Below are 113813 nucleotides of genomic sequence, written 5' to 3'. Positions count from 1 at the left end.
CGATGTGCGCCAGGTGGTCGTCGACGAGTTCGTAGAGCACCTCGCGACCCGAACGCTCACCGTGCACGACACCGGCGGCCTTGAGGATACGCAGATGCTGACTGACCAATGGTTGCGTGACACCCAGCGCGTCGACCAGTTCGTGCACACACCGCGGTGACTCGCGCAACTGCAGCACGATAGCAATCCGGACCGGGGCGGCCAGTGCCCGCAACAACTCACCCGCATCCTCCAGCACGGTTCGCGGGGGTACCGGCGCCGGTCCGGGCGACCGATACGGGTTGTGCGGCGGTGCGGCGGCGGTCTCGGCGGTCATGTCACCAACTCCTTAATGGAAAGCATTACCAGTTTGCATATGCACAGGTGCGCATGTCAAACGGGCGCGCCGTTCATCGGGTTGGCTGTGCGGTGGAAACCAGGTTGGTCAGGGTCTATAGGCTATAGCCGACCTGTTGATGATCTATTCACGTGAATAGATTCAACTCACACGATCCGACTCGCAGTGGATGGAGAATTCTCGCGTGGCACCCAAGTCGAAGGTGGACACCGTTGCCAACCTCGCCAAGCGCCGGGGTCTGGTGTACCCGTGCGGTGAGATCTACGGAGGCACCAAGTCGGCGTGGGATTACGGGCCGCTGGGCGTCGAGCTCAAAGAGAACATCAAGAAGCAGTGGTGGCGCGCCATGGTCACCGGCCGCGAGGACGTCGTCGGTCTGGACTCCTCGGTGATCCTGCCCCGCCAGGTCTGGGTCGCCTCCGGCCACGTGGGTGTGTTCAACGACCCGCTGGTCGAGTGCCTGCACTGCCATCACCGCTTCCGGCAGGACCACCTGCAGGAGGCGTACGCGCTGAAGAACAAGATCGACGACCCGGACACGGTCTCGATGGAGCTGGTGGCGTGCCCGAACTGCGGCACCGTCGGCCGCTGGACCGAGCCGCGCGACTTCAACATGATGCTCAAGACCTACCTCGGCCCGATCGAGTCCGAGGAGGGTCTGCACTACCTGCGCCCGGAGACCGCGCAGGGCATCTTCGTGAACTTCGCCAACGTGATGACGACCGCGCGCAAGAAGCCGCCGTTCGGCATCGCGCAGATCGGCAAGAGCTTCCGCAACGAGATCACCCCGGGCAACTTCATCTTCCGCACCCGCGAGTTCGAGCAGATGGAGATGGAGTACTTCGTCAAGCCGGGCGAGGACGAGGAGTGGTACAAGTACTGGATCGAGACGCGGTTCTCCTGGTACACCGATCTCGGCATCGCCGCGGACAATCTGCGGCTGTTCGTGCACCCGAAGGACAAGCTCTCGCACTACTCGGCGGGCACCACCGACATCGAGTACCGCTTCGGCTTCCAGGGCAACGAGTGGGGTGAGCTCGAGGGCATCGCCAACCGCACCGACTTCGACCTGAAGACGCACTCCGAGCACTCCGGCACCGAGCTGAGCTTCTTCGACCAGAACACCAACGAGCGCTACATCCCGTACGTCATCGAGCCCGCGGCGGGCCTCACCCGCTCGCTGATGGCCTTCCTGGTCGACGCGTACGCCGAGGACGAGGCGCCCAACGCCAAGGGCGGCGTGGACACCCGCACGGTGCTGCGCCTGGATCGCCGCCTCGCGCCGGTGAAGGCCGCGGTGCTGCCGCTCTCGCGCAACGCCGATCTCACGCCGAAGGCGAAAGACCTGGCCGCGCAGCTGCGCAAGAACTGGAACGTCGAGTTCGACGACGCGGGGGCGATCGGCCGCCGCTACCGCCGCCAGGACGAGATCGGCACCCCGTTCTGCATCACCGTCGACTTCGAGACGCTCGACGACCAGGCGGTGACCATCCGCGAGCGCGACACGATGACCCAGGAGCGCATCGCACTGGACAAGGTGGAGGGCTACCTGGCCCAGCACCTGATCGGCGCCTGAGTCCGCCGCCGCGCCCCGTGGTCGTCTTCGGCCACGGGGCGCTGTCGTTCAGCCGCTCTTCTTGCGGGTGATGATGCCGATCGTGGTCGGGATGAGCAGCGCCGCACCCCACGGCACCGCGACCCAGAACGGCCAGAAGTAGCCCGCGCCGGTGGCCAGATAGATCGCCACGCACAGCACGTTGACGAACACCCAGGGCGTCCACATGATCGTGATCCATTGGGGGATGCCCTTTGCGCGCGCCGGCCGCGCTTCCCGTTGCGCGGGAAGGTCGGACAGCAACGGCGTCAGCTCGCCATAGGTCTTGGCGGCGTACACCTGTTGCAGCCGATCGTCGAATTCGGCCAGCGACAGCCTGCCTTCGTTCATCGCGAGGCGCAGCTGGTCGATGATCTTCTCCCGATCGGCGTCGGACGCCCGCACGTGGTCCTGACTCACGATGTGAGCGTAGGTCACCCGGCCGTCAACGTCAGAGCGGAACGTCCCAGAACGCCAGCTCGTGCCGCAGTCCTTCGCGGAACAGCTTTTCCGCGCGTGCCGGGTCCGCGCCGGACTCGTCGATCATCTGCGCGCAGCGGCGGGTCAAGACCGCGAAGCCCGGATCGGCGTAGGTGTCGACCCAGCGGCGGTAGCGCGGCTCGGCGGGCGGCCGCTGCGCCAGTCGCGCGCCGAGCGTGGCGTACCCCCACATGCACGGATACAAGGCGGCGAGCCCTTCACCATAGGACGCGGCGGAGTCCAGCAGAAACGCCGTATACGCCGCGCACGGACCGCCTTTGACGGCGCCCTCGAGGTCGGCGCCGAACTCGGCGGCCAGCGAGCGGTGCAGCGACAGTTCCTCGTGATAGGTGGCGTGCGCGAGGTCGACGAGGTCGCCGAGATGGGCGGCCGGAGCCTGCCAGGCGAGGCGCGCGAACACCCGGACGTAGTCGAGCAGGAACAGATAGTCCTGCTCCAACCAGGACCGGAACACCGGTTCGGGCAGGGTGCCCGCCGCGATGCCCGCCACGGTGGGATGGGCGAGCTGTTCCTCCACCGAGGGCAGGCCGATCTTCTCCAAGTGCGCCGCGAGACTCATACCGGCAGTCTTCCGCATCCGTCCGCCCGGTCGGTTTGCGCCCGTGCCGGTGGTGCCGCACCCTTGCGGTGTGTTGAGGGATGAGGACGCTCCGATTCGTGCGCTGGCGCCGTCGGAGCAGCGGTTCGTGCGGCATGGCACCTACACGGGCCGGTCGGTGTCGGTACGGGGAGCGCTGGACGTGACGGCGCTGCGGGAAGCCTTCGCGGCGTTACGGCGAGCGTATCCGGTGATCGGTTGCCGGATCGCCGAAGACGTTGCGGGACAGGGATATCTGCTGGCCGCGGACGAGACGGCATGGACTCCGGTTTCCGTGCGCGAGGGTGACGTGGCGGTGATCGGCATCCCAGCGATGGATCCGGCGGTGCAGCTGGCCTACCTGGATGTCGTCGGTTCGGGCGCCAACCAATGGCGGGTCACATTGTTCGCTCACCACAGCGTCGCCGACGCGGGCTACTGCGTCGAGCTGCTGTCGCGACTGTGGGAGTGCTATACCGGCATCGTCGAACAACAGCCGGTAAACCTTGTGCCACAAAATATTCCGCATTCGTTGGAGTGGTATGTCGCGGAGCGCGGCATCACCAGGACCGCGACGTCCGGCTTCGAGGACGTGATCAAGCCGCTTCCACCGGAGGCTCGCGACCTGCCGCCCGGCAGCGCACAGGCCGCGCCGAGCACGCTCACCCGTCCGGTGCGCGTGCGGCTGAACCGGGAGGCCACCGCCCGGATCACCGACCTCGCGCGCAGCACCGGCGTGACGATGAACGGCCTGCTGACCGCCGCGCTGCTGCGCGCGTACGCGCGGGAGACCGCAGGCGGCGCGACATCATTGGGCTGCCTGTATCCGGTAGACCTGCGCGCCCGGCTGGAGCCGCCGGTCGCAGCGGCGGCGGGCACCAATATGGCCGGACTCGCTTCCTTCGCGGCGAGTGTGGACCCGGCGGCCAACCCGCTCGAACTGGCACAGCGGATTTCGGCCCGTCTGACGCGCGACCTGTCCGAAGGCGTTGTGCAGCAGTCCGTCCTGCACTTCCCGGACCTCTACGGCCCGAAGAGGATTCATTCCCTGGCCGGGCATATCGCGGTGACCAACACCGGAGTCGTCCCGGTCTTCCGCACGCCCCCCGGTATCGAGTTCACCGATTACGAGATCGTCTACGTCTCGGCGCATCCTCGCCCCTCCGCGGGCGCGTCGGCCGCGGTCACGTTTCTCGTCTACACCTTCGCCCACGAGCTGGCGGTCGGCGTACTCGGCGGCGGCGCGCACACCGACGGTCTGCTCGAGGCGGTGCGGGCCGAGCTGACCGCGCTCGCGGCGGCGGGCGGTCACTGATCCGGTACGGGATCGAGCCGTGGTCAGAATCGTCCGCCGCGACCGATCCGCCGGGAGCCGGACGAACCACCGTACGAGCCGGGGCTCCAGCCGCCGCCGGAGTGCCGGGCGCCGCTCGCCGCGCCGCGCAGGAGCCCTTCGAGCAGGATGCCGCCGAGTACCGCTCCCGTCTGCGCGCCTGCCGACGGCGCCCGCGACGCCTCCCAGGCCCGGACGCTGGCCTGCGCCGCCTGCAGCGCGCGCCCGGCCAGATCCGCCGCCGTCTGCGCGCGCCGCAGTGCGTTGGCGGGGTCGCTCGCGCTCAGCCGTTGCGCCTCGTCGAGGTTGCGCTGTGCTTCCGACAGGCGGGTGCGCGCTTCGGCGTCGATGCCGCCGCGCCGCGTGGTGACGTAGTCGGCGGCCGCGCCGATCCGGGCGCGCGCGTCGGTGAGGGCCCGATCGAGCCTGCGTCGCAGGTCCTCGGCGGCGAGTTTGCGGTCGGTGGCGGCCGCGACGGCGCGGTCGAGATCGGCGTCGGCGGTGACCGCGTCGTGGAAGGCGCTCAGCGGATCGGCGTCCGCCGTGGATGTCGCCTTCGCCAGCGCGGACTGCGCCGCGGTGCGAGCGTCCGCCAGCTGCTGGCCGCCGTAGCCGGAGAGCTCGGCGGCGGTGGCGAGGTCGCGGCGCAGCTCGTCCAGCACACCGGGAAGGCCGTCGCGGGCCTGCTGGATCGCGGCTGCCGCGTTGTCCACCGCGTCGAGCAAGGCGCGCGCCTGCCCGATCGCGGCCTCGGCGGAGCGAATCGCGGCGACCGCGCCGCCCTGCTCGCCCACCGGCTCGGTGAGCGCGGACCGTCCCGCGTCGATGCTCTGCTCCGCGAAAGCGATGCGCTCCCGCGCCATCCGCACGTTGTCCTGGATCGGTGCGAGAACGCTCGCCGGATGGGTGGCGGTGAGCCGGCTCAGCTCGGCCTCCGAATCGGGAATCCGGGCGGTGACGTCGATGACGTCCCTGGTGAGCGCGTCCAGCCGGTTCGCGGCGTCGAGCAGCAGATCGCGCATGGCGTCGAACTCGGTGACCTGCGCGTCCAGTGCGCGGTCGGCGCGTCCGACGGTGCCGATCAGGTGAACCAGCAGCGAGCGCTGTTCGTCGGGCGTCTCCGGGATCGCGTCGTCGAGGCGCTGCCGGATGGCGAACGCCTCGGCGGCGGCGGCCTTCGCCTGGTCGAGGGCGGTGCGGAAGGGCGTGGTGGCGGTGGCGCCGAACTCGCCGGTGGCCAGGTCGAGTTCCTCGCCGCTGGTGCGGATCGCGTTGTCGATCTCCACCAGCACCTCGCGGGAGCGCGTGTGCAGCGCCTCCAACGGCAACGCGGACAGCGCCGCGGCGTTCTCCGGATCCAGTTGCCGCGCCGCCGCCAGCTCCGCCTCGGTCCGGGCGCGACGCCGTCTGCGCGCGTACCAGACGAGGCCGCCCGCCACCAGGACGACGAGCAGACCGATCACGAGCAGCGCGCGCGCGTTCACCCCGCCGCCGCGCAGCGCCGCGTCCAGCCCGTCGGCCGTCGCGACCCCCGCGTCGGCCCACCGTCCGTCGCGCAGGGCCGGTTCGACCTTCCCGAGCACGATGTCGTCGAGCTCGGAATCGCTGACGCCGCCGGGCAGTTCGCCCTCCAGCCAGTACGCGCGGTCGTCGGTGGCCACCGCGAGCAGCAGATCCCGTTCGCCGAAGCCGGACATCGATGCCGTGCGCGCGGACCAGTCCTGCGGTGTGCGTCCGTCGAAGTCGCGCACGTACACGACCCACAACCGGATCCGCTGGTCGGCGTAGAGCTGGTTCACCGCATCGCGCACCTGGGCGCGCTGACCCTGGTCGAGCGCGCCGGCCGGGTCCTCCACATAGGTGTCCATCCGAAGTGGTGGTTCCGCCCCGGCCGCCGGAGCCCCGGCCAGGGCGAACGCGGCCAGCAGGACGCTGATCACGGGCAGGCGAACGAGGCCGATCCGCTGCGGCAGTGACATGGCACGAATCTAGCTCGCTAGCATCGTTTCCGTGATCACCATCGAGCGCCCGTACAGCGGCCACGTGTCACCGGGTGCCAACCCGCAGCAGCGCGATGTCCCCGGCGCCCGCATCCTCAAGATGTCGGTCGGCGGCATGGACAACAACTGTTACCTGGTGCAGTGCACCGCCACCGGCGCCGCCCTGCTCATCGATGCTGCCAACGAGGCGTCGCGCATCGCGGAACTCGTCGAGCAGGAGACGCCCGGGCAGGTCCAGCTGATCGTCACCACCCATCAGCATCGCGACCACTGGATGGCTCTGCGGGAGACCGCCGCCGCCATGGGCGCCCCGACCGCGGCGCACCCGCTCGACGCCGACCCGCTCCCGGTCCGCCCTGACCGGCTGCTCGCCGAGGGCGACACCGTCACCATCGGCGAGCTGGTCTTCGAGGTCATCCACCTGCGCGGCCATACGCCGGGCTCGATCACCCTCGCGCTCACCGACGGAGCGGGCCGCGTCCACCTGTTCACCGGTGACTCGCTGTTCCCCGGCGGTGTCGGCCGCACCACCTCCCCGGCGGACTTCACCTCGCTGTTCACCGACGTCTCGGCCAAACTCTTCGATCGCTACCCGGACGACGCCGTCGTCTACCCCGGCCACGGCGACGACACCACCCTCGGCGCGGAGCGCGCCGACCTTCCGGCCTGGCAGGAGCGCGGCTGGTAACCCCTGGCGGTTACCGGACGAGGCACGGCGCCGCTACTGGCAGACTTGGGGTGTGGATTTGCCAACGATGCGCACCCGGGCTCTCCCGGCTCCCGACCCCGCCCGGCCGCACGGCTTCGGCGCCGGGTTGCTGCGCTGGACGCGGCGGCTGGTCGTCGGTTCGGTGGTGATGGGCGCGGTGCTGGTCGGCGGAACCGCCTTCCGCGTGTGGCAGGTCGCGCGCATCGATGACTACACGAAGGCCGACGCGATCGTCGTGCTCGGCGCCGCGCAGTACTCCGGCACGCCGTCCTCGGTCTTCGAAGCGCGACTCGACCAGGCGTACAAGCTGTTCCGGGCCGGTGTCGCGCCGCGGGTCATCACGGTGGGCGGCAAGCAGGAGGGCGATCTGTTCACCGAGGCCGCCTCGGGCAAGAACTATCTGCAGGCGCGCGGCGTACCGGGCGACAAGATCCTCGCCGTCGAAACCGGTTCGGACACCTTACGCAGCGTCGAAGCCGTGGCGACGGCGATGCGGGCACGGGACATGTCGTCGGCGGTGCTGGTCAGCGATCCGTGGCACTCGCTGCGCACGCGCACCATGGCCAGGGACGAAGGGCTGGCGGCGTGGACCGCCCCCACCAGAACCGGCCCCGCCGTCTACACCCGCGAATCCCAGGCGCACGGCATCGCCCGGGAGACCGGCGCCTTGCTGTGGTACCAGCTCACCCACTTCTCGGCGGACTTCACCTACACGGCGGGACAGTGAGGCTCGATGAGCGCCCGGTACACCGATCACGACACCGAACGCCTCGTCGTCGAGGGCGCCAAGACCGCGGGGCTCGGCCCGCCGCGCAGTGAGTTCGAGACCGGCCACCGAACCGAGTTCGCGCGCGACCGGGCCCGGGTGCTGCACTCCGCGGCGCTGCGCAGGCTGGCCGACAAAACGCAGGTCATGGGTCCGCGCGAGGCCGACACGCCGCGTACACGGCTCACCCATTCCCTGGAAGTCGCCCAGATCGGCCGCAGCATCGCCGACGGCCTCGGCTGTGATCCGGACCTGGTCGACCTGGCCGGGCTGGCCCATGACATCGGCCACCCGCCCTACGGCCACAACGGCGAGAAAGCCCTCGACACCTTCGCCGACGCCTTCGGCGGGTTCGAAGGCAACGCGCAGAACCTCCGCATCCTCACCCGCCTCGAACCCAAGGTGCTCGAACCCGATGCCACCAGCGCGGGCCTCAACCTCACCCGGGCCGCTCTCGACGCGGCGCTCAAATATCCCTGGGGCCGAACGGGTCCGGGCACCAAGTTCGGCGCCTACGAGGTCGACGCCGAGCGCCTGGAGTGGATCCGCAAGGGCGCGCCGGACCGGCGGCGCAGCCTCGAATGCCAGATCATGGACTGGTCCGACGACGTCGCGTACTCGGTGCACGACGTCGAGGACGGCGTCATCGCGGGCCGGATCGATCTGCGCGCGCTGGCCGACCCCGCCGAACAGGACGCGTTGGCGGCGCTCGGCCAGTTCCAGCACTCGCTGGCCGCCGACGAGCTGATCGCCGCCGCGCAGCGGTTGTCGGAACTGCCGGTGGTCGCGGCGGTGTCCGGATACGACGGCACGTTCACCGCCTCGGTCGCGCTGAAACGCCTGACCAGCGAACTCGTCGGCCGCTTCGCCACCGCCGCGATCATGGCGACGAGGGAGGTAGCCGGGCCGGAACCGTTGTCCCGGTACGCCGCGGACCTGGAAGTGCCGCGCATCGTCGCCGCCGAGGTGGCGTTGCTCAAGACCGTCGCGTTGCGGTATGTCATGTCCGACCCGGCGCACCGGTTACGCCAGGCCGCCCAGCGCGAACGCATCCTCGCCGTCGCCGACCGCTTGCTGGCCACCGCACCGCGCTCCCTCGATCCGGTGCTGCTGCCGTTCTGGAACGCCGCCACCGACGACACGGCTCGCGTGCGGGTCGTGGTGGACCAGATCGCCTCCTACACCGAGAGCCGTTTGGAGCGGGTCGCGGTCGAGTTGAACGTCTAGCCCCGCGTCGGCTTCACGCCGTCAGGCCGTCGGAGGACTCCGCTCGGGCCATTTTCACCAGTGCGCCATGCAATTCCTTGGCCGACGCCCCTGCTCGCTCGCCCCGGAGCACCACCTCGGTGAAGCCATCGATCAAGGCCCGGCCGGGATCGAGCAGTCCGAGTCCGCCACCGCCGCCACGCAGCGACTCGTTGATCAACGTCCGCAATGCTTCCTGCCGGGCACGGAACCCACCGGCGGCGTCCAGCGCCCCCGCGAACTCGCGAGCGACCGCCGTGTATACCGGGCGTTCGGCCGGGCCGCGCCGACGGAAGATCCTGCGCGTCTCCACGGGAGCAGGCGGATTCAAGGCGGCCCGGTCCAAAACGATCCAGATCGCGGACTCGGCGGACTGCTCGACGGGCCCGCGAGCCGGCCTCGGGCGAGATTCCGCATCGTCGGTGAGTTCGACCCCACGCAGCGGAATCGGGTATTTCGTAAGCAGCTCATCGAGGGCGGAAGCGATCTCACGGATCACCTGGACATCCACGGTCGCGGCATCGAACCCGACGACTTCCAAGCCATGCCGCGCCGACATCTCCCGCGCGATGCGAAGCGCTTCGGAAGGGTCGGGGCCGGTCGGCTCCGGGGCTGCGGCGCGGTGCGCTGTGCCGGTCCGTTCGAGGGGCGCGCGGCCGTTGTTCCGGGCGGGAGCCGAGTTGGTTCGGGTGGATGCGTCGCGTGTGCTGTCGGTGTGCTGCGGGGCGGAAGCGCTCCCGGGCGCCGAGTTCGCGGAGCCTGTGATCCGAGGGACGGCCTGACGAGGGCGCGCGTCGTCTGTTCGCGGCGCGCGTGTCGAATGCTGCGCCGGGCCGGGACGGTCGGAGCCGTCAGCGGGGACGCTCCGCGGCGGAGGTACGGGCCGGTGTGCGCTAGTGGTGTCATCGATCGGCGTGGGCTGGTGAGGGGCGTCAGGTCTTCGGCCGAGCGCGGCAGCGTCAGTGCGGCCGGGCTGGGGGATGAGCGCGGATTCGCCCTGTGGGCCAGGTGCGGGAGGAGCCGTGTTGCCGGTCCTTCCGCTGACTTCGCAGGCCTCTGTGCTGCCCGAGGGCTGACGCCAGCTGTCTGTCTTGCCGGTCTGCGGGTCGGACTCAGTTTGCGAGGTGGGGTCCGTCGTTGCAGCGCCCGGTGAGCCGACCGGTGGGTCGGGGGAAGCGTCGATCCAGGAAAAGCGCAGTGCGTCGATCAACTGAGTGGCGGTGGAGCCGGTGTCGGTGCGTCGCCGCGATACTGGTTCGTCGGTGGCGTGGGGGAACGTAGCGTCTGCCGGCCTGGCCGCCGGGTGGTTCGCGGCGCGGGAGTGGGCGATGTGGTCGGGATGCGAAGTGGCATGGGCCTCCGGCGCGGAAGTCGGCCTTTCCGCGACGTCCTTTCGCGGGGTGGGTACCGAGTCGTCAGGGTTGATCGCCGGCTGCGGGACGGCGGGGGAATCCGCTGGCTCGATCGGCGGGACAGGCGCACCGATCGTTGGCGGGACGGATGCACCGAGCATCGGAGTTGCCGTGGAGCCGCCGATCGTCGGAGTGGCCGCGGAGCCGCCGAGCATCGGAGTTGCCGTGGAGCCGTCCGGGAGATCGGTCCGGAGAACGGACGTGCTGTCCGACGATGTGGAGTCGGGCTCGCCTGCCATCCGGCGACCTCCCCAGCCCCCCACGATGCCGACCTGGGATGGAAGGGGTGGGGTCCGGATCTTCGGCGCGGCGTCGTCCGCTGCGCCGTCGGCTGGGGTGGCTGTGGAGTCCGGCTTGATGTCGCTGTGCCGGGTGGCTTCCGGACGATGGGGAAGCTCGGTCTTCTCCGAGGGCGCGACCCCGTTCGCGGTGTCGATCGTGGAACGAGTCTCGGTGCTCGGAGCGGTATCTCGCTGAGGCGCGCTTGTCTCCACGGTGCGCACCGCTTCACCGCTGTCGGTACCGCCGCCCGGACGGTCGATGTCGTGGCGGTCGCCGGTCTGCCGCGTCGGCTCGGGCAGGGGCGCGCTGTCGAACTCAGGGCCGCCGGGACGGGCGGAGGGCGAGTCGTCGGCGCGTCGGGTCTGGCGGATCGGCTTGGAGTTGTTTCCGGGGGCCGGTTCGGCGTCCGCTGGGCGGTCCTCCGGCCTTCGGTCGTCGGCGGTGTGGGGGTGTTGGTGCGGTGCGAAGCGGTCGGAAGCCGGAGTGCTCGTGGGGGCCGACGAAGAGTTGCCAGTGGGGGCTGAGGTCGACTCGTCGGCGAGGTGGGTCCGGCGGATCCGCCCGTTGTCGCTTTCGGGATCCGGTCGGGCGTTCTCTGGGCGGTTCTCCGGCCTTCGGTCGTCGGCGGTGTCGGTGTGTTGGTGCGGTGCGAAGCGGTCGGAAGCCGGAGTGCTCATGGGAGCCGACGAAGAGTTGCTAGTAGGGGCTGAGGTCGACTCGTCGGCGAGGTGGGTCTGACGGATCGGCGCCGAATTGCTTTCGGGGCTCGGTTCGGCCTCGGCGGGATAGTCCTTCGGTCTCTGGTCGTCGGTGTGTCGGTGCGGCGTGCCGGTGTCGGCTCCGTTCGCTCGCGGTAAGCGGAGCACCACGTCTATCTCCGGCACGAACGCGGCTCTCTCGGCAGCGTCGATCCGTGGGCGTCGCGGCCCGCCGTCGGCCCGGTTCCTGGACTGGAAGCCCGCGGTCTCGACCGGCGGGGTGGATAGGCCGGTCGGTTCGATCGGTCCGGACGTGTCCGGAGGACCCGGCCGGCGGTGGGACGCGGTGTCGGTGCGATGAATTGGTGCGGAGTGCTCGGGGAGATCGGTCCGGCGGTGGGATGTGGCGTCGGCGCGCCGGAGAGATGACGCGTCGTCGGGAAGGGCCGTCTGGCGTGATCCGGCGTCGGTGCGTCGGTTGGGTGTGGGGTGGCCGGGCGCATCGATCCGGTGGCGGGCAACGTCGGTGCGATGCATCGGTGCGAAGGCTTCGGGAAGATCCGTCCGGCGCACATCGGCGTCGTCGGTTCGATCGGCGGGTGCGGAGCGGTCCGCGCGGCCCGGCCGCTGGATCAGCGCCGAATCGACGGTGATGGCGGCCGGTGGGGCGGAGCCATCAGCCGCATCCGTGCGCCGGACGGACGCCGGATCGTCCAAGGCGTCGGTGCGACGAGCAGCGGATTCGTACTTCGAAGAGCGAGCCGCCGACGGCCTCAGGGGCGCGGACAGTTCGACCGCGGCTACCTCCGGGGGCGCGGATGCTCGGACCGGTGCGCTCGGCACCGTCGGGCACGGGCGGACGACGCGCCTCGACCACGGGGTCGCCGAGGTCTTCCGGGCCCAGGGAGTGGGCATCGCCTTGCGCTCGGGTGCGTCCGCCGCTTCGGGCGCAACCTCCGCAGCCGGTATTTCCACCGCCGCCGGAGTGAAGGCCACCTCGGCACGGTCGAGCCCATCGCCGACGAGCGCCTCGGCGGAGGCGATGGCTGCCTTCAATTCGCCGACTGTCCGGGAGGCGTCCACGATGAGCCGCTCCAGTGTCGACACGAGCACGCGCAGTTCACCCGTGTCGATCCGCGACGGCTGACTCACGATGTCTCCCGCCTGTCCTCATCAGGTCGTGTCGCGGTGCGCTGGCCTGCGCCGACTCTTTGATCTCGCGTGACCGAAAGCAAACTGTGGTTCGGCCATTGTCGCTCAGCCCGGCCGGACCTCTCCCGGCTGGGAACACGGTTTGACAGCTCGTGCGCCGCCGAACAGCTACCGAATCGCAACCTGCCCGCCGCTTCGTCGTATCGGCCGTGGCACCGGCAAACCGGGCCGCGACCTCGGCACCTCGCCCGCGAACGGGACCCTTCTGCATAGAGGCGATGAAAAATACAGCGCCGCAACGGTATTCGCTCCAGCTTCCGGTTGGCTACCATGGAGGGGTGCGGATCGGAGTAGGGCTCTCCACCGCGCCCGAAGCGCGGCGAGCGGGCATGGAGGCCGCAGCGTTCGCCCGCGACCAGCTCGCGGGCGAGGCGCCGTCCCTCGCTGTGCTGCTCGCGTCCCGCGCGCACACCGACGACGCCGTGGAAGTGCTGTCCGGTGTCCACCGGACGGTCCGGGTGCCCGCCCTGGTCGGCTGCGTGGCCCAGGCGGTCGTGGCCGGTCGCCGCGAGATCGAGGACGAGCCCGCGGTCGCGGTGTGGCTGGCCACCGGACTGCCCGCCGCCGAGACCTTCCAGTTGGACTTCCTCCGCACGGCCAGTGGCGGATTGCTCGCCGGTTATCGCTTCGACAAGGCCGCACGCGACTTCCACCTGCTGCTGCCCGACCCCTACTCCTTCCCGGCCGACCTCCTGCTGGAGTACGTGAACACGGATCTGCCCGGCACCATCGTGATGGGCGGATTGGTGAGCGGCGGCCGGGGCCCCGAAGGCAGCCGCCTGTTCCGCGACCACGCCGTGGTCACCTCGGGCGCGGTCGGCGTGCGCCTGCCGGGTCTGCACGGCGTGCCGATCGTGTCCCAAGGCTGCCGGCCGATCGGCTACCCCTACACCGTCACCGGCGCGGACGGCACGGTGATCACCGGACTCGGCGGCCTGCCCCCTATCGAGCGGTTGCGTGAGATCGTCGCCGTGCTGCCACCCGATCAGCAGGAACAGATGGCGCGCGGGTTGCAGATCGGCTTCGTCGTCGACGAGCATCTGGCCGAGCCCGGACAGGGCGACTTCCTCATCCGCGGCCTGCTCGGCGCCGACCCGTCCAGCGGCGCGATCGAGGTGGGCGAGGTCGTGGAGGTCGGCACCACGGTTCAGTTCCAGGTGCGCGACGCGATCGGCGCGGACCGGGACCTGCGCGCGGCCCTCGCGCGGGCGCGCACCGATCTGGCCGGGCGTCCGGCGGGTGCGTTGCTGTTCACCTGCAACGGACGTGGCCGCCGGATGTTCGGGGTCGCGGATCACGACGCCACGACGATCGAGGACTTGCTCGACGGCATTCCGCTGGCGGGCTTCTTCGCCGCGGGCGAGATCGGACCCATCGCCGGACGCAACGCGCTGCACGGGTTCACGGCGTCGATGGCGCTGTTCGTCGAATGAACGTCGACCTGCGCGTCTATGCCGAGCTGAACGACTTCCTGCGGCCCGGCGAGCGGTACACCGCGCTGCGGCGACCCTATCGCCCGCACCAGACCGTGAAGGATGTCATCGAGGCCGCCGGCGTCCCGCACACCGAGGTCGACCTGGTCCTGGTCGACGGACAACCGGTCGACTTCGACCACCGTCCGCGCCCCGGCGGGCGGATCACCGCGTATCCCGTCTTCGAGACACTCGATATCGGCCGGGTGACCAGGGTGCGTCCCCATCCCTTGCGTGCGCCCCGGTTCCTCGCGGACGTGAATCTCGGCGGCCTCGCCAAGCTGATGCGACTACTGGGCCTGGACGTGCACTGCCGGTGGGACGCCGAGGACGCCGAGCTCGCCGAGGTGTCGGCGGCCGAGCACCGGATCCTGCTCACCCGCGATCGGGGGCTGTTGAAGCGCCGCAACGTCACCCACGGCGTCTACATCCGGGCGGACCAGCCGGTCGACCAGGTCGTCGAGGTGATCCGGCGGCTTGATCTCGGCGCGCGCCTGGCGCCGTTCACCCGCTGCCTGCGCTGCGGCGGCGTCGTCGCCGAGGTCGCCAAAGCCGAGGTCGAGGACCGGCTCGAACCGCTCACCCGCCGTTACTACGACACCTTCCGGCAGTGCCGCGAGTGCGGCCGGGTCTACTGGCAGGGCTCCCACCAGGCACGGCTGGCCGGTACCGTCGCGGCGATTCGCGCGGAGCTGGATCGCTCCTGATCCCTCGGGCGAGCGGATGGCCGGCTCGGCGACGGCTCGCGAAGGCCGAGCCACCCGTCCGGCCGGTTCGGCCGGAACTCGCTGTGCGGAGCCGCCCGGGCGCGTCGGCCCCGCGTTCGCCTAGACTCTCTGCCGTGGCCGGACGACTTCCTGATCGCGATATCGCGGCGATACGCGAGCGCGTCCGGATCGAAGACGTGGTGGGCGAGTACGTCGCGCTCAAGCGCGCCGGAGCCGACTCGATGAAGGGTCTGTGCCCGTTCCACGACGAGAAGTCGCCGTCGTTCCACGTGCGCCCCAATCACGGGCTGTTCCATTGCTTCGGGTGCGGCGAGGGCGGCGACGTGTTCGCCTTCTTGCAGAAGATCGAGCACGTCGGGTTCGTCGAGTCGGTCGAGCAGCTGGCCGACCGGATCGGTTACCAGATCAACTACGAAGGTGGCGGCACCTCGGTGCAGCGCGACCGGGGCACCCGGTCCAGGCTGGTCGCGGCGAACGCGGCAGCGCACGAGTTCTACGTCGCGCAACTGCGCGAGCCGGAGGCCGAAGCCGCCCGCAAATATCTCACCGATCGCAACTTCGACGCCGCCGCCGCGCACACTTTCGGTTGCGGGTACGCCCCGGCGGGGTGGGACACGCTCACCAAACACCTGCTTCGCAAGGGTTTCGACTTCAAAGAGCTGGAGGCCGCCGGGCTGTCCCGGCAGGGTCAGCGCGGCCCGATCGACCGCTTCCACCGGCGGCTGCTGTGGCCGATCCGGAACCTGTCCGGCGACGTGATCGGCTTCGGCGCCCGCAAACTCTTCGACGACGACACCATGCCCGGCAAGTACATCAACACGCCGGAGACTTTGCTGTACAAGAAGTCTCAGGTGCTGTTCGGCTTGGACCACGCCAAGCGTGAGATCGCCAAGGGCCACCAGGCGGTCGTGGTCGAGGGCTACACCGACGTCATGGCGATGCACCTGGCCGGGGTCAAGACCGCGGTCGCCTCGTGCGGCACCGCCTTCGGCGACGAACATCTCGCCCTGTTACGCCGCCTGATGATGGACGACAACTTCTGGCGCGGCGAGATCATCTACACCTTCGACGGCGACGCCGCGGGGCAAGCGGCGGCCCTCAAAGCTTTCTCCGGCGATCAGAAACTGGCCGGTCAGACCTACATCGCCATCGCGCCGGACGGGCAGGATCCGTGCGAGCTGCGGCAGCGTTCCGGCGACGCGGCCGTGCGCGATCTGGTCGCCCGGCGAACGCCGCTGTACGAGTTCGTGATCCGCGGCCTGCTCGCCGACCACAATCTGGACACCGCCGAGGGCCAGGTGGAGGCGCTGCGCCGCGCGGTGCCGGTGGTCGCGCAGATCAAGGACAACGCCCTGCGCAAGGCCTATGCCACCAAACTCGCGGGCTGGGTCGGCTGGGACGACATCCAGACCGTCGTGCGCCGCGTCGGCGAGGAAGCCAAGCGCAAACGCAACGGCGGAGGCGGCGCCGGGGCGCTGCGCGCGCCCGCGCCGCGCGAAGTGGTCGCCGAACATCCGGCGGCACGACCGAATCCGAACGATCCCACGCTCCTGCCGCAACGTCAGGTGCTGGCCGCCGCACTGCAGTACCCGGCGATGGCCGGTGCGGCTTTCGACGCGCTCGAGGCCGAGGCGTTCACCCACCCCGCCTACGCGGTGCTGCGCACCCTGATCGCCGAGGCGGGCGGTACCGCGGCGGGGCTCGGTGGCGCCGAGTGGGTCAACGCCGTCGCCGACCGCACCGACGACCTGACCGTGCGCGCCCTGCTGTCGGAGCTGGCCAACGAGCCGCTACCGGTGAAATCCGAGACCGACATCCCACGCTTCGTCGCCGGGGTCCTGGCGCGCACCCAGGAGGCTTGGGTCGGCAGGCAGATCGCCGAGCTCAAGTCCAAACTCCAGCGGGTCTCGTCGACCGAACAGCCGGAGGCCTACTACGCCCTCTTCGGCGACCTCGTCGCCTTGGAGCAGTATCGCAAGAGCCTGCTCACCCAGGCGATGGGCAACCACGGGGACTTCGCCACCGGGGCCTGACCTCCGCTGGTACGTCCGGTGTCGAGCGGCAGGTCAGCGGCGCAGCTGGTCGTGCGGCACCAGGACGGTGGTCCGCTCGTCGAGCGGCTCCATCGGCTCCAGGCGCGGGCGGGTGCTGAGTTTGTCCGACAGTTTCTGCCTGCCGACGAGCACGAGCTTGCGGGTCACCGGGCTCCCGGTCAGCGCGCGGGTCGCGGCGCTGATCTGTTCGTAGCGAGCCCGCCCGGCCTTGCTGCCGAGTACATAGCCGGCCGCCACGCCGATGATCAACCGCAGCATCTCGATGTGCTCCTCCCAGTTGCCAGTTCGCCGCTCCATCCTGCCCGACGCCCCACATGCCTGTCGATCCGGACACCCGATAGCCCGGCCCCCGCCCGCGCGGACAAGTCAGCAGGTAGCGACACGATTTGGGCTCCCGCCCAGCGATACGCTAAAGTTTCTCCTCGGCCCGCCCGGTGCGAACCGAGCGAGTCGAGGGCAATCCCCTATAGCTCAATTGGCAGAGCAGCCGACTGTTAATCGGCAGGTTTCTGGTTCGAGTCCAGATGGGGGAGCAGAAAACGGCCTCTGACCAGCAGTTCACCCTGCACGGTCGGAGGCCGGATTCGTATCCGGGGCCGGGACACCTTCGGGGTCGAGTCGGTTCGACAGATGTGGTCACCGGACGGGGAAGATTCCTGCCGAGCGGCAGTCTTTGTCGCGCCGCACCCTCTGTGAATGAGGGAAGGTGGGCCCGCGCGGGCATACGATCCTCCAGCAGGCCCTGACGAGCAGCAACGTGCGATGGGAGTCGCCGGTGGCATCGGAGATGGATGACGCGACCCCCGTCGGGCAGCGCGACGGGTGGTCCATCCCGCGCGGATTGATCGTGCTGATGGCCGCCGCCGGGGCGGTGGTGTCGATCGCCGGGATCAAGGTGTTCGCGGGCATAGTCGGTCCGGTCTTCCTCGCTCTCATGCTCACCGTCGCGGTGCAACCGATCCACGCCTGGGCGCGGCGGCGCGGACTGCCGGCCTGGGTGGGCATGGCGCTGGCGTTGGCGGCGGTCTACGCCATCGTGGTGGGGCTGCTGGGCGTGCTGGTGGTGTCGGTCGCGCAACTGGCCACGGAATTGCCCGGTTACGCCGAGGAATTCGATGATCTGCTCGGCGGGGTGCGCGCATCGCTCGCCGACGCCGGTGTGGGCGGCGACCAGATCCGCGACCTGCTCAGCGGCGTCGACCTACGCCGGCTGACCACGGTGCTGCAATCCGCCCTCACCGGACTGGCCGGCGTGCTGTCCGACCTCGTCTTCGTCATCGTGCTGCTGCTGTTCATGGCCTTCGACGCCACATCGATGGGACGGCGGGTCGAGATCGTCACCGAAGTGCGCCCCGATATCGCGTTCGCGTTCGAGACCTTCGCCTCGGGAACTCGCCGCTACCTGATCGTGTCCACGGTGTTCGGATTCATCGTCGCGGTATTCGACGGGCTTGCGCTGTGGTGGCTGGGTGTCCCGCTGCCACTGCTGTGGGCGGTGCTGTCGTTCATCACCAACTTCATCCCCAACATCGGTTTCGTCGTCGGTCTGGTTCCGCCCGCGCTGCTGGCGCTGCTCGAAGGCGGTCCGACGCTGGTGATCTGGGTGATCGTGGTGTACAGCGTGATCAACTTCGTCATCCAGTCGTTGATCCAGCCCAAGTACGTCGGGGACGCGGTCGGCCTCAGCGTGACCGTGACCTTCTTGGCGCTGGTCTTCTGGACCTGGGTGCTGGGCGCACTCGGCGCACTGCTCGCCATCCCGCTCACCCTGCTGCTCAAAGCGGTACTGCTCGACATCGACCCCGCCACCCGCTGGGTCAGCGCCTTGATCAGCAGCGCACCGGCGAATCCGGGCGACGATACCCATCGTGAACGAGCTGACGCCGACGGAAGGACTGGACGATGAATACCTACCAGCGGCTGGATCCGAGCGGCCGGGGCGAGGCGGTGGCGATGCTCGATTCGGGCGACACCGCGGCTGCCTAGTTCGTCGGCGTAGCAGCAGCCGCGGCCATTGACCCTCGGGATCGGCAGATGGTGATCAGGCTCACGATTACCTCGCGGTGCCCGGGCGAGGGCCTGTTGAACAGTGGTTTCCGGCCCGAGGACGGGAGGATCGACCGGAAAAGAAGGTGATTTGTGTCGGTGCCGACCGGAATACTGACCCGCGCCCGATGAGTTCGTGCCATCGACGCCGTCTCTACAGCTGTGGCGCCGGGACGCGATCCGGTGACTCGGCAACGGGCCACATGTTCCTGTCAACGTCCCTTTGCTCCGGAGGTATCCGATGTCCGTCGACTCATCCGCTCCCGCCTCGGGAGGGCGGACACCGACCGTCATCCGGGTGCTGGTGCTCGCCACTTTCGTGGTGATCTTGAACGAGACCATCATGATCAACGCGATTCCGCGGTTGATGGAGGATCTCGCGATCACCGACCGGGCCGCGCAATGGGTGTCGACGGCGTTCATGCTGACGATGGCGGCGGTCATCCCGACCACCGGCTGGTTCCTGCAGCGCGTGTCGACCCGGCAGGCGTATGCCGCGGCGATGGCCGTCTTCCTGGCGGGGACCGCGCTGTCGGCGGTCGCGCCGTCGTTCGCGGTGCTGCTGCTCGGCCGGATCGTCCAGGCATTCGGCACCGCGGTGATGATGCCGCTGCTGATGACCACACTGATGACGGTGGTGGCCGAGCACGACCGTGGCCGGGTGATGGGCAATGTCACCCTGGCGATCTCGGTGGCGCCCGCGATGGGGCCGGTGATCTCCGGAGCTGTGCTGCAAATCGGCTCCTGGCGCTGGCTTTTCGTGCTGGTGCTGCCGATCGCCGGTGTGATCGCCTGGCTGGGGCTGCGCCAGCTGGAGAACGTGGGTGAACCGCAAGCGGGACAGATCGACACGGCCAGCGTGGCACTGGCCGCGCTCGGTTTCGGCGGACTGGTGTTCGGGCTCAGCCGCTTCGAGAGCGGCAACCTCGCCGGTCCGGCGCTGATCGTGGCCGGGGGCTCCGCGCTGATCGCCGGGTTCGTGTGGCGTCAGTTGCGCCTGCAGCGCACCGGCACTCCGCTGCTGGATCTGCGGGTCCTGCTGTCGGGCACCTACACCAAGGCGCTGATCCTGATGTCGGTGGCGTTCATGGCGATGCTCGGGTCGATGATCCTGCTGCCGCTGTACCTGCAGAATCTGCGTGGCCTGAGCCCCTTGGCCACCGGCTTGCTGGTGATGCCGGGCGGGCTGGCGATGGGCCTGCTCGGCCCGACCGTCGGTCGCCTGTTCGACCGGTTCGGTGGACGCTCGCTGGTGATTCCGGGGTCGATCGGCATCGCCGCGTCGCTGGCCGGGTTCACTCAGATCTCGATGACCATGCCGTACTGGCAGCTGCTGGGCCTGCACATCCTGCTGATGGTGTCGCTGGCGGCGGCCTTCACCCCGGTGTTCACGCTCGGTCTCGGCGCGCTGCCGCAGCATCTGTACTCGCACGGCAGCTCCATGCTGGGCACCTTGCAGCAGGTCGCCGCGGCTTTCGGCACCGCCCTGGTGGTGACGGTGATGTCGGCCCGCGCCACCTCTCTCGCCGCTGAGGGCACCGGCCTCGTCACCGCGCATCTCGACGGGATGCGCCTGGCCTTCCTCGTCTCGGCGGCGCTGGCGTTGGTTGTGATCGTCATGGCGGTGCTCTTGCCGAGCCGGGCGGCGGCTCCGGAACAAGCGGTCGAGTCCGAGGCTGCGATGCCCCAATTGACCAAGCACTGAACAACTCTCACCACGGCGAAGCCCCTGTCCGCATCGACGGCCAGGGGCTTCGCCGTGTCCCGGCGGGTTGCCCGTTGCCATCTGGAGCGGCAACAGGCAACCCCTGTTCCCTGCGGAGTGCTCAGCCGATGCTGGAGCCGTAGTTCGTGGCCGAAGATCTCACAACGCCGGCGTTTGCGGCAACGAGGGAAGGAATACGCCGACCGATACCAAATCATCGATCCGCGGTTCAGCGTCAGCTCGACGCTGCGCACTCGCGGCTCTGGTTGGGGGCGAAACCTCGACTATGTGGGGGAAATAAACCAACCAGAATCTTCCACGGCCGGGTTGTCGGATGCGCGCGGTCGGGTATATGACCGAACGTTTGCTGTTCAAGTCCCGCGCAGCTCGGGCGAGTGCAGACTGTTCTTTGCAAAACCGTGGTGTTTCGGTCGAGGACAGATTTGTGACCGCGAGACATCCGGCACGGATGTACTCGAGGGGGGCGAACTGGTCGGTTCCATTCACGTCTTTCCCTCCCGCTGTACGTCCACGCAGCGCTGTGCGGATAAATCGTCCGCCAGGAGTGTCCGCCGGGACTGCCCCGCCGCGCTGAGCGCTATCGGCACCTGGTCTTCCGACAACTCGAAATATCGAAGGATTGCAAAGGATTAGTTCATGAGTATCGCGTTCGACCATAACGACCAGCTGCCCGCCGCGCTGGAGCGGGAGCGTCCGGCGCTGAGCAGCCGGGAGGTCGAAGTGCTCCTGGCATGGATCGCGTCGGACTCGAAGGTGGAAGTCGGGCGGCGTCTGTACATCTCGCTGGGGACCGTCAACACCCACCTGGCACGAATCAGGGACAAATACGCCGCGGTCGGCCGCCCGGCGCCGACGAAAGCCGCGCTGGTGGCCCGCGCATTGCAGGACGCGCTCATCGATATCGATGATCTCTGACCGCAGGGCGGGTGGGAATCACCGCAGCCGAATGGCTTGCCCGGACTGGTTCAGGAGACGGCGACTTTGCGGCGGAGGCCGAAGAGTGAGGGGCCGCCGTACAGGCACCACACGGCGATGACCGGGTCGCAGATCGCGCATCCCAGGGATGAGTCGTGCGCGAACGGGATGATGGGATTGCCTTTGAAGTGGTGCAACAGGTCCCATGCGGTGTGCAGGAGCCAGGCGATGCCGATGAAGGTCCAGGACTCCAGGCCACGATAGGCGCAGTAGGTGACGACGGCCGTGAATACGAATTCCCAGCCGCCTGCTCCACCGCCGCTGAGATATGCCGCCCCCGCACCGGCGACCATGACGGCATTGAAGCGGCGACGATGGGGCTCCGGGATCGCCGACATCACCACCGCGTACAGAACACCGATCAGCACCGGCGCGACATAATTCATGATCGGTTGAACTCCTTGCGGTCGGACCCCTTCTCGAACCGAATTTATCGATGCGAGCCAGCCCTTCCCAGAGGCATTTACGCCACATCGCACCGGAAATTTGCCATCGGGGCCGTAGTTGGCGCTGCCCTCGGTATCGGCTGCAGAGGCCGACGGCAGGTGGTCGGCGTCACAGGGCGATTGACGTCGCCGGAGTCGGGTATGCGGCGGATGTCAGCCGACTAGGAATTGGGAGGTATGTGATGCCGGAGCATCAGAGTGGACCCCGGGAAGCTGTCGAGGGTGTCGTCGAGGACATCAAGGGGAAGGCGAAGGAAGCCGCTGGCGTCGTCACCGGTGACGAGGACCTGAAGAAAGAGGGTCGCGCCCAGCAGGACAAGGCCGAATCCCAGCGGGACGCGGCACAGAAGGAAGCCGAAGCCGAAAAGGCCCGTGCTGAAGCGGATCTCGACGAGGCGCGCCAGAACGCGTACGAGAGCGGCAAGGACGTCTAGTCCTCGGCGCGAGATCCGATGCGGCGGTACAGCGGAACGATCCGCTCCCGGGCGGCGGTGAACTACCGCCGCCCGGGCCGCCCTCAGCAGTTGGTCGGTGCGGGCACACCGCGGAAGCGTGCGTCCAGCCAATCGATGGCGGACGGTATGCCGAGCAGCGCGGTGGACAAGTGGTCGGGGCTGAGGAGTTTCTCGTAGAGCACTCGTGCGCCCGCATCGCAGTACCGCCGGAGCGTGGCATCGATCGACTCCACCGGAATGAGGGCGTCGATCTCGGCGCGCCATTGGTAGACCGGAACGGCCGGGACGCCTTCGTAGTATTCCAGGCTGTTTTCCTCGAGCACGCCCCGTGCGCGCTTGTCGTCGGCCAGCGAGTTCGAGGCCGCGACGTCCACGATTCCCCGGCCCGCGCCGGCCAGCAGGATCTCGTTGGTGCAACTGTCGGCGATCCGGTTGCGGACCGACAACCCTTCCGAGTTCAGCTGTTCACTCACCGGCAGCCGCGCCGGGTATTCCCGCTCCAGCCCGAGAGCGGCGGCGAAGGCGAGACCGAAGGCCGCGTGCGGCGCATAGCCCAGGCCCTCGATCATTTTGACCAGATTCATCGGCACCCCGCCCGCGGCGACGCCGACGAGCGGCAGTTCCGGCGCGTAGGTCGGCGCGAGCGCGGCCGCCCATGCGCTCGCCATCCCTCCGCCGGAGTAGCCGAGCATGGCGATCGGGCTGTCCGCCAGGCCCAGTTCCGCGACCCGCCGGGCCGCGCGGAGTCCGTCCAGCGTGATCATGCCGCCGAGTTTCGCGGCCCCGTAGGCGCTGGTCGGCCCCAGGTGGTCGGGCAGCGCGACCGACCAGCCGCGCAGCAGCAGGGCGTTGAGCGCAGGCGCTTCGCGCACTGCGAGATTGGGGTCGCTGGTGTAGAGCACGCGGGAGACCGCGCACTGGGTGCCGAGGGCGTTGATGATGTGCTGGTAGGACAGCAGTGGCCCACCAGGGGCGGGATCGGGCGGGGTCAGCACGGTGGTGGTGGCCGCGATCGGCTCACCCGCGGAGTTGGTCGAACGGAACTTGATCATCTTCACCGTCGAGCCGGGGAACGTCGGCAGCGCCGGCATCGGCCGTACGGCGAGGACGTCGCCGGGTGCGGCGCGGTCCAGATCGGCCGGAGTGGCGTAGAACGGATCCGGATCCGGCGCGGGATAGATGGGCTGCGCCGCGGCTTGCGGTGTGATCACACAAAGCGCGGCCGCTGCGGTGGCGATGACCAATCGAAGCATGTCCTTCGTCGACTCCCATTCCTCACGACGTGCTGGTGCGTAAAGCTGGTGTGCTGAAGTCGAATGCATCCCGGATGCCGGTCGCAGGCGACCGATGCCCGGACCTGCACACTGTAGGGGACGATCTGAAAAAGCCGAGGTAGCCGCGCCGCTCGGGGACGGCCGGGCGCAGCGCTCACCGGTCGGTTACCGTGGCCCGGTGCTTCTGCTGGTCGTCGGCGTCGTCCTGCTCGGTGTGTTCGCGGTGCGATTCGGCAGGGACCGCAGGCGGCTCGGCCACGGGGTGTGGCTACTTCTCGGGACGGGGTTCGTCGGCGCGTGGGCGGTCGGCCGGATCGTCGAGGGCGATCTGTCGGTGCTGCTCACACCGCTGGTGGTACTGCTGTCGCCGTTGCTGGTGCTGGTGCTCGCCGGGTTGTCGATCGCCAACGGCGCGCAGCTGGTGCGCCGCGAGGGGTGGCATGTCCCGAATCTGCTGCCGCTGGGGCTCGGCATCGCGCTGCTGGTGCCGTATGTGGTGCTCGGCTTGGCTGTCTGCACTGAAAATCTGTGGTTCGTAGTCCTTTTGGCATCGCTGACGATGGCGATCAGTTACGTCGGCTTCTTGTTCACCGCGTTCCTGCTGTATTCGCTCTGCTACGGCCTGTTGCCCTACCGGCCAGGGATGGACGCGATCGTCGTGCACGGTGCCGGACTGGTCGACGGGGAGGTGCCGCCGCTGCTGGCCGCGCGCCTGGATCGGGCGATCGAGGTCTACCACGACGAGACGGCCGAGGGGCGCGCTCCGTTGCTGATCGCCAGTGGCGGTAAGGGATCCGACGAGGAGGTCTCCGAGGCGTCGGCGATGGCCGATTACCTCGTCCGCCGCGGTGTGCCGGAAAACCGTGTGGTGCTGGAAGACCGGTCGGGATCCACCGAGGAGAATCTGCTCTTCACCAAGCGCCTGCTCGGCGAGCGCGGCCCGGCCACGCGCATGGTGCTGGTGACGAGCAATTTCCACGCGCTGCGCACGGCGATCCTGGCGCGCCGCCTCCACCTCGACGCCGAGGTGACGGGCGCCAAGACCGCCTTCTACTACCTGCCGAGCGCGTTCCTGCGCGAATTCGCCGCGCTGCTGGTGGCCTACAAATGGACCAATATCGTGGTGGGCGTCGCGCTGGTGGCGCTGCCGCCGCTGGCTCTGCTGGCCACCCGCGGCTGAGTCAGCCGAAGCTCTTGTGCGGCACGCCCACGGTCAGACCGCCGTCGATGACGAACTCGGCTCCGGTGGTGTACGACGATTCGTCGCCGGCCAGGAAGGTCACCAGGGCGGAAACCTCGGCCGGGTCGGCGGCGCGACCGAGCGGGATCTGCAGGAAGTCCTCGGGGATGTTCTCCGTCATCGGGGTGCGGATCAGGCCGGGATGCACGGAATTCACCCGGATCTTGTACTGCGCCAGTTCCAGCGCGGTGGATTTGGTGAGTCCGCGCACGGCGAACTTGGTGGCCGTGTAGCCGTGCAGTCCCGGGCTGCCGCGCATGCCCTCGACGGAGGAGATGTTGATGATCGAGCCGCCGCCCGCCTCGATCATCGCGGGCGTGGCCGCCTGCATGCCGAGGAAGGTGCCGGTGAGATTGATATCGATGATCCGCTGCCATTCGGCCAGTTCGAACGCGACGAGCAGGTTGCCGTTCACGATGCCCGCGTTGTTCACCAGGACGTTCAGCGAGCCGAACCGCTGCACCGCCGCATCGACGGCTTTGCGCCAGTCCTCCGGCTCGCGCACGTCGAGGTGCACGTAGGCGGCGTTGTCGCCGAGCTCGGCGGCGACCGCGACGCCCTCGTCGTCGAGCACGTCGCCCAGCACCACGCGTGCGTCCTCGGCGACCAGGGCCCTGGCGTGTGCCGCGCCCATTCCGCGCGCTCCGCCGCTGATCAACGCCACCTTGCCGGTCAACCGCCCCATCCGGGTACCTCCGTCTCCAGAACTAGTCTGCAACACGTTACAGAAAATTGCCCGATGGGGCGCGTCTCGCGACAGTAACCCAGGTGGACGCTCGGAGGCGGTCGGTGTCCGGGTGTCCGGGTGTGTCGTCGCATGGGCTGCGCTGTTTCCCCGTAGGTTGTGCGGCGAACGGGATCACCGCACGGTGGGGCGCGTAGACGCGGGGCAGCCCTCGTGTGTCGCCGAGGAACCCGGCAGCCCGGGCGCGAAGGTGTGCCATGATCGTATAGAACACGTTCTAAAACGTCTTGCGGTGCGATCCAGGGAGGTGCCTCATGACGAACTCCGGCCGAAGCGTGACGCGGTTGGGTGGACGTTTCCGGGTGCCGGACATCGCCGAGGTGCCCGGTGGCCGTCTGGTCGATCTGGCGGGCCGGGGCCGCACCTACGTCGTCGACATCCCGGGGCCGAAGGACGCACCCACGCTGGTGCTCCTGCATGCCACCGCCTGCACCGCGTACCTCACCTGGTTCCCCTCGCTGGCGGCGCTGGCGCGGCGATACCGGGTGGTCCTGTTCGACCAGCGCTGGCACGGGCGCGGCATCCGCTCCGAGCGGTTCGCTCTGGAGGACTGCGCCGACGACGTGGCGGCCGTGCTCGACGCGCTGAGCATCGACCGCGCCATCTGCGCCGGGTTCTCCCTGGGCGGAATCGTGAGTCTGCTGGCCGGGCGCCGCCATCCGGATCGGGTGAGCGGGCTGGTGCTGTGCGCGACGCCCTACCGGTTCCGGGAGAAATGGCGCGAGCAAGCTTTCCATCGAACGTTCGGCGCCTTCGCCGCCGCGGTGGGGCCGTATTCCTATCGCCGTGCCGAGAAGCTGGCGGGCCGCCTGCCCGAGCTTCCGGTGGTCACCTGGGCGCCGGGGCGGCTGGATCGGTGGGCGTTCGGCGAGTTCCGCAGCACCAGCGGGTGGGCGCTCACCCAGATTCTGGCCGTGGTCGGGCGGTTCGACGCGACCGCGTGGCTGCCCAGCCTGACGATGCCGACCGCCGTGGTCGTCACCACGCGGGACCGGGCGATTCCGGTCTATCGGCAGGTGGAGATGGCGACCATGATCCCGGGGGCGAGTATGCACCGTGTGGCGGCCGGGCACGCGTGCTGCGTGCTCGAGGCCGACCGTTTCGTGCCGGTGTTGCTCGAAGCCTGCGAGGCCGTCGCCGCGCGGATCTGAATCGGCGCCCTGTCCGGCGACAGTGGCGGACAGGGAACCAGCGCTCAGCCCGATTTCCGTGCCGCGGACAACAATTCGGTGACCACACCGGGAACGGCGTCGGCGAGCGTCGCGATGTCGGGCACCAGTTCCTTGCAGGCGATGAAGCCGAAGTTCAGCTTGTCGTTGTTCGACAGCACGGTCACCGAAAGGCCCGCGCCGTGGAACACCGGCCCGAACGGGTACATCCCGTCCACCCGGATACCGAGGAAGTACAGCGGCATCGGCGGCCCGGGCACGTTGGAGACCACCAGGTTGTGCACCACCGGGTGCATCTCCGCCAGCTTGAGCGACGAGTACATCCGCGCCGCGAGCCGGAAGGCGTTCGGCGGCGCGTACTTCGACCAGTCCTGCAGGAAGTCCGCGCCGATCACTTCGTGCTCTTCCTTGGCCCCGCGATTGGCCTCGGCCACCTCGCGCAAGCGCTCCACCGGGTCGGCGATGTCGGTGCCGAGTCGCGCGAACAGCGCGGAGACCTTGTTGATGCCCGCGGTGTGCCGCGTCGACTCGTGCACCGAGACGGGCACGGACGCGATGAGCGAACGGTCCGGCAGTTCGTCGCGCCCCGCCAGATAGTCGCGCAGCGCACCGGCGACGACGGTCAGCACCACGTCGTTCACCTTGACGCCGAACGCGGAGCGGATCTCTTTGATGGCGTCGAGTTCGACCTGGGTGAACGCGACCGCGCGGTGCGGGGTGATGGCGAGATTGAAGGGCGTGCGGGGAGCGGAGAACGGGACGGCCATGCCCGTCTTGTTCTCGCGACGGCGCTGCGCGAAGCCGGCGACCACGCCGACGGTCTTCGGCAGCATGCCGACGATGCCGGCCCGGGCCGGGAACTTCACCACCGCTTCGGCCAGCAACTGCCAGTCGTTCGGTTTCGGCTCGGGGCGCCACTGCTGCTCGGGCACCTCTTTGGTGACGCCGGGCTCCGGATCGCACAGGTGCATCATGAGGTTGGCGCCGGTGATGCCGTCCACGGCGGCGTGGTGGTATTTGCAGATCACCGCGACCTTCCCGTCGTCGAGGCCCTCCACGACGGACATCTCCCACAGCGGGCGATCGCGATCCATCGGACGGCTGGCGATGTCCCCGAGGAGTTCGGCGAGCTCGCGACGCCCGGCCGGCGCCGCGATGGCGATCCGGCGCACGTGGTAGTCGAGGTCGAAGTCGGCGTCCTCCACCCAGACGGGATGGTCGAGATTCAACGGCACCTCGTACACCCGGCGGCGCATCTGCGGGATCAGCGGAATCCGCCGGGCCAGTTCGGCTTTGAATCCCTCGAACGAATAGTCACCCGGCGACGGGTCGAGGATCAGCAGCGCGCAGACGTGCAGATGCTGGGTCCCGGTTTCCAAATAGAGAAAGCTGGCATCCAATCCGGTCAATCGTTCCATAGCAAAAGCCTACTAGAACACGTTCTAATTTTGGGCCGGATGCGGCCGGTGTGACGACTGTCGCGAAGTCGTGTCACCGTACAGCGCCGTCGTGCATTTTTGTGTGTTACCCGAAGTTCTATATATGTGTATGATCCTTGCTACGGATATGTAGGAATCGCGCGACGGTTGCGGGCGCGTGCCGATCGAGGAGTATCGATGAAGCTACTTCGCAGGGCCGGGCGGCGGCCCGACACCGACCCGGGTGCCGTGGCGCTGCACGCCCGCAACGTGCGCTTCGACTGGTCGGACACGCCGCTGCGCTGGATGCCCGCCGAGCCCATCGCCTCGCACCTGATCAATTCGCTGAATCTGCTGCTGCCCGAAGGCGAACGCATGTTCTGCGCGGCGTACGCGGAGGCGCTGCCGTATGTACGGGACGAGAAGCTGCGCGAGGCGATGCTGGGATTCATCGGTCAGGAATCGATGCACGCCGAGACGCACGACAAGGTGCTGCACGACGTGCTCGCCGTGCACGGCATCGATCCCGGGCCCTACCTGCGTCAAGCCGAGTACCTGTTCCGCCGCACGCTCGGGCCGAGGGACGGCGCGGGCGTGGCCGAACGACAGGTGCTGGTCGAGCGGCTGGCTTTCATCGCCTGCCTGGAACACTTCTTCGCCTACCTGGGCGATTGGGTGCTCAACGCCGATCTGGAGCGGTTCGGCGCCGATCCCCGCATGGCGGACCTGTTCCGCTGGCACGGGGCGGAGGAAGTCGAGCACCGGCACGTCGCACACGATGTGGCCGTCTACTTCGGCGCGGGATATGTGCGGCGCGCCGGACTGATGCTGCTGGTGTTCCCGATCTTCCTGACCTTGGTGGTGCGCGGCACCAAATTCCTCGTCCACCAGGACCGGGACCTGCCCGACCTCGGCTATCCCCGGCTGCTCGCGAAAGTCTCCGGCGCGATGTGGCGCGGCGCGTTGCCGGGCGTTCCCTCCCTGTTGCGGAGTGCGCTGAGCACCTTCAAACCCGGCTACAACCCCGAGGCGGTGGGTTCCACCGCGCAGGCGGTGGCCTATCTGGCGAAATCCCCGGCGGCGCAGGCGCGGGCCTCGTGAAGTCGCCCGTTCCCGAGCGCTTGCCCGCGGATCTGTTCGGCAGGCGCGACGTCGACCGCACCGTGCGGGTGCTCGACGCGGTGGCCTCGGCGCGATTGCGCTGGACCACGCTGGTCAACCGGCGCGAGCCGCGTGCGCGGGTGGACGACCGGCGGCTGGCGCTCGTGGTCACCGACCGGCGGATCGAGGCGCACGACCAGGACGTCGTCAGCCTGCGGCTGGCCGGCCCCGACGGGCGCGCGCTGCCGCCTTGGCGCCCCGGCGCCCACCTCGACCTGGAACTGCCGTCCGGCCGCCTGCGGCAGTACTCGCTGTGTGGCGACCCGGCCGACGTGCGCGCCTACCGGGTGGCGGTGCGCCGGATCCCGGACGGCGGCGGCGGTTCCGTGGAGGTGCACGACGCGCTCCCGGTGGGGTCGCCGATCGTGGCGCGCGGCCCGCGCAACGCCTTCCCGTTCGCCGTGCCCGGTCACGGATCGCCTGCCGCGCGCCTGCATTTCGTCGCGGGCGGCATCGGCATCACGCCGATTCTGCCGATGGCCAGGCTGGCGCACCGACTCGGCATCGAATGGTCGATGGTGTACACCGGGCGCGGCCGGGACACGCTGCCGTTCCTCGCGGAGCTCACGGCGTTCGGCGACCGCGTCGCCGTGCGCACCGACGACGAGCACGGGCTCCCCGACGCGAGCGCCCTGCTGCCCGGCGTCGGGCCCGACACGGCGGTCTATTGCTGCGGTCCGGTGCCGATGATCACCGTGATCGCCGACGCCGTACGCGACATGCCGTACGTGGAACTGCATTCGGAGCGGTTCTCACCACCGCCGATCGTGAACGGCAAGCCGTTCGAGATCCAATTCGCCTCCACCGGGGAGGTCGTCGAGGTCGGTGCGGATCGCACTGCGCTCGACGCCGTCCTCGCCTCCCGGCCCGACCGTCCGTACTCGTGCAGGCAGGGTTTCTGCCGCACGTGCAAGGTCCGGGTGCTGGCCGGCGAACCCGACCACCGCGACAGCGTCCTCACCGATGCCGAACGCGAGGCGGGCGCGATGCTCGTCTGCGTCTCGCGCGCCGACGGCGGCCGCCTCGTGCTCGATCTGTGATCCGGCTTCCGAGCCGGTCGAGGAGAATGATGACCACTACCGAAATCGCCGACCTCCCGGCGGTCGAACGAACTGTGCGCAGCGGCGAATTCGACCTCGCCGTCTACGAATACGGCGACCCGGCCGCGGAAACCGTGGTGCTGGTGCACGGCTGGCCCGACACCCACCACCTCTGGGACGCGGTGGTGCCGAAGCTGGCCCAGCGCTTCCACGTCGTCGCCTACGACACCCGCGGGCACGGGCGCTCCACCCGCACCCGGCGCACCGCCGATTTCCGGCTCGATCGCTTGGCCGCGGACTTCTACGCCGTCGCCGAGGCGGTGAGCCCCGACCGGCCGGTGCACGTGCTCGCCCACGACTGGGGTTCGGTGCAGGTATGGGAAGCGGTGTGCGAGCCTCGCGCGGCCGACCGGATCGCGTCGTTCACCTCCGTCTCCGGGCCGAACCTGGACCACATCGGCAAGTGGTTTCGCAACCGGCTGGCCCGCCCGACACCGCGCAACGTGTGGCAGCCGTTCACCCAGTTGCTCTCGTCGGCCTACACCTTCTTCTTCATGACCCCCGGGCTGCCGCGCGCCACCTTCGGCCTGGTCGGGACCGAACGCTTCTGGCGGCGCGTCGTCTCCATCATGAACGAGACCGCGCCGTCGAACGTGCGCCTCGGTCCGACCTTCCGCGCCGACATCGTCGACGGACTGCTGATCTACCGCGCGAACATCGTGCAACGCATGCTCGCTCCGCGCGAGCGGCGCACCGAAGTGCCGGTGCAGCTGATCGTCGCCGGACGCGACGTCGCCGTGCGACCCGCGGGATTCGACGACGAACACAAGTGGACCGAGCGGTTGTGGCGGCGGGACGTGGCCGCCGGGCACTGGATGCCGTTCTCGCATCCGGAACTGCTGGCCACCGCGACCACCGAACTGATCGACACACTCGGCGGCGCGGCGGCGCCACGGACCCTGCGTCGCGCCGAAGTGGGCCGCACCGCGCGGCCGTTCGAAGACCAGCTGGTGGTCATCACCGGCGCGGGCAGCGGAATCGGCCGTGCGACCGCGCGCGCGCTGGCCCGTCGTGGCGCCGAGGTCGTCGTCTCCGACATCGATGTCGCGGCGGCGAAGCAGACCGCCGAGCTGATCGTCGCCGAATGCGGTGTCGCGCACGCCTATTCGCTCGATGTCGCCGACGAAGGCTCGATGCGGGCGCACGCCGCGACGGTGCTGCGAACCCACGGCGTGCCGGACATCCTGATCAACAACGCCGGGATCGGTCAGGCCGGCGGATTCTTCGAGACCTCGGCGGAGGAATTCGACCGGGTGCTGCGGATCAACCTCGGCGGCGTGGTGAACGGCTGTCGCGCGTTCGGCCCGGCCATGGCCGAACGCGGCCTCGGCGGGCACATCGTGAATCTCTCCAGCATGGCGGCCTACAGCCCGCAGCAGGGGTTCAGCGCCTATTCCACCAGCAAGTCGGCGGTGTTCATGTTCTCCGATTGTCTGCGAGCCGAAGTGGCCGGTCGCGGGATCTCGGTGCACACCATCTGCCCCGGCATCGTGCACACCGATATCGTGCGCCGCACCCGGTTCTCCGGTGTCAGCGCGGAGGAGGAGAAACGCAAGCAGGAGCGCTACGACAACCTCTACCGGATGCGGCGCTACGGCCCGGAGAAGGTGGCCGAGCGGATCGTGCGGGCCGTCGAGGGCAATCGCAGCATCGTGCCGGTGACACCGGAGGCCCACGTGCAGTATCACTTCGGGCGGCTCGCGCCGGGCGTCGTCCGATTCCTGGCTGCGCGGGTGAAACTGACCTGATCAGGAGGCGAGGGTGCGGGCGAGTTCGGCCTCGACGGCCTCGACTCGCTCGCGCTCGATGCCCCACGGGTGCTCGACGCCCACCCGGCGATCCAGATCCCACAGCACGCATTCCTCGCCCGGCGCGGCCACGAACGACCACGCCACCACGGTGCGGCCGAGTTGCTCGGCCATGGTCCCGTGCGCCGGGTTCGGCGGCCCGTCCCCTTCCGGAAAGTGGTGCAGGAAGCGGCCGTAGGCGGTGGCGCAGAAATCGGCGTAGCGCTTGGTGCAGAGGATGAACCCGTGCCATGCCTCGTCCACCGCGTGCGACGGCATGCCGATCACCCGATCGTCACGCATGGCGGCGCCGCAGCACAGCAACCACTGCCGCAAACCCGTGTCCACCAATTCCCGTGGCTGCCACGGACAGGTCTTGTAGACGGCTTCTGGCAGTTCCAACGCGTCGACGGCGGTGCGGACGGCCGTCAGGTCGATCTCGCGCGGCGGGGGTCGACGGAACCTGAAGTTCACCACAGTTCACTGTACGTGCGCGCCGATGTGCCGCTACCGTTCTGACATGAGCGCACTCATCCTTCTGTTCATCCTCTTGATGGTGCTGCTCCTCGTAGCGGTCCCGATCATCGTCGTGGTCGTGATCATCCGCTCGCAGCGAAACCGGTTCATGCCGCCGCCACCCTATGGGGGGTGGGGCGGCTACCGAAGCGGGGGATCCAACGAGGGGGGTTCCACAGATCCGTTCTGGGCGGCCGGCGGCGCCGGTTTGTTCGGCGGATTCGACCAGCCGCACGGCGGTGGCGGCGGGCATCACCACCACCATCACGACCATCATCACCACGGCAGTAGCTGCGGCGGCGGAAGCGGCAGCAGTTGCGGTGGCGGAAGCAGTTCCAGCTGTGGTGGCGGAAGCAGTTCCAGTTGCGGCGGGGGCAGCAGTTCCAGCTGTGGCGGGGGCAGCAGTTCCAGTTGCGGCGGCGGTTCCTGACCCAGGATTTGACCTCAACACGACTTGAGGTTTCATGCTGATCTTCGTCCGATACGGCAAGAAACGACGAAGGATGTGTCATGCGGGCTGTGCAAGCCAGTGAGTTCGGCGGACCGGAAGTGCTCGCGGTGCGCGAGCTACCGGATCCGGTGGCCGGACCGGGGGAGGTGGTCATCGATGTGGCCGCCGCGGACGTGATGTTCCTGGACACTCGGCTGCGGTCGGGCTGGGGAACCGATTTCTTCGCGATCGAGCTGCCCTACGTGCCCGGCGGCGCGGTCGCCGGGGTGGTGGCGTCGGTCGGGCCCGACGTCGATCCCGCCTGGGTGGGCAAGCGAGTGTCGACGCCCACCGCCGCCAGCGGCATCGGCGGGGGCTTGCCGATCGGCGGATACGCCGAGAAGGCGCTGGCCAAGGCGGACACGCTGGTGGCCTTGCCCGACGGGCTGACCGCGACGCAGGCCGTCGCGCTCACCCACGACGGCAGGACCGCGCTGGCCGTGTTCGACCGCGCCGCCGTCCAGCCGGGGGAGTGGGTCTTGATCACCGCAGCGGCCGGTGGGCTGGGCGTCCTGCTGATCCAGCTGGCCCGTGCGGCCGGCGCGAACGTCGTCGCGGCCGCGCGCGGCGCCCAGAAGCTGGAACTGGCCGAGCGGCTCGGCGCGACCGCGGTGGTCGACTACTCCGCGCCCGACTGGGCGGAGAAGGCGCGGGCGGCGACCGGGGGAGCGGGCGCGCACGTGGTGCTCGACGGCGCGGGCGGAGCGCTCGGAGAGGCCGCGCTCACGGTCGTCGCGGATGGTGGGCGTTTCCTCGGATACGGCGCTGCCGCAGGCGAATTCGCCGCCCTGGACCGGGAGGCCGCGGCGGCGCGCGGTGTCACCGTCTACGGGCTGTTCGACATCACCGGCGCGGACGTCGATTGGCAGGCGCTGGCCCGGCGCGCTCAGGAGGAGGTCGCCGCCGGGCGCTTGGAGGTCGTCGTCGGCCAGACCTTCCCGCTCCACGAAGCCGATCGGGCGCATGCCGCCATCGAGTCGCGGGCAGCGTTAGGGCGCACTTTGTTAACAGTGTGAATAAAGCGGCGAACTGGACAATTGACGTAGTGCGCGGTCCCGGCGACGGCGCTAGGGTGCCGGGGTGGAAACTCTGCTCGTCGTCGTTATCGTCATCGTGGTCCTCGGCTTCGTGGTCGCTGTCGTGCAGTTCGCCAGCCGCCCACCGAAGGAAGCCGAGCCATGGGACGACCATGACGGGGTCGAGGACTACGACGACTGGGACGAGGACTATCGCGAGGGCTGACCCTGCTCCGCCGGGGTCAGCACCACGACCGCGATGGGCCGCTTGGTCAGCTTCTGATAGGCGCTGTAGCGACCCTTGTTCACCTTGTCGACGAGCGCCCACCGCCGGGCGTATTCGGGATCGTCCGGCAGCGTCGCCCGGGCCCGCACCGTCAGTTTCCGCCGCCCGACCTGGATCTCGCACTCCGGTCGCGCCTTCAGGTTCGCCAGCCACCCCGGCGGCCGCGGCGACCCGCCGTTGGACGCCGTGACCAGATAGTTCGCGCCGTCGCGCGCGTAGGTCAGCGCCGAAGTCCGCTCCTTGCCGGACTTGCGCCCCACCGTCCGCAGCAGCAGCGTCGGATTCCCCAGCAGCAGCCGATGCCCCACCAGCCCACCGCTGTTCTCGTACACCCACTGATGCGCCTTCAGCACCTTCGTGAACAGACCGGCCATACCTGACCCTCCAGTAAGTTTCCGACCCACCCACCCTAGGCCATCCACTCCGACTGGTCCCCGACCCGCCGGACCCGGTAGCATCCCCAACGCCTGCGGTTCCCGCGGCACGGGGCGGTAGCTCAGTCGGTTAGAGCCGTGGACTCATAATCCATTGGTCGCGGGTTCGAGCCCCGCCCGCCCCACAAATAGCCTTTGACCAGCGGAAACGCTGAACGCGACAGCCGAGTTGGTTCAGAACAGCGCTCCGACAGCAATGTATTTCGCCGCTGAATCCGGACACGGGGCTGGATCTGGACGACATCCGAGAGCTTGCGGAGGACTTCGCGACGGGGCTGCGTCGTAAGGACCGGAGCAAGCAGACCATCGATGGTTACCTCACCCGAATTCGGTACTTCGCGGAACGCGAGCTGCCGACCACGGCGCCGGACATCACCCGCGCCCACATCGGCGGTTACATCGAGGACCTGCTCACGCGGCCCAATCGGCGCACCGGTGAGCCGTTGTCGCCGGAGTATGCACGCGGTCAGTACCGCTCGCTGCAACAGTTCTTCAAGTACCTCACGGCTGAAGAGATCATCGACACGAATCCGTTCGACAAGATGAGTCCGCCCACGGTCCCCGATCAGCAGGTGCCCGTGCCGAGCATGGACGCGGTGAAAGCTCTTCTCGCAGAGTGCGATGGCGCGATTCTGCCGACCGACGCGATAACGCCATCATCCGGTTGTTCGCCGATACCGGGATTCGGTGCGGCGAACTCGCCCCGCTCGAGGTGGACGCGCTCGACTTCAACGAGAACACCGTGCTGGTGATCGGCAAGGGCGGCCGAACGCGCACGTGTCCGTTCGGCGACAAGACCCGAACGGCGTTGCGGAGATACCTCCGAGTGCGTGCGAAGCATCTCGGCGCCAAGAACGACAATCCAGCTCTGTGGCTCGGTTACCGCGGAGTGATGACCGACTCCGGCATCCGCCAGATGCTCGAGCGTCGATGCGACGCGGCCGGCATCGAACGTCTCCATCCTCATCAGCTCCGCCACTTCTTCGCACATACCTGGCTCGACAGCGGCGGCCAGGAGCAAGACCTCATGATGCTCGCCGGATGGCGATCGCTTCAGATACTTGCACCATACGGTGCCGCGGTGGCCGACAGCCGTGCGAAGTCGGCGCATCGGCGGGCGCGACTGGGAGACAAGCTGTAGTGAAACCCGGACGGCGAACGCATCAGCTGTCTGCATTCGACACCATCAGTAAAGGCTGTACAGGCACTATGGAGTCCATGACCCTGTACCCGTAGCGGCCGAGCGGTGCCGATGGACCTTGTGTGTCCCGCTGCATCCATCCGCCACGGCTGCGGGAAAGTAGGTCGGAAAACTTGGTCCGATCGGCACCGAGCGCCGCGGCATCGTGGTCTGGTGATCTGGCCCGACGTGGCATCGGTATTGCCGCTGTTCGACCAGGTACGCGCGGCCGACGTGGACGCCGTCGTGGTGCCCGGCCCGGAACACCTCGGCCCGCTGGAGTTGAACCGGGTAATGGACGTGGCCGACGTGGAAACGGTGCTACCCCGCTTGTCGTTCGCGCGCTGGTCGGCAGTGCGGGCCGGGCGTTGATCGTGCTCGGGTTCGTGGTCGCGGTCGGCCTACCGCTGGCCGTGCTGGCCTGGGCGATCGCGTGGCCCGAATCGACGGCCCGCCAAGCCGAGGCCGAGCGAGAATTTCACGGCGGCAACGGCTGCCGGTTCGGCGCGGCTCACGAGATGGGGGACCACAAACTTTTGAGCTGGCTGTGGTTCCGCGTGCCCTTCGATCGGCTTCATTTCATGGCGTGCGTCCGCTCTGGGCCACTCCCTTTTTCTGAATCGAGAAGAAGGAGAACACCATGTAGATTCGCCACATCGCAACCACGGGACTTGCCGCGTTGGCTGTGGTCAGCGCCGGAGTTGCCATGTAAGCGCCCATGACTGCCGCTGATCCGGAAGGGTCTCGGTCGTGCACCTTCGCTATCCCCGAGCGCCGACCATGGGTTCAGACTGGACGCGGCGAACCTGCTGTCATCGGTGGTGGTTACGCGGATTGTGTGCCCGCACCGGAGTGGTTCCGGGTGGACTTGACCTTGGAGTTCAAGAAGGCTGGTAGCGACTGGGAGGTTCGCGGGGCGGAGAGTGATGAGCAGATTCCGAACCCACGGTTGAATATTGCGGCGTGGGCTCCATGTGAGTCCGGTGCGTGGCGGGTTGTTGCTAGGGGTCAGGTTGAAGGAGTACCGCGCGAACCGCGTCAGTTCACCGTCAAGACTCAGGCACACATTCTCAGTTGCTGAGTGAGGACAGACATGAGAGTTCGTCGAGACCCGATGGCGGTATATGAGCGGCTTCCGGTGTGGACATCGGACTGGCACCGGTTCCGGCGCCTGCTGCTCAGATTGCTGCCGCCTCCTCGTCCGCGTGGGGACATCGGTGTCAGCTACCCAGTGCGGCGGGAGCTTGGCGGCTGGACTGTCCGGCCTTCGCGGCTGGCGCCGATGCAGGTGGGTAACTCCGCCGCTACACTTCACGCGGTCCATCCCGCTGACCATGAGGACGCCGCAATAGACTGGGCATTGGAACGCATGGGCATGTGAATCGATCGGACAGCGGAAGCCCCCTCAGATTGGACGCTGAAGGAGGTTTCTGGCGTTCTACGGGGTGTTAGGGTTCAGTCCGCGCAGGCCCTACGGACGGTCTCCCGGTGGGTCAGCGGCTCGGCAGTATGTGGGCGAGAAATGCGGCTGTATCGTGGCGGGCGTGCGGCAAGAGTGTGAAGTGGTCGGCCGCGGGGTAGACAAGCAGGCGGCTGTCGGTGCCGCTTTGTTGGAGTTGTTGCTGGAGCAGGACGGTGGTCGGGATCGGTTGCACAGTGTCGGCTCCGCCCTGCAGAAGCAGCAGCGGCCGGTCGTAGCCGGTCGTGGGCGCGGCCATGTACTCGCGGAGTGCGGCGGTCAGGGCCGGATCGGACAGGGGTTTGGCGAACAGCTGACTGAAGGGACGACCGGTGAGGGCTTGTTCCGCTGACCTCAGGCAGTCTTCCCCGGACTCCGCGATGGCCACCACATGTTTGCCTCGTTCGCTCAGGTGGTCGGCGACGCCCAGCTCTGGATGCGCGTGGTCGAGGCCGGCCAGGATCATCAAGACCCTGAGCTGCAGTCCCGCGGGGAACGGCACAGCCAGGTCCGGTCCGGAGAGTGCGGAGATCAACTGCTCGTAGTTGCTCGTCGGAGCGAATGCGGCGGTGCCGCGCAGATCGAGTTCCGGTGCGTAGCTCGAAGACAACTGTGCCGCGTGCAACACCGCATGCCCGCCGATCGAATGTCCGGCCAGCGCATAGGAATCCGATAGGTCCGGCTCGATCAGGCGGCCGGCGCGGACGATATCGAGCACCGCGTGTCCTTCCGCGCGCCCGGAAAGATACTCGTAGCGCCCGGGCGCCCCGAGCCCGATGTAGTCGGTGGCCACTACGGCGTACCCCTGGGCTAGCAGGTCGGTCAGCTGCGGTGTTTCGTCGTGTGTATCCGCGATCCCGCCGAGGAGATTGGGTGCACACCCCTGTGCCATCCCGCTCGTGCCGTGCGCCCAGGACACCACCCGCCACCCGCCCGGCGGTGCGGCCCCGGCGGGCAGGTAGACGTTTCCGCCGCTGATTGCCGGCTCGCCGTCGCGGCCGGTGGTTCGATAGACGAGCCGATACCCCTCGCCCGCTGCGGGAATGAGTTCGGTCGCCTCCAGCGACCGGGACGACACGATGGTTCCGGGGCCGCTCGAAGCTACCGGGTCCGCCGCTGCCACTCCTGCGACCGGTACCGCGCATCCGGCGACCAGCAGCGCCGAAATCGCGCGTCGCAGGGCGATCCGCACGCCTGGACCGGTTGTCGTATTTCGCATAGAACGCCTCTCAGGTAATGGGTTGAACGAAAGGACGGTGCCGGGTATGGCCGCGTCGCCGACCGGCCGTATGGCCCCTCAACCGGCGGCCGGTGTCGGCACACCGCACTCGCGGGCATGAGCGACTACGCACGTCGGCCCGCTCGCCCGAACGGGAACGGTGCCGTTTCACGAACCGCCGTGAGCCCGCCAAATCGCCGACGGGTTCGGCGACTGAGGGGGGGCACGTCTGCTCGCCGGGCCGTGCCAGCAGGTGGGTACGGAGGTAACCGAGGATCTCGGCGCGGGCCGGCCGGGCCGCGGCAACCAGCCCGGGCATGGAAAGGAAGGCGTGCACCGCCTCCGGATAGTGCGTCAGCGTCGCGTCGACGCCCAGCCTGCCGCAAGCGGTCGGCGTAGGCCGGGGCCTGGTCCGCCGGCGGGTCCAGCCTGGCGGCTTGGATGAGCGCCGGGGCCGCCGCCGTGGAACGCGATGATCAAAGGCAGCGCCGAGTCTTCCCGTTCGGGCCGGTAGACCCGCACGTCCACGCGTCGTTGTGGGAGATCGAGTGTGTGCGTGGTGATGCGTGCGCGCTGATCAGGCTTGCCGGTGACCAGTCTGCCCAGTGCCGAGCGGCGCTTGTAGGCCTGAGCCTCACGTACCTCGATGATCTGTTCGGGGGTGATCGAATCCCAGTCCGGCTCGGTGGTCAGCGCGGACAGAATGCGAACTCGCAGTGGAACTTTGCCTCTCACGCCATCGATTCTCGATTCGGTGGGCACGTCCCGCGTCCGTCAGCGGTCGGCACTGTCTACGTCGATCCGCGTACGCAGATCGCAAACGTCTGCGTGGGAGGTCGTAGCCGCGCGGACGTCGACGAGGACCGAGCCGCGTGGCGGCTGTGCCGGACGAATGCGATCGCAGCCGCGGGCTGCCGCAGCTACTAGGGCTGGGTCAGCCCGGTCTGGGAGACCCGCGGGCCGGTGCTCCCCGCGCAGCGGCTCGACCGGCTACGCCGATCGGCGTAGCCGACCGCGAATGCCGGACGCACGCTGACGTATTCGATGCCTCCCGTCGCCGGAAGCGGCACCGGCCCGGCGGGCGCGACGATGGGCGGCATGAGAAAAGCCTGCACCGGTCTGGCGGCACTGCTGCTGCTCGCCGTTATCGGACAGTTCTATCTGGCGGCCGTCGGCGCGTTCGACGCCGCGTCCGCCGAGGAATCGTTCCGGCCGCATCGCACCCTCGCAAACCTGATCTTACTCCTGGCGCTCGTTCTCACCGTCACCATGGCCGTGGCCCGGATGCCGGGGCGGCTGATCGGGCTGGCGGGCCTGGTCACCGGGCAGGTTATCGGGCAGTCGGTGATCCGGGAAATCGCCCGGGCGTTCGGAACCGAATCGAGTACCGGCCCGGTCGTCTTCGGGCTGCACGCGATCAATGGGCTGCTGATCATGGGCGTGATCGCGATGATCGCGCGGGAATCACACCGGATTTCGAGGATGACTCCCGCAACGTCGGCAGCGCCCGCCCGGTCCTCGTCATGACCACGGCCACCTGGATCAACGTGGAGCACGCCGCCGCGCTGCTGGGTGTCATCACCTGGTTCGCGGCCGGCGCCGCCATGGCGGCGCGGCGGGCCGGGCTCGGGCTTGCGATGCTCACGGCGGCCCTGCTGGTGTTGGTGCTCGAGATTGCCTCCGTGGCGGTGCTGGCCAGCCGGGGGTGGTGGTTCGTCCAGGAGAAGGTACTGTTCGGGCTGCCGCTGCTTCTGCTGGCCGGACTGGTCGCCGCGATTGTCGCGGGACCACGGTTGCTGGCACAGGCCGCCGACGCCCGGCGGCACGAAACCGTCGATACCGCAGGCATTGTCACACTGCTCACGGCCGCGTATGCCGCGTCGGCGGGTTTCGCGGTGACCTTCCTCATCGGATACCCACTCACCCCCGGCATCGTGCTGATCGCGATCGCCTTGGTGCTCGCCGCGGCACTGCTGACCACTCGAGTGCTCGTCGCCGATCCGGTCATGGCAGCGGCGGCCGATCCGGATCGGCGAGGTGGCTCGCGCCGCCGCTTCCTAAGCGCCGCCGGCGGCGTGGTGGCGGCCGGTGCCGGGGTTGGTCTGTCGCTGCGGACTGCCGAGCCGATGACCACTGGAGGTGGTCGCGGTCCGGTTCCCCGCACAGCTGTATCGGTGACCGAGTTGCGGGGCGCGACCACACCCGCGCCCGGTGGCGTCCGGCGCGAATACGTCCTGGTCGCACGTAAAGCCGCTGTACGCTCAGCAGCCGGACGCGATGTCGACGCGTGGACTTTCAACGGCACGGTGCCCGGCCCGCCCATCACGGCCGTGGAGGGTGATCTGATCGAGGTCGAACTGATCAATCACGACATCGCCGGCGGGGTCACTCTGCACTGGCACGGCTACGACATCGCCTGCGGGGAGGACGGAGCGGCCGGTGTCACCCAGGACCCGGTGGCGCCGGGTGCGGACTTCGTCTATCGGTTCCGCGCCGATCAGGCCGGAACATACTGGTATCACACCCATTACGCATCACACATCGGTGTCCGCCGGGGACTCTTCGGCCCGATGATCGTGCAACCTCGCGTGCGATCCGATCCCGGGCAGCTGGATCTCACGCTGACCGTGCACACAGTGGATGGAGCCGCCACGATCGCGGGTGGGCACGAGCACTTCGCGTCGCCGGGCACCGCGGTCCGATTGCGGCTGATCAACGCCAGTTCCGATCCGCATCGCTTCGCGTTGGCGGGCACCTCGTTCCGTGTTGCCGCCGTCGACGGCCGCGACCTGACGCAGCCCGGCGAGATCAGCCGTATCGGGTTGCGCGCACCCGCGGGTGGGCGCTACGACCTCGTATTCGTCATGCCGGACGCAGCTGTGGCACTGGTGCTGGACGCCGACCGCGCCCACCCTCTGTGGTTGCGGCCCACCAGCGATCGGCACGACCGCGTGCCCGTCATCGCCGGAATCGAGAAATGGCCCGAACTCGATCTGCTGACCTACGGGACCCCGGTGCCGGTTCCGTTGCGCGGCGCTGCCACCGACCGGCACTTCACCCTGGTTCTCGACCGTGGGGTCGCCATGGTCGATGGAGTGCCGACCTATGCGCACACCGTCAACGGGCGCGGACATCCCTCGATTCCGGATCAACTCGTCGCCGAGGGCGACATCGTCGGTCTCACCGTGGTGAACCGGAGCCGCGAAACCCACCCCTGGCATCTGCACGGCCATGCGGTGCTGATCCTGTCGAGAGACAGGCAGCCCGCGACGGGCAGCCCGCTGTGGGTCGACACCTTCGATGTTCGCCCCGGAGAAGTCTGGGAAGTCGTGTTTCGAGCATCGAATCCGGGCATCTGGATGAATCACTGCCACAACCTGCCGCACGCACATCAGGGGATGATGCTGCACGTACGCTACGACGGTGTCACCACTCCGTTCGGCGGCATGCGGGACGCAGGCTCCCGACGCCACCATTGACGAGCGCACCGGCCCGCAGCCCTGGCGCGGCGAGGTCCTGCTGCGTCCCGGCGTGCTCGCCTTCAGCGGATCGATCGGCCCGACCGACACCCACGCCCACCACGCCGTCCAGGTGATAGTCGGGGCCGGCCCGATCACCGTTGCCGGCGACCACGCCGAGTGCACCGGTACCCACATGATCATCCCCGCCGATGCATCGCATCGCGTTCTGCGCGGCGCCCCCGCAGGTATCGCGGTGTTCCTCGATCCGGACAGCGGCGCCGGCCGTGCCGCCACGCACTGCGCCCACACCGCCGGCTGGTCCGGCGGGCCGGCGCTGTCCCCGCCCGATCAGGATGCGCCGCTGGCCGGGGCCGTCACCGAACTGATGGCAATCTTGGCACCGCACAGCACGGCCGTCTCCCACGCCGTCCGCCACCCGGCGGTGGCCTCCGCGCTGCACTGCCTGCCGGTCGTCGTCGCCTCCGGGACCATTCGCACCGCCGATCTCGCCGCTCGCGTCGGCATTTCGGCGAGCAGACTGACACATCTTTTCACCGCTCAGGTCGGGCTGCCGCTGCGCCGCTATGTGCTCTGGTTGCGGCTGATGATCGCACGGGACGCGGTGGCCGGCGGCGCGGACCTCACCACCGCCGCGCACGCCGCCGGGTTCGCCGACAGCGCCCACCTGACTCGTACCTGCCGGGAGACCTTCGGCCTGCCGCCCTCGGCGCTGAGCCGGAACATGTCCTGGCACAACGATTCGCGATAGCCGAATCGTTCAAGCCGGATGCGGTGTCGAGCCAGCACGCTCAACGTATGCACACGACCATACTGTTGGCGGCACAACGGATCACGCGGTATGCCTATGTACCGTTCATGCTGCTCGGGCTCAACGGGCTCGGTATCGCCCTCTCGGCTGCGGGCGCCCCGAAATACTGGCTTCTCGCGATCCTGGCCTCGGCGATCGCAGCCTCGTTCCTGGCCGAACGGATCATCCCGTACGAGCAGGGCTGGAACCACGACCTCGGCGACAGTCGCCGCGACCGCATCCACGCGATGGTCAACGAAACCCTGATCCTGATCAGCGTGGCCGCCATTCCGCTGCTGGCCGCGATCGTCCCGAGCGCGCGGATCTGGCCCGGTGAGCTGCCCTTCGCCGGACAGGTCCTCCTTGCCGTACTGATCGCCGACTTCGGCATCACCACGGTGCATCTGGCCAGTCACAAGATCGGGCTGCTGTGGCGATTCCACGCCGTGCACCACAGCGTCACCCGGTTCTACGGACTCAACGGCCTGATGAAACATCCCGTCCACCAGACCGTCGAGATGGCCGCCGGCGTCGCGCCGCTGATCCTGCTCGGCCTGCCCGTCGGCGTGGCCTCCGTCCTCGCCCTCGCCGTCGCGATCCAGCTGCTGCTACAGCACTCCAATGCCGACTACCGCGTCGGTCCCGCCGAATACGTCCTCGCGCTCAACGCGGGCCACCGCTTCCATCACCTCAAGTGGGCCGGTATCGGCGACGTGAACTTCGGGCTTTTCACCCTGCTCTGGGACCACCTCTACCGCACCTACTCCTACGATCCCGCCCGGCGCTTCACCTCCGAACAGCTCGGCATGGCGGCCGCACCCGATTACCCGGTTGACTACGCCCGCCAGCTGATCCACCCGTTCACCGCCGCGGGCGGCTGCGGGACGACCACCACGAACACATAGACGCGACGCTTCCGACTCCGGCGGCCGCGCAGAACGGGAGGTTCAGGGCGAGAACCGATTCCGCCAGTGTCGTCCTGCGGACACCTCCTGACTTGCCGATGCTCTTTGACCACGCCCAGCGTGCCGTGTCAGCTGTCTGGCAGCCAGCTGCCGGCGCCTGCTGCTCAGGTTGCTGCCGCCTCCTCGTCCGCGTGGGGACATCGGGGTCGGCTACCCAGTGCGGCGGGAGCATGGCGGCTGGACTGTCCGGCCTTCGCGTGGCGGGCGCCGATACAGGTGGGTAACTCCGCCGCCGCGCTTCACGCGGTCCATCCCGCTGACCATGAGGACGCCGCAATAGACTGGGCGTTGGAACGCATGGGCATGTGAATGGATCGGACACCGGGAACCCCCTCAGATTCGACGCTGAACGGGGTTTCTGGCGTTCCACGGGGGTTCGGGGTTTCGGGTTCGCCCACCCGCGGCGCTACGATCACACCGACGCTCTGAGAGGAAATGATGATCAAGTCGACGTCCTTCGCCGCTGTGCTGTCCGCGGCCGCTGCCGCTCTGCTCTTCCTGCCGGCCGCGCCCGCGCACGCCCAGTCCCTCCAATGCGCCAGGGCCATCGAGCTGATCAACGTCGCGATCGACACGAGCGGCGGCACCCTGGACGAGGCGACGGCGACAGCGCTGTCCGACAGGCTGAGCGGCCTGGCCGATCTGGCCCAGGGCGCGGAGCGGGATGCCATCACCGCTTACGCCGCCGCGCTGGTGGATGACAACGTTGCCGACCTCAACCCCTACACCGACGAGCTCAATCGCGTCTGCGCCTGACCGGCAACGCGCACACGGGCGCGAATGCTCCGAAACATGATGACTCGATCGTGCCGGGTGGCTGTGCCCGCCCGCGCGTCGGGGTGATCGGTGCCGGGGCCGCCTCGCGGACGCTTTCGGGCTCCGCGGGCGTCGCGGTCGTTGCGCTGCGGGGCAATGATCGACGTTGCACGCGTGAACGCGTGAAGTAGGTGATCGCTGGTGTCCGGGCGCCTGTGCGGATCCGCTGAATACATCCGATGAATAGCGGCCATGTGTCTCGGGCGCGGTGAGTGCTCGAACCGCATGCCATAGCCAATGGTTTGCCGCCTTGCCGGTAATCGTCTTGCCGGCATTCCCACCGTTGGAGCCAGTCGCCGCGACGGCGATGGGACACTCTGACGGGTGAACGAGCGACTCGCCACTGAGATGTCTGTCGGCACATGGGATTACGACGAGCGATTGCCGCGGCTCCCCATCCCGACATTGGAGGAGACCTGCGAGCGGTTTCTCGAGCGGTGTGCGCCGCTGCTGACCGACGCGGAATTCGCTGGCACGGCAGCCGACGTGGAGCAATTCCTCGCGCCGGACAGCCCGGCACGCAAGTGGCAGGCCGAAATCGAGCGATTCGATCGGACGCCGGGCGTCCACAGCTGGCTCGACGCATTCTGGCGGTCTCGCTATCTGGGCTATCGGGACAACATCGCTTTCAACGCGAATTCCTTCTTCCTTTTCCGGGACTCGGCGCAGGGGCAACTCGAACGCGCCGCCGAACTGATCGTGCGCGCCGCCGCGTACAAATCCGAACTCGACGCAGAAATGGTATCGCCCGTGCTGCTGCGCGGACGGCCACAGTCCATGCATCAGAACAGGTGTCTGTTCTCCACCACCAGGATCCCCGGCATCGAATCCGATACCGTGCGCTCCGTCTACAGTGCCGCGGAACCCGGCCCGTCGACGGCCCGGCATATCGTCGTCCTGTTCCGTCGCCATGCGTTCCGAATGGACATCTTCGCCGCTGACGGCACCCCGCACGGCATCGAGGACGTGATCGCCGGACTGGATGCGATCAGGGCAACCGATGCGGACGGGGAGTTCCCCGGCGCGCTGACCACAGCACCGCGCGCGGCATGGGCGAAGATGCGCCAGGTCCTGGTCGAGGATCCGGACAACGTCGCCGCGCTCGAGACGATCGAAACGGCACTGTTCTGCGTCGCGCTCGAGGACATCGCGCCGCGGGACGAACGCTCGGCTTGTGACCAGCTCATGCATGGGGACGGCGGAAACCGCTGGTACGACAAAGCGTTGACATTCATCGTGTTCGCCGATGGTCGCGCAGGCGTCAACATCGAGGAGTCCGGCCTGGACGGAACCACCGTGGCAGGTTTCTGCGACGCGATCCTGACCGGTACGACAGCCATCGCAGCGGGTAAGCCCGGCCGCGCGCCGGCGACGACTCCGATCGAATTCCGGCTCGACGAGGGCCTGCGGCAGGAGATCCGGCAAGCCTCGGCCGATTTCGCCGCGCAGGCGGGCGGCACCGCCACGGAGGTGGTGACGTTCGACGACTTCGGCGCGGACACCGCCAAACGTCTCGGAATCTCCCCGGACGCGTTGGTGCAGGTGGCTTACCAACTGGCCCATCAACGGTCCAGGGGACTGCTCGGCTCCACCTACGAATCCGTCGCCGTGCGGCATTACCGCCACGGCCGCACGGAGGCCCTCCGGACGGTCACCCCCGAAGTCGTTCGCTTCGTGGGATTGATGAACGACTCGACCGCCACATCCGGCGCTCGGGCCGAAGCGCTGCGTGCCGCGGTGCAGACCCATGTCGCGAACACCAGAGACTGTCAGGCGGGGCGCGCTCCGGAACGGCATCTGGCGGAGCTGTTGCGAATCCAGCGGCAGCGCGGTGACGCGCCGCACGCGCTCTACGAATCACCCGGCTGGCGGATCCTGCGGGACGACTATCTCAGCACCAGCGCCGTGTCGTCGGTGCATGTTCGATACTTCGGGTTCGGGCCCACGACCGACCGATGCATCGGGATCGGCTATATCGTGAAACCCGGCGGCTTCGACATGTTTCTCAGCGCACCCAGAATCATCGAAGCGGACATGCGCCTATTCGCGCAAGCGATGTCGGTCGTCATCCCGGAGTTGTGCGAGCTGCTCGAGACGACATCCGTCGCCTAGCATTCGCGTGTCCGTGCTGCCGAGTGAGCTCCGTGACCGAGCAACGCACAACAGCGCCGATCGCGCGCAGAAGTGAAGGTTCCACTCCGAGAGGTGAGTGGGAATGAGAGCCTATCGAGAGCTGCTGGCGAATCGGACGGTCCGGAACATGATTCTGTTGAGTCTGCTGTTCCGGACTGTTCTCAACTCCCAATCCCTCTTGCTGGTAATGCACGTGCGGCATACGTTGGGCCTTTCCTACGGCGCCGCGGGCCTCTTGAGCACGGTGGTCTACCTGTGTATGGCCGGCACCGAACTGCGGCGCGGCCCGCGGCTCGATCGATCGGGCTTGCGGGCCACCATGGCTCCGGCCATCCTGGTGAACGGAATTTGCTGGCTGATCGCGCCTTTCGCGCCGTTCCCGGTGTTGCTGTTGCTCGCTGCGCTGGCGGGATGGTTCGAGATACCGGTCATCAACGTCGCGAAACAGGCCATCACGATCGCCACGACCGAACAGGAGCGGCGACCGGCGCTCGCCGCGTACGAGGTCACCGCGGATGTGTCGCTTCTGGTCGGGCCGCCGCTGGCTGTCGCGGCACTGACTCTGTGGGACACGACGGCGGTGCTGCTCGTGGTTCGACTGGTGGCGGTGGGTTGCGGGGTCGTGTTGTTGCGGCAGGACCCGCCCCTGCGCACCGAGACGAGCGGAATGCCACGGCGTGCCCCGCGGCGACTCTGGTTGAAAACCGGGTTCGTGGCGCCGTGCCTCGGATACGCCGCAGCCGCTGCCGTCCTTTGTGCGGAGGAACTGAGTGTCATCACGGTGATGCACGATTTCGACGCCAAGAGTTCGATCGGTCTGATGCTGGCCATCGGCGCGGCCGGGGCGGTGGCCGGTGGGTACATCTACGGCGCGATCTCCCGACCCATCTCGCCGTATGTTCTGCTGGTCGGGCTCGGAGTCGGGGTGTTGCCTTGTACCTTCGCGCCCGGGCCGACCGAGCTGGGCATAGCCGTTTTCACCGTCGGCGCCCTGGCCGGTGCGGTATTCCCGGCAAGCGGTGATCGGATGAATGCCGTGGTGTCCGAGGATGCTCTTGGCGAGGCCCTCGGGTTTCATGCCAGCCTGATGTGGGTCGGCGTCGCTTTGGGAAGCATCGTGGCGAGTCAGTCCGTCGACTTCGCCGGTTCGTCAGGAGGCTTCCTGTCCTCGGCCGCGATCGGAATCGTCGCGGGAGTCGGGCTGGGCCGGATCGCGGCGCGTGCCGCCCCCACGCCCGGGGCGCCCGACGAAGTGAGTCGAGCACTCGTCGTCCGCGCGACGAAGCGGATACTGGACGCTGCCCTCGGCGACAACCTTTATGGTTCACTCGACGCCACGCCGGAGGGAAATGGCAACTCTGCGAAGACGGCGAACCCGCCGGTTCTCGAAAATCATGACCGAACGGAACTCTGGGCATTATCGTCCTCGAATTCCGAAGCCGCCGAGCCGGGGTGCATCGAAATGCGCCGCGTTTCGACACCGTGGACCAGGATTCCGCCGCCGCGTGCGCCCAAAGACTCGCCATGGAGCCGGCGCCCGGTGTGATTTCGCGAATTCACTTCCTGCTGTGGCCGACGAGCCATGCGTTCTAGTTGCAACTACCATCTGGAAGGTTTACCAACCGTGACTTCTATTCGTACGCGCTGTTCGAATCTTCTGAATCCGCTCGGGCACACCACCAGTACCACATACGAGAGACGTAGTCTCGATCGAGCGGTGAACCTGTCGGATGCCCATTGTCGTCAACCGCTGACAGGCTCGCAGATCGAGATCGTCGAGCGGTTCCCAGAGCTGTTCCACGAGGCGCGAAAGCAATCGCAGTCCGAGTTGGAACAGGCGTTCCTCAGCGCCTTCCTGACCCTGGCCGGTGAGCCGATGCACCAGGATGTCTCCAGGTATATGCTGTCGTACTCCGCGTCCTCCGCGATCACGATGGTGGTAAGCCACTGTGCTCGTGCGGGCAAACGAGTCGCGTTGATCGAGCCGGTTTTCGACAATATTTCGTCCATCTTGCGCCGCGAGAATGTCGAGCTCGTTCCGCTGACGGAGCAGGATTGCACGGTCGAACATCTGCCGGGGGCGATGGCCCGGCTCGAACCCGCCGTGGTCTGGCTGGTCTCCCCGAACAACCCCACCGGGTGGACGCTGTCCGAAGCCGAGTTCAGGACACTGGTTCGGTGTTGCGCCGACCGCGGTTGCACACTGGTTCTCGACTCGTCGTTTCGGTTCTTTTCCCCGGTGCCGATCGGTTGGTCCCAGTACGAGGTGCTGGAGGGATCCGGGGTCTCGTATATCGTGCTCGAAGACACCGGCAAAACGTGGCCCACCAGTGAAATCAAGGTCGGCTTGACGGTATGCAGTCCGGATATGTACAAAGACATGTACCGGCTGCACGACGATTTGTTACAGAGCGTCTCTCCTTTCCATCTGCGGGTGCTGACGGAATTCATCGAAGACAGCTCGAAGAACGGTGTCGAGCGTAGCGTCCTGCCTGTTGTGCTGCAGAACAGGTCGATCCTGCGGTCGATTCTGTCGGACGGACCGTTGGAATTCATCACCGACGTGCGATCACCGGTTTCGGTGGACTGGCTACTTCTCCCCGACGGGCTCGATTGCGGTGAATTCGTCCACGAGGCGATCCGGGAGGGCGTGCACGTGCTACCCGGAACGAACTTCTTCTGGAATGAGCCGGACCTCGGGCGAAATTTCGTTCGCGTCGCCTTGGCCCGCGACCCGCAGCTCGTGCGGGAGGGTGCGCGGTTGCTGCGCGACACCGCGATCCGTCTCGCCGCGAAGGACGCGCGACCATGAACACTGGATCGAGCCGTTATCGCGCCTTGCTCACCGGGGCCGATCCGACGCAGGCGGATATGGAATGGCTGCGGCAACACCGTCTCGAAGTCGACGTTCGTGGCACCGATCTATCCGAAAGCGAATTGGCGCGTGCGCTGGTGGGCAAGGATGCCTACATCCTCGGTGGTCTGGAACGGGCGACCGCCGCCGCGCTGTCCACTGCCGACGACCTCAAAGTCATAGCGTTCCTGGGTGTCGGGTATCACGCGTACATCGATACCGCTGCGGCGACTACGGCGGGAATCGCGGTGACCAACGCGCCTGGAGCCAACGCGCGTGCGGTCGCAGAATTCACCATCGGGCTCATGCTCGATGCCTGGCGCAGGATCACGGATCTGACGATGGAAACGAAAGCCGGTCGGTGGCGCGAGAGCAAGGGGCGCAACCTCCATGCGAAGACGTTGGGCATCGTCGGCATGGGGGACATCGGCACGATCGTCGCCCGGATAGCCGCCAACGGTTTCGGGATGCGGGTGGTCTACGTGAGCCGAACAGCGAAACCGGGCCTGGAACGCGAGATCGCCGCTCGCCGGGTCGAGCTGTCCGAGCTGGTTGCCGAGGCCGATGTCATCAGTCTGCACGCTTCATACGGCCCGCAGACGGAGCGGATAATCGGTGAACCGCAGCTTGCTGCCGTCAAGCCGGGCGCGATCCTGATCAACACTTCCGAAGCGAATCTCGTGGATCCGGCGTCGTTGCGCACCGCGCTGCTCGACGGTCGCCTCGCGGCAGCCGCCATGGACGGTTACTACATCGCTCCCGCGCCCTCCGCGCAGGACGATCCTTTCGGGCTGATGGCATTGAGCGACAACAAGTTTCTCGTCACCCCGTACGCGGCCGGTGCTACCGAAGAATCCTTCCGCGCGATGCTCGAGACCAATGTCGAGTCCATCGGGAATCTCCTTTCCACAGGCGAGGATCGACGAGTGGTCAACCCTGGCTTCCGTGACCATGCCCATTGGTTGCCAGTGCGTACCAGGACTCATGACGATGTCGAAGCAGTCGGCCGGAATTGAGGGCATCCGGCGAAGGGGCGAGGTGCCCGATCCCTCGGCCGGGTCTGCTCGCCGCGATGACACCTCGCGGACGACACCGGATCGGGGACGTCAGCGGCGTCGGTAATCGAGGCAGGCGCGTCCGTCGGTCGGCGGCGTGGTGGGTGTGACGGCTTCGGTGTACGCGCGCAACCCATCGGCCAGTCTTCCCGCCATGCTCTCCAGTTGCTCGGGGGCCAGGTGCTTTCCGAAGGCGGCGGCGTCGAGCAGCTGCCTGCGAACGGCGTTGATCTGCATCTGAGCGAACTGGGCGGGCTCGAGTTCCGGCATGCTCCGGCACCCTACCTCGAGTCGAACACATTTTCGATGTAGGCGCGATCGGGAGCCCGGGCGCCGTGTCAGCGACGTGTCAGCCCGGTGTCAGACCGGTATCAGCCCGGTTGGCGACAGTGCTCCTGTGAACAACACAGCAATTGCAGCTTCCGGGCTGCGGAAGGCATACGGGGACAAGGCGATCCTCGATGGCATTGATTTGAATATCGGTGCCGGGACGATTTTCGCTTTGCTCGGTCCGAATGGGGCGGGTAAGACGACGACGGTGAACGTGCTGACCACGCTGCTGAAGGTGGATGGCGGCACGGCACGTGTCGCGGGGCACGATATCGCGACCGAAGCCGACGCGGTACGCGCGGCGATCGGGGTCACCGGTCAGTTCGCGGCGGTGGACGACCTGCTGACGGGGGAAGAGAACCTGAGGCTGATGGCGGATCTGCATCATCTGCGGGCCGACGAGAGCAAGCGGGTGATCGCCGAATTGCTGGAACGGTTCGATCTGGTCGACTCGGCGCGGAAGCAGGCGTCGTCCTATTCCGGGGGCATGCGCCGGAAATTGGACCTGGCGATGACACTGGTCACCAAACCGGAGATCGTTTTCCTGGACGAGCCGACCACCGGACTGGATCCGCGCAGCCGCCGCACCATGTGGGAAATCGTCCGGGAACTGACGGCCGGCGGGGTGACGATCTTCCTCACCACCCAGTACCTCGAGGAAGCCGACCAGCTGGCCGACCGGATCGCGGTGCTCGACCAGGGCCGCATCGTGGGCGAAGGCGCTCCCGACGACCTCAAGCGCCGAGTGCCCGGCAGCCACATCCGGCTCCGGTTCGTCACCGTCACGGAACTGGACGCGGCGGCGCGCATTCTGCCCGCCGCCACCCGCGACGACGAGGCCCTGACCTTGCGGGTCCCGGGCGACGGCGGGACGAAATCGCTGCGGGACCTGCTGAATCGGCTCGCCGAGCACTCGGTGGACGCCGACGAGGTGTCCGTCCACACACCTGACCTCGACGATGTCTTCTTCGCCCTGACCGGTCACGCCACCACGGAGGCTGTCGCATCATGAGCACCATTTCCGCACCGCTGGCCGATTCGTCGATCATGCTGCGGCGCAACTTCAAGCACATCGCCCGGACGCCGGTCACGATCTTCAACGCGGCGCTGATGCCGGTCGTGATGATGCTGATCTTCGTGTACGTCTTCGGCAACGCGTTCGATGTGGGCGAGCGGTACATCGATTACGCCACGCCGGGCATGATCCTGCTGGCCATCAGCTACGGGTTGTCGGGCACCGCGGTATCGGTGAGCTCCGACATGGCGAAGGGCGTCATCAACCGGTTCAAGGTCATGAGCGTCTCCCGGGGCGCGGTACTGACCGGCCACGTCGCGGCCACCGTACTGACCAACGTGGTGGCCGTCGCGGCCGTGCTCGGTGTGGCCTTCGCGCTGGGGTTCCGGTCGCCCGCGACCGCGCTCGACTGGCTCGGCGCGATCGGCGTCATAGCGGCGACCTCGTTCGCGGCCGCCTGGCTCACGGTCGCGCTGGGCATGGCCGCGAAGACCCCGGAATCCGCGGGTATGACCGTGGTGCCGCTGATCATGCTGCCGTTCGTGAGCAGTGCGATCGTGCCCGCCGACCAGATGGGTCCGGGCATCCGGCAATTCGCGCAGTATCAGCCCTTCACGCCGATCATCGAAGCCTTGCGTGGGTTTCTCGGTGGCCACCCGTCCGGCGGCTACACGGCCGCCGCGCTCGCCTGGTGCGCCGGATTCGCCCTGGTCGGATACCTGTGGTCGAGAGCCACCTTCGACAAGCGCGTGTAGTTACGCGATCACCCCGTATCGAAACCATTTCCGAAGGAGACAGCCATGCCCACGTTCGAGACACCGGACCCGATCGCCGTCACCGTCGACGTGCTCTCCGGCAGCGTCACCGTGATCGCCTCGGACCGTAGCGACACCGTCGTCGAGGTCCGGCCGGCCGATGCGTCCAAGAAGGGCGACGTGCGCGCCGCCGAGCAAACCCAGGTCGATTTCGGCGCGGGCGCGCTGACCGTGAAAACGCCGAAGGACTGGCGCACCTACACCCCGTTCGGCGGCAACCCGTCGATCGAGGTGACCATCGAGGTGCCCACCGGCTCGCGGCTGAAGGGCACCGCCGCCGTGGGCCGGTTGCTGGGCGCGGGCGAACTCGGCGAGTGCGATCTGCAGATGTCCGCCGGGGACATCGCCGTGGAGCGCCCGCGCGGCTCGGTGACCGCGAAAACCGCCAAAGGCGACATCCACATCGGCGAAGCGTCACGCGGCGTGCTCCGGCTGGAGACATCCATGGGCGAACTGCGGGTCGGAATCAGCCAGGGCAGCGCGGCATGGCTGGAGACCAACGCCCAGCACGGCACCGTGCAGAACGAGATGCAACCGGTCGGACGATCGGCGGACACCGAGGACGTCGTGCGGGTCTACGCGCGAAACTCCTACGGCAACATCATCATTCGGCACGCCACCGCCGCCTAGCCCACCCAGCCGCTCCACACGCCCTACGGCGGCGCGACACCAGGTCGGCGCCCTATACCAGAGTGTGGCCGGTTTCCGCCACGATCAAGAACGGAGTGTGGTCTCGACCAGTTCACGCCAGCTCGCCTGCGCACCTTCCCTCGTCGCCTCGGTGAATCTCGCTTCACCGAGGCGACGTCGTGCTGTCTGCTCGATCCGGCCCACATCCGGCTGGGATCGATCGGGCAGTCCGCGCACTCGGGCACTCGCCGCGAGCAGGCGCGCGGCCTGCTCGTCCTGGTCGTCGCGCAGCGCCAGGTCCGCGACCCCGATGAGCACCTGGGCGACCAGGGGCGAGTACCCCGTGGCGGATGCCGCCCGGAAGGCCGCGGCCCGTTGTTCGCGGGCATCATCGAGATCGTCCGCGAGGTAGCCGAGCAGGTCGTGGGTTACCGCCTGAATGTAACTTTGCTCCGCATCACCGCCGAGCAGGGTTGTCGCGAGGTCGATCTGCCGGTACGCCTGCTCGGTGTCGCCGCTCCACCGGGCCAGCTCCGCTTTGGTCAGGGCGAGGGTGGCCAGTGCGTTCGGCCAGGCGGACCGATCCGCGTACCGCTGCGCCTCGGCCATGGCGGCCGCGCTCGCTTCGGCATCACCGAGCAGCCAGTACAGCTGGGCCTGCCGCGCCCGGATCAGGAAGACGTCCTCGATCGCGCCGACCTCCGTGACCACCCCGATCGCCTGGTCGAGATGCTCGCACGCGCCGGCGAACGCACCGCGCATGGCGATTCGATTCGCCACTTCGGTGAGCGCGAACGAAATCCCCCAGCGCTCGCCGATCGCCCGGAACTCGGCGAGCGCCGTCTCGAGATACTCGTCCGCCTCCCGTCCCTCTTGGCCGAGCGCGATCCGCGCCTTGCCCAGTTGGAGCCGGGCCAGCGCCCGCACCCAAGGGTCGTCGTCGCCGAGTAGCGGCTCGAAGGCGGGCAGCAACGCCTCGGGACCCTCCAGCATGCGTTCCATCGCGACTACGAAGCCCAGCAGGGGGTACCGGCTTTCACTGCGCCGGCTCACGCGGTACGCCTTGTGGATCCATTCCGCTACTTGCTGTTCGTCGTTCGGCCCTGAGACCAGGAAATGCACGACCAGCCCATACACCCTGGCCCGGATCTCGTCGTCCACCTCGCCGGGCAGGTCGGCGGCCGCGGTGATCAGTTCCATGCCCTCGGCCTTGTGCCCGCTGAGCCACCAGTACCAGCCCGCGGCCGCCGCCAGCCGCGTCGCCCCGGTCGCGTCGCCGGCCGCGAGGGCGCCACGCATCGCGACAGCGATGTTGTCGTGCTCGGCCTCGAGCGTGGCGAGCCACTCCAGCTGGTCGGCGCGGCGCAGGCGCGGTTCCGCGGCGTCGGCGAGTTCGGTGAAGTACGCGAGATGCGCGCGGCGCGCGTGCTCGGATTCCCCCGCTTCCACGAGCCGGTCCAGGGCGTACTGCTTGATCGTGTCGAGCATCCGGAAGCGCGGCCCGCTGTCCCCTGCGGTGAGCAGCAGCGATTTCTCGGTCAGCGCGGTCAGCAGCTCGAGCACCTCCCACTGCTCTACCGCCGCGTTCTTTCCGTCCCCTTCGGGTCCGCTCCCCGCGCAGACCCGCTCGGCCGCGTCCAGGCTCGCGCCGCCGGAGAACACCGCGAGCCTGCGCAGGACCATCCGTTCGGCATCGGTGAGCAGCTCCCAGCTCCAGTCGACGACCGCCCGCAACGTCCGGTGCTGCGGGATCGCGGTACGGCTGCCGCCGGTCAGCAAGCGGAATCGATCGTCGAGGCGGTTGGCGAGCTGATCGAGGGACATGGTGCGCAGCCTGGCCGCGGCCAGCTCGATCGCCAGCGGGATCCCGTCGAGCGCCCGGCAGACGCGCGCCATGGTCGACAGCGTGCGGGCATCGGCCGCGAGATCCTTGCGCACCGCGCCGGCCCGGTCCCGCAACAGCTGCACCGCCGGAGAGGACTCGATGGCACCGGGGTCCGCGTCCTCGGCGGGCAACGCCAGTGGCTCGACCTGCCATAACGCCTCACCAGTGATGCCGAGCGGTTCCCTGCTCGTCGCGAGGATCCGCAGCCGCCGACATTCCCCGAGCACCCGGTGGGCGAACGCCGCGGCGGACTCGATCACGTGCTCGCAGTTGTCCAGGACCAGCAGGGTTTCGCGCTCGCGGATCGCCGCGACGAGCCGGTCCATCGGTTCGGCGTTCGGCGCGCCGCCGAGCAGCGCGTCGCGGAGGCCGAGCGCGGCGAGCGCCGATTGCGCCACGTCGCCACTCGCGCCGACCGACGCCAGTTCCACCAGCCAGGCCCCGTCCGGGAGGTCGTCGAGCATGGTGCGCGCAGTTTCCAGGGCCAGCCTGGTCTTCCCCGAGCCACCGGGCCCGGTCAGCGTGGTGAGCCGATGGTTCGCGATGAGTTCGCGCACGGCGGCGATGTCGGCGTATTTGCCGACGTATCTGGTCAACTCGGCCCGCAGGTTCGTCTTCGGGTCGGTGTTCTCCGCTCGCACTTCGCCGCGCAGCAGCGCGACGTGCAGAGCGGAGAGTTCCGGGGAGGGATCCACGCCCAGCGTGTCGGCGAGTGCCTCCCGCGCGCGCTGGTACGCGACCAGCGCTTCGGCGCCACGACCTGCGGCGGCGAGCGCACGCATCAGCGCGGCGACGAGCCGTTCCCGCAGCGGATGCCGGGCCACCAGTTCGGTCAGCTCGGCGACCAGCTCCGTGCCCCGGCCGAGGCGGATCTCCGCCTCGTACAGATCTTCCATGGCGGCCAGGCGCAGCCCGTCGAGCCGGGTGACCACCGCGTCGAACGCTGCGCTGTCGGACATACCGACGTCCTGCATCGGCGCACCGCGCCACAGGTCGAGCGCTTCGCGCAGCAGCTGGGCGCGATGCGCGTCGCCGCCGCCGCGGGCCTGGTCGAGAAGCTGCTGGAAGCGCACGGCGTCGACGGCGCGGGGTTGCACCGCCAGCCGGTATCCGCCCGCCTGTCCGTCGAGCGACCCCTCCGGCAGCACCCTGCGCAGGCGGGAGACCAGTGCCTGCAGGGCGTTCGCCGTGTCGGAGGGTGGCTGCTCGCCCCAAATCCAATCGACCAGCGTCGTTTTCGGGACCGCGCGACCGGGCTCGAGCGCGAGGGCGATCAACAGCGCCCGCAACCGAGCGCCTGGCACCTCGATCGATCCGCCGTCATCTAGCCGGATCTCGAGCGGTCCAAGCATCCCGATCTGCACCGGACCCATTCTGCCGTGCACGATCGGCGGTCAGCGGCGCCACCCGTCCCCCGGATGGCGACCGCTCCGACGGGCACGTGTCAGGTCGGTGTCAGGCCGGTATCAGCCCGGCTGGCGACAGTGTTCGTGTGAATAGTTCAGCAATCGCTTCTGGGCGGCGAAAGACCTACGGGGACAGGACGATCCTCGACGGCAGCGCGCTGCACACGGACACATTCGGCTGCGACGCGCGTTCCCTCCCGATCATCTGGGCGGAGGGGTAACCGGTGGAACTCAGGGTGGACCGGGAGCGCTGCGTCGGCGCCGGTATGTGCGTACTGACCGCCCCCGGAGTATTCGACCAGGACTCCGAGGACGGCCGGGTGGTGCCGCTGGACCCCGCACCCGCGCCCGAGCGGGAGCCTGCGGTCCGTGCGGCCGCCGAGGTGTGCCCGTCCGGCGCGATCACCATCGTCGAACAATCGCCACGAGAGGAAAACCGATGAGTCAGGCAGTTCCGATCCCGCACGGCCTCCCCCTGGAGCGCGACGCGGGTCCGTTCGACCCGCCCCGCGAGATCACCCGGCTGCGCGAGGTTCGCCCGGTCAGTCCCATGCTCTTCCCCGACGGTCACGAGGGCTGGCTGGTCACCGGCTACGACGCGGTCCGCAGGCTCATGGCCGACACCCGGTTCAGCTCCCGCCAGGACATCGGCATCGTCCACGTGCCGTACGAGACCCCCGGCATGCCCGTCGCCACCGAACCGTCCCCGCAGACGCCCGGCTTGTTCATCGCCATGGACCCGCCCGACCACACCCGGCTGCGGCGCAAGCTCACCGGCGCCTTCACCGTCAAGCGCATGAAGCAGCTCGAAGAGCACATCATCGAGATCACCGAGCGGCAACTGGACGAGATGGGGCGCCTGGCCCCGCCGGTCGACCTGGTCGAGGCGTTCGCGCTGCCGGTGCCCTCGTTGGTGATCTGCGAACTGCTCGGGGTTCCCTACGCGGACCGGGCCACCTTCCAGGTCAACACCGCCAAGTTCTTGGTCAAGGACCAGTCGCTCGACGAGAAGATGGCCGCGTACGGCGCGATGACCACGTACTTGGCGCAACTGGTCACGGCCAAACGCGCCGAACCCGGCGAGGACATCCTCTCCGACCTGGCTCGGCACGACGACCTCACCATCGAGGAGCTGACCGGCATCGCCTTCCTGCTGCTGCTCGCGGGCCACGAGACCACCGCCAACATGCTCGCGCTGGCCACCTTCGCGCTCCTGGAGCATCCCGAGCAGCTGGCCGAACTGCGCGCCGACCCGGAGCTGATCCCCGACGCCGTCGAGGAACTCATGCGCTACCTGTCCGTGGCCGACATCTTCTACCGCTACGCCACGGACGACATCGAACTCGGCGGTGAAACGATCGGCAAGGGGTCGACCGTCGTCGTCTCGTTGCTGGCCGCCAACCGCGACCCCCAGCGCTTCGACAACCCCGACACCCTGGACGTCCATCGCAAGGCCCGCGGTCACCTGTCCTTCGGCCACGGCGTCCACCAGTGCCTCGGCCAGCAACTGGCCCGCATCGAGATGCGCGCCGGTTTCGCCGGACTGCTGCGCCGCTTCCCGTCCCTCGAGCTCGCCATCCCCGCCGGCGAGGTGCGGCTCAGGACCGACATGAATATCTATGGCGTCCACGAATTGCCGGTCACCTGGACGGAATCGGGCGGGTAAAAGCTTTGCCCGATGTCGCCGGGCAGGTGCCGAGTGGGTTGTGAGCCGGCGAATCGGCAGGGAGACCTTGCCGGACCTGCCCGCTCGGCACTCCCGCGGCGTATTCCCGGCTATCGCCGAACGGCCGTCGCGGTGATCGGCATATCGCTGCCGCGATGGCGGCGGCGAAAGTCTGTGATCCTACTTTGATACTCGCCGGTAACTATTCTGCCTACCAATAGCCTGCGGGTAGCTGACTACCTATTTTCAACTCTGGGGAGCTTCTGACATCGGCATTCGCGCATAGCCGATGATTGCGGCGTAAGAGTGGGTTGACGGATGCGAAGCGTCCCGGGCAGAATCGGCCGGGTCGGAACCGGGGGTGGAGGAGTTATGCGCGTTAAAACGGATATACATTTCACCGTCGCCGTCGATCCCGCCCAGGTCTTCGATGCGGTCGCCGCGATCGAAATGCTCCCCGAATGGTCGACGTATTCGGATGCGCGCGTGGCCACCCGAGACGAATCCGGGCGTCCGCAACGGGTTTACGTGACCGCCGAGACGCTGCTGGGCCGGTCGGACCTGCAAGTGCTCGAATACGACTGGGTCGATGACCGAGTGTCCTGGCAGGTCATGGACAGCTGTGTCGGCCTCGGCGGCGGCGGGTGGTTCGAAGTGTCCGCCGATCGCGCGGGATCGCAGGTCTGGTATCACACCGAACTGCACTCCTCCCTGCTGTTGCCGGGACTTCTCCTCAAGCGCAGTGTCCGCCGCGAGAGCGAAACCGTCGTGCAGAACTTCATCGAATTCGCCGAAGGATTCACCGCGCCACCGCAATCCCGCGCGGTATAGCGGAGCGGTCACGTATCGAACCGGTCCGGGCTCACCACTGGATGTCCGCGACCGTGTTCAACGGGGCGGCGACCTCTTCCGGCGCCAATTGCAGATCCGCGTCTCGCAGTGCTTGCGGGAAATGGAAGCGGGTGCGCTGCTCGATCTCGGTCAACGGGACCTGGAAGACGCGGAACTCGTCGAGATCGAGGGCCTCCAGCTGATCCAGGTTCTGGCTCAGCAGGAAGCCGCGGGCTTTCAGTTCGCCGTTGTCCTCGAACGCGATGACCTTCCAGAACTCGCGCGGGATCCGGACCTGCCGGAATTCCCGGTCGTCCGCGGTGAAGACCGGGCCGCCGAACGCGCTGACCTTGAGGTCGTCGACGGTGGCGTCGGCGAAGACGGCATCCTCGAGCCGTCCCCAGAGCCCGTCGCGCATGCTCTGGTTGAAGTCGTCCATCTGCGGGGTGATGTTGGTGTAGAAGAACGAGTCCCTGTTGGCTTTCGCCGCTTCGGGCATGCTGCCCCAGAGCAGATCCGCCCGGCGCGCGAGGTGGCCGCGATCGAGCCGGTTGTCGCGATACAGCTCGTTGCCGACCTGGACGTCCGCGTCGAGCCGCGGATCCTTGACGAAGTCGATCTTCTTCCGCGAGAGCTTCTTCATCGAGGCTCCGTCGATGTTCCAGGCCACCCAGATGGCGAAGCGGCGCGAGCGGCGCATCGCGAGGGAGAAGTGCGTGTAGTGCAGGACGTCCGCGCCGTCGAGCGCGGTCGCCACGTCGGGGCGGACCTCGGCGTCCACCTCGGGCAGCGGAATCGGCGACGCGAGGAAATGCGGATCGTATCCGGCGACGACCGCGACCTCTTCCGGGGCGGGCGGGGTCAACGTGATGCCGAGCTTCTCGAACACCGATTGCGGCAGGCAGGCCAGCGCGTGCTCGTCGGTGTCCGAGCCCGTTTCCCCGGCGAAATGCAGTCCGGCCAGGACGGTGCTCGTGGCGCCGTCGGGTAGCGTGAACAACCACGCCGATCCGGAATCGCCGCCGCTGCTGATCTCGCCGTCGGACGGCGGATGGCCGGGGTCCGGTCCGATCTCGAAGCCGCCGATGCTCTTGCTGCCCACCCCGCGGTAGTCGATCTTGGCGACCACGTCGACGCGCCGCACGATGCCGTGGGTGACCGCCGTGGTCCGGCCGCTCTTGATCACTGTGTCACCCAGTTCGGGGTCCCCGAGGCGTTCCGGGACGACGCCGAGCCCGCTGACTTCGCCGCTGAATTGCCGGTTCTCGATGACGGCGACGGCGCAGTCGCCCGCCGTGCCGAGATGGGACCGGACGAGTTTGCCGAGCCGATTGCGGTCGATGCGATTGTCGTCGCGCGGCCCCGGCTGCACGACGTCGTCGCCGAGCCTGCCCGCCGAGGTGTGCAGGACGTGCCAATTGCTCAATACGTACGGCGTCCCGTCATCCCGGTCGTAGACCACGCAACCGATCGTTCCGGCTGTGCTGGCAGGGTGGGCGACGCTGATTCCGGGAACGATCGGATCCAGGCGCGTCTTGCGCTCCGGCGCCACCGCTTCGGCGACCAGCCGGAAGGCCGGCTCGAATTTGCGCTGCAGGACATCGGTCGGCACCTCGATCCCGTCGACGGTGACGGTCTCCGGAATCGTCGATGTGCCAAGTGCTTCGAGTTCCTCCGGTTCGGACACCTTCTCGTTCACGGTGAACTGCACCGCGATCTCACCGGTCGGCTTTCCGTCGACTTGCTTGTAGCCGACGCCGATCGAGGAGATATTGGGATCTTCGAGGAAATTCTCGCCCTTGGTGCGGATGAATTTGCGCAGTGCGGTGCGAAGATCGTCTTTCCGGGCGTGCGTCCGGCGGGCGGGTGAGTTCTTTTTCGCAGGCATGGGTGACTCCGTGTTCGAGGTTCGCTGGGGTGGGACGTCGTCGTCGCACCTGCTTTCGCCATCGTCGGGCCACGAAGTCGTCCGCACACGAGTAGCGAACTACTCGAAAAGGAGGTATGACGTTAATCCGCTGTCGCCCTCAGCGACGTTCGGCGAGAGCTGTCGCCGTCGCCGCAGGATGCGCCGCCGGGAAGAGCAGGATCGGCCAGGCGCGGTGATCGACCAGCGCCCGAAACGGCCCATGTCGGCGTACGGCGCCTCGGCCCCGGGTGCCGCGAGGGCGATCGGGGACTCAGTACGACAGGCGCGTCATGCGGATTTCGGAGATGGACATGCCGCGTCGGCGGCGGAACAGACCGCGCAGGGTTCCGGCGTTGAGATAGCCCACCTTGGCGGCCACCGCGTCCACCGTGAGCGACGTGGTGCGCAGCAGGTGCACGGCGCGTTCCAGGCGGATGTCGTGCACGAATTCGGTGGGGGACATGCCCAGTTCGGCGTGTGTGGCCCGCTGCAGGCTGCGTTCGGTGACGCCGATGGCGCGGGCGGCGTGGGCGATCCGGAAATTCTCGCCGAGGTGCGCGCGGACCCAGCGTTCGAAGGCGGCGGTCACGGAATCGCCGCGGGCGATGATCTCGGGAACGATGAACTCGCGTTGCGGTCGTCCCGCGCCGACCGCGAGGTAGCGCATGGCGCGCTCGGCCAGCGCCGGGCTCTTGGCCGCGATCAGTGACAGGGCCAGGTCCATGTGCGACAGCGCCGCGCCCGCGGTGCTGACGCCACGGCCGCGGCACAGTGTCCGGCCCTCGTCGAGGTCGACACGGGGATAACGGCGCCGGAAACTGGGGCCCAGCCACCAGCTCGTGGTCGCGGGGGAACCGTCCAGCACGCCCGCCTCGGCCAGGAAGAACGTTCCGGTGCACGCGCCGGCGAGATGAGCTCCCCGATCGCGGGCCGCGATCAGCCGGTCGAGGACGGGACGGCTGGCCGGGGCGGAGACGAGGTCGACCAGCGCCGCGGCCTCCAGGACGTTCACCGCGGGCACGATCATCAGCTCGAAGTCGTCGCCGAGCTCGTCGAGCGGGATGGTCGGCACGGTGTTGCCGTGGCCCGACCGCACCGTGGCGCCGAACGACGCGCTGCGCACCCGCCACGGCTCCGGTGAGCCGGGGAGTTCGGCGCGCACGGCATTGGCGGTGTTGAAGGTCTCGAGCAGGGCGGCGTAACCGAAGTCGGCCACGCCGTCCACGACGAAGACGACGACGTCCATGTCGGAAACGGTACCGAAGATGTCGTTCACGACACTCGGTTCCGGCGCGATTGTGTCCTACCGTCATCGCCAGACGGCTCGCCACCGGCAGCACCGCCCGGCGAGCCGATCGAGCCCGCCGTACCTTGTCTGCTGGGAGTTCATGTGACCTTGATCGAAACGACCGGAACCCACCACATCCGGTTGACGGTGACCGACATCGCTCGGTCCCGTGCCTTCTACCGAGACGTGCTCGGTTTCCCGATCGCCGCCGAGTCGCCTGGCAGCCCGGACGATCCGGCGGTGCGCTCCGATCCGATGCGGCTGTTCGGTGGCGTGGTGTTCCAGGCCAACGGCATGCTGCTGGGCCTGCGGCCGGTGGCCGCCCCGACCGACCGATTCGATTCGGAACGGGTGGGTCTTGACCATCTCAGCTTCACCGTTCCCACGCGGGACGATCTGGTGGCCGCGGCCGCTCGCCTGTCCGAGGCAGGCATCGAACACGGCGAGATCACCGAAATGGCCGATTTCGGGATCGCGATCCTGTCGTTCTCCGACCCCGACGGCATCCATCTCGAACTGACTGCGCCCCTGTGAGTTTGCGCGCGCCCACAGCGGGCATGCCGGATCCGGAATGAACGCTGTCCTGATGAAGGCTTGGACGACCGGCCGCGCGATCGGTGCGGTCGTGCCGGGGAGGTAGGCCGATGCTGGTCCAGCGTGCTCGACCGCGAAAGCTGTCCGAGAACGCGGCGTTGCCCAGCCCGAGCGCTCTGCTGTGCGCGCTGGGCGGGCAGCACGTGCAGGGCCCGGTCAGCCGGTGGGCGCGCGAGTTGACCGAACTACACCGGCAGTGCCGCGACGACGCGCGCGACGAGGTCGTGATCCGGCGGCGCCGAGCCGAGTTGGTCGACCGGATCGACACGTGGGCGACGTTGCACCTGCCGCGCGCCGCGCCGGGGGTCCGGCTGCACGACGCCAGCCTGGGTGAGGTGATCGATGGGATGGCGGCGGTCGCGGAAGAAGCGTTCTATCTGCTGATGAACGACGACCCGGGCGGCGAGCGCATGCATGCGGCGTGGACCCGGCTGGCCGAGCTGGAGATCGCGTACACGGATCTGGTGCGTGCGGTCGAGGACGGCCGTCGTCGTCTTCCGGCGAAACGGACATCGGGGGCGGAATGATGATCGTCGGGCGGCGACGCGCGTGTTGTGCCGTGGCCGATCGAAGCCCGTGGACGAGAGGGCGTAGGCTTGGCGCTCCGACGGACGGCGCGACTTCTGGGAGCTGTGCATGAGCAAGGGTGAGGGGACTCCTCCCGCGACGACGCGGACCGGCACGATCAGTGTGCGGGTGCCCGCGGTATCCGAACAGCTGGCGATGCTGCGTGCCTTGGCCGAGACGGTCATGCTCATGGCCGATTTCGGCATCGATGAGGTGACCGACATCCGGCTGGCGCTCGACGAGGTGGCCAGTGCGCTGGTGCTGGACGCGGTGGACGGGGCGGAACTGGAGTGCGCGTTCGGCTTCGAGGACGACGCGGTGGACGTGCGCGTCTGCACCGTCACGGTGTCGGACACCAGCCCGGACGAGTCCGGCTTCGGCTGGCACATCGTGGCCACGCTGACGGATTCGGTCTCGGCGTCGCGCGGCGCGCACGACTCCGCCGCGGGCGGCTACCCGACTGTCGTCGACTTCCGTTGGGTGCGCGGCGGCTCGAATAATGAGTAGCGAGCCGAATCAGGTCGATTCCAAGCGCAAATCGCGGGGCGACAGCTACGACAATATCGAGCCGCTCTTCGCCGAACTGGCCGCGCTGGCCCCGGACGATCCGCGCCGCGAGGCCGTGCGCGCCGAATTGATCGAGCGCTGTCTCCCGCTGGCCGAACACATCGCCCGCAAGTTCAGCGGGCGTGGCGAGAGCTTCGAGGACCTGCTGCAGATCGCCCGGGTGGGCATGCTCGCCGCCGTCGACCGCTTCGATCCGGGACACGGCGCGACCTTCCTCTCGTTCGCCGTGCCGACGATCATGGGCGAAGTGCGCAGGCATTTCCGCGACTACGCGTGGTCGGTGCGAGTGCCGCGGCGGCTCAAGGAGATCCAGTCCACCATCGGTCCGACGGTGGAGATCCTGTCGCAACGGCTGGGCCGGATGCCGCGGGCGCGGGAGATCGCCGAGGAACTGGGCGCGGACCTCAACGAGGTGACCCAGGCGCTCATCGCCCGCAACGCATACCAGACCTCGTCGATCGACGCCGCCTCCGACACCGACGACGCGGAATCCGGCGGTCCCTCGCTGCTGGACTCGCTCGGCGCCGAGGACCCCGATTTCAGCACCGTGGAGAACTATCTGGCGGTGAAGCCGCTGCTGGCCGCGTTGCCCGAACGCGAGAAGCAGGTGCTGGTGATGCGCTTCTTCGATTCGATGTCCCAGGAACAGATCGCCCAGCGGATCGGCTGTTCGCAGATGCAGGTCTCGCGGATTCTGTCGAAGACCTTGAAATCGCTGCGCGAGCAGGCCCTGCGGGACTGACCGGCGGCGGGGTTCACTCGCCGGTCAGCTCGTCGTGGTACTCGCGCATCGCCTGGATCACCGCGACCAGCACGCGGTGCGCGCCGCGCAGGTCCGCGTCGGCCAGGTCGGCCATCGCGGCGCGGGTCCGTCGCCCGAGCGGTGTGAAGAAGCCGCGCGCCACGTCCATGCCGTGCTCGTCGTAGTGCAGGATGACCCGCCTGCGATCGGCCGGATCGGCGGCGCGGCGCAGGTGCCCTGATTCGATCATGCGCTCGACCAGATAGGTCACCGCGGACGACGAGATCCCCATCAGTTTGCCGAGGCCGCCCGCGGTCAGCGGCGCACCCTCGAGCTCGGCGGTCGCGACGTGCATCAGTGCGCGGAAGTCGTTGGCGCGCAGGTCGTTGCTGCGCGCGAAGACCTGCCCGATCTGCTCGGAGATCGCGGTGAGGGCGCGGATGTCGGCGGCGATGCCGGTTTCCAGTCCGTCACGGTCCGGCCCGTCGGCGTTCGGCTCCTCGGTCAACGGCGCATCCTTTTCCACACGGGGGATCAGCGTAGTTCAGCCGGTGTCTCAATTGCTTAATATTTCAATTTCTGAGAGAGTTGCGGTGTGAGCGCTTGGGATCGCTATGCGTCGGTGGTAACCGCCCGGACCTCGTGGGTGCTGCTTCTGGTCCTCGCCGCGGCCTCGATGGGGCTGATCGGTGCGGTGGGCGAGAACGAGTCCGCCGGGCAGGCCCCGACCGCGCTGCCGTCCTCGGCGGAGTCGGCGCGGGTCGAACAGGCGCTGGAAGAATTCCCGGACGCGGGGACGGCCGCGGCCATCGTCGTCGTCACGCGCGCCGATGGCGGCGACCTGACCGACGACGACCGGAACGCCACCGCCGAAGCCGTAGCCCGTGCGTCGGGACGGGCGCCGGGGCCGAGTGACCTGATCGCGGCGCCGGACCGGAAGGCGGCGATCGGGCAGGTGCCCGTGGACGCCGACCTGAACGGATTCGCGCTCACCGACCGCATCGATGACATCCGTGCCGCCGCGCGCGACGGCTTGCCCGCCGTGCTCGTCCTGCAGGTCACCGGTGGTCCGGCCTTCGGCGCCGACATCGCCGACTCGTTCTCCGGCGCGAACGTCACGCTGCTCGCGGTGACCGCGGTGGTCGTCGCGGTACTGCTGATCGCGACGTACCGGTCCCCGGTGCTGTGGCTGGTGCCGCTGGCGGTGGTCGGCGCGGCCGACCGGGTGGCCACCAGCGCGGGAACCGTGCTGGCGCGCGTGACCGAGCTCACCTTCGACGGCTCGACCTCTGGTGTCACGAGCGTGCTGGTGTTCGGCGCGGGCACCAACTACGCGCTGCTGCTGGTCTCGCGCTATCGCGACGAACTGCACCGGGAACCGGACCATCGCGCGGCGTTGCGGCAGGCGGTGCGGCGCGCCGGGCCCGCGGTCCTGGCCAGCAACGTGACGGTGGTGGCCGCGCTGCTCGTGCTGGTGCTCGCCTCGGTGCCGAGCACGCGCAGCCTCGGTGTGATGGCCGCGCTGGGCTTGCTGGTGGCGGTGGTGTTCGTCCTGCTGGCGCTGCCCGCCGCGCTCGCGTTGTGCGGGCGCAAGGTGTTCTGGCCCTTCGTGCCGCAGGCCGACGACCGCGACACGGCCGACGAGGGGATCTGGCACGCGCTCGCCGTCCGGGTGGTGCGCAGGCCCGCCCTGGTGGCCGGAAGTGCGCTCGTGGTGCTGGCGGTCTGCGCGACCGGCTTGCTGACGACGCGGGTAGGGCTTTCGCAGACCGAGCAGTTCCGGGTCCGCGCGGAATCGGTGGCGGGATTCGATGCTCTGGCACGGCATTTCCCGTCCGGCGCTTCCGATCCCGCGATCGTCCTCGCGCGCGGCGAGGCGGCGGCGGGCGTCGAGGAGTCGTTCCGGCGCACCGAGGGCGTGGTGCTGACCTCGCGGACGGGCACCTCGCCGACCGGACTGACCCGGTGGTCGGTGGTGATCGACGCGCCGCCGTCCTCCGCGCGCGCCTTCGACACGATCGAGGCGCTGCGGGCGTCGGTCGCGCCGGTGCCGGGAGCCGACGCGATGGTCGGCGGCGCCGATGCCCAGGCGCTGGACGTCCAGACCGCCGCGAGCCGGGACCGCGAGGTGGTCATCCCGCTCATTCTCGTCGTCGTGCTGGTGGTGCTGCTCGCGCTGCTGCGCGCGGTGCCCGCCGCGCTGCTGCTGGTGGCGGTCACCGTGTTGAGCGCGCTGGCCGCGCTGGGGCTGGGCAGCTGGATGAGCGAGCACGTCTTCGGCTTCCCGGCGCTGGACATCAGCGTGCCGCTGTTCGCGTTCCTGTTCCTCGTCGCGCTCGGCGTGGACTACACGATCTTCCTCGTCACCAGGGCCCGCGAGGAAACGCCGCGGCACGGCACCACGCACGGCATGGTGCGGGCGGTGTCGGTGACCGGCGCGGTGATCACCAGCGCGGGCATCGTGCTGGCGGCGGTGTTCTGCGTGCTCGGCGTGCTTCCGCTGATCACCCTCACCCAGGTCGGCATCGTGGTCGGCCTCGGCATCCTGCTCGACACGTTCGTGGTGCGCACGGTGGTGATCCCGGCGCTGTTCAGCCTGATCGGACGCGGGATCTGGTGGCCGAGCCAACTGCGGCTGATCGAGGAGGACGGCGCTGCTTCCGACGCGGATCAGTCGGCCGGCGACCAGCCGGGCCCGCGGAACAAGTAACCGCCCCTGGCGCGCCAGGAGGATGCGCCGCGCAGGTCGCGCCAGATCGAGATCCACTCGTGGGCGGCGACCTTGGCCGGGTTGAACGTCTCGATGTTCTTGGTCAGCCCGTAGCGGACGCGTTCGGTCTCCGGCTCGAACGTGCCGAACAACCGATCCCAGACGATCAGGATGCCGCCGTAGTTCTTGTCCAGGTAGCGGTCGTTGGAGCCGTGGTGCACCCGGTGATGGGAGGGCGTGTTGAAGACGAATTCCGCCGGCCGCCACAGCGTCCCCACCCGCTCGGTGTGGATGAAGAACTGGTAGAGCAGGCTGACGGACTGCTGCAGCAGGATCATCCAGGGCGGGAAGCCGGCCAGTGCCAGCGGCAACCAGTAGGGCAGTGAGCTGAACGGGGTCCACGGTTGGCGCAGGGCCGTGGAGAGGTTGTAGAACTCGCTGGAATGGTGCACCACGTGGCTGGCCCAGAACACGCGCACGGTGTGGTGGGTGCGGTGATACCAGTAATAGGCGATCTCGTCGGCGAAGAACAGCGCGATCCAGGTGAGCGGCTGGTCGGCCGGGAGGTGGACCGGCGCGGCCAGATACGCCGCGGCGTACACCGCGACGACGACGAGTTTCCAGCCGAGGTTCACCACCACATTGCCCAGCCCCATGAGCACGCTGGTGCGGGCGTCACGGAACTGGTAGCCGAGCTGGTCGTCGTCGGGCAGCAAGTGGAAGGAGGCGGCTTCCAGCGCCAGGCAGAGCACGAAAACCGGTATGGCATGGGCGATCAGGTCGAACAAAGGGTCAATCTCTCGGTGCGGCTTGGGCGTCGACCAGGCGGGTGAGCAGGGCGTAAGCGGTGTCGTATGCCGCGGCGGCGTCGCGGCGGGCGATGCATGCCGCCAGGGCGCGGTGCGCGCCGGGGTCGACGTATTCCTTGTTCAGGCCCAGTTCGGCGACGATCTCCATACCGATCCCGAAATAGCCCGCGACCAGGGTGTTCAAAGCCAGCCGGTAGGCGAGGTTGCCCGAGCCGTCGAGGATGGCCACCCAGAAGGCCAAGTCGGCCTCCACCACGGCGCCGAACGGCGCGGTGGCGTCCGGATAGGCCGCGGCGGCGCGCTGCACCGCCGCAAGTTGCTCGGCGTCGGCGTGCTCGGCGCACAGCCGGGCCGCGTCGGCGGCGACGGACCGCCGCATCACCGCGATGTCGCGCAGGATCCGTTGCGCGGGTACCGCGCCCGAACGAGTGACCGCGGTCAGAATGTCCAAGCCCGCGTGCGAGCGCCAGTCGAGCACCCGGGTCTTGCCGCCCGGCGTGACGCGCACCAGCCCGCTCTGCTGCACGCGCTTGAGCGCTTCGCGGACGGCGTGGCGGTTGACCTGGAACATCTCGGCCAGTTCCCGTTCCGAGGGGAGCGTCGCCTCGGGGGCGATCCGTCCGCTCAGGATCGCGTCGATGATCTGGCCGAACACGACATCGGAGACGGCGGTGCGGGCGACCGCGGCGAATTCCATGCGACCGAGTGTGGCGCACCGAGGTCAACAGGTCAACTGGTTGGACCAGTTGCTCGCGAGAAGCGGGCGGATGACCGCTCGGTGCGGCCATCCGCCCTGGCTAGGCGTAACTCCGCCGTCGCTACGGCCGTGGGGGACGCTTGCGTCGGGTAGCGTCCGCTCGATATGCGATCCACGGCCGTGGCGGGCGCTCCGGGCGGACCACGTCCGACCGCGCCCGTCGGACGGTGGTCAGTGCCGGAAGGCGTCCTTGACCTTCTCGCCGGCGTCCTTCAGGTCGGACTTGACCTTGTCGGTGCGGCCTTCGTCGCGCTTCCCCCGGTCGCCCGCGGCCTCGCCGAACTTCTCTTTGGCCTGGCCGGCGACTTTTTCGGCCTTGTTCTTCGCCTTGTCGACTGTGCTCATGTCACAACCTCCTTGTGAAGAGACCGGCCGACCATCTTCAGCCGGTCTTCTACGCGATAGCCCGTTATTGGGAGGCCAAACGTCCGGCATTTCCGAACAAAGCAGAAGACCCGGCCGGAACCGGGTCTTCGCGAAATTCGTGCGTATCGAAAACGACGAGTTCACGCGGTGTCTTCCGCCGCGGAACGCACCGGAAAGCGGATTACGAGGCAGGAACCGTGGGCGGTGTGAGAAGGCCCTGGAGCACACCGACACCGGCGCCGACAGCCGCGCCGACGGCGATGGCAGGAGACGCGACGAACCCGTAACCGATGGCGGCGCCGAGAGCCATGACGGCCACCGTCCCGGTCGGGAACATCGGCAGGCCCGCGATGGCGCCGCAGACCGCGCCGATGACGGCTCCGATGGAGGCGACCGGCGAGGCCACCATGCTGCCCACCGAGGCGCCGATGGCGGTGGATCCGAGGAGGTCGGCGGCGATCCGGTCGGAGCGCGATGGCTCGAAGCCCGCCGAATCCAAGGTCTGCGCGATGCTCGCTTCGGGACCCGCGATCGCGTCGTTGAAGATCTTGCCCTGCTCGGGCGTCAGGAAGTCCGGCCTGCCGATCACCACCGAACCCACGCGCAGCGTGCCGGGCGGCGCCTCGATCGGCGCGACCCCGGGGGCCGGGGCGGCGGGATTGGGCAGATGCAGCCGCTGCGGGACGATGGGGGCGAGCACGTTCGCGTCCGGCATCGGCCGGGTGGTGCTCGAGTCGTTGCGGCCGGCGGAGACCGGGGGCGGCGCGACTTCGGGCGGAACGACGTCGTCCACGGGATCGGCCGCCGGAGCGAGGACGCCGACTGCGGGGGCCGGGGCGAACGGGATCTGCACGGAGATCTCCGGCAGCAGCGGGTCGGCGGTGGCGGTGGCGGCGCCGACCACGGACAACGGGATGGCGCTCGCGACGACCAGAGTGGCGGCGCGGCGTAAGAAGGGGTGCGCTGGAGTTTCGGGTACCGCTATGTCCATGGACTTACCCACCTCATTCTGACGAGGACATATACCTACCTTTCTAGTTCGGTTCAGAAAGCCATACGGATGCGCGAAACTTCGATTTCTTTTCCGAACGTGAGGAACCGCACGCGTGCCAATCGAATCCGCGCCGCGGGGGTGAATAACCGTGCGCCGGAGGGTAACCGATGACCACTGTCGGTGCGTCCCTATTTGCCGACGGAAATCATGGAAAACCGCTTCGAAACAGGTTCTCGCCCTGCCGGGCCGCGCTCGATCCGGATCGCGGACAGGCAAAACGCCCCGGGGCACACCACCCCGGGGCGCGATGCGTCAGGAAGCCGCCGCGAAACCCGCGCGCAGATCGGCGAGGATGTCGTCGATGCCTTCGATGCCGACCGCGAGCCGGACCAGACCGGGCGTGACGCCCGCGGCCAGTTGCTCTTCGGGTGTCAGCTGCGAGTGGGTGGTCGAGGCCGGGTGGATCACCAGCGAGCGCACGTCGCCGATGTTGGCGACATGACTGTGCAGCCGCAGCGCCTCGACGAACCGCTTGCCGGCATCCACGCCACCGGCCAGCTCGAAGCCGATCACCGCGCCGGTGCCCTTCGGCGCGAGGGCGCGGCCCCGCTCGTACCACGGCGAGGACGGCAGGCCCGCGTAGGACACCGACGTGACTTCCGAACGGGTGGTGAGGAATTCGGCGACCGCCTGCGCATTCTGCACATGCCGCTCGATCCGCAGGCTCAGCGTCTCCAGGCCCTGGCTGATCAGGAACGCGTTGAACGGGGAGACCGCCGAGCCGAGATCGCGCAGCAGTTGCACGCGCGCCTTGAGCGCGTAGGCGGGCGCGCCGAGTTCGGCGTACACGACACCGTGGTAGCTCGGGTCGGGTTCGGTGAAGCCCGGGAACCGGCCGCCGGTCCACTCGAACTTGCCGCCGTCCACGATCACGCCCGCGATGGCCGCGCCGTGTCCGCCGAGGTACTTGGTGGCCGAGTGCACGACGATGTCGGCGCCGTGGGCCAGCGGCTGGATCAAGTACGGCGTGGCGACGGTGTTGTCCACGATCAGCGGCACACCGTGGTCGTGCGCGACGCCCGCGATCCCAGGGATGTCGAGGATGTGGTTCTGCGGGTTGGAGACCGTTTCACCATAGAGCGCCTTGGTGTTCGGGCGGATCGTGGCTTTCCACTGCTCGAGGTCGTCGGGGTCCTCGACGAAGGAGACCTCGATGCCGAGCTTGGGCAGCGAGTAGTGGAACAGGTTGTAGGTGCCGCCGTAGAGCCGGGGGCTGGAGACGATGTGGTCGCCCGCGCCCGCGATGTTGAGGATCGCGAAGGTCTCCGCGGCCTGCCCGGAGGCGAGCAGCAGGGCGGCGACGCCGCCTTCCAGGGCGGCGATGCGCTGCTCCACCGCGTCCTGGGTCGGGTTCATGATCCGGGTGTAGATGTTGCCTGGCTCCGCCAGACCGAACAGTGCCGCCGCGTGCGCGGTGTCGCGGAAGGTGTAGGAGGTGGTCTGGTAGATCGGCAGCGCGCGGGCGTTGGTGGTGCCGTCCGGAATCTGTCCGACGTGGATCTGCTTCGTCTCGAAGCTCCAGTCCTGGGACAGGTCGGGTTCGGTCATCGGGGTGGTCTCCTTCAGTGGTTGGTCGATCGGGTTGCGACGGCGGCTAATCGGTGATCAGGGTGGTCTCGACCGGAGTGCGCCCGGTGGTGAGATCGAGCACGGGGCAGTGCGCGTCGACGGCCTGCTGCAATTCGGCATAGCGCTGTGCGGTGTCGGGTCCGCCGATGCGAACGGTCACCCGCACCGCCTGGAAACCGGCGCGGACGCTGTCATCCAAGCCAAAGAATCCGCGCACGTCGAGATCGCCTTCGGCGCTCACCGACAATTCGTCGACGGTGATGCCGAGGCGCTGGGCCCAGAACCGATAGGTCACCACCTGACAGGCGATGAGCGACGCCAGGTACACCTCTACCGGGTTGGGCGCGGTGTCCGCGCCGCCGAGCGCGGGCGGCTCGTCCACGCGCACGGTGTGCTTGCCGAGGGTGATCGCGCTGCCCACCGTCCCCTCCGGGGTCCCGGAGGCACGGAACACCACCAGCGCGTTCGCCGGGTCGTCCGCGACGGCGCGGGCCGTCGTGTCGGCGATGTCGTTGAGCGGGGTGCCCACATCAGTTGTCATGTCCACTGACGCTAGGAACCCGGGCGGGCGACGGCGATAGTTACATTCGGACTGAGTGCAACGATGGCGCGCGGCTTTTCGTGCGACGCGGTCAGTCCGCGGGCTCGGGGTCGGTGTCCGGCTCCGGCGGCGGCACGGTGGCCGCGTCGATCTGCTCGCCGACATATCGCAGGACGACCGCGGCCATCGCGACCACGGGGACGGCCAGGAACGCGCCGACGATCCCGTACAGCGAGCCGCCCGCGGTGACCGCCAGCAGCACGATGACCGCGTGTAGCTGCATGCTGCGGCTCTGCAACACCGGCTGCAGCACGTTGCCCTCCAGCTGCTGCACGGCGATGACGATGCCGAGCACGATCAGCGCGGTCACGAAGCCATTGCCCACCAGGGCGACCAGCACGGCGAGCGCACCGGCGACGAACGCGCCGACCATCGGGACGAACCCGCCGAGGAAGGTGATCACCGCGAGGACCAGCGCCAGCGGGACCCCGAGGATGACCAGGCCCGCGCCGATGCACACCGCGTCGACGAGGCTGACCAGCGCCTGGGTGCGGATGAACCCGCCGAGCACGACCCAGACCCGGCTGAGCACCTCCTCGAGGTGCCTGCCGCCGCGGCTGCCGGAGACGCTGTGCAACCACGGCAGGAAACGCGGGCCGTCCTTGACGAAGAAGAAGGTCAGCACGAGCACCAGGAACAGGGTGACCAGCACCGACGTCGCGGTGGTGACGCCGCTGAACACTCCGGTCGCGATCTGCTCCGAACTGGACTGCAACTTGGAGACGATCGCGTCCACGGCCGAATCCAATTGCTCGTCACGGATTCTCAGCGGCGGGCCCTGCAACCAGTCGCGCACCTGGTTGACGCCCGCGCTGGACTTGTCGGCCAGTTCCGGGGCCTGGTCCACGACCGAGGGCACGATCAGCGCGATGATGCCGGCGAGCACGCCGATGAATCCGAGCACCGCGAGCGAGGCGGCGGCGGCGGGCGGCAGGCCGCGTGCGGTGAGCCAGCGCACGGGCGGCCACAGCACGGTGGCGACGACGATCGCCAGCGCCACCGGCAGGATCACCACCCACAGCCGGGCGACCAGGAATCCGAGCACCCATGCGCCCGCCGCGATCGCGACGATGCACACCGCCCACTTGGCCAGCCAGACCAGGCCCGCACCGATGACGTCGCCGCGATCCCGCGGTGCTGGCTTGTCCGGTCCGTGGCTTTTGCTACGTTCGCTCACGGGCCCAGTCTGGCACGAGGACGCCCGATCGATCAGAGCTTGCGGCTGCCCGCCCAGGCGCGCACACGCCGGGAACGCGCACTGTTTGACCCCGCGGCCCCGGGTCATCACCTGAGCACGTCATCGGAAGGATGGTTGCCGTGCGGTGTGTGGTGTTCGGTGCGACCGGCTACATCGGCGGACGACTGGTGCCCGAACTGCTGCGCGCCGGTCACACAGTCCGCGTGCTGGCTCGCACCCCGGGCAAGCTCGCCGAGGCGCCGTGGCGCGATCGCGCCGAGGTGCTGGCCGGTGACGTGACCTCCGCCGCCGACGTGCGCGCCGCACTGGCCGGACAGGACGTGCTGTACTACCTGGTCCACTCCTTGACGCGGGCCGACTTCGACACCGTGGACCGGAAAGCCGCCATCCTGGTCGCGGCCGAGGCGGCGGACGCCGGGCTGATCAGAATCGTCTACCTCGGCGGCATCGTCCCGGACGCGCAGCGGCTGTCGCGGCACCTGGCCTCGCGCGCCGAGGTCGGCGACATCCTCGGCGCGGGTGCGGTGCCCGCGCTGGTGCTGCGGGCCGCGGTGATCATCGGTTCCGGCTCGGCCAGTTTCGAGATGCTGCGCTATCTGACCGAGCGGCTGCCGATGATGGTCACCCCGCGCTGGGTGCACAACCGGATCCAGCCGATCGCGGTGCGTGACGTGCTGTATTACCTGACCGAGGCGGCCTCGCTGCCCGACGGCGCGGGCGGTGCCTTCGATATCGGCGGTCCGGACGTGCTGACCTACGCGCAGATGATGCGCGGCTACGCCGAAGTGGCGCGGCTGCCGCGCCGGCTGATCGTGCCGGTGCCGGTGCTGACGCCGTGGTTGTCGGCGCAATGGGTGAATCTGGTGACGCCGGTGCCACGCTCGATCGCCGTGCCGCTGATGGAATCGCTGATCAACGACGTGGTCTGTCATGACCACGCGATCGCCGACCTCATCGCGGACCCGCCGGGAGGACCGACCGGTTACCGCCGGGCGGTGAGGCTGGCACTGCAGAAGATTCGCGACCTGGACGTGCCGACCAGGTGGTCGGACGCCCATCCGCCGGGTGCGCCGTCGGATCCGCTGCCCACCGACCCGGAATGGTCGGGCGGCTCGCTGTACCGGGATGTGCGCGAACGGCACACCGACGCCGACCCCGCGACGCTGTGGCGGGTGATCGAGGCGATCGGTGGCGAGCACGGCTGGTATTCGTTCCCGCTGGCCTGGTCTCTGCGCGGCTGGATAGACCGGCTGGCGGGCGGCGTCGGTCTCGGCCGCGGGCGGCGCGACCCGCACCGGCTGCACGAGGGCGAAGCGCTGGATTGGTGGCGGGTGGAGCGGTTGGAGCGGCCTCGGATGCTGCGGTTGCGCGCGGAGATGCGGGTGCCGGGCCGGGCCTGGCTGGAGCTCGCGGTCGAGCCCGACGGTCCCGGCGCCACCTATCGGCAATGCGCGTTGTTCGAGCCGCACGGGCTGGCCGGGCACCTGTACTGGAAGTCGATCGCGCCGTTCCACGCCGCTATCTTCGGCGGGATGGCCCGCAACATCACCGGCGCCGCGGAAGCGGTCCGCGCGCGCTGACGCGGGCCGGTCGCCTGCGCTTCGGCTATCCGGTGGTGGGGGAGATGGCCAGTGCCGTGGCGATCAGCGGCCAGGAGTTGTGCAGATCCTGCTGCCAGTAACCCCAGGAGTGGGTGCCGACGGGCCGGAAGTCGAAGGTCGCCGGGATGTCGAGCTCGCGCAATCGATTGCTCAGGTCGTGCGCGCACTGGTTGATGACCGCCTCCAGGAATCCACCGGTGACGAGCTGGCTGGCCAGTTTCTCGCTGTTACCGTCGATGCCCGGTCCGTCGGGTGTATCGAGCGGGCCCGGTATACCGGTGCCGGTGGAGACGTAGATGGCGGTGCCGCGCAGTTGCTCGGCATGCAGGTAGGGATCGTTGGCCGCCCACTGCGGGTCGGTGGGCGGCCCCCACATGTTCAGGGTGTTGCCGCGCCAGCGGGTGACCACCGCGGCGACCATGGCTTGTCCCGCGGGATCGCTGGTGCGCACGCACCCGCTGTAGGAGCCGAGGGCCCGGTAGAGCCCGGGTGCGGCGAGGACGAGCTGGAATACCGAGGTGGCCGCCATGGAGATGCCGGCGACGGCGTTGGCGCCGTTGCCCGAAAAAGCGGCATCGATCAACGGCGGCAGTTCCCTGGTGAGAAATGTCGTCCAGCGTTGCCTGCCGAGTACGGGATCGTCCGTCCGCCAATCCGCGAAATAACTTCCCTCGCCGCCCATCGGCACGACGACGTTCACTTGACGGTCGCGAAAGAATTCCTCGATATCCGTCTGATTCGGCCAGTTGCTTCCTCCGGTGCCACCGCTGGCGCCATTGAGCAGATACAGCACGGGCGCCGGTCTCGAATTGTCCGGCGCGCGGATCACTTTCACCGGGACGGTGGCGCCCATCGCGGCGGAGTAGATCCGCACGTCGGTCAGGCGGCCGATGACCGGGCCGATGTCCAGCACCCTGGAACCCTCGGAAGACACCGGATAATCGAGGATTTCAGTTTCCGATTGTGCTATCGCCCCAGGCCAACGGGGAGTCATCAGGGTGGCGGCGAGCATGAGCGCGATGGCGATCGAGGTGCTGACCGCGCTCGGTGTGGCTGTCGTTCGAGCGTGCACGTGAGACCTCCGAACCTGGTTCGTGCACTGTCGTGGTGGCGAAGGTAGGACGCGATCACGCGGCCCGGCAAGCGCCAGCGCGCATTCTTGGGAAACTCGACGAGCCACTCGCGCGGTCCTCTGGTGGCGGTCACAAGATTTTGTCTCACCTATGGTCGTCCGATGTTTCCTGTCGTTAACTTTCCTGAGGGTCAGTCGAGAATTTCCTCTCGCCCGCACGAATCGAGAACACTGTGGTCAATTTCGGTTTCATCGACGAATGGCAACCCACGGCGGGAAGGCTCACCAGTTGGCGGGCCGCGCCGGAATCACTCGCCGCGGCGCGCCGCGCGCCGGCGCATCCGGCGCCACCGTCGCATCAGCAGGAGGAATATCTGCGCACCGCGCACCGCACCGCGGATGCGGGATTCCGCGTTTCGCGGGTGTGCATGATCGCGTTCACGATTCCCGGCGTCCCGGATCGGGCGGCGCTGACCCGTGCGATCGAGGCGTTCCTGCGCAGGCACGACACGTTCTGGAGCTGGTTCGTCAGCACCGCGGCGGATGAGGTGGAGCGCCGTGTGCTCGACCCGGCGGACATCCGGGTCGTGCCCACCGAGCATGGCGTCTACACCGACAGCGACGCCATCCGGGCGCACGTCCTCGCCGAGACGCCCGGTCCGCTGGAGTGGGACTGCTTCAGCTTCGGGATCATCGAGCACGCGGAGGCGTTCACGGTGTACGCGGCGGTGGACCACCTGCACACCGACGGCGTCGCGCAGGCGTTGTCCTGTGTGGACCTGTTGACGCTCTATGGCAGCGAATTGTCCGGCGGCACCCTGACTCCGGCGCCGGTGACCGGTCACATCGCCTACTGCGAGCGGGAACGCCGCCTCAGTGCGGAGCTGACCGCCGAATCGCCGCAGATCTCCGTCTGGCTGGATCTGCTACGGCGCAACGGCGGTGATGTACCCGGCTTCCCGGTGGACCTGTGGGCCGCCGGCGACGAGCACATTCGGGGCGCGCAGGTGACCACCGACCTGATCGATGAACCGGGTGCACTGCGTTTCGAAGAGGTCTGCCGGGCCAACGGCGGCCGGTTCACCGGCGGATTGTTCGCCGCGGCCGCGCTCGCCGAGATCGAACTGGCCGGTGGCGATTGGTATTTCGGCCTGACACCGGTGAACACACGCCGCACCGAGGGGGAGGCCGCGTCGGTCGGGTGGTACACGAATCTGATTCCGGTGGCCTTCCCGGTGCGCGCCGATCAGTCGTTCACGGGTGTGGTCGCCGCGGCCCAGGCGGCCTACGACCGGGGCAAGGAGCTGACCGACGTGTCGCTGCACCGGGCACTGCAACTGGCGCCGCCCGAACTCGGCATCCGCACCCGGCCCGGCTGGTCCGCACGGATGCTGTCCTATCTGGACATTCGCAAGATGGCGGGCGTCGAGATGTTCGACAAGATCGACGGTGGCATGTTCGCCAATCGCGGCAGCTCGCGCGAGGTGTACATCTGGATCAACCGATTCACCGATGTCACCACGCTGAGCCTGCTGTTCCCCGATACGCCGCGGGCGCACGAGGTGATCGCGCGCTACGTCACCGCCGTGCGGGCGATCGTGGCCGATGTCGCCGCGAAAGGCGACCGCGCGGTGCGGGCCGGCGCCCTTCCATGAGCACCCGGGCGCGCATTGTCACCGGCACCGAGCCGGTGATCGCCGGCTCGGCGGCGTGGGCAGCGCTAGGCGCCTGCCTGCTGGCCGTGTTCATGCAGATGCTGGACATGACGATCGTCAACACCGCCCTGCCGAGCATCGCACGGGAATTGGCGGCGCCCGGTTCGGCGCAGGTGTTCGTCGTCGCGGGCTACAGCCTGGCCTTCGCGGGCACCCTGATGACCGCCGCCCGGATCGGGGAGTCGATCGGGCGGCGGCGGGTCTTCATCGGCGCGATGGCGGCCTTCACAGTCGCCTCGGTGTGGTGCGGGCTGGCCCACCTGCCCGGTGAGCTGATCGCGGCGCGCGCCGCGCAGGGTCTGTCCGCCGCGGCGATGTCCGCGCAGGTCATCGCCATCATCAGCGCCGTGTTCCCGAAACAGCGGCAGCCGTTGGCCTTTGGGCTGTACGGCGCGGCCGCCGGTCTCGCGGCCATCGCGGGCCCCTTGCTAGGCGGCGCGGTCATCGCCTCCGATCCGTTCGGTCTGGGCTGGCGTGCCATCTTCCTGCTGAACGTGCCGCTGTGCGTGCTCGGCTTGCTGCTCGCGCACCGGCACCTGCACGTGGGCAGGCCCGCCACCACGGAACGGCTGGATGTCGTCGGCGCGGCGCTGGCGACCTGCGGGCTGGTCGCCTTGCTGTATCCCCTCGCGGCCGGCCGCGAACAGGGCTGGCCGCCACAACTTTTCGGATTGGCCGGCGCCGGGCTGGCGCTGCTGGTGGTGTTCGTCTGGCACCAGCGCGGACGGCTGCGATCGGGGGAGAGCCCGCTGTTGCGGATCGATCTGTTCGCGGACCGGGGTTTCGCGGTCGGCTCCGTGCTGACGCTGCTGTTCTTCGGCATCTTCGCGGCCTTCTTGTTCACCGTCTCGGTGACGGCGCAATCCGGGCTGGGCTTCACGGCGTTGCGGACCGGGATTCTGGTGTTGCCGTTCGCGGTCGGCGGCGCGTGCGGCGCCCTCACCTCGCCGGTACTGGTGGGACGGATGGGCAGTCGCGCGCTGACCCTCGGCGTGTCGATGTTCGCCGTCGCGATCGCCGTCATCGCGGTGACGGTCCACCCCGCCGACGCCGGGATCGATCTGGGGCGGCTCGCCGTCCCGGTCTTCGCCGCAGGCGCCGGGATGGGACTGTTCGCCGCGCCGCTGCCCGCGGCCATGATGGCGGGCGTCGCCGAACGGGCGACCGGCTCGGCGTCGGGAACGGTGCCCACCGTGCAGCAGATCGGTAGTTCGGTGGGGGTGGCGATGCTCGGCTCGCTGTTCTTCCGCCGGGTGGACGCCGACACCGACCGCGGTGTCGGGCACGCGAAATCCGTTCTGGCGGCATCGCTGACGAACTCACCCGCGGCGCAGCGTGACCGCGACGTCACCACTTTCACCGAGTGCGCCGAATCGGCGCTGCGTTCGCCGACCCCGCACCTCGACGCGCACACCTGCCCCGGCGCGGGGGCCGACCTGGCCGGTCAGATCGCCGCCGCGCACACCTTTCTCGCCGCCTGCGTCACGGTGCTGTGGGTGGTCGCGGCGACCGCGCTGGCGCTCGTCGCGCTCAGTCTCGCGCTCCCACGGAAGGGGGCGGCACGGTGACGGCGCTCGGTCGTGCGACCGCGTCGTCCGACTTTGGTCGGCCACAACGAACAACACGACGGACCAGGGCCTGGGAAGGACGCTCTCCATGACGCCAACAGCACCCGGCGTCGTCCACTACGACCGAGTGTGGTCGTATGACGAGCTACTCGAACGCAAGCGGCACCGCACCGTCTCGGTGGTCGTTCCCGCCCTGAACGAGGAGGACACCGTCGCGGGCGTGGTCGGCTCGATCCGCGACCTGGTCGGCACCCTGGTCGATGAACTGATCGTGCTCGACTCCGGCTCCACCGATCGGACCGCCGCCCGGGCGCGCGCGGCGGGCGCGACCGTCTACTCCCGCGAGCAGGCGCTGCCCGCCGTGCCGCCGTGCCCGGGCAAGGGCGAGGTGCTGTGGCGGTCGCTGGCGGTGGCCTCCGGTGACTTCATCGTGTTCGTCGACGCCGATCTCGTCGCGCCCGACCCGCGGTTCGTCCCCTCGCTGCTCGCGCCGCTGCTGTCGCACGACGACCTGCGGTTGGTGAAAGGGTTCTACCGCCGGCCGATCGGCGACGCCGCGGACGGGGGCGGACGCGTCACCCAACTGGTGGCCCGGCCGCTGCTCGCCGCGCTCGTGCCGGAGCTCGCCGAGTTGCGGCAGCCGCTGGGCGGCGAGTACGCGGCGACCCGGGAACTGCTGCGCGCGTTGCCGTTCGCCCCCGGCTACGGCGTCGAGATCGGCATCCTGATCGACACCTGGCGCAGGCACGGAGCCGGAGCGATCGGGCAGGTCGACCTCGGTGCCCGCGTGCACCGCAATCGGCCGCTGCCCGAATTGGCCGAGATGAGCAGGCAAGTGATCGCGACGCTGCTCGACCGGCTCGGCATTCCCGACTCGGGCGCCGCGCTGACGCAGTATCTGCCGCAGGGCTCGGGCTGGCGCGCGGTGCCGGGCGCGGCGCCCGCGGCCGATCGGCCGCCGATGACAACGCTGACCGGCACGAGTGTGCGCTGACGACGGGTGTGGTTGCTCATCGATGCCGCTGGTCGGCGGCGCGTCCGGTCGCAGGCGCGGGCGACGTCCGGACACCGGCGCTGCGCCACGGCGACCGCGAGTCCGCCGGAGCTCGGCCCGGTCTCGCGCGGCGAACGTTCCGCATCCGCCCGCCGCTCGACTTACGCTGATCCCGGTGGGGGTTTCGGTGTGACGACGGCTGGGAGTCTCGGTGGGCGCGGCATTGGTCAAAGGTCAGAACGCGGCATTGGACGTGGCGCGCGTGCTGGTGTCGGTGCGCACCGAGGCCGCGGTCGACGTGTCGGCGCTGTTGGTGACCGCGGCCGGTCGCGTGCGATCGGACGCGGACTTCGTGTTCTTCAACCAGCCCAGCGCGCCCGGTGTGTCGCTGGAACGGGGAACGCCGGGCGCACTGTCGGTTTCGCTCGCCGACCTGCCCGCGGACATCGCGCAATTACGGGTCGTGCTCACGCTCGACGATCCGGCCGAGACCTTCGGCCGGGTCGCGCCCCCGGTCGCCACGGTGGCCGACGCGGCGGGAAACCCGCTGTACGAGTACCGCATCGAGGGTTTGGGCAGCGAATCCGTGGTGATCGCGCTGGAGCTGTACCGCCGCCAGGGCGGCTGGAAGGTGCGCGCGGTCGGGCAAGGCTATGCGGGCGGGTTCGCGGCACTGGTCACCGATCACGGCGTGAGCGTGGACGAGGAGCCGTCCGCGGCGGTCGCGTCCGCGCAACCAGCCGCGCCGGACCCGTCGGCGCGGGCCGTCCCGGACGTCTTCACCGTCCCCGGCGAGGCGAAGCTCTCCTTCGAGAAGCGCGCGACGCTGGATCTGCGCAAGCGCGAGGTCGCGAAAGTCCTCATCGACAAGGACGCTTTCGGGATCCGCGCGCGCGTCGTCCTGGTCGTGGACAAGACGGGCAGCATGAACCGGCAGTATCGCGACCAGGTGGTGCACCGCGTCGTGCAGCGGATGATCCCGGTGGCCACGCAGCTCGACGACGACGGGACGCTGGAGGCGTACCTCTACGCCGTCTCGTTCGCCAAGCTGCCCGACATCACCGTCGAGCACGGCGACGAGTGGGCCCGGACCTATCTGCATCTCGGCGGAACCCACGGGGGCATCGACTACGACCTGCTCGGTGGCCGCAACGACGAACTGCCGATCATGCGCGCCATCATCGACTCGTTGCGCCCTGGCGGCCGCCCCACCCTCGTGCTGTTCTTCACCGACGGCGGCTTCGCCAAGAAACGGGAGATCGCGGCACTCATGCGCGAAGCCGCGCTGCTGCCCGCCTTCTGGCAGTTCGTCGGCCTCGGCCGGGCCAACTACGGTCTGCTGCGGACCCTGGACGAGCTGTCGGATCGGGCGGTGGACAACGCGGGATTCTTCGCCCTCGACGACATCGATCAGGTCGACGACGCGCAGCTCTACGCCCGATTGCTCGGCGAGTTCCCCGACTGGCTGCGCGCCGCGCGGAACGCGGGCATCCTGCGCTGACCCGCGTGTCGGCGCTCGCGCGAAGCCGCCTTGCCCACGGAGAAACCCCGGCCTGTCATAGCGAGATGCTATGGCGAACGGCGATCGCCGCGGATCAGCCGATGACGGCGTTCATGATGGTGCCCGCGCTGGTGGCGATCACCCCGCCGATCATGGCTCCCGCCACCATCTTCGGCGACTCGAGCCCACCGCCGGTCCACTTCTCCCAGGCGAAGCGGCCACCGGCGTAGATGATGCCGCAGATGCCCGACAGGAGTACGAACCACGTCAGGTAGCGGACCAGTTGGAGGAACTTGTCGGAGATCGGCGGTGCTTCTGGAGTGGGGTTGCCGATCTGCGCCAGGGTGTCGTAAGCGGCGGCCAGGATCATCGTCGTTCGCTCATTCTGGATTCGGGACAGGGGCAAGTGATTCGCTGAGAAGATCGTATCCGTTCGCTCGCCGCGATGCAGTCACCTCCGTGCAGCGCAGGGAAGTTCGTGTTTCCGGTGTCCTCGCCGGGGTAGCCCGACGCCGGGTCCGCCCGCCCGTGCCGCCGTGGGCGGCGGAGGTTCCGCGCAGTGCGCCCACCATGGCGCGCTCCGTGCCCGTATCCTGGTTCGTGGCCGAATTCATCGGTGGTCGAACAGCTTTCGCAAAAGGGCTGGTCGGCGGCAGGGTTGTATTCGAGCGTAGAGGGAGTAGACGGTGAGCATCATTCTGGCGTCGGTCGGCGATTCGTTCACGACGTTGGCGCAGATCGGCAATCCGACCCCGGAGGCGCCGCCCCTGGCGGACAAGCTCTTACAGTTCGTGCGGTATCTCACCTGGTTCGCGCTCGCGTCCGGCATCGTCAGCATCATCTACGCGGGCGGCCGCTTCGCCTGGGAGAAGTGGAGCGGCGGCGGCTTGCAGTCGCCGAAGATGATCGCGGGCGCGATGCTCGGCGGGGTGGTCGCCACCAGCGCGGGCACCATCATGAACACCGTTCTGGAGTTCTGACCGCGGCATGATCCTCCGGCGCGTCGTCGCCGCGACCGTGCGCATGCCGCGAAACGCTCGCCGAGCCTCGGCCATCCCGGCCGTCGTACCGGGTCGTCTCGGGCGACCGCCCGCGGTACTCGTCCTGAAATCGCCCCGATGACCTGCTGTTTTGCCCCGATGGGCGGTTGTCCTCCGGTGCGGATCGCGCCGTGCCCGATAGGATCGGAAGCGGAGCAGGATCATGGACCAGAGGACCGAGGGCAAGCTCACGGTGTCGCGGCGCAGGGCGCTCGGCATCGCGGCGACATCGGTGGCCGCGTTCGGCTGGGCGGCGTGCGGCCGCTCCGGCGACGACAGCTCCGTCCCCGATGACGCCGCCACCATCGCCAAGGATGCCTACGTATTCGGCTACCCGCTGGTGCTGATGGACGTCACCCGCATCGCGGCGGAGGCGTCCACGCCGGTCAACCGGTTCGAGCACGCGGCCGAGTTGCCCACTCCGGCGCAGCGCGAAGCGGTGCGGCTGGACCGGGACACGTTGCGTTCGACCGCGTGGCTCGACCTGGCGAACGAGCCGATGGTGCTGAGCGTCCCCGCCATGGACCGTGGACGGTTCTGGCTGGCGCAGGTGCTGGACGCCTGGACGAACAACGTGCACAACCCCAGTGGTCGTCGTCCGCAGGCGCGATCGGCGTCGCCGCCGTACACCTACGTGGTGACCGGCCCGGGGTGGTCGGGGGCATTGCCCGAGGGATTGACGCCCTTGCCGATGCCGACGCCTACGGTATGGCTGATCGTGCGAATCCAGGTCGACGGGGAGACCGATCTGCCGGCCGTGCGCGCCATACAGCAGCGGTTGCGACTGGTCCCGTTGAGCGCGTGGGTGGCGGGCGCCGAGCCGCCTGCGCCCGCCGCTCCGCCCTGGCAGGCGGCTGTGCAGCCGCCGCCGGAATGGGTGGCGGAGATGGACGCGAAGGTGTTCTTCGATCGGATGTGCGCGGTGCTGGCGGTGAACCCGCCCGCACGCGAGGATGAGCCCGCCATGCGGCGCTTCGCGACGATCGGGATCCGGCCGGGCGGCGCGGTCGAGGGCCTCTCGGAGGACGAGCTCGCCGCCGCGGTGGGCACCGCTCAGCAGCAGATCCCGGTGTATCTGGGCGCGCGGACGGTCAACGAGAACGGCTGGCTCGTCGACCCGGACGTCGGCCGGTACGGCGTCAATTACCTGCTACGCGCCGCCATCGCCCGGGTGGCTCTCGGCGCCAGCCTGGCCGAGAACGCCTTCTATCCGACGCTGTTCGCCTCGACCGCCACCGGCGACGGCGCAGGCCGATTCCGGCTGCACTTCACGCCGGGCGGGCTGCCGCCCGTCGACAACTTCTGGTCGCTGACCGCCTATGACGCCGACAGCTACCTGGTGCCCAATCCCGCGGAGATCTACACGGTCGGCCATCCGGATCCGGTGCTGCTCAACCCCGACGGCTCCGTGGACATCGCGTTGCAGTACGCCGACCCCGGCCCGGCCGTACCAGCCGGAAACTGGCTGCCGATCCCGGAATCCGGGCAATTCTCGCTGACCTTGCGCATGTACGCGCCGAAGCCGGAGGCCATCCAGGGGCGTTGGCGTCCACCGCCGCTGCTGCCGGTGCTCTGATCCGCGCTCCGCCTCGCCGCGGCGCGACGGAACGGTCCCGCCTGTTCACCGGTGTGCTCGGCAACGCTGCCGCATCCAGCGCCGAATCGTGGCCCGGTGCGCTGACCAGCCACTTCGGCTCGAGAAGGCGGTTATACTCCGGACCGGACCTGGCGCGGCAACCGATCGGATCGGAGGCGGAACAGGATCATGGACGACCGGGCCTACCGTGAATCCGCGCTGTCGCGGCGCACGCTGCTGGGCATGGCGTCGATGGCCGCGCTCGGCGCGGCGTCCTGCGGTGGATCGGACGAGAGCGGCCCCCCGCACCCTTCCGTGCGCAGCGAGGCGGGAACGATCGCCAAAGACGCCTATGTCTTCGGCTTTCCGCTGGTGCTGATGGACCTCGCCCGCATCGCGGCGGAGGCGTCCACTCCGGTCGGCCGGTTCGAACACGCGGCCTCGTTGCCGACCGCCGCGCAACGGAACGTAGCCCGGCCGGACCCCGACACGTTGCATTCGACCGCGTGGCTCGATCTGGCCGACGAGCCGATGGTGCTGAGCGTTCCCGTCATGGACGGGGGCCGGTTCTGGCTGGCGCAGCTGCTGGATGCCTGGACGAACAATGTGCACAATCCGAGCAGCATCCGGCCGCAGGCCGCGCCGCCGCACACCTATGTGGTGACCGGTCCGGCGTGGTCGGGGGCGTTGCCCGAGGGACTGACGCCCTTGCCGATGCCGACGCCGACGGCGTGGCTGATCGTCCGCGTCCAGGTCGACGGAGCGAAAGACATCCCCGCCGTGCGGTCCTTGCAGCAGCGGTTGCGGCTGGTCCCGTTGAGCGCGTGGAGTGCGGGCGTAGAGCCGTCCACGAGCGCGCCGCCCGGGGGGCGCTCCGGCGGGCAGCGGCCGGTCGATCAGGTCATGGGGATGGACGCGCACGAATTCTTCGATCGGATGTGCGCGCTGCTGGCGGTCGACCCGCCCGCGCCCGAGGACGAGCCCGCCATGCGGCGCTTCGCGACGATCGGCATCCGTCCCGGCGGCGCGGTCGAAGGCATCTCCGACGCGGAGCTGACCGCGGCGGCCGACACCGTGAAGCAACAGCTCCCGGTGACACTGGGGGCGAATACGACCAACGACAACGGCTGGGTGTCCGATCTCGGCGCGGGCCGGTACGGCACGAACTATCTGCTGCGCGCCGTCACCGCGTTCGGCGCGCTCGGCATTCCCTTGCCCGAGGACGCGCATCACCTCTTCACCGCGGTCCAGGCGGGTTCCGGTCCGTTCCGGCTGCACTTCGTATCGGGGGAGCTGCCGCCGGTCGACGCGTTCTGGTCGCTGGCCGTCTATGACGCCGGGGATTACCTGGTGCCCAATCCGGCCGAGATCTACTCGATAGGTCACCATGTCCCCGTCGTGCTCAATGCGGACGGCTCCTTTGACCTGACGCTTCAGCACGATGATCCCGGTCCCGGCGTTCCCGAAGGCAACTGGTTGCCCATCCCGGAATCCGATCCGTTCTCGGTGACCCTGGCGTTGTTCGCGCCCAAAGCGGCGGTCCTGCAGCGGCGTTGGCAGCCGCCTCCGCTGATCGCGCTGCGCTAGGAGCGCAACAAAGTAAACGGGTTTTACTAAACACTGTTCACGAAGGCGTGTTCTGTGGTTGCATCTCCCTTGACCGTGTTCGCCACATCGTCGGCGGGTCTGCGCCCAGACCGCCGGAGGAGTTCAGCCGTGACCGTGACCACGCCGTCGATCCCGACGGGATTCGACTTCACCGACCCCGACCTGCTCGCCACCCGCCTGCCCATCGAGGAGTTCGCCGAACTGCGCCGCACCGCCCCGGTGTGGTGGTGCGCCCAGCCCGATCGGGCCAGCGGCTTCGACGACGGCGGGTATTGGGTCGTCTCCAAGCTCGCGCACATCAAGGAGATCTCGAAGAACCCCGAGGTGTTCTCCTCGCACGAGAACACCGCGATCATCCGGTTCAACGAGGAGACCACGCGCGAGCAGATCGACATGCTCGGCGACATGCTGCTGCTCAATCTCGACCCGCCCAAACACACCAAGACCCGGCGGATCATCTCCAAGGGCTTCACCCCGCGCGCGGTGGAAAGCCTGCGCGCCGCGCTGACCGAACGCGCCGCGCGGATCGTGCACGAGGCCAAGAAGTCCGGCAGCGGCGACTTCGTCGAACAGGTCGCCTGCGAACTGCCGTTGCAGGCGATCGCCGAGCTGCTCGGCATCCCGCAGGAGGACCGGAAGAAGATCTTCGACTGGTCCAACCAGATGATCTCCTACGACGACCCGGAGTTCGAGGGCGACCATCACGCCGCCACCGCCGAGGTGATGGGCTACGCCTGGAACATGGCCGAGCAGCGGCGCGCCTGCCCGGCCGAGGACATCGTCACCCAGCTGGTCAACGCCGACATCGACGGCGAGCACCTCGGCTCGGACGAGTTCGCGTTCTTCGTCATCCTGTTGTCGGTCGCGGGCAACGAGACCACCCGCAATTCGATCACCCACGGCATGAAGGCGTTCGTCGACCACCCCGAACAGTGGGAGATCTACCGGCAGCAGCGCCCGCGCACCGCGCCCGACGAGATCGTCCGGTGGGCCACTCCGGTCACCGCGTTCCAGCGCACGGCGACCCAGGACACCGTGCTCGGCGGCCAGGAGATCAAGAAGGGTCAGCGGCTCGGATTGTTCTACAGCTCGGCCAATTTCGACGAGGAAGCGTTCGAGAATCCGTTCACCTTCGACGTGCTGCGTGATCCGAACCCGCACGTGGGTTTCGGCGGCACCGGCACGCACTATTGCGTCGGCGCGAACCTCGCGCGGCTGCAGATCGATCTGATGTTCAACGCCATCGCCGACGTGATGCCCAACCTGCGGCAGGTGTCCGATCCGGTGCGGCTGCGGTCGGGCTGGCTGAACGGGATCAAGCGCTGGGAAGTCGAATACGCTTGAATCGATCGGTGCAACAGTCCAGACCACGGGGCCGTGCGCCGGTGGTGACCGACAGCGACATCCGGCGGGTGGCCAGCGCGCTGCTGGTGGAGCGTGGGCCCGACGCGGTCACGCTGCGCGCCATCGCGCGGGAACTCGGTGTCACCGCACCCGCGCTGTACCGGTACTACGACTCGCTGGAAGACCTGCTGGAGCGGCTGCGGCTGGACTTCTGCGCCGACCTGGCCGAGGACCTGACCGCCGAGCTCGCCACGCTGCCCGACGACGGCGCTGCGCAGTTCTTCGCCATCTGCCGTGGCTTCCGGCGCTGGGCGCTGACGCACACCAGGGAATTCACCCTGGTGTTCGCCTCGCCCGGCGCCGGGCAGGCCCGCGCGCTGCGCCGCTTCGACGAGCCGTTCGGCCGGGTGTTCCTGGCCGCGGCGGGCAGGTTGCTGGCGAACTACGACATCGTCACGCCGCCCACCGACGTCATCCCGCCGGAGCTGCGCGACGATCTGGTGCACTTCCAGACCGAACTGCTGGCCGCGCTGTCGGAGTCGAGCCAGAAATTCCCCGCCGAGAAGCTGGATCTCGGGGTGACCTACCTGATGATCCAGATCTGGGCACGGCTCTACGGCCACGTCACGCTCGAGGTGTTCGGGAATTACCCGATCCCGTTGGACAACCCGGAGATCCTGTTCGACGCGATGCTGGCCGACCTGGGCCGCACCGCGGGCCTGCTCGCCGAATGAGACCGGTTATATGCGGGCGCCTTTGGCCCGGTTGCACGCGCGGCACAGGATCTGCAGGTTCGCCGCGCTGGTCGCACCGCCGCGGCTGAGCGGGATGATGTGGTCGAACTCCAGGTAGTGCCCGTCGCCGCATTCGACGCACCGGCCGCCGTCGCGCTGCCACACCTGCGCCTTCACCTCCTGCGGGATGCTGCGGGTGTCGCGCTGGCCCGGGGTGAGGACGAGCCGTTTCGCCACCCGCAGCGCTCCTTCGAGTGCGGCGCAGACGTAGTCCGGGTCGTCGACGGCGAAGGTCGCGCCGCCGCGCGCGGAGGTGGCCGCGACCACCACCGTCCCCTGTTCGGCGTGCACGGAGACCACCCGGGACCACGGCATCTCGATGCCGGTGTCGGCGCCGACGAAACGCAGCTTCTTGTTGCTGCCGATCAGCCTGCCCTCGGTGAGCTTCGGGCCGCGCGCGAGTTGACGCACGTGCGTCGCGGGCAGGTCGAGGTGGACTTGCTCCTCGGGGTCCAGGTGCAGGCCGGGCGTGCGGACCACGGGCAGGTCGCCCGTGCGCAGCCGGTAGAGGGTGTTGCCGCGATGCATTCGTCTGCGCAGGTCCTCGATCAGCGGCCCGCCGAGCCCGAGCTCGGTGACCGCCTGATCGAACAATTCGAGTTCCGCGTCCCTGACCTCGCCGTCGGCGAAGGCGAAGGTGACCAGCCGCTCCACATAGCTCAGCGCCGCGTCGCGCAACGCGGCGCGTCCGGCTTCGGCGTCGACGCGCTGGTAGCGCAACGACGCCCACAGCGCCGCCCACTCGGGGCCGCGCGGACCGTGGCCGGTGAGCACCCGCCACGCGCGCGAGTGCCAGTGGGTGAGGTACTCCTCGATCTCCTGCGCACACCTCTGGCAGGGCGCGAACCCGCCGAAGAGCTTGCGGCGCAGCGCGTTTCCACAGCGAGCGCAGTGGCGGCCGCCGGGTGGCGGGCGCAGATACCGGTCCTCGGTCCATTCGGTGCCGTCCCACCAGCGCATGACCTGCGGGTTGTCCGGATCCGGGTGCCAGTCCGCGTATTCGGGATGTGGGGGAGGAGCGAGCGGTGCGGCTCCCCGGCTGTGCCGTTCGAGGTCGACCGGACGGCCGGCCTGCGGACGCGGCAGGGGAGCGGTGTCCGCGCGATCGAGCACTTCGGTGCGTGGCGAGGTGGGGGCGTCCGGCCGCCCCGTGAGTGCTCCGGTCTCGGCGGTACGCCCGGGATCGGCGCTGCGGTGGGCGGACACGTCCTCGGTGACGTCCGATTGGTCGGTCCGGACGTCGCCGTTCCGGGAAACCTGCCCGAACGATCCGTGTGTGAAGCGTCGCGCGCCGGGCCGATCGGCGGAAACCGGTTCCGCCCCGGCCCCAGATGCCGGAAGCCGCTCTTGCGCGGTCGCGGTTCCGGTCGACCGGCGCACCCGGAACGGGTTGGTGGGATGGCTGGTGCGGGCGGGCGCCGAGGGGTCTTCTACCTGGACGCCGAACTCGGTGACCAACCCCGCCAGTCCGCCGGCCCAGCCTTGGCCGACAGCGCGGAAGCGCCACTGCCCGTCGCGGCGGTAGAACTCGCCGAACATCAGCGCCGCGACGGCGTCCGCGTCGTCGATCTCGAACGTCACGAGCACCCCGTCGACCGAGTGCACGGCGACGGTCAACCCCTGCACAGCGCCGAAAGTGCCTTCCTCCACCGAGCCCGCGACGACGATGCGCTCGACGTCGGCTTCGGTCCGCGGCAGCGAGACGCTCAACCGCGCGGTGCCCGGCGCGGGCTCCTGATCGAGCGTGACCGCTTGCGAGACATGCCGCGGCGCGTTGTAGAACACCAGGTCCCGGTCCGAGCGCACCGTGCCGGAGGCGTCCAGCAGCAAGGCGTGCGCGTCCACAGCGTGCTCCGATCGCCATGAAACAACCACGGCTAGAAGGGATGTCGGTACCGCTGCGTTCGCGCCCTTGCTGAGTTTCATGGTGCTCGAACTATGCCACGACCCTCCGACACGCCGAACGCGCGAGGGGACCTCCTTCGGCGGGGCGTGCGGCACAGTGTTCCCCATGACGAACCCGAAACGCCCGGGTCGTAAGCCGCCGACCCCCAAGCTGCCCGGCGGGCGCGTGCCCGGCCCCGCCGACGTCCTGGCCGCCGCCCAGGCGGCGGTCGAGGCGGCGCAGACGGCCGCGGGCCAGGCGCTGGAAGCCGCCCAGCTGACCGCGACGTCGGCGTTCGACACGGCGGTGCGGCTGCCGCCCGCGTCCGCTCAGCTGGTCGCGCAACTGCCCGGACTGATCGAGAACCTGACGGCCGCGATCGAGCGGCTCAACTCCACCATCGATCGGCTCGACCGCACCCTGGCCCTCGCCGATCCGGCCTTCGCGGCCTACGACCGCCTGCTGCCCCGGCTGGAGGCGATGATCTCCCTCGGCGAGGACGTGCTCGGTCGTCTGGCCAAGGTGCCCGGCGTCGCCCTGCTGGGCAAGCTGACGGGGCTGAGCGCACCGGAACCACCCGCCGAGGAGCCGGTCAAGCGAAAGCCCACCAGACGGCGCAGATAATCCGGGACGGCGTGCGCGTTCAGCGGTGCGCGTGGTCGGCGGCCGCGCGCAACGTGGCGGCCGCCTTGAGCAGGACCTCGTGATACTCGTCGGCCGGGTCCGAATCGAGCACGATGGCCCCGCCCGCCCCGATCCGCCAGCGTCCGCCGTAGCGGACGGCGGTGCGGATCACGATGTTCAAGTCCGCGGTGCCGCCGAGCCCGAGAAAACCGATCGTGCCCGAGTACACGCCGCGCGCTTCGGTTTCCAGCGCATCGATGATCTCCATCGTGCGCAACTTGGGCGCGCCGGTCATCGAGCCGCCGGGAAAACAGGCGCGCAGGCAATCGACCACGCCGACCTCCGGCCGCAGCCTCCCGCGCACCGTCGACACCAGTTGATGCACGGTCGCGTACTGCTCGGTGACCATCAGCTTCGGGACGTACACACTGCCGATCTCGCAGACGCGGCCGAGATCGTTGCGCAGCAGATCGACGATCATCAGGTTCTCCGCCCTGGTCTTCGGGCTGTCGGCCAGCTCCTGGCGCAGGCGCTCGTCGTCTTCCGGCGTCGCGCCGCGCGGCGCGGTCCCCTTGATCGGCTTGCTCTCCACGATGCGGCGGCGATCGACCTTCAGGAAGCGCTCCGGCGACGAGCAGGCGATGTCCAGGTCGTCGAAGCGCAGGTAGGCGGCGTACGGGGCGGGATTGCACCGGCGCAGAGTGCGATAGAAGTCCAGGCCGTCGGCAGCGGCGGCGGGGATGGTGGCGCTGTCGGTCAGGTTGATCTCGTAGGACTCCCCGGCGTGCAGGCGCTCCTGGCAGACCGCGATGTCGGCGAGATAGCGCTCCCGGCCCCGGGTGAGCAGCGGCGCGACGGCGTCGCCGTCCGGCGGCAGCTCGAGCGGCGGCGGGTTCGTCCAGGTCGGCAGGGTGTCCAGGGTTTCGCGGGTGTCGCGCAGCCAGTCGGCGGCGGCTCGGGCGGTCTCCCCGTCGTCGCTCAACGCCAGCAGGTGCGTGCGCCCGCCGACATGGTCGACCACCACCATCCGGTCGGCGAAGATCCACTGGGCGTCGGGAGTCGGGGCGCGATGGACCGCGTCACCGCCGCAGTCGGCCTTGACCTCGTAGCCGAGATACCCGACGTAGCCACCGGCGAAATCGAAGGGAAGATCGGGCAGTTCGAGCCGGCGCGCGCGCAACTCGGCGGCCAGGAAATCGAGGATGCCGCCGGGTGCGGTACGCCGATGCCCGTCCGACGTCTCCACGGTCACCTCGCCGTCGCCCACCCGGTAGCGCAGCACCTCGGCCAGGGGACCGCTCGCGTCGCCCAGGAAGGAGAACCGGTCGGCACCGGGTTCGACATGCTCGCTGTCCAGCCAGAACGCCGTCGGGGAGTTGCCGTACAACTGCACGAACGCGCGCTCGGTGTCGATCGGCCGCTCCAGGACGGCTCGCTGGAGCCGGAAGGTCCGCGGCACGAGCGAGCCGAGTCGGGCCGGACCGGTGCGTGCGCGAGACGATGCCCGACCGGCCGGACGCTCGAGTTCCACCGCTGCGGCGGGGAACTGCTCGGCTGCGAGCGGCGCGGTCGCGGCCGCGGCGGGAAGCGGGGCTCCCTCGGCCACCGGCTCCGCCGCACGACCGAGGGCGATCGAGGGCCTCGGTATCGGTGACGCGGGCGCACTTCGGTGCGCGGCGACGAGTTTCGCGAAGTTGCGCAGCAGAGCCGCCCCGTACTCACTGGCGATCGATTCCGGATGGAATTGCACGCCCCACTGCGGGCGGGTGCGATGCCGCACGCCCATCACGACGCCGTCGCCGGCCTGCGCGGTGACCTCCAGGGCGTCCGGCAGCGGCCGCAGCGCGCACAGCGAGTGGTAGCGCACCGCCGTGAAGCCCTGCGGAATTCCGGCGAACAGGTCCCGGTCGTCGTGCTCGATGCGATCCAGATACCCGTGCCTGGCGGCAGGCGCCTCGGCGACCATGCCGCCCGCCGCGACCACGATGCCCTGATGGCCCAGGCACACCCCGAGCAACGGCAGATCGGTCTCGCGGATCACCGCCGCGGAGATGCCCATGTCGCGCGCCACCGACGGCCCTCCGGGCCCCGGCGAGACGACGATGCTGTCGAAGCGTTCCAGACCGAGTTCGGCGACCGTGCGCGCCTCGTCGTTGCGCACGACCGTCGGCTCGACGCCGTTCACCTCGCTGATCAGCTGGTACAGGTTATAGGTGAACGAGTCGTAGTTGTCGATCAACAGCGTGTGCATGGTGCCCGAAACCCTACGCCGCGCCGGTCGGAGCTAACTGTTGTCGTCTGCCTTCAGTTCGGTTCGGCGGGTGGTGCACAATGTGGGGCATGTCTGTTGCGCAACCGGTCGATGTGGATCCCGCGGTCGTCGACTTCGCCGTCGTCGGAAAGTGGATGGATGAGCAGGGTCTGTCCGGGGGCGAGTTCGAGGACGTGATCGCGCTGGGCGGCGGAACGCAGAACATCATGCTCCGCTTCACGCGCGGCGGCCGGACGTACGTGCTGCGCCGCGGCCCGAAGCATCTGCGCGCCAAGAGCAACGACGTGATCCGGCGGGAGGCGCGGCTGCTCGGCGCGCTGGGCGGCACCGAGGTCCGTGCGCCCCGGGTGATCGCCGCCTGCACCGACGAGTCGGTACTCGGCGCGGTCTTCTATCTGATGGAGCCGATCCACGGGTTCAATCCGCAGAACGAACTGCCCGAACCGCACGCGGGCGATCCGGAGATTCGCAGGCAGATGGGCCTGTCCGCGGTCGAGGCCATCGCGCGGCTCGGCGCACTGGACTACCAGGCGCTCGGCTTGGCCGACTACGGCAAGCCGGAAGGTTTCCTGGAGCGCCAGGTGCCGCGCTGGCTGGGTGAACTGGAGTCGTATTCGTCCAACGAGGGCTACCCCGGCCCGGAGATCCCCGGTGTGGCGGCGGTGGGTGAGTGGCTGGACCGCAACCGCCCCGCCCAGTGGACGCCGGGCATCCTGCATGGCGACTGCCATCTGGCGAACATGATGTTCTCCTTCGACGGCCCGCAGGTCGCGGCGATGGTCGACTGGGAGATGTCCACCATCGGCGACCCGTTGCTGGACCTGGGCTGGCAGATCGCCACCCGTCCGGAGCCCGGCACCACCGGCGCCGCGCTGGTGGGCAAGCTCGGCGCGGTCGGCGGGCTGCCGACGGCCGAGGAGATGATCGCGCACTACGGGCAGTTCTCCGATCGCGACCTGAGCGCGATGTCCTGGTACACCGTGCTGGCCTGCTTCAAGCTCGGCATCGTGCTGGAGGGCACGCACGCCCGCGCGTTCGCGGGCAAGGCCCCCAAGCAGGTCGGCGACTTCCTGCACGCGATCACACTGGAGCTCTTCGAGCGGGCGCAGCGGCTGATGGAGTGACTGTCGGGATGTGCCCGATAGTTGACCGAATATCGGTGGAAGGCGTCGCCCGGCCGCGCCTAGGTTGAGCGCATGCCGATCGTTCCCGATGTCAAGGACTGGACCTGGGTGCTGAGCCGCCCCTGTCCCGAATGCGGTTTCGACGCCGCCGCGACCGCCTACGAGGCCGTGCCCGCGCTGATCCGCGAGACGGCCGTCCGTTTCGCCGCGGTGCTCGACCGCCCCGGCGTGCGCGTGCGGCCGGACCAATCGACGTGGTCGGCTCTGGAATACGGCGCGCACGTGCGCGACGTCTGCCGTATGTCCGACACTCGCCTCGGCCTGATGCTGGCCGGTGACGCCGAGGGCGAGCCGCCGCGCTTCCAGAACTGGGATCAGGACGCGACTGCCGAAGCCGACCGCTACAACGAGCAGGATCCGGCCCGGGTGGCCGAGGAGTTCGCCGAGGCCGCGGAGCGGGCCGCGCGGTCCTTCGAGTCGGTGCCGCCCGAGCGGCGCGGTCTGCGCGGTGCGCGCAGTGACGGAGCGGAGTTCACCGTGGCGTCGTTCGCCCGGTACATCCTGCACGATCTGGTGCACCACGTGCACGACGTGCGCGGGTAAAACGCATCGCGGAACTGTAACGCGTTCGCCGGGAAGGTCACGCTCTGCCGACGAATTTTCCGACCGGCACTAGAACGCGTTACATTTTTCTCGTACTGTGGGTGCAGTCACATATAAGCACGTGCATGCGAGAGGGTCGACAGGAATGAAGACGAAGGGCGCGATCCTGTGGGGGATCGACCAGCCGTGGTCGGTGGAGGAGATCGAGGTCGGTGACCCGGTCGCGGGCGAGGTGCAGATCCGGATGGAGACCGCCGGCATGTGCCACTCCGACCACCACATCGTGACCGGCGCGACCCCGATGCCGTCCTTCCCCGTCATGGGCGGGCACGAGGGCGCGGGCGTCATCACCAAGCTCGGCCCGAACTGTCCGGCCGACCTACAGGTCGGCGACCACGTGATCCTGTCGTTCATCCCCGCCTGCGGCCGCTGTCCGGCCTGCGTGGCAGGACACATGGCGCTGTGCGACCTGGGCGCGGGCCTGCTGATGGGCCAGGCGATCAGCGACGGCACCTACCGCATCCAGGCCCGCGGCGAGAACGTCATCCCGATGTGCCTGCTGGGCACCTTCGCGCCGTACATGACGGTGCACCACACCTCCGTGGTGAAGATCGATCCGAGCATTCCGTTCGAGGTGGCCTGCCTGGTCGGCTGCGGCGTCCCCACCGGCTTCGGCTCCTCCACCCACGTGGCCCAGGTGGCCCCGGGCGAGACCGTGGTGATCGCGGGCATCGGCGGCGTCGGCATGAGCGCGTTGCAGGGCGCGGTGCTGTCCGGCGCCTCGAAAGTGGTGGCCATCGATCCGAACCCGTGGAAGCGCGAGCAGGCGCAGAAGTTCGGCGCCACGCACACCTACGAGAGCATGGCCGCCGCGATCATGCCGCTGATGGAGGCCACCGAGGGCCGGATGGCCGAGAAGGTCATCCTGACCATGGGCGAGATGCACGGCGAGTACATCGAGGAGGGCCTGATCCTCACCTCGAAGGCGGGCACCCTGGTGGTCACCTCGATGGGCCGGATGGACGAGAACGACGTCAAGCTGAACAGCTTCCTGCTGTCCATGCTGCAGAAGACGGTGAAGGGCTGCATCTTCGGCGGCGGCAACGCCCGCCAGGACGCGCCGCGCCTGCTGTCGCTGTACAAGTCCGGTCAGCTGAACCTGGACGACATGGTCACTCGCAGCTACTCCCTGGAGGAGATCAACCAGGGTTACCAGGACATGCTGGACGGCAAGAACATCCGCGGGATCATCAAGTACACCGAAGCCGACTGGTAATCCCGGCCCATCCAGGACGGCCGCTCGGATGCGGCGTTCGCCGTCGCGGGGGACAGCTCAGCTCTGATCCCGCTCGCCGAGTCGGTGGCGATCCGTGCGATCAAGTCGTACGCCGACCGGCTCGCCGAGCGGGAATCGCACATCCTGTTGCTTTGCGACCTACGCGGAGCCCGTTGCCGCGGCACTCAACACGACGGCGGCGGTGAGCGCCGCTTCGACCGCTTGCACCGCTTCCCTGGCCGCCTTCGCTGCCCAGTCCCCGGCGGCGATCTCCTTGGCGCGCTGCCTCACAACTCGGCGGTCGCGGTCGGGGAAGACCTTCGGTGCCGCGTCAGCCGCCGACAGCAGTGAGATCAAGGCGGCGGCGCGAGGCTCGACAGGGACGTCAGGGTGTGCGAACGGAGGTGTCAGCCGGTCCCGGAGCTCCTTGCGGTATCCGCGCGGCACCCAGGCGGTCCGGGGAAAGACGCCCAAGGCCCGGTGGCGTTCGACGCGCACCAGCCCCTCGTCCGCCAGCCGGTGCAGCACCTTCGGTTGCAACCTCTTCGACAGTTTCTCGATCGCGGCCCGGGCTTTGATCGGACCCGCCGCCTCGATCCTGGCGAGCGCGTCGCCCAGTATCGGATCGGCACTCCTGTTCGCGCTCACCACGATTCGGCCCGGTTTCGCCTCGTCGCACGGCCCTGCCAGCCGGATCGCTCCGGCGTCGATCAGGTCTAGCAGCACCGCTCCGGCGAGAACCCTCGGTGTACGTGTGCTGTCGGCCATCGAGTGCCCAGTGCGTTCGTCGAGAAGCAGCAGCATCAGGTCTCCGGCGAGCAGGCTCATCACTCGTCCTCCGGTTCCGTGTCGGGCCGGGTCCAGGCCAGGATCATCGTCGGGGTACAGCCGCCGACGAGCAGCGCGGTCAGCAGCATCAGCCCGCCGGCGTAGGCCGTTTGGATATTGTCGAGGTCGGTGAATCCGCCGACGACGATCAGCCAGATCGCTGGAATCATCGCCAGCGTCTGTGTGAGGGTGAGCCCCACCGAGCGAGCTGCGTTACGCTGCTCGAGTTCCCATTCGTCCAGGGCGCCGACGGGCGCGTCGGCGTGGCGTCCCGAGACGATCTGGAGCGATATCCACAGCGGGAAGAACACCAGGCAGGCCGGCGCCCACAGCAGCGGTCCCCGCTCCAGACCGCACGCGATCAGCACCGCGACGACCGCAAGGGCCAGGAATATCGTCGCGAGGGCCACCACCAGCAGTCGGCGGCGGCGACGCGTCCGCCACCGCGGCAACAGGTGGGCCCCGCGTTCGGCGAACAACACGAACCGGCGTGTCCGGCGAGCTTGGTAGCGCTCCAGCAGATTCGGGCGCGTCATCGAACATCCCCTTTGTCGTTCCGGTAGACCGCCGTGGACAGCGGCGCGAATTCCTCCCGCGAGAACACCGCCTCGACCGGCAGCCCGAACACATCGCAGATCCGCAGCGCCAGATCGAGACTCGGATAGTGATCGCCCCGTTCCAGCGCACCCACCGTCTGCGGATTCACCTCGATCACCTCGGCAAGCTGGGCCCGGCTCATTCTCCGCTCGGCACGTAACACCCCGATACGGTTATAGATGGGAAGATTTTTCCCACGTCTCACGGGACTCATACAACAAACCGTTGCATAAACCCAACAGTACGTCAACAGTGGCCCGGCCGCCGAGCTATGCGGGCCGCGAAGCTCGGTGCTCAGATCCGGCAGCGCAGCAGGGCGGACCGCAGATTTCGGCTGCGGACGTCGTCGAGAACGGCCAAACCCAGCCGGTTCATCGTGTAACCGAAGCCCAGACCCGTTGCCGGATCGGCGAATCCGAACGAGCCGCCGAGTCCCGTGGTGCCGTAGGCGCGCTTGTCGGAGCCGAAGCGGAAGGTTCCGCGCGATTTGCGGAAGCCGAGGTGATAGCGGCTCTTGGTGTGCAGCACCAGGTCTTCGGCGGGGACGTCGTCGGCGGTCTCGGCCGCGGCGAGCCGGTCCAGCAGTGCGTCGTCGATCGGGAGCGCGCCGGTGCGCCCGGCGGCCGCGCCGTAGACCTTGGCCAGCGCGCGGGCGTTGCCCACTCCGTTGGACGCAGGCAGCTCCACTTCGAGGAACTCGCGCCGGGCCGCCCGTGCCGGTGCCCCGCAACGCGGGTTGGTCAGCGCCGCATAGGACAACCCACGTTTGGCGTAGATCTCCGCACCGATCCGCAGCGGCAGATCACGCTCGTAGCGCACGACGTCCAGGCCGCGGGTGGCCGACATCGCGGCGACCCGGTCCATGCTCTGCTCGGCGGGCAGGCCGATGAAGAAGTCCACGCCGAGCGGCGCGGCGATGTCCTCGGCGAAGATCCGGCCGAGCGTGCGGCGATCCGGATCGACCCGGCGCAGCAGTTCGCCCTGGTACAGACCGAGGGTGATCGCGTGATAGCCGTGTCTGGTGCCGGGCCGCCAGACCGGTTTCTGTGCGGCGAGAATGGTTGCGAGGCCGTCCAGGTCGGCGATCTGGGACAGGCGGACGATCTCGCCGAGGCCGGACAGCCCGGCCTGGTGGTCGATCAGCTGGCGCACGGTGATCGCGTCCTTGCCGTGGGCGGCGAACTCCGGCCAGTACTTCGCCACCGGCTGCTCGTAGTCGAGCAGACCCTTGGCTACCGCCGTGGCCACGGTGAACGCCGCCATGCCTTTGGTCGAGGAGAACACCGGCACGATCGTGTCCTGTTCCCACGGCAGCGTGCGCCTGCGATCGCGGAAGCCGGCCCACAGATCCACCACGGGGCGGTCCCCGGCGTAGACCGCGACGGCGGCGCCGATCTCGCCGTGCTGCTCGAAGTTGCGGCGGAAGGCGTCGGCGACCGGTTCGAAACCGGATGCTACGTCGCCGTGAACAGTGGGCTTTTCACTCATGGCGAGTCGATCGTAGCCACCCGGTTCTCGTAGGCTCGGGGGGTGCGTTCACTCGAGCAGATTCGGGAATGGCCGGTCCGGCACGCGGCGGCCGCGGTGGTCACCGCCGACGGCGACATCGCGAGCGAAGGGGATGCCGAGCGGGTGTTCCCGCTCGCGTCGGTGACCAAGCCTCTCGTCGCGTACGCCGTGCTCGTCGCCGTGGAGGAGGGCGCGGTCGAACTGGATCAGCCCGCGGGCCCGCCCGGCGCCACGGTGCGTCATCTGCTGGCGCACGCGTCCGGGCTCGCGTTCGACACCACCGAGGTCCAGGCTTCGCCCGGGGCCCGGCGGATCTACTCCAGCGCGGGTTTCGAAGTGCTCGCCGAATTCCTCACCGCGCAGACCGGGATCGCGTTCGACGAGTACCTGCGCGACGCGGTGTTCGAGCCGCTTGGCATGACCGCTTCGGTGCTGGCCGGCCCGGCGGGGCACGCGGCCCGGTCCACCGCCGCGGATCTCGCCCGCTTCGCCGCCGAATTGCTGAACCCCGAGTTGATCTCGGCGCAGACGCACGCCGAGGCCACCTGCGTACAGTTCCCGGGTCTGAACGGCGTGCTGCCCGGCTTCGGTTCGCAGCGCCCCAACGACTGGGGACTGGGCTTCGAGATCCGCGACGGCAAGTCGCCGCACTGGACCGGTGGCACGAATTCGCCACAAACCTATGGACATTTCGGCCAATCCGGGACATTTTTATGGGTTGACCCGAGAACGGGGTTGGCGTGTCTCGCCTTGAGCGACGAGAATTTCGGCGACTGGGCGCGGGCGGCCTGGCCACCGCTGAGCGATGCCGTGATCGCGGAGGCGACAGCCGCGCGCAACACGGTCGTGAAGTAACACGTGTAACTTCGGGCACTCCAGTACACTCAGGCAACGCCAGTTCGACGAATCGTTGGGGAAGACGGTCCTCGTCGAAGCTGGAGGTGTTGGTGGTGCGCGCATCGAGTCAGTTCGCGGACGCGACGGCGGGTGTGGTCTACATCCACTCGTCGCCTGCCGCGCTGTGCCCGCATGTCGAGTGGGCACTCACCTCGGCCCTGGGCGCCCCGGCGAAACTGCGCTGGACCGCCCAACCGGCCGACGGTCAACTGCGCGCCACCAGTGAGTGGATCGGTCCGGTCGGCACCGCCTCGAAGATCGCTCAATCGTTGCGCTCCTGGCCGGTTCTGCGCTTCGAGGTGACCGAGGATCCCAGCGACGGCGTGGACGGCGAGCGCTACAGCTTCGTCCCCGGTCTCGGTCTGTGGCACGGCTCCACGAGCGCCAACGGTGACGTCATGATCGGCGAGATGCGCCTGCGCGCCATGCTCCAAGCGACCCGCGAACTCGGCAAGTACTCCGCCTACGACCTGGCCGCCGAAATCGACCGCGCCTTGGGCACGGCCTGGGACGAGGACCTCGAGATCTACCGCTACGGAACGGAATCCGGAGCCGAGGTCACCTGGCTGCGCCGCGACGTGGGGTAGGGGCTCGCGGCTCCGGCAGCCAATGGAATTGGCGGCTGCCCGGGATCCGCCGACAGACGTAGGGTCGTCATACGGTCGGGGCCGAGTGCGAGGAGTCGACCATGAAGCATGCCGGTATGCGCATCATCGCCGCCGCGACGATTGCCCTGACGGCCGCGACAGCCGTCCCCGCGGCGGCAGCCGCCGAGATCACCGCCGAACCGATCGCGGTGGTGGAAGTGCCCCCGGGCATCGTCGACGCCGTCCGAGGGGCCATCGCGAGCGTCCTGTTCTTCGGCATCGTCGGCCTGTGCGTGGCGCGTATTCTTCCGCCGGACCAGTGCCATCTGTTCTGAGAGGGCAAAGGCCGCACGGACAGTGGGTCACGTGTCCCGTCGAGTGGAGAGCGTGGATCCACTCAGTGCGCGGCGACGCCGACTCGGTCGCACAGAGCTCGAACGTCGTCACGCATCCCGGAGGGCGGTCGGTTCCGGAGCGCGTGCAGCATGTCGTATGAAACGTCGTGCCGGTTCGACTTGACCTCAACCATGATCGAGGTTTCATTCTCGAGGAATGAGCATTTTGTTCCACAACACCATGCGGATTACCGACGGTCATCTCGAACAGTTCAAGGTGGCCGTACAGCGGGCGGTGGCGTTCGTCGCAGAGCATGGCCCGCAGCTGTTGGTGCAGGTCTTTCTCGACGAAGACCGCGGGCTTGCACACAGTTTTCAGCTCTATCGCGACTCGGAGGCAGTGCTCGCACACTGGAAGTTGTCCGATCCCTACATCCAGGATGTGATGGAGCACTGCAGTATTCAGTCGTTCGAGACCTACGGCGAGATGTCCGACGAGGTGCTCGACGGGCTGCGTGCTGGACCTGTCGGCGAGGTGACGGTACGGCGAGCGCTCACCGGCTTCACGCGATTCTGACCGTCCGTACGGTAGCCGCGAACCGCCCCGCGCACACCTAGGGCTACAGCCGTAGCCCGGAGTTGCGTGCCACACCTCGTCGGCAACATCCGATGTTCGGCGGGATGCTGGCAGTGTGCAGCGGCGACAACTGGCCGCCTGCGGGGAATCGCAACTGGCCGTACGCGGGAATTTCGCGGTGGCCACGGACAGCCGTCATGGATCACCCGTAGATTGCCGTGACCGGATGGCAGTGGCTGGCGGTCGCGCGCCCTACTTGCCGCGCTGGTCGGCGTGGGGTTGTGGTTGTGGCCGGTGCGGGTGCCGGAGGGGCGCAGCGTAGACGAGATCACCCGGCGAGTGCGAATGGAGCGCAGCGACATGGATCAGCGTTGTGGCCGATGGGTTTCCGCATGACCCGCCCGACTACGTGATGGGGGTGGGCGAGGCGCAGATGACCATGCAGCGGCTCGTGCTTGTCGCGTGGGGGAATGTCCGCGTAAGACGGCGGCGTGGCGGGTGCTGGGAGGTCGGGCGAATCAAGCCGGATGCCAAGCAGCAACGGTGAGAGCCGGAGGCTCACCCACCCAAGTGGCCGAGCACCGCGAACATCGTCACCGAGAGGTGGTAGTCGCCTTTCTCGATCCCCGCCTCCATGATGGCGAGGAGGTCGCGCCCTTCCACCTCGGTGATCGCTCCGCCGGTGGTCGCGGACGCGATCATCTGCATGAACAGGGGACGGGCGGTCTCCGGGTTCCAGATCACCGCTTCCGATCCCATGTCGTCGATGACGAAGCCCGCCGCGGTGAGCAGGCCCCGGAGGCGGCGGCCCGATGCGGGGTTGGGGGTGGTCGCGAGCATCGCCTTCGTCAAGCGGGCGACCACCTCGGGGTCGCCGGGGTGGGTGATCACGGTGTGCCAGTCGCTGTCGATGAGCAGCACGCGACCGCCCGGTCGCAGGACTCGGGTGATCTCGGCGGTGGCGGCCGCCGGGTCGTCGAGGTGCTGGTAGACCCGCTCGCAGCGCACGGCGTCGAAGTAATCGTCCGGGAAGGGCAACTGATAGGCGGTGCCTTCGACGAAGCGGGCCCGGCAGTCCGCGCTCTCCGCGCGCCCACGAGCGATGGCGATCATCGCGGGGTTCGGGTCGACGCCGACCGCGTCGCCGCCGGGCCCGACCCGGCCGGCCAGTTCGATCACCTCGGTGCCCGTCCCGGCCCCGATATCCAATGCGCGCTCGCCCGGCTGGACGTTCAGAACTTCGTGCCCCCAAGCCCGCATACGCCGAATCCCCGGCAGTGCTGCTTGCAGATCGAGGATGCCGACCAGCGCGGCCATCGGATCGTCGCCGGTGGTGCGCGAAGCGTCCGGAATCGCGTTTTCGTGAAAGGACGGGACAGGCGGCGCTGACTCGCTCGGCATATCACGACAGTAGCCTCGCCCCACCACCGACGACAGTGCCTCGGTGATCGACTTCCGCCGCTCAGCCGCCACCGAGCCGAACGCAGGGTCGCGGCCGGGCATCAGCCCTGCTCGACCAGCAGTCGAGGCCCGCGCACCTGCGCGCTGGCCGTCGGATCGGCCCGTGAGTGGAAGGGGTGGGGATGAAGATGCTGGTCGTTGGCGGCGTGACCGGCCCGCCATCCTCGGCGTGGTTCCCGACCGGCCCGCCGCATGACCGTCCCGCGCCCGGACACTCGGTCAGACGGCATTGGCCCAGTTCCGGCGGCGGCTTATCCGCCGGGATCGCGGCCGCTCCGCCTGGTCACGCGGCCGGATTGTGGGTAGACCCGCGTGCCGTGTGGGGGAAGCCGCCCGGACATCGTTTGTCGCGGATTTCGCCGGGTAACACCTGGTCGGCTCGCGGTTTCGATGAGTGGTTCGGCGCGGAGGAGTTTCCTCTCTCGGCAGCGTCGACCGGCCCGACTGCAGAGGGAGCGTTCAGATGACCGATTCCGGCTCCGCGGATCTCAAGCGGCGGCACCGCGCGATGTGGGCACTGGGCGACTATTCGTCCATCGCCACCGAAGTCATCCCGGAACTCGGTCGGCGTCTGGTCGAGGCCGCCCGCATCGGTCGTGGCCAGCGGGTGCTGGATGTCGCGGCCGGATCCGGCAATGCCGCGATACCGGCCGCGGAGGCCGGTGCGGAGGTCGTGGCGAGCGATCTGACGCCGGAGTTGTTCGAGGCAGGCAGGCGAATCGCCGCCGCGCGGGGCGTCGAGTTGCGGTGGCAGGAAGCCGACGCCGAGGCGTTGCCCTACGCCGACGCCGAATTCGACGCCGTCATCTCGTGTGTGGGCGTCATGTTCGCACCGTTCCACCAAGCGGCCGCGGACGAATTGGTGCGTGTGGCCAAACCGGGCGGCACGATCGGGCTGATCAACTGGACGCCCGACGGCTTCATCGGGCAGATGTTCGCCACGATGAAACCGTTCGCTCCGCCGCCTCCGCCCGGCGCGCAGCCGCCGCCGCTGTGGGGCGACGAGGAACACGTGCGGTCGTTGCTGGGCGATCGCGTCGCCGATCTGGAACTGCGCCGCGAGAACGCGGTCATCGACCGTTTCGCCGACGGCGCGGAGTTCCGTGACTTCTTCAAGTCCTACTACGGACCGACGGTCGCGGTGTACAAGGCCAATGCCGGGGAGCCCGACCGGATCGCGCAATTGGACGACGCACTCGCCGAACTCGCCGCCCGGTACGACCGCGGCAACGGGCGGATGGAGTGGGAGTACCTGTTGGTTACCGCACGCCGGTCGGGCTGATCGGCCGAATCCGGCGCTATTCGTGCGCCGATCCTTCGGGACGCACAAGCTCGGAAACCGGTGCCGCCATTCAGACGCCGGGGCGGGCCGGACGATGGCGCGTCGGATCGAACCGTTCGAAGTAGGACTCGCCCACGGCGAACACTCCGCGTTGCGGCAGCCAGAACTCACCCAATGTGGCTTGTTCGGCGAGTGGTCCCGGAGGACCGATGTCGATTCCGTCGATCCGGGCAGTGCTGTTCTCGACGGTCCACAGCATCCGGGGTTTGGCCAGGAACCATTGACCGTTCGGGGAAGTACCGCTGAGCTGGACCCGCCCGACGCCGAGCGCCGGACCCGCCACCCGCGACATGAGCGACAGAACGGCGGGACGTCGCCACAAGGCGGCAGGCATCATCCGGCCCATACCCGTCATCGCCTTCGTCGCCGCCGAGCGGCCCAGTTCGAGATCCCACACGATCTTGTCGCCGACCCGCACCGTGAATGTGGACGGTCCCGTCCAGTCGACCGATATGTCCTCGACCCGCGCGTCTTCGAGTGCTGATCCGAAATAGCGGGCGCAGCTGGTCGCCGGGGAGACACTGCTGTAGATCACCCATTCGGCGTCGGGGTTGCGATGCCACACCGCGTCGTACCCCGCACCGACCGAGCTGGCAGGGAAATGCCGCAGCGCCAGGTAGTGGCCGCTGGCGAAGGGCAATCCCATCACTCCGTAGCCGGAAAATCGTTCCTCGTCCGTACCCGGGGGGAGCGCTTTGTCTTTTGCGGCGATCGAGCGCGGGCTGTCGGTCATCGCAGCCTCCTCGAGGAGTGGGCTCGTGCCGATCATTTTACGTCCGCCGGAGCGTTTCCCGTCTGCCTCGGCCGGGCCGCTGGTCGTGGTCGCCGGTGGGAACCCAGTAACGCCGTGCCGGACCGAGCGGGGTGTCCACGATCCGCTCGAGGACGCCGCCTCGGCGCTCGATGGTTTTCGCGGAGGCGACGTTGTCGGCCGCGCAGACGATCAGCACCCGGCCCATGCCCAGCTTCTCCGCCTCGCCGAGCATCCGGCTCAGCGCCCAGGTGGCGAGGCCGCGTCGGCGCGCGGACGGCCGGATGCCGTAGCCGATGTGACCGGCCCATCGCACAAAATCGTCGAAGCCGTGCCGCAGAGCGATCCCGCCGAGCACTCGGTCGTCCTCCACGATCCATCGGTAGGTGCACCGCGCCCGGCCGGTCTCGGCCCACGCCTGACCCGATTCGTCGGCCAGCCGGGCCACCCAGGCCGCGAAACCGGTCGGCGAACGCACTTCGTCGTACGGCCGCAGTCCGAAACCGTCCTCGTGCGGGCCCGGACCCCACTCGTCGTGCGCCTCCAGCCAGGCCGTATGCAGACGTGTCGTCGGAGCGATCAACGCGGGCATATCGCGACGATACCGAGCCGTCTGCACGGCAACAGGTGCTCCGAAGGAGCCGCGGAAACGCCACCGCCCGGCGCGCCTGTTTCGGGTCGTCGCCTGCAAGGAGCCCACCAGTGACCAGCGGTTCACGCGGCGAATACGTGCCCCTCGAGTGGGGTGGGCGCACCCCGGAGTCGGCTGGTCGTGAGCTCGACGGGCAGGTGTGGAACCAGTTCCCCGAGGCCAGCGGTGTTCGCCAGTCGGCCATTTGCATAACCTATGAATATAAAAATGCTATGCTTCGAGTATGAATCGTCAAGACGCCGCTACTGGTGCGTCCGCCGCCATCGGGGCAGCCCTCTACGGCCTGGCCACCAGGGCCGTGCGACGCCTGCCCCGGGACATGAGCCTGACGTCCGCCGCCACCCTGGCCACCCTGGACCGGACCGGTCCGCGGCGCATCACCGATCTGGCCGCGGTCGAGGGCGTCACCCAGCCCGCGATGACCGCCCTGGTCCGGGTGATGGAGGAGTCCGGCCTGGTCGAGCGGCGGGGCGACGCGTCCGACAAGCGGGTCACGCTGGTGTGCCTGACCGAGGCAGGCGCCTCCTATGTCCGGACGCGGCGCCAGGCTGGCGTCCACGCGTTCGAGCGGTTGATCGGCGAGCTCCCCGGCGACGAGGTCGAGGCGCTGGTGGCGGCCCTTCCGGCGCTGAAGCATCTGGCAGAGCTCGAAAGTCAGGACCGCGAAGGGCCGAAGCAGTGACCGGGCAGCCGGTCGGCGGTGTCGTGGTGAAGGCGTTCCCGGTGGCGCGTTCCGAGGCGCGGCTGCTGGTCCCCGCCCTGATGTTCATCGCTCTGGTCGTGGCGGCGGTCGGCAGCCTCGGGGCGCCGCTCATCACCAGCGTGGCGACCTCGTTCCACGTCTCGCTCGGTAGCGCGCAGTGGACGCTGACCGTCGCGCTGCTCAGCGGCGCCGTCGCCACGCCGGTCCTGGGCCGGCTCGGAGCCGGCCCGCACCGGCGGGCCACGATCCTCGCCACGCTGGCGGTCGTCGTCGCAGGCAGCGCGCTCACCGTGCTGCCGCTGCCGTTCGCGTGGCTGCTGGCCGGCAGGGCGGCCCAGGGCGTCGGGCTCGGGCTGACGGCGCTGATGATGGGCGTGGCCAGGGACCACCTCCCCGAGGAGCGCAGCGCGTCCGTGATCGCCCTGATCTCGGTGGTCTCGATCATCGGGGCCGGCGTCGGCTACCCGCTGGCCGCACTGCTCGCCGAACTCGGCGGGGTACGGGCCGCCTACGGCCTCGGCCTGGTCGTCACCGCCGCCGCCCTCCTGACCGCGTGGCGCTCGATGCCCGAAGCCCCCGAAGGCCGCTCCGCCCACGTGGACGTGGCAGGCGCGGTCGTCCTGGCCGCTGCGCTGCTGCTGGTGCTGTTCCTCGCCGGCGAACGGAAACTGTGGAGCCGGCACCTCGCCGTGGCGGCGGGCCTCGCCCTCGTCGCGGTGGTGCTGCTCTGCGTCTGGGTCGTCATCGAGCTGCGCAGCACGGCGCCCCTGGTCGATGTGCGGGCGGTGCGGCACCCGGCGGTCGCCGGGGCGAACCTCGCCATGTTCGTCGGCGGGATCGGCATGTACCTCCTGCTCACGCTCATCACCCGGTACGCGCAGACGCCACACGGCGCCGGCTACGGCTTCGGGTTGACGACCTTCGTCGCCGGGCTGGTCCTCATCCCGTTCTCGGTGCTGGGCTTCGTCGCCGGCAAGCTCACGCCGTGGGTCCGGACGCGGATGGCCGACCCCCTGCTCCTGGCCGGCAGCGCCGTCGTGGTCGGCGGCGGGTTCGCCCTGTTCGCGGCGGCCCGGTCGGACCTGCCCGAACTGTTCGCGGCGATGGGCGTGCTCGGCTTCGGCGTCGGCGGCTTCTCGGCCGCGATGCCCGGCGTCATCCTGGCCGTCACCCCCAAGAGCGAGACCTCGAGCGCCATGAGCTTCAACTACGTCGTCCGCAGCGTCGGGTACTCCCTGGGCAGCGCCATCGGCGGCCTGATCCTCGCCGCGGGCACCGGCCCCGGCCACCTCTTCCCCGACGACAGCGCCTACACCACCGCGGCGCTGGTCGGCATCGGCGCCATGGCGATCACGACGCTGACGAGCCTCGCTCTCGCCCACCGGCGCTCGTCCGAGACCAACCCATAAGTCTCGACTAGATGCTCCTGGGGCAACCTCGTGACGCGGGCCGGTGTCTACTAGCTGCAGCGTTGTTGGTGGGCGCAGAGGGGATCGAACCCCCGACCGCTGGTGTGTAAAACCAGTGCTCTACCGCTGAGCTATACGCCCGTGCCGTTACCGGCGGCTTATGAATCTAGCGCGGCGAGCGCTTTCTCCCAAGCCGCCTGGTCACGGGGTTCTCCGGGGCCGTTCATCTCGGCGAAGCGGATGTAGCCCTCGCGGTCGACGACGAACGTGCCGCGATTGGGGTAGCCGGACTTCTCGTTGAAGACGCCGTAGGCCTGGGCCACCGCGCCGTGCGGCCAGAAGTCCGACAGCAGCGGGAAGGTGTAGCCCTGCTCGGCGGCCCAGATCTTGTGCGTGGGCGGCGGGCCTACGGAGATCGCGAGGATCTCCGCGTTGTCGTTCTGGAACTTGGGCAGCTCGTCGCGGACCTTGCACAGCTCGCCCTGGCAGATGCCGGTGAAGGCGAGCGGGTAGAACACGATCAGGACGTTCTTCTTGCCCCGGTAGTCCGACAACGAGACTTCCTGGTTGTTCTGGTCCTTCAGCGTGAAATCCGGCGCGACAGTGCCAACCTCGAGCGGCATAGCGAATCCTCCATCGTGTCGGGTTTCCACCGGGCGGGCGTGCGACACCACCCTGGTGGAAACCATAGCGCGGTGGCTCAGCGCTGCTTCGAGGGCGCCTTGGGCTGCACGAGCCTGCTACCCGTCCACGAACCGAGGCTGATCGCCGAGGTCTGGGTCAGACCGGCGGTCGGTGCGGATTCGGCGATTTCGCTCGGCTCGACGTGGCCGGGCTGTCCGGTCTTGGGGGTGAGTACCCAGACGAAACCGTCGTCGGCGAGCGGGCCGATGGCGTCCATCAGGGCGTCGACCAGATCACCGTCCCCGTCCCGCCACCACAGCAGCACGACGTCGATCACCTCGTCGGAGTCCTCGTCGACGAGTTCACCGCCGATCGCTTCCTCGACGTCGGCCCTCAGGTCGTCGTCGACGTCCTCGTCCCAGCCCAATTCCTGGACAACCAAGCCGTGTGAGATGCCAAGCTTCTGAGCGTAGTTCTGCGCGTCCGCCGCGGCGACCACGGTGGCGTCCTCCTCAACTCCCGACAGTAGGTAGTTGCAAGCGAACATGGTTATGGGCTTCAGCGCAAGCCGATCCGGCGAAATAGCTACCGAATGTCGCGTTGCGATGGTGTGTCAAGGGGTTTCTCAGCGTTTCGGACACGAGTCGCGCACGGCGTTGCGCGCGTCGTTGACCCGCTTGCTGGCGTCGTTGAGCGCCGCGACCGGCGCGGTGTAGGTCATCTTGCGCGTCTCGGCGGCCAGCGCGCGGGCGGCGTTCACGTATTCGGTGAACAAGCCGGCCAGGTCCCCGGGGAGCGCCTCCTTGGCGGAGTTCACGCCGCTCTCCACCTTGTTCGCCGCGTCCTCGAGGGTCTGCGCCGCCGAGTCGCGCTTGGCGACGTAGTCCGGGGCGTTCGAGTCGTGCGCGTCGACGAATTCGTTGTACTTGCTTACGCCCGCTCCGGTGATGGTGGGGAACTGACCGCAATTGTCGGAGACGGCCTTGGCCTGGGCCGCGGCGCGCCGGGAAGAGGTCGCCGCCGCCGACGAGGACGCCGCCTCGGTCTTGTACGCCGCCAGATCGCTCGCGTTCGGACCCGCCACGCCGTCCACCCGGTTGGCGCACCCCGCGACGACCAGTCCGACAGCGACGGCGCCGGTGGCGCACACCATTCCGAACCCGCGTGGGTTCAGCAGCTTCATCGTCCTCCCGCTCCTCAGGGCTGCCACGCTCAATGCTCACCTTGCCTGTCGAACGGTACTGGATTTCCGGCTGACATGATGATTTGGGACGCGTCATCGGCAAGGATGGATGGTGCGCCCGAACCTTTCGTAAACGGGCGGTCCGCCAACCAGCGAACCCGCCCGGGGATACCGACGCCATCAGCATGTCCACCCCTGTACGAGGAGCAGATTTGACCGACCTGATCCACTCTTCCGCACCGGCGAAATCCGCCGGTACCAACTCCGCTCCCGCGCCCGCCGCGAGCCGCGATCCGAACGGGTCGCCCGCGCCGCAGCCGGCCGGACGGGTGCGGGTGATCCGCGAAGGGGTGGCGTCCTACCTACCGGACATCGACCCGGAGGAAACCAGCGAATGGCTCGAGTCGTTCGATGAGATGCTCGACCGGGAGGGCCCCGGCCGTGCGCGTTACCTCATGCTCCGTCTGCTGGAGCGGGCCGGTGAACGTCGGGTCGCCATCCCGTCTTTGACCTCCACCGACTACGTCAACACCATCCCCACCGAGAACGAGCCGTGGTTCCCCGGCGACGAGGAGGTGGAGCGGCGCTTCCGCGCCTGGATCCGCTGGAACGCCGCGATCATGGTGCATCGCGCCCAGCGCCCCGGCATCGGCGTCGGCGGCCACATCTCGACCTACGCTTCCTCGGCGGCGCTCTACGAGGTGGGCTTCAATCACTTCTTCCGTGGCAAGGACCACCCGGGCGGCGGCGACTCGATCTTCATCCAGGGCCACGCCTCGCCGGGCATCTACGCCCGCGCGTTCCTGGAAGGCAGGCTGTCGACCGATCAGCTCGACGGGTTCCGCCAGGAGTACAGCAACGGCGGTCCCGGCCACGGGCTGCCGTCCTATCCGCATCCGCGGCTGCTGAACAACTTCTGGGAGTTCCCCACGGTGTCCATGGGCCTGGGCCCGATGAACGCCATCTACCAGGCGCGGTTCAACCACTACCTGCACGATCGGGGGATCAAGGACACCTCCGACCAGCACGTATGGGCGTTCCTCGGCGACGGCGAGATGGACGAACCGGAGTCGCGCGGTCTCGCGCACGTCGCGGCGATGGAGGGTCTGGACAACCTGACCTTCGTCGTCAACTGCAACTTGCAGCGCCTGGACGGTCCGGTGCGCGGCAACGGCAAGATCATCCAGGAGCTGGAGTCGTTCTTCCGCGGCGCGGGCTGGAACGTCATCAAGGTGATCTGGGGCCGGGAGTGGGACGCGCTGCTGGGCGCCGACCGCGACGGCGCGCTGGTGAACCTGATGAACAGCACCCCCGACGGTGACTACCAGACCTACAAGGCCAACGACGGCGCGTACGTCCGCGACCACTTCTTCGGCCGCGATCCGCGGACCAAAGCGCTGGTGCAGGATCTGTCCGACCAGGAGATCTGGAACCTCAAGCGCGGCGGTCACGACTATCGGAAGGTGTACGCCGCCTACGCGGCCGCGATGGCGCACAAGGGTCAGCCCACGGTGATCCTGGCCAAGACCATCAAGGGCTACACCCTCGGCAAGCACTTCGAGGGCCGCAACGCCACGCACCAGATGAAGAAGCTGACCTTGCAGGACCTCAAGGATTTCCGCGATCTGCAGCGCATCCCGATCAGCGACGCCGAGCTGGAGAAGGACCCGTACCTGCCGCCGTACTACCACCCCGGTATGGAGGCCCGTGAGGTCCAGTACATGCTCGACCGGCGCAAGGCGCTCGGCGGGTTCCTGCCCGAGCGGCGCACGGCGGCCAAGCCGCTGAAGCTGCCCGGCGACGAGGCCTACCGCTCGGTGCGCAAGGGGTCGGGCAAGCAGAACGTCGCCACCACGATGGCCCTGGTGCGGCTGATGAAGGAGCTGCTGCGGGACAAGGAGATCGGCAAGCGGATCGTCCCGATCATCCCCGACGAGGCCAGGACCTTCGGCATGGACTCGTGGTTCCCTTCGTTGAAGATCTACAACCGCAACGGACAGTTGTACACATCCGTCGACGCGGAATTGATGCTTGCCTACAAAGAGAGCGCCGTCGGGCAGATCCTGCACGAGGGCATCAACGAGGCCGGGTCGACGGCGTCGTTCACCGCGGCGGGCACCTCCTACGCCACGCACGGCGAGCCGATGATCCCGCTGTACATCTTCTACTCGATGTTCGGCTTCCAGCGCACCGGCGACGGACTGTGGGCGGCCGCCGACCAGCTCGCCCGTGGCTTCGTGCTCGGGGCGACCGCGGGGCGCACCACGCTGACCGGTGAGGGTCTCCAGCACAACGACGGGCATTCGCTGCTGCTCGCCTCGACCAACCCGGCCGTGGTGACCTACGACCCGGCGTTCGCGTTCGAGATCGCCCACATCGTGCGCGACGGCCTGCGCCGGATGTACGGCGGCGGCGCCGCGCCGCAGGGCTCCGCGCCGCTGCCCGGCACCCATCCGCACGGCAGCGCGGGCGAGTTCGGCGGCGAGGACATCTTTTACTACATCACCCTCTACAACGAGCCGTACCCGCAGCCGGCCGAGCCGGAGGACCTCGACGTCGCCGGTCTGCTCAAGGGCATCTACCTGTACAAGCGCGGGGGCGAGGGCGCGGTGCGCGCCCAGATCCTGGTCTCCGGCGTCACCGTGCCGGACGGTTTGCGCGCGCAGGCGCTGCTGGCGCAGGAGTGGGGCGTGCAGGCGGACGTGTGGTCGGTGACCTCGTGGGGCGAGCTTCGCAAGGAGGCGCTGGACAAGGAGATCGCCGCGCTGCGCGACCCGGGCGCGGATCCGGGCCTTCCGTACGTCACCGAGGCACTGTCGCGGGCCGAGGGCCCGTACGTGGCCGCCACCGACTGGATGCGCGCGGTGCCGGATCAGGTGCGCAAGTGGGTGCCCGGCGATTTCACGACGCTCGGCACGGACGGTTTCGGTTTCTCCGACACCCGCCCGGCCGCGCGACGGGTGTTCAACGTGGACGCCCAGTCCATCGTGGTCGCCGCGCTGGCCGGTCTCGGCCGGACGGGCAAGATCGACCCCGCGAAGGCCGTGGAAGCGGCGGCGAAGTACCGGATCGCCGACGTGGACGCCGCGCCGAAGGCAGCGGTGAGTTCGGACGAAGACCTCGCGTAGCGGAATATTGGATGGTGGACCGTAAACCGCCGCGGCCGCGACGGATCTCCGAGGGCTCTTCCGAGCACGAGGTGTATCTGCCGACGGGCGCGCTCTCCCCGAACCGGCAGACTCGCGACCCCCTCCCGGACACGCTGCTCAAACGCGTGAAGCAGTTCTCCGGCCGCCTC

106 protein-coding genes and 3 tRNA genes (2 of these 109 running past the window's edge) are annotated in these 113813 nt (G+C 68.7%); 67 read left to right on the top strand and 42 right to left on the bottom strand.

Annotated elements, in window-relative coordinates; translation table 11 throughout:
- Positions 1-316: the 5' portion of a metalloregulator ArsR/SmtB family transcription factor gene (locus ABZ552_RS21545; RefSeq protein WP_039796803.1), read on the bottom strand. It extends 35 nt beyond the left edge of the window; 316 of the gene's 351 nt are visible here — the first part of the coding sequence; it begins with the start codon at positions 314-316; its stop codon lies off the left edge, out of view.
- A 205-nt stretch (positions 317-521) separates the two neighbouring features.
- Here ABZ552_RS21545 and ABZ552_RS21540 point away from each other — a divergent pair, with 205 nt between their 5' ends.
- Positions 522-1913, top strand: coding sequence for a glycine--tRNA ligase (locus ABZ552_RS21540; RefSeq protein WP_063020497.1), 1392 nt, complete (start codon positions 522-524; stop codon positions 1911-1913).
- A gap of 48 nt (positions 1914-1961) precedes the next feature.
- Here ABZ552_RS21540 and ABZ552_RS21535 read toward each other — a convergent pair whose 3' ends face one another.
- Positions 1962-2351, bottom strand: coding sequence for a DUF1707 domain-containing protein (locus tag ABZ552_RS21535; RefSeq protein WP_281916940.1), 390 nt, complete (start codon positions 2349-2351; stop codon positions 1962-1964).
- Positions 2352-2382: 31 nt separating this feature from the next.
- Positions 2383-2991, bottom strand: a complete 609-nt coding sequence (locus ABZ552_RS21530; RefSeq protein ID WP_281874829.1) for a transcriptional regulator — start codon at positions 2989-2991, stop codon at positions 2383-2385.
- A gap of 70 nt (positions 2992-3061) precedes the next feature.
- Between ABZ552_RS21530 and ABZ552_RS21525 the strand changes: the two genes are divergently transcribed.
- Positions 3062-4324 carry an acyltransferase gene (locus tag ABZ552_RS21525; RefSeq protein ID WP_281874828.1) on the top strand — a complete coding sequence of 421 codons (1263 nt, stop codon included), beginning with the start codon at positions 3062-3064 and terminating at the stop codon, positions 4322-4324.
- A gap of 23 nt (positions 4325-4347) precedes the next feature.
- On the opposite strand, the gene ABZ552_RS21520 is transcribed toward ABZ552_RS21525, so the two are convergent.
- Positions 4348-6321, bottom strand: a complete 1974-nt coding sequence (locus ABZ552_RS21520) for a TPM domain-containing protein (protein ID WP_357439244.1) — start codon at positions 6319-6321, stop codon at positions 4348-4350.
- A 31-nt stretch (positions 6322-6352) separates the two neighbouring features.
- On the opposite strand from ABZ552_RS21520, the gene ABZ552_RS21515 reads away from it, so the two are divergent.
- The 3 genes from ABZ552_RS21515 to ABZ552_RS21505 all read left to right on the top strand — a co-directional run bounded on the left by ABZ552_RS21515 (position 6353) and on the right by ABZ552_RS21505 (position 9044).
- Entirely contained in the window at positions 6353-7030 is a 678-nt protein-coding gene (locus ABZ552_RS21515; protein WP_281916944.1) for an MBL fold metallo-hydrolase, read from the top strand.
- Between the two features lie 67 nt (positions 7031-7097).
- Positions 7098-7778 carry a YdcF family protein gene (locus ABZ552_RS21510; protein WP_281881098.1) on the top strand — a complete coding sequence of 227 codons (681 nt, stop codon included), beginning with the start codon at positions 7098-7100 and terminating at the stop codon, positions 7776-7778.
- A gap of 6 nt (positions 7779-7784) precedes the next feature.
- Positions 7785-9044, top strand: a complete 1260-nt coding sequence (locus ABZ552_RS21505) for a deoxyguanosinetriphosphate triphosphohydrolase (RefSeq protein ID WP_281916945.1) — start codon at positions 7785-7787, stop codon at positions 9042-9044.
- A gap of 13 nt (positions 9045-9057) precedes the next feature.
- Here the strand turns inward: ABZ552_RS21505 and ABZ552_RS21500 are convergent, their stop codons facing one another.
- Positions 9058-9621 (bottom strand): hypothetical protein, encoded by a 564-nt coding sequence (locus ABZ552_RS21500; RefSeq protein WP_357439240.1) that lies wholly within the window; start codon positions 9619-9621, stop codon positions 9058-9060.
- A gap of 3323 nt (positions 9622-12944) precedes the next feature.
- On the opposite strand from ABZ552_RS21500, the gene ABZ552_RS21495 reads away from it, so the two are divergent.
- The 3 genes from ABZ552_RS21495 (at position 12945) to dnaG (ending at position 16899) form a co-directional block, all read left to right on the top strand.
- A complete protein-coding gene (locus ABZ552_RS21495; protein WP_281874822.1) occupies positions 12945-14099 on the top strand; it encodes an FIST N-terminal domain-containing protein in 1155 nt (384 codons plus the stop codon).
- The gene (locus ABZ552_RS21490) at positions 14096-14845 is read left to right on the top strand and encodes a Mut7-C RNAse domain-containing protein (RefSeq protein WP_281874821.1); all 750 of its coding nucleotides are present in this window, start codon (positions 14096-14098) and stop codon (positions 14843-14845) included. The genes ABZ552_RS21495 and ABZ552_RS21490 overlap by 4 nt, the downstream gene beginning before the upstream one ends.
- Positions 14846-14979: 134 nt before the next feature.
- Positions 14980-16899 carry a DNA primase gene (gene dnaG, locus ABZ552_RS21485; protein WP_357439236.1) on the top strand — a complete coding sequence of 640 codons (1920 nt, stop codon included), beginning with the start codon at positions 14980-14982 and terminating at the stop codon, positions 16897-16899.
- Positions 16900-16932: 33 nt separating this feature from the next.
- On the opposite strand, the gene ABZ552_RS21480 is transcribed toward dnaG, so the two are convergent.
- Positions 16933-17178, bottom strand: coding sequence for a hypothetical protein (locus ABZ552_RS21480; RefSeq protein WP_159845410.1), 246 nt, complete (start codon positions 17176-17178; stop codon positions 16933-16935).
- Between the two features lie 202 nt (positions 17179-17380).
- Between ABZ552_RS21480 and ABZ552_RS21475 the strand changes: the two genes are divergently transcribed.
- The 4 genes from ABZ552_RS21475 (at position 17381) to ABZ552_RS21460 (ending at position 21607) form a co-directional block, all read left to right on the top strand.
- Positions 17381-17453, top strand: a tRNA-Asn gene (locus ABZ552_RS21475).
- A 254-nt stretch (positions 17454-17707) separates the two neighbouring features.
- Positions 17708-18826: an AI-2E family transporter gene (locus tag ABZ552_RS21470; RefSeq protein WP_281919474.1), complete on the top strand. Its 1119-nt coding sequence runs from the start codon at positions 17708-17710 to the stop codon at positions 18824-18826.
- A 381-nt stretch (positions 18827-19207) separates the two neighbouring features.
- Entirely contained in the window at positions 19208-20671 is a 1464-nt protein-coding gene (locus tag ABZ552_RS21465; RefSeq protein WP_357439233.1) for an MDR family MFS transporter, read from the top strand.
- A 657-nt stretch (positions 20672-21328) separates the two neighbouring features.
- Positions 21329-21607: a helix-turn-helix transcriptional regulator gene (locus ABZ552_RS21460; protein WP_281874817.1), complete on the top strand. Its 279-nt coding sequence runs from the start codon at positions 21329-21331 to the stop codon at positions 21605-21607.
- Between the two features lie 50 nt (positions 21608-21657).
- On the opposite strand, the gene ABZ552_RS21455 is transcribed toward ABZ552_RS21460, so the two are convergent.
- Positions 21658-22053, bottom strand: a complete 396-nt coding sequence (locus tag ABZ552_RS21455) for a DUF6010 family protein (RefSeq protein WP_357439228.1) — start codon at positions 22051-22053, stop codon at positions 21658-21660.
- A gap of 242 nt (positions 22054-22295) precedes the next feature.
- Between ABZ552_RS21455 and ABZ552_RS21450 the strand changes: the two genes are divergently transcribed.
- Positions 22296-22547 (top strand): CsbD family protein, encoded by a 252-nt coding sequence (locus tag ABZ552_RS21450; RefSeq protein WP_195086934.1) that lies wholly within the window; start codon positions 22296-22298, stop codon positions 22545-22547.
- Between the two features lie 83 nt (positions 22548-22630).
- On the opposite strand, the gene ABZ552_RS21445 is transcribed toward ABZ552_RS21450, so the two are convergent.
- Positions 22631-23821 carry a lipase family protein gene (locus tag ABZ552_RS21445; RefSeq protein WP_357439224.1) on the bottom strand — a complete coding sequence of 397 codons (1191 nt, stop codon included), beginning with the start codon at positions 23819-23821 and terminating at the stop codon, positions 22631-22633.
- Positions 23822-24020: 199 nt separating this feature from the next.
- Between ABZ552_RS21445 and ABZ552_RS21440 the strand changes: the two genes are divergently transcribed.
- Positions 24021-25022 (top strand): YdcF family protein, encoded by a 1002-nt coding sequence (locus tag ABZ552_RS21440; RefSeq protein ID WP_357439221.1) that lies wholly within the window; start codon positions 24021-24023, stop codon positions 25020-25022.
- Position 25023: 1 nt separating this feature from the next.
- On the opposite strand, the gene ABZ552_RS21435 is transcribed toward ABZ552_RS21440, so the two are convergent.
- The gene (locus ABZ552_RS21435) at positions 25024-25767 is read right to left on the bottom strand and encodes a glucose 1-dehydrogenase (protein ID WP_281874813.1); all 744 of its coding nucleotides are present in this window, start codon (positions 25765-25767) and stop codon (positions 25024-25026) included.
- 314 nt (positions 25768-26081) lie between these two features.
- Here ABZ552_RS21435 and ABZ552_RS21430 point away from each other — a divergent pair, with 314 nt between their 5' ends.
- Positions 26082-26978, top strand: coding sequence for an alpha/beta hydrolase (locus ABZ552_RS21430; RefSeq protein WP_281916951.1), 897 nt, complete (start codon positions 26082-26084; stop codon positions 26976-26978).
- 44 nt (positions 26979-27022) lie between these two features.
- On the opposite strand, the gene ABZ552_RS21425 is transcribed toward ABZ552_RS21430, so the two are convergent.
- The gene (locus tag ABZ552_RS21425; protein ID WP_281874811.1) at positions 27023-28414 is read right to left on the bottom strand and encodes a wax ester/triacylglycerol synthase family O-acyltransferase; all 1392 of its coding nucleotides are present in this window, start codon (positions 28412-28414) and stop codon (positions 27023-27025) included.
- Positions 28415-28612: 198 nt separating this feature from the next.
- On the opposite strand from ABZ552_RS21425, the gene ABZ552_RS21420 reads away from it, so the two are divergent.
- The 3 genes from ABZ552_RS21420 (at position 28613) to ABZ552_RS21410 (ending at position 32423) form a co-directional block, all read left to right on the top strand.
- Positions 28613-29515 (top strand): metal-dependent hydrolase, encoded by a 903-nt coding sequence (locus ABZ552_RS21420; protein ID WP_281874809.1) that lies wholly within the window; start codon positions 28613-28615, stop codon positions 29513-29515.
- Positions 29516-29595: 80 nt separating this feature from the next.
- A complete protein-coding gene (locus ABZ552_RS21415; protein WP_357439293.1) occupies positions 29596-30615 on the top strand; it encodes a PDR/VanB family oxidoreductase in 1020 nt (339 codons plus the stop codon).
- A 29-nt stretch (positions 30616-30644) separates the two neighbouring features.
- Positions 30645-32423 (top strand): SDR family oxidoreductase, encoded by a 1779-nt coding sequence (locus ABZ552_RS21410; protein WP_357439216.1) that lies wholly within the window; start codon positions 30645-30647, stop codon positions 32421-32423.
- Here the strand turns inward: ABZ552_RS21410 and ABZ552_RS21405 are convergent, their stop codons facing one another.
- Positions 32424-32936, bottom strand: a complete 513-nt coding sequence (locus ABZ552_RS21405; RefSeq protein WP_281916953.1) for a hypothetical protein — start codon at positions 32934-32936, stop codon at positions 32424-32426. It lies immediately after the preceding gene.
- A 46-nt stretch (positions 32937-32982) separates the two neighbouring features.
- Here ABZ552_RS21405 and ABZ552_RS21400 point away from each other — a divergent pair, with 46 nt between their 5' ends.
- The 3 genes from ABZ552_RS21400 to ABZ552_RS21390 all read left to right on the top strand — a co-directional run bounded on the left by ABZ552_RS21400 (position 32983) and on the right by ABZ552_RS21390 (position 34710).
- Positions 32983-33408, top strand: coding sequence for a hypothetical protein (locus ABZ552_RS21400; protein WP_281874806.1), 426 nt, complete (start codon positions 32983-32985; stop codon positions 33406-33408).
- Positions 33409-33488: 80 nt separating this feature from the next.
- Positions 33489-34484 carry a zinc-binding dehydrogenase gene (locus tag ABZ552_RS21395; protein WP_281874805.1) on the top strand — a complete coding sequence of 332 codons (996 nt, stop codon included), beginning with the start codon at positions 33489-33491 and terminating at the stop codon, positions 34482-34484.
- A 64-nt stretch (positions 34485-34548) separates the two neighbouring features.
- On the top strand, positions 34549-34710 hold the full coding sequence (locus tag ABZ552_RS21390) for a hypothetical protein (RefSeq protein WP_357439211.1): 162 nt from the start codon (positions 34549-34551) through the stop codon (positions 34708-34710).
- Here ABZ552_RS21390 and ABZ552_RS21385 read toward each other — a convergent pair.
- Positions 34695-35144: a nitroreductase/quinone reductase family protein gene (locus tag ABZ552_RS21385; protein WP_357439209.1), complete on the bottom strand. Its 450-nt coding sequence runs from the start codon at positions 35142-35144 to the stop codon at positions 34695-34697. The genes ABZ552_RS21390 and ABZ552_RS21385 overlap by 16 nt on opposite strands.
- A 111-nt stretch (positions 35145-35255) precedes the next feature.
- Between ABZ552_RS21385 and ABZ552_RS21380 the strand changes: the two genes are divergently transcribed.
- The 3 genes from ABZ552_RS21380 (at position 35256) to ABZ552_RS21370 (ending at position 36756) form a co-directional block, all read left to right on the top strand.
- A tRNA-Ile gene (locus ABZ552_RS21380) sits at positions 35256-35329 on the top strand.
- Positions 35330-35820: 491 nt separating this feature from the next.
- Complete coding sequence (locus tag ABZ552_RS21375; protein WP_281874802.1) at positions 35821-36345, top strand: tyrosine-type recombinase/integrase; 525 nt, start codon at positions 35821-35823, stop codon at positions 36343-36345.
- A gap of 213 nt (positions 36346-36558) precedes the next feature.
- Entirely contained in the window at positions 36559-36756 is a 198-nt protein-coding gene (locus tag ABZ552_RS21370) for a hypothetical protein (RefSeq protein ID WP_281874801.1), read from the top strand.
- A gap of 1121 nt (positions 36757-37877) precedes the next feature.
- On the opposite strand, the gene ABZ552_RS21365 is transcribed toward ABZ552_RS21370, so the two are convergent.
- The 3 genes from ABZ552_RS21365 to ABZ552_RS21355 form a co-directional block, all read right to left on the bottom strand.
- The gene (locus tag ABZ552_RS21365) at positions 37878-38921 is read right to left on the bottom strand and encodes an alpha/beta fold hydrolase (RefSeq protein ID WP_357439205.1); all 1044 of its coding nucleotides are present in this window, start codon (positions 38919-38921) and stop codon (positions 37878-37880) included.
- A gap of 495 nt (positions 38922-39416) precedes the next feature.
- Complete coding sequence (locus ABZ552_RS21360) at positions 39417-39797, bottom strand: hypothetical protein (protein WP_357439203.1); 381 nt, start codon at positions 39795-39797, stop codon at positions 39417-39419.
- 188 nt (positions 39798-39985) lie between these two features.
- Positions 39986-40162, bottom strand: coding sequence for a hypothetical protein (locus tag ABZ552_RS21355; protein ID WP_281916959.1), 177 nt, complete (start codon positions 40160-40162; stop codon positions 39986-39988).
- On the opposite strand from ABZ552_RS21355, the gene ABZ552_RS21350 reads away from it, so the two are divergent.
- From ABZ552_RS21350 to ABZ552_RS21310, 9 genes are all read left to right on the top strand, one after another.
- Positions 40161-40589 carry a DUF6220 domain-containing protein gene (locus ABZ552_RS21350; protein WP_357439200.1) on the top strand — a complete coding sequence of 143 codons (429 nt, stop codon included), beginning with the start codon at positions 40161-40163 and terminating at the stop codon, positions 40587-40589. The two genes, ABZ552_RS21355 and ABZ552_RS21350, sit on opposite strands and share 2 nt — an antisense overlap.
- A complete protein-coding gene (locus tag ABZ552_RS21345) occupies positions 40586-42541 on the top strand; it encodes a multicopper oxidase family protein (RefSeq protein WP_357439197.1) in 1956 nt (651 codons plus the stop codon). Before ABZ552_RS21350 ends, ABZ552_RS21345 begins: the two co-directional genes overlap by 4 nt.
- A complete protein-coding gene (locus ABZ552_RS21340) occupies positions 42486-43292 on the top strand; it encodes a helix-turn-helix domain-containing protein (protein WP_281874796.1) in 807 nt (268 codons plus the stop codon). The genes ABZ552_RS21345 and ABZ552_RS21340 overlap by 56 nt, the downstream gene beginning before the upstream one ends.
- 47 nt (positions 43293-43339) lie before the next feature.
- Positions 43340-44236, top strand: coding sequence for a sterol desaturase family protein (locus ABZ552_RS21335; protein WP_281874795.1), 897 nt, complete (start codon positions 43340-43342; stop codon positions 44234-44236).
- A 498-nt stretch (positions 44237-44734) separates the two neighbouring features.
- Positions 44735-45052: a hypothetical protein gene (locus ABZ552_RS21330; RefSeq protein ID WP_281874793.1), complete on the top strand. Its 318-nt coding sequence runs from the start codon at positions 44735-44737 to the stop codon at positions 45050-45052.
- Between the two features lie 384 nt (positions 45053-45436).
- Positions 45437-47224 (top strand): choline/carnitine O-acyltransferase, encoded by a 1788-nt coding sequence (locus tag ABZ552_RS21325; RefSeq protein ID WP_357439192.1) that lies wholly within the window; start codon positions 45437-45439, stop codon positions 47222-47224.
- A 148-nt stretch (positions 47225-47372) separates the two neighbouring features.
- Positions 47373-48791 carry an MFS transporter gene (locus ABZ552_RS21320; RefSeq protein ID WP_281916965.1) on the top strand — a complete coding sequence of 473 codons (1419 nt, stop codon included), beginning with the start codon at positions 47373-47375 and terminating at the stop codon, positions 48789-48791.
- Between the two features lie 171 nt (positions 48792-48962).
- Positions 48963-50057 (top strand): pyridoxal phosphate-dependent aminotransferase, encoded by a 1095-nt coding sequence (locus ABZ552_RS21315; RefSeq protein ID WP_281916966.1) that lies wholly within the window; start codon positions 48963-48965, stop codon positions 50055-50057.
- Complete coding sequence (locus ABZ552_RS21310; RefSeq protein ID WP_281916967.1) at positions 50054-51115, top strand: D-isomer specific 2-hydroxyacid dehydrogenase family protein; 1062 nt, start codon at positions 50054-50056, stop codon at positions 51113-51115. Before ABZ552_RS21315 ends, ABZ552_RS21310 begins: the two co-directional genes overlap by 4 nt.
- Before the next feature lie 90 nt (positions 51116-51205).
- On the opposite strand, the gene ABZ552_RS21305 is transcribed toward ABZ552_RS21310, so the two are convergent.
- Positions 51206-51424 (bottom strand): DUF6374 family protein, encoded by a 219-nt coding sequence (locus tag ABZ552_RS21305; protein WP_281916968.1) that lies wholly within the window; start codon positions 51422-51424, stop codon positions 51206-51208.
- A gap of 127 nt (positions 51425-51551) precedes the next feature.
- Here ABZ552_RS21305 and ABZ552_RS21300 point away from each other — a divergent pair, with 127 nt between their 5' ends.
- The 3 genes from ABZ552_RS21300 to ABZ552_RS21290 are packed head-to-tail and all read left to right on the top strand — an operon-like array spanning position 51552 to position 53944.
- Positions 51552-52496 carry an ATP-binding cassette domain-containing protein gene (locus ABZ552_RS21300; RefSeq protein ID WP_357439187.1) on the top strand — a complete coding sequence of 315 codons (945 nt, stop codon included), beginning with the start codon at positions 51552-51554 and terminating at the stop codon, positions 52494-52496.
- Positions 52493-53254 (top strand): ABC transporter permease, encoded by a 762-nt coding sequence (locus ABZ552_RS21295; protein WP_281874788.1) that lies wholly within the window; start codon positions 52493-52495, stop codon positions 53252-53254. Before ABZ552_RS21300 ends, ABZ552_RS21295 begins: the two co-directional genes overlap by 4 nt.
- A gap of 45 nt (positions 53255-53299) precedes the next feature.
- Positions 53300-53944, top strand: a complete 645-nt coding sequence (locus ABZ552_RS21290; RefSeq protein WP_281874786.1) for a DUF4097 family beta strand repeat-containing protein — start codon at positions 53300-53302, stop codon at positions 53942-53944.
- Between the two features lie 84 nt (positions 53945-54028).
- On the opposite strand, the gene ABZ552_RS21285 is transcribed toward ABZ552_RS21290, so the two are convergent.
- On the bottom strand, positions 54029-57181 hold the full coding sequence (locus ABZ552_RS21285; protein WP_281874785.1) for a BTAD domain-containing putative transcriptional regulator: 3153 nt from the start codon (positions 57179-57181) through the stop codon (positions 54029-54031).
- A 278-nt stretch (positions 57182-57459) separates the two neighbouring features.
- On the opposite strand from ABZ552_RS21285, the gene ABZ552_RS21280 reads away from it, so the two are divergent.
- The 3 genes from ABZ552_RS21280 to ABZ552_RS21270 all read left to right on the top strand — a co-directional run bounded on the left by ABZ552_RS21280 (position 57460) and on the right by ABZ552_RS21270 (position 59732).
- Positions 57460-57678, top strand: a complete 219-nt coding sequence (locus ABZ552_RS21280; protein WP_281874784.1) for a ferredoxin — start codon at positions 57460-57462, stop codon at positions 57676-57678.
- Complete coding sequence (locus tag ABZ552_RS21275) at positions 57675-58901, top strand: cytochrome P450 (RefSeq protein WP_281874783.1); 1227 nt, start codon at positions 57675-57677, stop codon at positions 58899-58901. Before ABZ552_RS21280 ends, ABZ552_RS21275 begins: the two co-directional genes overlap by 4 nt.
- A 372-nt stretch (positions 58902-59273) precedes the next feature.
- Complete coding sequence (locus tag ABZ552_RS21270) at positions 59274-59732, top strand: SRPBCC family protein (RefSeq protein ID WP_281874782.1); 459 nt, start codon at positions 59274-59276, stop codon at positions 59730-59732.
- A gap of 31 nt (positions 59733-59763) precedes the next feature.
- Here ABZ552_RS21270 and ABZ552_RS21265 read toward each other — a convergent pair whose 3' ends face one another.
- Both ABZ552_RS21265 and ABZ552_RS21260 read right to left on the bottom strand, forming a co-directional pair.
- Positions 59764-61620 carry a DNA/RNA non-specific endonuclease gene (locus ABZ552_RS21265; protein WP_357439182.1) on the bottom strand — a complete coding sequence of 619 codons (1857 nt, stop codon included), beginning with the start codon at positions 61618-61620 and terminating at the stop codon, positions 59764-59766.
- Positions 61621-61912: 292 nt separating this feature from the next.
- Positions 61913-62887 (bottom strand): helix-turn-helix domain-containing protein, encoded by a 975-nt coding sequence (locus ABZ552_RS21260; RefSeq protein WP_281874780.1) that lies wholly within the window; start codon positions 62885-62887, stop codon positions 61913-61915.
- A 144-nt stretch (positions 62888-63031) separates the two neighbouring features.
- Between ABZ552_RS21260 and ABZ552_RS21255 the strand changes: the two genes are divergently transcribed.
- The 4 genes from ABZ552_RS21255 to ABZ552_RS21240 all read left to right on the top strand — a co-directional run bounded on the left by ABZ552_RS21255 (position 63032) and on the right by ABZ552_RS21240 (position 65399).
- The gene (locus tag ABZ552_RS21255; RefSeq protein WP_281874779.1) at positions 63032-63463 is read left to right on the top strand and encodes a VOC family protein; all 432 of its coding nucleotides are present in this window, start codon (positions 63032-63034) and stop codon (positions 63461-63463) included.
- 110 nt (positions 63464-63573) lie between these two features.
- Positions 63574-64050, top strand: a complete 477-nt coding sequence (locus ABZ552_RS21250) for a hypothetical protein (protein ID WP_281874778.1) — start codon at positions 63574-63576, stop codon at positions 64048-64050.
- Between the two features lie 109 nt (positions 64051-64159).
- Complete coding sequence (locus tag ABZ552_RS21245) at positions 64160-64597, top strand: anti-sigma factor (protein ID WP_281874777.1); 438 nt, start codon at positions 64160-64162, stop codon at positions 64595-64597.
- Positions 64590-65399, top strand: a complete 810-nt coding sequence (locus ABZ552_RS21240) for an RNA polymerase sigma factor SigF (protein WP_281874776.1) — start codon at positions 64590-64592, stop codon at positions 65397-65399. Before ABZ552_RS21245 ends, ABZ552_RS21240 begins: the two co-directional genes overlap by 8 nt.
- A 13-nt stretch (positions 65400-65412) precedes the next feature.
- Here the strand turns inward: ABZ552_RS21240 and ABZ552_RS21235 are convergent, their stop codons facing one another.
- Complete coding sequence (locus ABZ552_RS21235; RefSeq protein ID WP_281874775.1) at positions 65413-65907, bottom strand: MarR family winged helix-turn-helix transcriptional regulator; 495 nt, start codon at positions 65905-65907, stop codon at positions 65413-65415.
- Positions 65908-66075: 168 nt separating this feature from the next.
- Here ABZ552_RS21235 and ABZ552_RS21230 point away from each other — a divergent pair, with 168 nt between their 5' ends.
- Complete coding sequence (locus tag ABZ552_RS21230) at positions 66076-68109, top strand: MMPL family transporter (protein WP_357439290.1); 2034 nt, start codon at positions 66076-66078, stop codon at positions 68107-68109.
- Here ABZ552_RS21230 and ABZ552_RS21225 read toward each other — a convergent pair.
- From ABZ552_RS21225 to ABZ552_RS21195, 7 genes are all read right to left on the bottom strand, one after another.
- Complete coding sequence (locus tag ABZ552_RS21225; RefSeq protein WP_357439177.1) at positions 68070-68897, bottom strand: sterol desaturase family protein; 828 nt, start codon at positions 68895-68897, stop codon at positions 68070-68072. The two genes, ABZ552_RS21230 and ABZ552_RS21225, sit on opposite strands and share 40 nt — an antisense overlap.
- 4 nt (positions 68898-68901) lie before the next feature.
- Complete coding sequence (locus ABZ552_RS21220; protein WP_357439174.1) at positions 68902-69615, bottom strand: GntR family transcriptional regulator; 714 nt, start codon at positions 69613-69615, stop codon at positions 68902-68904.
- Positions 69616-69846: 231 nt separating this feature from the next.
- Positions 69847-70020 (bottom strand): CsbD family protein, encoded by a 174-nt coding sequence (locus ABZ552_RS21215; protein WP_159840107.1) that lies wholly within the window; start codon positions 70018-70020, stop codon positions 69847-69849.
- A 202-nt stretch (positions 70021-70222) separates the two neighbouring features.
- Positions 70223-71032, bottom strand: a complete 810-nt coding sequence (locus ABZ552_RS21210; RefSeq protein ID WP_281874771.1) for a hypothetical protein — start codon at positions 71030-71032, stop codon at positions 70223-70225.
- Positions 71033-71347: 315 nt separating this feature from the next.
- Positions 71348-72643 (bottom strand): bifunctional o-acetylhomoserine/o-acetylserine sulfhydrylase, encoded by a 1296-nt coding sequence (locus tag ABZ552_RS21205; protein WP_281874770.1) that lies wholly within the window; start codon positions 72641-72643, stop codon positions 71348-71350.
- A 46-nt stretch (positions 72644-72689) separates the two neighbouring features.
- Entirely contained in the window at positions 72690-73205 is a 516-nt protein-coding gene (locus ABZ552_RS21200) for an OsmC family protein (RefSeq protein WP_281874769.1), read from the bottom strand.
- Between the two features lie 91 nt (positions 73206-73296).
- Positions 73297-74442, bottom strand: coding sequence for an AI-2E family transporter (locus tag ABZ552_RS21195; protein WP_281874768.1), 1146 nt, complete (start codon positions 74440-74442; stop codon positions 73297-73299).
- Positions 74443-74573: 131 nt separating this feature from the next.
- Between ABZ552_RS21195 and ABZ552_RS21190 the strand changes: the two genes are divergently transcribed.
- Positions 74574-76043, top strand: a complete 1470-nt coding sequence (locus ABZ552_RS21190; protein WP_357439169.1) for an SDR family oxidoreductase — start codon at positions 74574-74576, stop codon at positions 76041-76043.
- A gap of 25 nt (positions 76044-76068) precedes the next feature.
- Here ABZ552_RS21190 and ABZ552_RS21185 read toward each other — a convergent pair whose 3' ends face one another.
- The gene (locus ABZ552_RS21185) at positions 76069-76998 is read right to left on the bottom strand and encodes an alpha/beta hydrolase family protein (RefSeq protein WP_350356431.1); all 930 of its coding nucleotides are present in this window, start codon (positions 76996-76998) and stop codon (positions 76069-76071) included.
- A 371-nt stretch (positions 76999-77369) separates the two neighbouring features.
- Between ABZ552_RS21185 and ABZ552_RS21180 the strand changes: the two genes are divergently transcribed.
- The 4 genes from ABZ552_RS21180 to ABZ552_RS21165 all read left to right on the top strand — a co-directional run bounded on the left by ABZ552_RS21180 (position 77370) and on the right by ABZ552_RS21165 (position 82914).
- Entirely contained in the window at positions 77370-78791 is a 1422-nt protein-coding gene (locus tag ABZ552_RS21180) for a condensation domain-containing protein (protein ID WP_357439166.1), read from the top strand.
- On the top strand, positions 78788-80419 hold the full coding sequence (locus ABZ552_RS21175) for an MFS transporter (RefSeq protein WP_357439163.1): 1632 nt from the start codon (positions 78788-78790) through the stop codon (positions 80417-80419). The genes ABZ552_RS21180 and ABZ552_RS21175 overlap by 4 nt, the downstream gene beginning before the upstream one ends.
- 88 nt (positions 80420-80507) lie before the next feature.
- Positions 80508-81413: a glucosyl-3-phosphoglycerate synthase gene (locus ABZ552_RS21170; protein ID WP_281874764.1), complete on the top strand. Its 906-nt coding sequence runs from the start codon at positions 80508-80510 to the stop codon at positions 81411-81413.
- 211 nt (positions 81414-81624) lie between these two features.
- A complete protein-coding gene (locus ABZ552_RS21165; protein ID WP_357439160.1) occupies positions 81625-82914 on the top strand; it encodes a VWA domain-containing protein in 1290 nt (429 codons plus the stop codon).
- 94 nt (positions 82915-83008) lie between these two features.
- Here the strand turns inward: ABZ552_RS21165 and ABZ552_RS21160 are convergent, their stop codons facing one another.
- A complete protein-coding gene (locus tag ABZ552_RS21160; protein ID WP_039796837.1) occupies positions 83009-83284 on the bottom strand; it encodes a hypothetical protein in 276 nt (91 codons plus the stop codon).
- Between the two features lie 316 nt (positions 83285-83600).
- Here ABZ552_RS21160 and ABZ552_RS21155 point away from each other — a divergent pair, with 316 nt between their 5' ends.
- From ABZ552_RS21155 to ABZ552_RS21135, 5 genes are all read left to right on the top strand, one after another.
- Complete coding sequence (locus ABZ552_RS21155) at positions 83601-83894, top strand: hypothetical protein (RefSeq protein WP_040865713.1); 294 nt, start codon at positions 83601-83603, stop codon at positions 83892-83894.
- A 223-nt stretch (positions 83895-84117) separates the two neighbouring features.
- Positions 84118-85530 (top strand): DUF1254 domain-containing protein, encoded by a 1413-nt coding sequence (locus ABZ552_RS21150; protein ID WP_281874762.1) that lies wholly within the window; start codon positions 84118-84120, stop codon positions 85528-85530.
- A gap of 189 nt (positions 85531-85719) precedes the next feature.
- Positions 85720-87117 (top strand): DUF1254 domain-containing protein, encoded by a 1398-nt coding sequence (locus ABZ552_RS21145; RefSeq protein ID WP_357439156.1) that lies wholly within the window; start codon positions 85720-85722, stop codon positions 87115-87117.
- 135 nt (positions 87118-87252) lie between these two features.
- Positions 87253-88482, top strand: a complete 1230-nt coding sequence (locus ABZ552_RS21140) for a cytochrome P450 (protein WP_281881091.1) — start codon at positions 87253-87255, stop codon at positions 88480-88482.
- A gap of 8 nt (positions 88483-88490) precedes the next feature.
- Positions 88491-89216, top strand: coding sequence for a TetR/AcrR family transcriptional regulator (locus ABZ552_RS21135; protein ID WP_281874760.1), 726 nt, complete (start codon positions 88491-88493; stop codon positions 89214-89216).
- A gap of 6 nt (positions 89217-89222) precedes the next feature.
- Here ABZ552_RS21135 and ABZ552_RS21130 read toward each other — a convergent pair whose 3' ends face one another.
- Complete coding sequence (locus tag ABZ552_RS21130) at positions 89223-91202, bottom strand: TerD family protein (protein ID WP_357439153.1); 1980 nt, start codon at positions 91200-91202, stop codon at positions 89223-89225.
- A gap of 85 nt (positions 91203-91287) precedes the next feature.
- Between ABZ552_RS21130 and ABZ552_RS21125 the strand changes: the two genes are divergently transcribed.
- Positions 91288-91785, top strand: a complete 498-nt coding sequence (locus ABZ552_RS21125) for a hypothetical protein (protein WP_281916984.1) — start codon at positions 91288-91290, stop codon at positions 91783-91785.
- 19 nt (positions 91786-91804) lie between these two features.
- Here ABZ552_RS21125 and pabB read toward each other — a convergent pair whose 3' ends face one another.
- Complete coding sequence (gene pabB, locus ABZ552_RS21120) at positions 91805-94036, bottom strand: aminodeoxychorismate synthase component I (protein ID WP_357439150.1); 2232 nt, start codon at positions 94034-94036, stop codon at positions 91805-91807.
- Positions 94037-94116: 80 nt separating this feature from the next.
- Between pabB and ABZ552_RS21115 the strand changes: the two genes are divergently transcribed.
- The 3 genes from ABZ552_RS21115 (at position 94117) to ABZ552_RS21105 (ending at position 97060) form a co-directional block, all read left to right on the top strand.
- A complete protein-coding gene (locus ABZ552_RS21115) occupies positions 94117-95181 on the top strand; it encodes a phosphotransferase family protein (RefSeq protein ID WP_281874754.1) in 1065 nt (354 codons plus the stop codon).
- A gap of 72 nt (positions 95182-95253) precedes the next feature.
- Positions 95254-95784: a DinB family protein gene (locus ABZ552_RS21110; RefSeq protein ID WP_281874753.1), complete on the top strand. Its 531-nt coding sequence runs from the start codon at positions 95254-95256 to the stop codon at positions 95782-95784.
- 145 nt (positions 95785-95929) lie between these two features.
- Positions 95930-97060 (top strand): NDMA-dependent alcohol dehydrogenase, encoded by a 1131-nt coding sequence (locus ABZ552_RS21105; RefSeq protein WP_067800980.1) that lies wholly within the window; start codon positions 95930-95932, stop codon positions 97058-97060.
- 159 nt (positions 97061-97219) lie between these two features.
- Here the strand turns inward: ABZ552_RS21105 and ABZ552_RS21100 are convergent, their stop codons facing one another.
- The 4 genes from ABZ552_RS21100 to ABZ552_RS21085 all read right to left on the bottom strand — a co-directional run bounded on the left by ABZ552_RS21100 (position 97220) and on the right by ABZ552_RS21085 (position 99973).
- Positions 97220-97888, bottom strand: a complete 669-nt coding sequence (locus tag ABZ552_RS21100) for a GPP34 family phosphoprotein (RefSeq protein WP_281874752.1) — start codon at positions 97886-97888, stop codon at positions 97220-97222.
- Entirely contained in the window at positions 97888-98424 is a 537-nt protein-coding gene (locus ABZ552_RS21095; protein ID WP_281874751.1) for a hypothetical protein, read from the bottom strand. Before ABZ552_RS21095 ends, ABZ552_RS21100 begins: the two co-directional genes overlap by 1 nt.
- Positions 98421-98699: a helix-turn-helix transcriptional regulator gene (locus ABZ552_RS21090; RefSeq protein WP_281874750.1), complete on the bottom strand. Its 279-nt coding sequence runs from the start codon at positions 98697-98699 to the stop codon at positions 98421-98423. The genes ABZ552_RS21095 and ABZ552_RS21090 overlap by 4 nt, the downstream gene beginning before the upstream one ends.
- A gap of 80 nt (positions 98700-98779) precedes the next feature.
- Positions 98780-99973, bottom strand: a complete 1194-nt coding sequence (locus tag ABZ552_RS21085; RefSeq protein ID WP_281874748.1) for a serine hydrolase domain-containing protein — start codon at positions 99971-99973, stop codon at positions 98780-98782.
- Positions 99974-100015: 42 nt separating this feature from the next.
- On the opposite strand from ABZ552_RS21085, the gene ABZ552_RS21080 reads away from it, so the two are divergent.
- The 4 genes from ABZ552_RS21080 to ABZ552_RS21065 all read left to right on the top strand — a co-directional run bounded on the left by ABZ552_RS21080 (position 100016) and on the right by ABZ552_RS21065 (position 102390).
- On the top strand, positions 100016-100849 hold the full coding sequence (locus tag ABZ552_RS21080) for a serine hydrolase domain-containing protein (RefSeq protein WP_281874747.1): 834 nt from the start codon (positions 100016-100018) through the stop codon (positions 100847-100849).
- A 95-nt stretch (positions 100850-100944) separates the two neighbouring features.
- On the top strand, positions 100945-101478 hold the full coding sequence (locus ABZ552_RS21075; RefSeq protein ID WP_039796858.1) for a DUF3145 domain-containing protein: 534 nt from the start codon (positions 100945-100947) through the stop codon (positions 101476-101478).
- Positions 101479-101594: 116 nt separating this feature from the next.
- Positions 101595-101813: a hypothetical protein gene (locus ABZ552_RS21070; protein WP_281874746.1), complete on the top strand. Its 219-nt coding sequence runs from the start codon at positions 101595-101597 to the stop codon at positions 101811-101813.
- A 226-nt stretch (positions 101814-102039) separates the two neighbouring features.
- Complete coding sequence (locus ABZ552_RS21065; protein ID WP_281874745.1) at positions 102040-102390, top strand: hypothetical protein; 351 nt, start codon at positions 102040-102042, stop codon at positions 102388-102390.
- A gap of 558 nt (positions 102391-102948) precedes the next feature.
- Here the strand turns inward: ABZ552_RS21065 and ABZ552_RS21060 are convergent.
- Positions 102949-103791, bottom strand: a complete 843-nt coding sequence (locus ABZ552_RS21060; RefSeq protein WP_281916988.1) for a methyltransferase domain-containing protein — start codon at positions 103789-103791, stop codon at positions 102949-102951.
- Positions 103792-104314: 523 nt separating this feature from the next.
- On the opposite strand from ABZ552_RS21060, the gene ABZ552_RS21055 reads away from it, so the two are divergent.
- Entirely contained in the window at positions 104315-105133 is an 819-nt protein-coding gene (locus tag ABZ552_RS21055) for a methyltransferase domain-containing protein (RefSeq protein ID WP_281874740.1), read from the top strand.
- Between the two features lie 70 nt (positions 105134-105203).
- Here ABZ552_RS21055 and ABZ552_RS21050 read toward each other — a convergent pair whose 3' ends face one another.
- Both ABZ552_RS21050 and ABZ552_RS21045 read right to left on the bottom strand, forming a co-directional pair.
- Positions 105204-105926 carry a hypothetical protein gene (locus ABZ552_RS21050; protein ID WP_281916989.1) on the bottom strand — a complete coding sequence of 241 codons (723 nt, stop codon included), beginning with the start codon at positions 105924-105926 and terminating at the stop codon, positions 105204-105206.
- Between the two features lie 37 nt (positions 105927-105963).
- Positions 105964-106536 (bottom strand): GNAT family N-acetyltransferase, encoded by a 573-nt coding sequence (locus ABZ552_RS21045; protein ID WP_281916990.1) that lies wholly within the window; start codon positions 106534-106536, stop codon positions 105964-105966.
- Positions 106537-106819: 283 nt separating this feature from the next.
- Here ABZ552_RS21045 and ABZ552_RS21040 point away from each other — a divergent pair, with 283 nt between their 5' ends.
- Positions 106820-107278 (top strand): MarR family transcriptional regulator, encoded by a 459-nt coding sequence (locus ABZ552_RS21040; RefSeq protein ID WP_281916991.1) that lies wholly within the window; start codon positions 106820-106822, stop codon positions 107276-107278.
- Complete coding sequence (locus ABZ552_RS21035) at positions 107275-108708, top strand: MFS transporter (RefSeq protein WP_281916992.1); 1434 nt, start codon at positions 107275-107277, stop codon at positions 108706-108708. The genes ABZ552_RS21040 and ABZ552_RS21035 overlap by 4 nt, the downstream gene beginning before the upstream one ends.
- Positions 108709-108774: 66 nt before the next feature.
- Here ABZ552_RS21035 and ABZ552_RS21030 read toward each other — a convergent pair.
- The 4 genes from ABZ552_RS21030 to ABZ552_RS21015 all read right to left on the bottom strand — a co-directional run bounded on the left by ABZ552_RS21030 (position 108775) and on the right by ABZ552_RS21015 (position 110515).
- Positions 108775-108849, bottom strand: a tRNA-Val gene (locus tag ABZ552_RS21030).
- 17 nt (positions 108850-108866) lie between these two features.
- Positions 108867-109331: a peroxiredoxin gene (locus ABZ552_RS21025; RefSeq protein WP_067800944.1), complete on the bottom strand. Its 465-nt coding sequence runs from the start codon at positions 109329-109331 to the stop codon at positions 108867-108869.
- A 77-nt stretch (positions 109332-109408) separates the two neighbouring features.
- The gene (locus ABZ552_RS21020; RefSeq protein ID WP_159840357.1) at positions 109409-109831 is read right to left on the bottom strand and encodes a DUF3052 domain-containing protein; all 423 of its coding nucleotides are present in this window, start codon (positions 109829-109831) and stop codon (positions 109409-109411) included.
- A gap of 126 nt (positions 109832-109957) precedes the next feature.
- Positions 109958-110515 (bottom strand): hypothetical protein, encoded by a 558-nt coding sequence (locus ABZ552_RS21015; protein ID WP_281874735.1) that lies wholly within the window; start codon positions 110513-110515, stop codon positions 109958-109960.
- 212 nt (positions 110516-110727) lie between these two features.
- On the opposite strand from ABZ552_RS21015, the gene aceE reads away from it, so the two are divergent.
- Together aceE and ABZ552_RS21005 are read left to right on the top strand one after the other, a co-directional pair.
- Entirely contained in the window at positions 110728-113643 is a 2916-nt protein-coding gene (gene aceE, locus ABZ552_RS21010; RefSeq protein ID WP_281874734.1) for a pyruvate dehydrogenase (acetyl-transferring), homodimeric type, read from the top strand.
- Positions 113644-113654: 11 nt separating this feature from the next.
- On the top strand, positions 113655-113813 hold the start of the coding sequence (locus tag ABZ552_RS21005; protein ID WP_281916993.1) for a helix-turn-helix domain-containing protein. It continues 1176 nt past the right edge of the window; the window shows 159 of its 1335 coding nt (coding positions 1-159); it begins with the start codon at positions 113655-113657; its stop codon lies beyond the right edge, outside the window.

The sequence above is a fragment of the Nocardia sp. NPDC019219 genome, assembly GCF_040632645.1.
GTDB classification, from domain to species: domain Bacteria; phylum Actinomycetota; class Actinomycetes; order Mycobacteriales; family Mycobacteriaceae; genus Nocardia; species Nocardia sputorum.
The sequence above is the reverse complement of the archived record's forward strand: the minus strand, read 5'-3'. Positions and strand labels throughout refer to the sequence as shown.

Bases quoted from the DNA above. Each gene is read 5' to 3' on its own strand.
- ABZ552_RS21530 (WP_281874829.1), bottom strand. From the start codon at position 2,991: ATGAGTCTCGCGGCGCACTTGGAGAAGATCGGCCTGCCCTCGGTGGAG.
- ABZ552_RS21520 (WP_357439244.1), bottom strand. From the start codon at position 6,321: ATGTCACTGCCGCAGCGGATCGGCCTCGTTCGCCTGCCCGTGATCAGC.
- ABZ552_RS21510 (WP_281881098.1), top strand. From the start codon at position 7,098: ATGCGCACCCGGGCTCTCCCGGCTCCCGACCCCGCCCGGCCGCACGGC.
- ABZ552_RS21505 (WP_281916945.1), top strand. From the start codon at position 7,785: ATGAGCGCCCGGTACACCGATCACGACACCGAACGCCTCGTCGTCGAG.
- ABZ552_RS21500 (WP_357439240.1), bottom strand. From the start codon at position 9,621: ATGTCGGCGCGGCATGGCTTGGAAGTCGTCGGGTTCGATGCCGCGACC.
- ABZ552_RS21490 (WP_281874821.1), top strand. From the start codon at position 14,096: ATGAACGTCGACCTGCGCGTCTATGCCGAGCTGAACGACTTCCTGCGG.
- ABZ552_RS21480 (WP_159845410.1), bottom strand. From the start codon at position 17,178: ATGCTGCGGTTGATCATCGGCGTGGCGGCCGGCTATGTACTCGGCAGC.
- ABZ552_RS21470 (WP_281919474.1), top strand. From the start codon at position 17,708: ATGGATGACGCGACCCCCGTCGGGCAGCGCGACGGGTGGTCCATCCCG.
- ABZ552_RS21465 (WP_357439233.1), top strand. From the start codon at position 19,208: ATGTCCGTCGACTCATCCGCTCCCGCCTCGGGAGGGCGGACACCGACC.
- ABZ552_RS21460 (WP_281874817.1), top strand. From the start codon at position 21,329: ATGAGTATCGCGTTCGACCATAACGACCAGCTGCCCGCCGCGCTGGAG.
- ABZ552_RS21455 (WP_357439228.1), bottom strand. From the start codon at position 22,053: ATGAATTATGTCGCGCCGGTGCTGATCGGTGTTCTGTACGCGGTGGTG.
- ABZ552_RS21450 (WP_195086934.1), top strand. From the start codon at position 22,296: ATGCCGGAGCATCAGAGTGGACCCCGGGAAGCTGTCGAGGGTGTCGTC.
- ABZ552_RS21445 (WP_357439224.1), bottom strand. From the start codon at position 23,821: ATGCTTCGATTGGTCATCGCCACCGCAGCGGCCGCGCTTTGTGTGATC.
- ABZ552_RS21435 (WP_281874813.1), bottom strand. From the start codon at position 25,767: ATGGGGCGGTTGACCGGCAAGGTGGCGTTGATCAGCGGCGGAGCGCGC.
- ABZ552_RS21430 (WP_281916951.1), top strand. From the start codon at position 26,082: ATGACGAACTCCGGCCGAAGCGTGACGCGGTTGGGTGGACGTTTCCGG.
- ABZ552_RS21425 (WP_281874811.1), bottom strand. From the start codon at position 28,414: ATGGAACGATTGACCGGATTGGATGCCAGCTTTCTCTATTTGGAAACC.
- ABZ552_RS21420 (WP_281874809.1), top strand. From the start codon at position 28,613: ATGAAGCTACTTCGCAGGGCCGGGCGGCGGCCCGACACCGACCCGGGT.
- ABZ552_RS21410 (WP_357439216.1), top strand. From the start codon at position 30,645: ATGACCACTACCGAAATCGCCGACCTCCCGGCGGTCGAACGAACTGTG.
- ABZ552_RS21400 (WP_281874806.1), top strand. From the start codon at position 32,983: ATGAGCGCACTCATCCTTCTGTTCATCCTCTTGATGGTGCTGCTCCTC.
- ABZ552_RS21395 (WP_281874805.1), top strand. From the start codon at position 33,489: ATGCGGGCTGTGCAAGCCAGTGAGTTCGGCGGACCGGAAGTGCTCGCG.
- ABZ552_RS21385 (WP_357439209.1), bottom strand. From the start codon at position 35,144: ATGGCCGGTCTGTTCACGAAGGTGCTGAAGGCGCATCAGTGGGTGTAC.
- ABZ552_RS21350 (WP_357439200.1), top strand. From the start codon at position 40,161: ATGAGAAAAGCCTGCACCGGTCTGGCGGCACTGCTGCTGCTCGCCGTT.
- ABZ552_RS21355 (WP_281916959.1), bottom strand. From the start codon at position 40,162: ATGCCGCCCATCGTCGCGCCCGCCGGGCCGGTGCCGCTTCCGGCGACG.
- ABZ552_RS21345 (WP_357439197.1), top strand. From the start codon at position 40,586: ATGACCACGGCCACCTGGATCAACGTGGAGCACGCCGCCGCGCTGCTG.
- ABZ552_RS21335 (WP_281874795.1), top strand. From the start codon at position 43,340: ATGCACACGACCATACTGTTGGCGGCACAACGGATCACGCGGTATGCC.
- ABZ552_RS21330 (WP_281874793.1), top strand. From the start codon at position 44,735: ATGATCAAGTCGACGTCCTTCGCCGCTGTGCTGTCCGCGGCCGCTGCC.
- ABZ552_RS21320 (WP_281916965.1), top strand. From the start codon at position 47,373: ATGATTCTGTTGAGTCTGCTGTTCCGGACTGTTCTCAACTCCCAATCC.
- ABZ552_RS21310 (WP_281916967.1), top strand. From the start codon at position 50,054: ATGAACACTGGATCGAGCCGTTATCGCGCCTTGCTCACCGGGGCCGAT.
- ABZ552_RS21305 (WP_281916968.1), bottom strand. From the start codon at position 51,424: ATGCCGGAACTCGAGCCCGCCCAGTTCGCTCAGATGCAGATCAACGCC.
- ABZ552_RS21295 (WP_281874788.1), top strand. From the start codon at position 52,493: ATGAGCACCATTTCCGCACCGCTGGCCGATTCGTCGATCATGCTGCGG.
- ABZ552_RS21290 (WP_281874786.1), top strand. From the start codon at position 53,300: ATGCCCACGTTCGAGACACCGGACCCGATCGCCGTCACCGTCGACGTG.
- ABZ552_RS21285 (WP_281874785.1), bottom strand. From the start codon at position 57,181: ATGCTTGGACCGCTCGAGATCCGGCTAGATGACGGCGGATCGATCGAG.
- ABZ552_RS21275 (WP_281874783.1), top strand. From the start codon at position 57,675: ATGAGTCAGGCAGTTCCGATCCCGCACGGCCTCCCCCTGGAGCGCGAC.
- ABZ552_RS21270 (WP_281874782.1), top strand. From the start codon at position 59,274: ATGCGCGTTAAAACGGATATACATTTCACCGTCGCCGTCGATCCCGCC.
- ABZ552_RS21265 (WP_357439182.1), bottom strand. From the start codon at position 61,620: ATGCCTGCGAAAAAGAACTCACCCGCCCGCCGGACGCACGCCCGGAAA.
- ABZ552_RS21260 (WP_281874780.1), bottom strand. From the start codon at position 62,887: ATGGACGTCGTCGTCTTCGTCGTGGACGGCGTGGCCGACTTCGGTTAC.
- ABZ552_RS21250 (WP_281874778.1), top strand. From the start codon at position 63,574: ATGCTGGTCCAGCGTGCTCGACCGCGAAAGCTGTCCGAGAACGCGGCG.
- ABZ552_RS21245 (WP_281874777.1), top strand. From the start codon at position 64,160: ATGAGCAAGGGTGAGGGGACTCCTCCCGCGACGACGCGGACCGGCACG.
- ABZ552_RS21240 (WP_281874776.1), top strand. From the start codon at position 64,590: ATGAGTAGCGAGCCGAATCAGGTCGATTCCAAGCGCAAATCGCGGGGC.
- ABZ552_RS21230 (WP_357439290.1), top strand. From the start codon at position 66,076: ATGGGGCTGATCGGTGCGGTGGGCGAGAACGAGTCCGCCGGGCAGGCC.
- ABZ552_RS21220 (WP_357439174.1), bottom strand. From the start codon at position 69,615: ATGGAATTCGCCGCGGTCGCCCGCACCGCCGTCTCCGATGTCGTGTTC.
- ABZ552_RS21215 (WP_159840107.1), bottom strand. From the start codon at position 70,020: ATGAGCACAGTCGACAAGGCGAAGAACAAGGCCGAAAAAGTCGCCGGC.
- ABZ552_RS21210 (WP_281874771.1), bottom strand. From the start codon at position 71,032: ATGGACATAGCGGTACCCGAAACTCCAGCGCACCCCTTCTTACGCCGC.
- ABZ552_RS21205 (WP_281874770.1), bottom strand. From the start codon at position 72,643: ATGACCGAACCCGACCTGTCCCAGGACTGGAGCTTCGAGACGAAGCAG.
- ABZ552_RS21200 (WP_281874769.1), bottom strand. From the start codon at position 73,205: ATGACAACTGATGTGGGCACCCCGCTCAACGACATCGCCGACACGACG.
- ABZ552_RS21190 (WP_357439169.1), top strand. From the start codon at position 74,574: ATGGTTGCCGTGCGGTGTGTGGTGTTCGGTGCGACCGGCTACATCGGC.
- ABZ552_RS21175 (WP_357439163.1), top strand. From the start codon at position 78,788: ATGAGCACCCGGGCGCGCATTGTCACCGGCACCGAGCCGGTGATCGCC.
- ABZ552_RS21170 (WP_281874764.1), top strand. From the start codon at position 80,508: ATGACGCCAACAGCACCCGGCGTCGTCCACTACGACCGAGTGTGGTCG.
- ABZ552_RS21160 (WP_039796837.1), bottom strand. From the start codon at position 83,284: ATGATCCTGGCCGCCGCTTACGACACCCTGGCGCAGATCGGCAACCCC.
- ABZ552_RS21150 (WP_281874762.1), top strand. From the start codon at position 84,118: ATGGACCAGAGGACCGAGGGCAAGCTCACGGTGTCGCGGCGCAGGGCG.
- ABZ552_RS21145 (WP_357439156.1), top strand. From the start codon at position 85,720: ATGGACGACCGGGCCTACCGTGAATCCGCGCTGTCGCGGCGCACGCTG.
- ABZ552_RS21130 (WP_357439153.1), bottom strand. From the start codon at position 91,202: ATGAAACTCAGCAAGGGCGCGAACGCAGCGGTACCGACATCCCTTCTA.
- ABZ552_RS21125 (WP_281916984.1), top strand. From the start codon at position 91,288: ATGACGAACCCGAAACGCCCGGGTCGTAAGCCGCCGACCCCCAAGCTG.
- pabB (WP_357439150.1), bottom strand. From the start codon at position 94,036: ATGCACACGCTGTTGATCGACAACTACGACTCGTTCACCTATAACCTG.
- ABZ552_RS21115 (WP_281874754.1), top strand. From the start codon at position 94,117: ATGTGGGGCATGTCTGTTGCGCAACCGGTCGATGTGGATCCCGCGGTC.
- ABZ552_RS21110 (WP_281874753.1), top strand. From the start codon at position 95,254: ATGCCGATCGTTCCCGATGTCAAGGACTGGACCTGGGTGCTGAGCCGC.
- ABZ552_RS21105 (WP_067800980.1), top strand. From the start codon at position 95,930: ATGAAGACGAAGGGCGCGATCCTGTGGGGGATCGACCAGCCGTGGTCG.
- ABZ552_RS21100 (WP_281874752.1), bottom strand. From the start codon at position 97,888: ATGAGCCTGCTCGCCGGAGACCTGATGCTGCTGCTTCTCGACGAACGC.
- ABZ552_RS21095 (WP_281874751.1), bottom strand. From the start codon at position 98,424: ATGACGCGCCCGAATCTGCTGGAGCGCTACCAAGCTCGCCGGACACGC.
- ABZ552_RS21090 (WP_281874750.1), bottom strand. From the start codon at position 98,699: ATGAGTCCCGTGAGACGTGGGAAAAATCTTCCCATCTATAACCGTATC.
- ABZ552_RS21085 (WP_281874748.1), bottom strand. From the start codon at position 99,973: ATGAGTGAAAAGCCCACTGTTCACGGCGACGTAGCATCCGGTTTCGAA.
- ABZ552_RS21070 (WP_281874746.1), top strand. From the start codon at position 101,595: ATGCGCATCATCGCCGCCGCGACGATTGCCCTGACGGCCGCGACAGCC.
- ABZ552_RS21060 (WP_281916988.1), bottom strand. From the start codon at position 103,791: ATGCCGAGCGAGTCAGCGCCGCCTGTCCCGTCCTTTCACGAAAACGCG.
- ABZ552_RS21055 (WP_281874740.1), top strand. From the start codon at position 104,315: ATGACCGATTCCGGCTCCGCGGATCTCAAGCGGCGGCACCGCGCGATG.
- ABZ552_RS21050 (WP_281916989.1), bottom strand. From the start codon at position 105,926: ATGACCGACAGCCCGCGCTCGATCGCCGCAAAAGACAAAGCGCTCCCC.
- ABZ552_RS21045 (WP_281916990.1), bottom strand. From the start codon at position 106,536: ATGCCCGCGTTGATCGCTCCGACGACACGTCTGCATACGGCCTGGCTG.
- ABZ552_RS21040 (WP_281916991.1), top strand. From the start codon at position 106,820: ATGAATCGTCAAGACGCCGCTACTGGTGCGTCCGCCGCCATCGGGGCA.
- ABZ552_RS21025 (WP_067800944.1), bottom strand. From the start codon at position 109,331: ATGCCGCTCGAGGTTGGCACTGTCGCGCCGGATTTCACGCTGAAGGAC.
- ABZ552_RS21015 (WP_281874735.1), bottom strand. From the start codon at position 110,515: ATGAAGCTGCTGAACCCACGCGGGTTCGGAATGGTGTGCGCCACCGGC.